Origin of the sequence: Bacillus sp. FJAT-27986 (assembly GCF_001685035.1) — a bacterium.
Taxonomy (GTDB): domain Bacteria; phylum Bacillota; class Bacilli; order Bacillales; family Pradoshiaceae; genus Pradoshia.
In genome coordinates, this window is sequence record NZ_MAYV01000018.1 from 1 (window position 1) to 115,343 (window position 115,343).

Sequence of the window (115,343 nt, forward strand, 5' to 3'; positions counted from 1 at the left end):
AAGTCCCAACCAGCCTCAAACATATTTCTACAAGTAGGGGGTGAACAGTTTAGCGGACGGGATCATTTGTCCCACTGCCCCTTACGTTCTACCCTGGCTACTGATAGATTAAATTCAAATGAAAAAAGTTCAACCAGAAAGTTCTGGCTGAACTATATAATACGAAACTGCCCCTTTACTTCCATAAGAAGTTCAACACAAAAAGGCATTAATCCTTCTTAGAACAATGCCCTTGATAGTTTATGTGCAATGAATATTTTCCTTTTAAAGAGCTATATTTAATATTTCTTCAATCCATTCTTCTTTTTCCTCTATGCCAAGAACAATGCATAAACTTTTATGGACCTTTTTAAACTCTGGGATTATTTTATTTACCACAATCATTATCTCATTTGGATCACGACTACTGTGCCATTGTTCAAGTAGTCCGAGTTGTAAATCAGATAATTCACTTCGGCTACCTTCTAGTTTTGCCCAGTCTCCAAATGCGTTAGGCTGAATACCAGCAGCCATATACCAACCTGTAACCATTGATAGTCTTAAACTATCAAGACAATTCAGAGCATAATAAAGCTCTTTTCTCATAGCTCTTCGATATGCTTCGTGTGCATAAGCAAAGAATTTTGTCCTCCAAATCTCAAACTCCTGGACATTAGGGCTATACGACAAATCCATTGATTTTTCTAATACAGTTCTTAATATTCCATTTGTGTCCCGAACAATTTTAATGTTTTGTAACCATACTGATGGTTGAACGTCCTTAATCCTATAATAAAAGGTGTCTACTTTTATGAACTTATCATAATGAGCAACACTGTGAGTTGCCCAAGGTAAATCCTCAAAAAATAGAACGTTTCCCCAATTTCGGGCTCTTTGCTTTTTGTTTAATCTATATACTTCATATACTTCATCCTTAACAACAATTCTCAGGTCAATATCAGAATATAAATCTGTATTCTGATTACCTATTGAACCTCCATAAAATACGCCCAATATGTTCTCATCTTTTTTCAAATCTTCTTCAATTGCTTTAATGATATTTTGACGATACTTTGGAAGATCTAAATCTCTTTTTTGATATTTAGTATTTAATCCCACACACTTTAAACCAACTCCTTATTTGAATGATGGTGTTAGAAACTTATTCGTTAAAAAGCATATAAATCCTTCTTCTGCTAAACTGCCCCGTTACTTTAATAAGAATTCTTTAATAAAGACTAAGAAAAATAAATAACGAAATAATAATACTTGTGTATCCCCAAAAGTTTTTTCTGTCTTTTTGAAGTTCATCTAATCCCATCACTAAAATCATAAAACCTAAGAATAAAATCGTATAAGAGCTAAAGTCGTAATTTTCAGTTATCAAACTATAAACAGATAAAACAACAACAATTATCGCTAAGGTAATTCTTAAAGTTAGTAGCATATTCTCCTCCCACAATACGTAAATACACTTAAAATCATATCATTTCCACTTTGCTATATATAGGAAATTAGAAAATTCCTTATTCAACTAACCTGCCCCGTTTCTACAATAAGGAATTCAACAAAAAAGAGCATTAATCCTCCTTGGATCAACGCCCCCATTAGCTTAATAAGGATTGGTGTTCCTTTATAAATAAATTATATTCTTCAATAAATTGTTGAGCTTCTTCTAAGAAAGGGTAATGATTACTTTTTTCAAAAATCACTAATTTTGAATTCGGTATTCCTTCCTCCATTTCAATAGAGTATAACACTGGACACTGTACATCATTTCTACCGCAAATTATTAAAGTTGGGGTTGATATAAACTCCAGCTTTTTCGTTACATCATAGACTTGTAATTCTCGGCTGAAAAAATCCATACGAATCGCAGACATTCCTTTACTAATGTTTAGACAAAAAAGCTCGTCATATTTTTCAGGGTCGAATAAAGATAGTTTCGTTCTTTCAATTTTTAGTTCTTTTCTTTTTTCTGATGATATACCTGAACGTTTCAATGTTTCATTAAGTTCTTGCATTCTGGTGAATTGGGAGTGTTTCGGATTATAAATACAATCTTTTGAGAATGTCATATATTCTCTTGCTGCAGCTCCGACAATCACATTAAATGTAAGAGATTTTGAAAAGTATATTCCGTAGATAATGCCTAACATACCCCCAGTTGAGTGCCCAGAAAATCCCCATTTATTAAAACCCAATTCTTCTCGAATAGCTTCTATATCAAATATTGTTTCCAAAAAACTTAGTTGATACGGTTCTTGTGCTTCTCTGAATTACCTGCTTCTCTTAAATTTATCAAAAATACTTTGTTTGTTTTTGTAAAAGTCTCTGCAAAATAATCACCTGTCTGATTAAATTCTGCATAATGATGGGTAACACAAAGTTGTTCGCCTTCACCCTTTACAAATATTTCGAATACACCACGTGATGTTTTAAGTAAATTCCTTTCCCAATTCCCCAATAATATCTTCCTTTCTTATTAAACTTACCTGGTCTACCATAATAAGTTCAACAAGAAAGGTATTAAACCTTCTTCCGCTAAACTGCCCCGTTTCAACAATAAGGATTTCAACAAAAAAGAGCATTAATCCTTCTTGGATCACCGCCCCTGTTTGTTAAATAAGGATAAAGTCTTTGTTGACCTAAATCCACCCCACATTAACCGTATCATCATGAAAGAATTCAATAACATATTTCTGTGTAAGACAATAAATATATAAATCATTTCCTAACCAAACAATATCCTCAATATTACTTAATATTTCTCCAGTCAATTTAGTTTTTACACATGGATAACTATCGTATCCCCAAAAGATATATATAGGAATTGAAGTATCAAATCCTTTAGAAATTAGAAAGGATGGAATGCTCTTAATTTCTTGGTCATTTACTTCAACTCGGTTAACAATAGGATTCTCCCAGTCAATTCTGATCCAAAAAGCAATCAGGGAATTTTCAGAGAAATCTTCTACAATTGAATGACTGTTATTAGAACCTAGAATTTCAAATACTTCCGTATTCACAAACTTGGTTTTTTCATACATGATTTAATATTATTAGTTAACCTTTAATATGTTCCACAATAGCATTAAAATCCTTCTTGTACACGTTGCCCTTCAAAGGATTTAAACCCTCACCAGTAATCTTTACTATTGTTATGTAAATAAAATAAAAAATGGTTTCCTGGTCTGGAATCCATTTTTGTAGTTGACCATATGGTGTTACCAATTCGTTTCTCTCTTTAACGTAAAGAAGATAAACAATTACTATTCACTGTCTCAGATGATATAAAAAATTCTTAAAGATAGAGGTGAGATTGATTGTTTTTTCTTCTAGAAATAATGACTTAAATAATATATTGTATACCTAAAACAATGAAAGCCCTACCTCTCTTTCATCCTTACGGCTCCTTGTCCGTGCCAGTGTGAATCAGGATTGCAAAAATCAAGTGACTATTTTATCGAGTTATTTGATGAAACTTCAAACGTTCGTAAAATAAATTTAAATAATAAAAATGGATTAGATTGTAGAAATTACAAAAGAGGTTAATGCTCTAAAGGTGAGTTGGAGAAGTTGAATGTCTTTGAAAAGATTTATTTTAATAATAAACATATTTCCAAAAAATCAGGAAATTTTTGGGAAAGTAATCAATTTTCTTAAATTAACCTTAACAGAAACTTTTTATTTGATTTTCAGTAATACCTTTAATTAATCCCAGTTCACTAATCAAAAATTCATGTGCGTTATCTAACATTTTTTTTTCGCTTGTATTAAGTGCTTTTTCTTTCTTCATACGCATTAAATCACGTACAACTTCAGTACATTCTTGTATTTTACCCGTTTTTATTTTGTCCGTGTTCACTTTATACCTTTGTTTCCACGGCAGTAATCTATCTGATTCTCCATGATGAAAGATGTTTATGATGTGTTTTAATGCAATTATGTCAGTAACAGGGCGTATACTTGAACTCTTACCCGTAGGAATCATGACTTGCATATTACCGATTAACATTTTTATAACATAATACTGTTGTTTTTCCTCTGAGATTTCCTTTTCTTCTATGGCTTTAATTAAACCTACTCCATGCATTGGATAAACAATGTTATCGCCAATTTGAAACAAATAATCCACCTCCATATATGGTAACCTTCTTAACCTTAACATATATATCATTTTTTAGCAAATATTTAATAATATCATAATTTATTTTCCGTTGTCAACTACTTTTTTCTTAAAGATCAGAAAAAGCACTAACAATAGGAATCGTGTCGGATTACCAATAAAGGGAAGGTTGATTTTCCCACGTATATTCTGAAACCTCTACTAACCTTAATATTATTATTCTTTATAAAACCTTCCTGCGCAAATAACACAAAAAGCGACTGCCTTGTTTTGCAATCGCCCCCGTTAGCTTAATAAAGGTATCCTAATAAATCTAACTTGCCATTTTCCCATTTTATATTACCTACTTCTTTGATCATAAGCTCATTAATCTTTTCATGTCCTATTCCGTAAGTTGATTGATTTTCATCGTCAATTTTTAACCATTTACATTCATTATTTACAGACTTGAATCCTGCGTTTAAGTACAATTTTTTGTTATCTGCAAACAAGAGTAAAAAATCAACTAACTTCCCTTCACAGAAATCATTTATTTCAGAGAGCAGTAATGAACCTATTCCCTGTGAACGCTTGTTTTTTGATACACATAAATCGATGATACCAAGAACTCTTATTGGTTTCCCGTTTAAATTCATTACTCTATAATCCAAGCCCACATGACCGACAAGTTGATTAGTATCATCAATTACAATGAACCTAAAATGAGGTAACTGCTTAAAGTAAATTCTATCTTTTGGATATACATCTGTAAAACATTCTACTAATAACTGCCGTAATTTAGTTTCCAATTGACCATTAATTTCATATTCGTAAATTTTTACAATTTTCAATTCAGTTTCTCCTCATCAGTTTATCATTGGGATTAAAACTTATATTATATTTTTTCTTGAATAAACCTTCCCCTTTTACTTCAATAAGAAATTCAACATAAAAAGAGATTAATCCTTCCTGGATCAACGCCCCCTATAGTTTAAGTGTACTTGTTCACAAGCTTTTTATTATTTCTGGAATGCTGCTCCTTTAGCGGTATAATCCTTATCCTTAATCACAATGAGACATTCGCCAAAACAAACATAATCTTACTTTCTAAATAACTTATTGGTCCCAGATAACAATTACTTAAACAAGAATAGTGTTATTCCTTCTTCAATTAATGCACTCGTTAATTTAATAAGAGATGATTGAAATGTTTAATGATAATAGAGTTATTTAAAAATGAAACTTTCCCGCCTACCATTTATCGTGTACAGTTATAATAAAAAACTACAAGAAATAAGTCGATTGACTACAGTTACAGTTTTAAAATAGAATTATTTACGCTACTGCATTTACCGCGGCAAAATTAAATAAGGATGGTAATGCATATGATTGAAATGAACGATTGGCTTGAGCAATTTAGTCAAAAACTTATTCAACAATTTGGCGAGGAGATTGTCTTTATAGGATTGCAAGGAAGTAGAGCGAGGGAAGAGGCAAAGCTAGACAGTGATATTGATGTAGTGGTCATTTTTAAAGAACTGACGATTGTTCGATTATTATCGTATGAAGTCGTTACCCATACGATGCCAAACCGTCATTTACTTTGTGGTTTTATTTCGGGTGTAGACGAACTCCAAGCTTGGGATAAATCGGATTTATTTACCTTTGTCTATGATACAAAAGCAGTTTACGGTAGCTTGGAATTTTTAAAGAAACATATTCAACCGGAAGATATCAAGCGATTTGTTCGAACAGGTGCAGGAAATAGTTATCATATGACTTTGCACAATTATTTGCACACAAAATCAGTAGAGGCAATTAAAGCTATATTTAAAAATGCACGTTTCGTAATACAAGGAAAGCAATTTTTAAAATCAGAAATATTTCAATCAGATATAGGGGAGCTTATTCTAAATGCAGAAGAGCTTGATCGACAAGTATTAAGCCGTTTTTTAGAGATTCAACAAGGTATGCCTGTTCATTTACAACAAGATACAACGTTAATTTTTCATTGGGCAAAGGAAACGTTACAAGCAATGAAATGATAAAGACAAAATTGTGCGTTTTTGAACAAATTTTAAAAGCCTTATTACATTTTATGTGTAGTAAGGCTTTTATTTTTCTGTATTAAAATTAAACGACTTTATTATCTTTGTACATATAGTTGCTTAATTCATAATAAAGTCGTTTGGTAATGGTAACATTCACTAGTGGTTTTCTCTTATTGAGCTAAACTGCCCCGTTAGTTCAATATGAAACTGTCCCAAATAGCTTCCTCCACTACAAAATATTCTTCGTGGGAGCATACAGCTAATATGCATTTATCATTATGGTAAAACATTAAGTCTTCTGGTAGTTCAGGACTAATCCAATCAAAAAGGGAATGACAACGCTCTTTCAAAAAGTCTCTTGTAGCATTATTCATTTTAAAATAAAAAACGTAGGCTGTATCTTCAGAAAGTCTTGTGGTTTCCCATTCTTTTTGTATTCGTCTTTCGATTAAATGTTCTTCAATATCGATTATTAAATTATCAATAAAGGCAAGACGCTCCTTTTCAAACTCCAATAAACGTCCATCTTCTACAAAAGCAAAGCGATTACAATTCCTTGAGAGTAAGTCTATTAATTGCTTATAACGTTTGCCCTTTATATTTTTATGTACCCATATCATATTAATCTCACCTCAACGCTACAATTTACCGTTTTTTTGGGTTTCTTTAATATAATTCAGTAAAATATTAATAAATTCCTTCTTTCACTAACCTATCCCATTCATTCAAGAAGGTAATCCCCACCCAATTTTACCGCAAATGGATAGCAGTTCCCTTTTTATTCAAAGCAACAATATTTACGAAAAAGCCTTTTATAGAGATTCTCAGCCTATTAACAAAGAATATTTACAATTAATTACATATGAATTATGCTTTATTTACAGAGGAGGTGTTAGAGATTGAGCACAAACACATTTTTCATTCGATTTTCCATCAGCATACTTCTTATTTTCGGAGGAACATTTACAATCCGTTATTTTAGAACAGGTGAGCTTTTAATCGATCAAATAACGGGAATAGCCGCCGGTTTACTTATTTTAATTGCATCCCTCGTATGGAGAATTAAATCCAAGCAATCCACATAATAGATGTTTGACAGATTTACGCATACAATCCATCCTTATGAAGATTCTCGAATTTGATGATTCTACTTCATTTGTTTACTTCAATTCTCATCTTCAGACCACTCATTTCTTTCGCTTTTTATAAATCAATTCTTAGCATATTAATAAAATTACGTTATTTCTCTGACATGTCATAATAATTTGGAAAAATCCTTAGAGGAAACAATGAAGAAAGTAATAAATAAGATTAATCCCAAGATTGAACTAGCCGGAGTGTCATTAATTGAATTAAAGAAAACAGAACGAACACTTGGCGCTACCTTTCCAGAAGAATACAAGGAACTCTTTCTAGAAACAAATGGTGCAACATTCGGAGAATGGACTTTGTACTCGATTCAAGCTAATGAACAATTAGCCTTTGCAATGGATATTGTTAGGCAAAATCAAGAGAACCGGCCTAAAAATATGCCTGATGAATTTATTTGTATTGGTGACCATATCAATGGAAATAAGCTCTGCTATCAAATTCGAAAAAGATTTATGCAAGAGCTGATTTTTCTATAGGATGATAAAAAGGGAAAATGCGAATGTAAGGCTTCAACTTTAAGTGAATTTATTGACTGGTATGTACCGAAAAAGACAAATAAGCCTAAAATTTTAGGCACATTTACAATCGAAAGTGGGAAGTTAATTGTTACGGACCCATGTTACGATAAAGATGAAGAAGACCTGCAAGTCTTACTTCTAAATGTGAAAAATGGAAAGTGGACAGCATATGTTACACACACTGATGAGGAAGCAGTACAAAATTTGTTCGTATATTATGGCGAAAAGAAACCAAGCGGGAGATGGCATGATTGCGCTCAAGCAATAGCGGTTGATTCAGCACAAGCAGGAATCTTTGATTTTGACGTTTTTCAAAAAGATGAAACAATCCCATATGAACTGATAAATACCCATGATATAGAGATAGATGAGGCTAGCTCTAAATACTATGTAGCATGCTGTGATATGACTGATACAGATGAACAAGCCGGAGTGGTTCCTGGAGGTGCGGTTTCTATGTCTGGCTATGGTGATGGAATGTATGAAGTCAAAGTGAAATATAATATTTTCAAACAGGTTGTTGGCGTAATGATTACTTTTGAGGATGAGGAATAATACAAAGGTCAGACCATCTTATACAAGTATAGGGAGATAAAGTGATTACTGATCAAAAAAGAGAAGTCGCCAGGATATGGTTCGATGAATACTTTACGAAAGGTAATCTTGAACTCTTAGATCAGCTTACAGATTCACATTTTATATTCCACTCAAGAAATACAGATAACCCCAAAAATGATATGAGAGAATTTATGAACTAGTATAGGAATGTTTTTCAGGATGATGAATGGATAATAGATGATTTAATAGAACAGGGAGAAAAGCTAGTTGTCCGTTATACCGGCTGGATGACCTATAAAGGTGGTTGGTTTAACATTCCTTCGGATAACCAACGAATCAAAGAAACAGGTATCATGATATTTAAATTTAGGGAAGGAAAAAATAGTGATGCTGCTATCCTTTATGAATTAGGGGCTTTACCAAAAAATACTCATCAGAGCTTCTGATATTAGAATATACATATGAAAAGAGCTGCATAACTAATATGCAGCTCTTTTCACATCAATTTTTATATTCGCGCCTGTATGGCATTCCAGGCCGTATCTTTTCCAAGCCCAGTCTCCGAAGAGAACAAAATCACTTCGTCACTTTCGATAATATTCAGTGTGTCTTTCACGACTTTTAGATGCTTTTGCCATTTACCTTTTGGAATTTTATCCGCTTTGGTTGCAATAATGATACAAGGTATCTCATAATGCTTAAGAAAATCATACATCATTACATCATCCACAGACGGTTTATGGCGCAAATCAATGATTAAGAGCATAGCACGTAAAGGCTCACGTGTCGTAATGTATGTCTCAATCATCTTACCCCATGCTTCACGTTCGGACTTGGATACTTTCGCATATCCATATCCCGGTACATCGACGAAAAATAATTGCTCATTAAGCTTATAAAAGTTCAATGTTTGTGTTTTACCCGGTTTAGATGAAGTACGGGCCAAACCTTTCCGATTGATCATTTTATTAATAAAAGAAGATTTTCCTACATTTGAACGTCCAGCAAGAGCGAACTCCGGAAAACCATCTGTTGGATATTGTTCCGGTTTAACAGCACTCATCACAATCTCTGCTTGAGTAATTTTCAACTTTCTCCACCTACCAATGCATGTTGCAGCACTTCATCAAGTTGTGATACAAATACGAATTCTAATTCTTCACGAACACTTTCAGGAATATCATCAATATCTCTCTCATTATCAATCGGACATATAACTTTCTTTAGTCCTGCACGATGAGCACTCAATGACTTTTCCTTTAATCCCCCAATCGGCAATACACGACCACGCAAAGTTATTTCACCAGTCATCCCTACTTCCTTACGGATCGCTTTACCCGTAAGCGCTGAAATTAAGGCAGTCGCTATAGTAATACCTGCGGAAGGACCATCTTTTGGAACAGCTCCTTCAGGAACATGAATATGAATATCATATTTCTCATAGAAATCCTTGTCAATCCCAAAATCTTCAACCTTGGAACGAACATAGCTGAAAGCAGCCTGCGCAGATTCTTTCATGACATCTCCAAGTTTACCCGTCAACACAAGTTTGCCCTTACCTGGTGATAAAGAAACTTCAATTTGAAGGGTATCACCGCCAAATGTAGTATAAGCAAGTCCAGTTGCTACTCCAACCTGGTCTTCACGCTCTGCTTCGCCATGACGGAAATACGGTTTACCCAAAAATTCAGCCACTACTTTTTCTGTGACAATAACTTTTTTCTTCTCACCTGAAACAATAATCTTGGCTACTTTCCGGCAGATTGCCGCCAATTGCCTTTCCAAAGTACGAACCCCAGCTTCTCTTGTATATTGCCTGATGATTTTGATAATCGCATCATCCTTCATTTGAAGCTGGCTTCTTGTCAATCCGTGAGCTTTGATTTGTTTTAGCATCAGATGATCTTTAGCAATATGGAGCTTTTCAATTTCCGTATAGCCGGAGAGATTAATAATTTCCATCCGATCACGTAGAGGTGCCGGAATCGTTGCTAAATCATTGGCTGTAGCAATAAACATTACATTGGAAAGATCGTAGGTTTCCTCAATATAATGATCGCTGAAAGTATTGTTTTGCTCCGGGTCAAGAACTTCAAGCATAGCTGAAGATGGATCCCCCCGAAAATCGTTGGACATTTTATCAATCTCATCCAATAAGAAAACCGGATTAATGGTTCCTGCTTTTTTCATCCCTTGTATAATACGGCCAGGCATAGCCCCCACATACGTACGGCGATGTCCGCGTATTTCTGATTCATCTCTTACTCCACCAAGAGAAACCCGGACGAAATTACGGTTCAAAGACTTGGCTATGGATTTTGCCAAACTAGTCTTACCTACCCCTGGAGGTCCCGCAAGGCAAAGAATTGGTCCTTTTAAGGAATTCGTAAGCTTCTGAACAGCCAAATATTCAAGCACGCGCTCTTTCACCTTTTCAAGACCATAATGGTCTTTGTTTAAGATGTTCTCAGCTTTTCTAATATTCAGATCATCCTTCGTTGCTTTCGACCAAGGAATTGCAATCAGCCACTCAATATAATTACGAATGACCGCACTCTCTGCAGATGTTGCCGGAATCTTTTCATAGCGGTCCAGCTCCTTAAGTGCAGTTTCCATGACATGAGCCGGCATGCCCGCTTCCTTTATCTTCTCAGCAAATTCAGCAATCTCAGCAGCCTTACCTTCTTTGTCACCGAGCTCTTTTTGGATTGCTTTCATTTGTTCGCGTAGATAATATTCCTTTTGTGTTCGCTCCATTGATTTTTTGACACGCAGACCGATTTTCTTTTCGAGATTCAATACTTCTTTCTCGTTATTGATTAAACTGATTACTTTGTTTAATCTTTCCTTGACATCAATGGTCTCAAGTATTTCCTGCTTGTCCTTCAGCTTAAGCGGCAAATGTGATGTAACAATATCGGCCAGTCTGCCGGGTTCTTCTATATCAACAGTTGAATTATATGTTTCTGTTGTGACCTTTTTTGAGATTTTTATGTACTGTTCAAAGTAATTTAATAAAGTTCTCATCAAAGCTTCTGTTTCAGGATCCTTCTCTACTGGATCTTCAATAATTTCGAGCTTCGCTGTAAGAAAATCACTATCATCCTCATAGGAAACCATTTGTGCTCTCGATAAACCTTCTACCAACACTCGAATTGTCCCATTTGGGAGTTTAAGCATCTGTTTTACTTTAGTGAGTGTACCCATTTCATACAAATCTTCTTCACTGGGCTCATCTGTAGAAGCTTCCTTCTGAGTAGTTAAAAATATCAAATGGTCATCTACCATCGCTTTCTCTAGCGCCTGAACAGATTTTTCCCTTCCAACATCCAGATGGAGAACCATCGTTGGGAAAACAAGCAATCCGCGAAGCGGCAGGAGGGGAACGTTTTTGTCCATAGTGTTTGCCATTTGTTGCACCTCCAAAACATGCTAATATATGTATTATTCATTGGCCTTTTACCAATTTTATCGTATTTACTGGTTTGTGTCTATTTGGGACGATAAACGAAACCATGTTACTTGTTTTCCCTAAATTTAAGTGGATGTAACACCTTTCAATCAATTTTTAAGGTAACAAAATTTCCCACTCTCATTAGACAAAAAAAAGGCTCGCTCTGATGCAAGCCTTTTAATTTTGTTCCCTCAGCCGCTTTCCCGTTCAGAAAGTGGCATATTTTCGATAATAGTATCAATGGCCGCTGTACGATCGAATACTAGTTGAAATACTTCCTTTAAGTTCCTGACAGGTTTAATTTCAATATTTTCGACTTGGTTTAACAGGGCTTGTATATTTTCTTCCGGAATCAGAACTACATCGGCTCCCGCTAACTTAGCTGCTGTCACTTTCGTAAACACACCGCCAACCGGCTTAACCTTCCCGTGAATGCTGATTTCTCCTGTCATTGCAACATTATTTTTTACCGGTATTTGATAGATAGCTGAGTAAATCCCAACGGCCATAGCAATGCCTGCCGAAGGACCATCAATCGGTATACCGCCCGGAAAATTAACATGGATATCAAATTTGTCAGCTGGTACGCCAATCGTTCTCAGGACAGTCACCACATTTTCAATCGATCCCTTAGCCATGCTTTTTCTTCTGATGGATTTTCCAGCACTATTAATACTTTCTTCTTCTACGATTCCAGTTATATTAACTGAACCCTTATCAACCGCATCAATAACCGTCACTTCAATCTCAAGTAACGCCCCTGAGCTTGGTCCGGTTACAGCCAGACCATTTACAACACCAACGGCAGATTCTTTCGCAATAAAGCTTTGATATCTAGGAGACATTTGGCTGGATTGAACAATCCATTCAATATCTTCATCTTTAATATAATCTCTATTTTCTGTAATGGCTAAACCTGCGGCACTCTGAACCATATTTACAGCTTCCCGTCCATTGCTGGCAAAATTACCAATGACATTAAGCGCCTCATCACTAATCTCTAAGGACACCCGTTCAACTGCATTTTTGGCCACTTTTTTCAGTTCCTCCTGATTTAATTCACGAAAAAAAATTTCCATGCATCTGGAACGAATCGCAGGCGGAATTTCAGAAGGTGTTCTCGTTGTAGCCCCAACAAGCCTAAAATCAGCAGGCAATCCATTTTGAAAAATTTCATGTATATGTTTTGGTATATTCGGATTCTCTTCATTATAGTATGCACTTTCAAAATGTACTTTCCGATCTTCCAATACCTTCAATAATTTGTTCATTTGTATATTATGCAATTCTCCAATTTCATCAATAAATAAGACACCGCCATGAGCATTTGAAACTGCCCCCTGTTTTGGCTGTGGAATACCTGCCTGGCCCATTGCTCCGGCGCCCTGATAGATTGGGTCATGAACAGAGCCTATAAGTGGGTCAGCAATTCCTCTCTCATCAAATCTGGCTGTTGTGGCATCCAATTCTACAAATGTTGCGGTTTGCCTGAATGGAGATTTCATATTTGCTTTAGCCTCTTCCAGCACCAGTCGCGCAGCGGCCGTTTTCCCAATTCCAGGCGGACCATAAATTAGTACATGCTGTGGATTTGGCCCACAAAGTGCTGCCTTTAGTGCCTTGATTCCATCCTTCTGACCAATAATATCATCAAACCGTGCTGGTCTTACCTTTTCGGAAAGCGGCTCAGTTAATGAGATAGACTTCATTCGATGAAGCTGATCCATCTCCTTCTTAGCCTCTCGATCAATCGAAACCTTTTGTACCCTTTGACCCTTTAACAAATTTAAAAAATACATGCCAATCACTATTCCAAAGAACAGCTGGATAACAATAACCACACCAGTCCAACTCATATAAGCACCCTCCTGAAATCACATCGTTGAGATACAAGCTAGTATCTCCCTAGAAAGGATGGAATAAACATCAAAAAGCTGAGCCGACTGATCAGCTTCGACAAGCATAAGAGGAGGCGCACAGATGTGTTCTTTCCTCCCGCAGTGGGTGGCTATCCTTATGACTCAAGCTCTATATATCTACACCAAAACCTGCCATCTACTTTAGCGTTTGGCTGGAATTTGAGCTGAATTGGCTGGATTAGTGCTGAATTTGGCTGGATAAAATCTAAAATTGGCTGGATTAATGAAGGAATCAGCTGGATTCCTACTCCAATCGGGTCAATCTCTTATTATTCTTCCTATAAAAGCAATTGTTTTCTTCTAACTCTCCAAACATGTATCCATTTAAGAATAGATAACCTGTAAATTACGTCATTTGCAATACAAAAAAGGCCAATCAAGATTTTGATTGGCCTCTTCTACAACTTATATCTTTATCAAGCAGATGTTTTCTTTTCAACTGTTTCAGTTGTTCCATCAACAAGAATTATTTTTGGAGATTCGCCTTTAGAGATCACTTCAGCTGTAATGATACATTTTTTAATATCATTACGGGAAGGAAGTTCAAACATGACATCCAGCATAATTCCCTCAATAATGGAACGAAGTCCACGTGCACCTGTTTTACGCTCAATTGCTTTTTTCGCAATTTCTAACAACGCTCCGTCCTCAAATTCGAGTTCTACGTCATCAAGTTGAAGCATTTTTTGGAATTGCTTAACAAGCGCATTTTTTGGCTTAGTAAGGATTTGGATTAATGTATCCTCATCTAATTGCTCAAGTGTAGCAATTACCGGCAAACGTCCGATAAATTCTGGAATTAATCCAAAACGAAGCATGTCTTCAGGAAGAACTTTAGTTAACAAGTTTTTATCTTCAACTTCTTCTTTAACTGATCCAAAACCGATAACTTTTTGGCCAAGACGGCGTTTAATAATCGGTTCGATTCCATCAAATGCACCACCGCAAATGAATAGAATATTCGTTGTATCAATTTGGATGAATTCTTGATGAGGATGCTTTCTTCCTCCTTGTGGCGGAACGCTTGCCACTGTGCCTTCAAGAATTTTCAGCAACGCCTGCTGTACACCTTCACCTGAAACATCTCGTGTAATGGATGGGTTTTCAGATTTACGTGCAATTTTATCGATTTCATCAATGTATATAATGCCTTTTTCAGCTTTCTCTACATCGTAATCAGCAGCCTGAATTAGCTTAAGTAAGATATTTTCAACATCTTCACCCACGTAACCAGCTTCAGTTAATGACGTAGCATCTGCAATGGCAAATGGTACATTTAATAATCTGGCTAAAGTTTGAGCAAGAAGTGTTTTCCCGCTTCCAGTAGGCCCGATTAAGCAAATATTGGATTTAGATAATTCTACATCTTCAATTTTGCTATTAGAATTTACACGTTTATAGTGATTATAAACGGCTACTGCCAAGGATTTTTTAGCACCTTTTTGACCAATAACATATTCATCAAGGATTTCTAAGATCTCCATTGGTTTTGGTATATCTTTTAACTCAACTTCTTCTTCAGTACCCAGTTCTTCTTCTACAATTTCAGTGCATAACTCTATGCACTCATCACATATATAAACACCTGGACCCGCTACGAGTTTTCGGACTTGTTCTTGAGTTTTCCCACAGAAAGAACACTTCAATTGCCCTTTCTCATCATTAAATTTAAACATAGTTTCACCCCTTGGTATTATGAACTCTATCATGAAATCTGCAATTCTTTACGATCCAGATTAACTAATGAAGGGTATGTAAGGATTGTAACATACATTGCCCCATATAAGGTAAGAAAAAGGCCGTACTCATTTGCCAAACTAATTGTTCCTTATGTATATGTACATAATATCCATTCTTGACTCCTTTCAATCCTGGAAATCAAAAATGGAAGAGTTTTAAATCCTATTTATTTAGAATTAATCTACACTTAATTCATGAAAAAAGCAATTATGTATGTGTTAAAATATTTCGATTCTAAAAGTCGAATCTTCTCGAAACTTTGGCCCTGCAATTAGTATGTATAGTATGTATAAAACAAGGTACGATAAAATCGCACCTTGTTTTGTTATTTAATATGTGTATTAAGCTTCTACTGTTTTGCTGTTATCAACTAATACGTCGATTGCTTTTCTTACTAATAAGTCACCTTTAACACTTTCAGTTCCGCCAAGCGCTTGGATGATTTGTTCAGCAGTCAAGCCATATTGCTCAGACATTGCTTGTACTTCAGTGTTGATTTCTTCTTCAGTAACTTCAAGGTTCTCTGCTTTAGCGATTGCTTCAAGAGTTAAGTTGATGCGTACACGCTTTTCAGCTTCCTCTTTCATTTGACCTTTAAGAGCATCTTTGTCTTGGCCAGAGAATTGGAAGTACATGTCAAGAGTCATACCTTGAGCTTGAAGACGTTGTTCAAATTCTTGAATCATACGATCTGTTTCAGTGTCGATCATTGCTTCTGGAATATCGATTTCTGCAGTTTCTGCCGCTTTTTCGATAACTGTGTCTTTTACATGGTGCTCTGCTTGATGGTTTTTAGACTCAACTAAACGAGTTTTGATTTTTTCTTTAAGTGCTTCCAATGTTTCTACTTCTTCATCAACATCTTTAGCAAATTCATCATCTAACTCAGGTAATTGTTTTGTTTTGATTTCATGAATTTTCACTTTGAATACAGCTGGTTTTCCTGCTAATTCTGCAGCATGATATTCTTCTGGGAAAGTAACTTCAACATCTTTTTCTCCACCAACTTCAAGACCAACCAATTGCTCTTCAAATCCTGGAATGAAAGAGTTAGAACCAAGTTCTAAGGAGTAATTATCTGCTTGTCCGCCTTCGAATGCTTCGCCATCAACGAATCCTTCAAAGTCTAAAACTACAGTATCACCATTCTCAGCTTGTCCTTCTTCTTTGATTACAAGCTCTGCGTTACGCTCTTGTAAAGTTTTGATTTCTTTTTCGATATCTTCATCAGTTACTTCAGTATCAAGTTGTGTAACTTCAATACCTTTGTATTCGCCAAGTTTAACTTCTGGCTTCACAGTAACAGTTGCTTTGAAAATAAGAGCTTCGCCTTTTTCCATTTTTTCGATATCGATTTCTGGACGATCAACTGGCTCGATTTTAGTTTCTTCAATTGCATTAGCGTATGCTTCTGGAAGAATAAAATCTAATGCGTCTTGGTAAAGAGACTCAACGCCAAATTTCTTTTCAAATAATGCACGAGGCATTTTTCCTTTACGGAATCCTGGCACTTGTACTTGTTTAACCACTTTTTTGAATGCTGAATCTAAGCCTTCGTTTACTTTTTCAACCGGTACTTCAACAGTTAATACACCGCTGTTCCCTTCAAGCTTTTCCCATTTTGCAGACATGGTTTTCCCTCCACTATATATATTTCCTAATAATCGTTTTCTCTTAACACGATATTATGTGCAACTAGATTTATTGATCTTAGGCAGTACAGCCTTACTGTACCAATGCATATTGCAACCACTATATTATAACATAGGTTTCCTACGTTTCAAGACTTGGACCCTCAAATAACAGGGAAAGTCATCCCCTCTAGATTCCTGATTTCCTCTATAATTATATTTATCCTTTCATCAGGCTCCTTCAAATCGATTCCATAGGCTTCCGACACAATTCGATAATAGCCTTCTGCCCATCCTTCGAGATTCGGTATATTCAATGGATAAAGCAGGATATTATGCCTTTTAACCATTTCCATTGCCTGTTCGAACATGATAGGATTATTATTTTCCAACCTGTCACGTAAGGTTTTATGTATGTCAGATAAAAAATGCGTTTCTTCAACAATTGGTAAGTCTACTATATTCACTGTAATAGTTTGACCGAACTTATCCACCTCTACAATCTTATCCACTTCCTGCTCTTTTAATATGGATAAAGTAAAGGTTTTTAAAAAAGGATGTTTTTCTTCTATTAAATATTGGCAAAGCAGCCCTACCCACGGTCTAATATTTTGCCCTGCAAGTGAAGATAGCATAAAAAATTGCTCTTGCATCGTTCCGGTTTCCAAAATAACTTTTATTTCTTCCTCCTGAATTTGAGGTGATTCGACTTTAAATTCAGGAAAATCATCTGAATATTCCTGTTCGCTGCCCTGTTCCACAATTCGTTTACTCATAGCCAATAGATGTTCTAATGATTCAACTCTGCCTTCAGGTACTTGATTTTCTTCCAATAACGCTTCGACTACCGATATAATCTCGCGATGTTCATTTAATTGCAGAAGGATCATTAAATAAATATTGATGACATGAAAATACTCTCCAATTCCATTTCCCATCATCTTATTCACTATAGCTTTTGCATCTTGGTAATTCCCGAGCTCTACAAGTGACAGAGCCAATCCGATATTGATATCTTCATCTTCCGGTTCCAATTCATACGCCTGGCCAAATAATTCACGGGCATTTTTGAATTTTTTCTCCTCCATGGCTTGCATACCTTTTTTGAGGAGCAATTGTGCCAGATTAGGAAAAGGAATTACCTTTTCATCCTTTCGTTCACTTTTTGTGTTCTTCATAACAAACCGCCTTGATTTTTTTGAATTAATTGTCGTTAGTTTAGCATGCCTTTCCATGAAAAACAAAAAATCTTTCTGTTATTCACTCAATAAACAATGAAACGCAAAAAAACATAGACTATATATCTTGTAGTCTATGCCAGTATTCTCTGTTCGTATTGATTGATTTCTTCATTATACTGAAGCGTTAGTTCAATTTCATCCCAACCATTAATCAGCATGTTCTTCCAATATGGATGAATATCAAATCGAGCAAGTACGTTTTCTTGTGCTCTCAATTCTTGATTAGGTAGATCAACCGTTAGATCCAACGGTGTTTTACGTATAAATTCCTTTAGTGAAGCAAGAGTCTCTTTTTCTAAGGTTATCGGCAGTATTCCATTTTGCAAACAGTTTTGATGAAAAATATCTGCAAAGGAGGAAGCTAAAATTACTTTAAACCCATAATCCCCCAGTGCCCATGGGGCATGCTCACGAGAGGATCCACATCCAAAATTTTCACCTGCCAACAAAATGGTCGCACCTTTAGCTTCAGGCTGATTCAGTTCAAAATCGTCTCGCTCGGTTCCATCTGCATGAAAACGCCAGTCAAAAAACACATACCTGCCAAACCCGGTACGCTCAATGCGCTTCAGGAACTGCTTCGGTATAATCTGATCTGTATCGACATGATCGCGTTCAAGAATAACAGGTTTACCTGTATAGACTGTCATTTTTTCCATTTTAGTGACCTCCTTTTCCAGAAATCATAGGATTCACCGCTTCTCTGATATCTACAAACTTTCCGTAAATCGCTGCCGCTGCTGCCATGCGCGGAGATACTAAATGCGTTCTTGCTCCAGTGCCCTGTCTTCCTTCAAAATTACGGTTCGACGTGGAAGCACAATGTTCACCTGCCGGCACCACATCTGGATTCATACTTAAGCACATGCTGCAGCCTGCTTCTCTCCATTCGAATCCAGCTGCTTTGAAAATCGTATCCAGACCTTCTTCCTCTGCCATCTTCTTAACAGCCTGTGAGCCTGGAACGACCATTGCTCTCACTCCTGCAGCAACCCTATTACCATCGATAATTTCAGCCGCTTCCCTTAAATCTTCTATCCTGGAATTTGTGCAGGAACCAATAAATACATGCTGAACCGGTATATCTGTAATTGCCTGACCTTCTTTAAGACCCATGTATTCTAGCGCTCGCTGTAATGTTTTGGCTGCTGCTGGCTTCATTGAATTTGAATGAGGGATATTCCCGGTTACCGGGCTGCACATCCCAGGATTGGTACCCCAACTGACCATAGGAGAAATATCATCTCCATTCATGTAGATTACTTTGTCATAATCTGCATCAGCATCACTGGCCAATTCTGACCACCGCTTACAATATTCCTCGAATTCGTCCGGCACGGGAGCATATTTCCGGCCCTTCATATAAGAAAAAGTAGTTTCATCCGGGCTAACCAGACCGGCACGAGCGCCGCCTTCAATAGACATATTACACATAGTCATGCGCTCTTCCATCGACATATTACGTACTACATCGCCTGCATATTCCAAAATATAGCCGTTACCAAAGTTCGTTCCATTTTGAGTGATGATAAATAAAATGACATCCTTTGCAGTAACCCCATTTTGGAGTGAACCGTTTATTTCAATTTTCATCGTTTTCGGTTTGTTTTGCCAAATGGTTTGCGTCGCTAATACATGCTCCACTTCGCTCGTGCCAATTCCAAAGGCCAATGCACCAAATGCACCATGTGTAGATGTATGACTGTCGCCGCAAACAATGGTTTTTCCCGGCCAGGTTAAGCCTAAATCAGGTCCAATCACATGGACAATTCCCTGGTCTTCACTATCAAGGCCTGCTAAAGGTACTCCAAATTCCTGGCAATTCCGTTCAAGTGCTGTCAATTGCCTTTTCGCCACCTCATCTGTTATTACAAAACGATTAATGGTGGGGACATTATGATCCATTGTTGCAAAGGTCAAATCTGGTCTGCGTACCTTTCTTTTCTTTAGGCGAAGACCCTCAAATGCCTGAGGAGAAGTCACTTCATGAACGAGATGCAGATCGATGTATAATAAATCTGGTTTTCCCGCCTCCTTGTGCACTATATGATTTTCCCAGATTTTATCCACGATCGATTTACCCACATAGATCCCTCCTCATTTTATTGATACCTTTAATTTTTTTTACGCGTACGCTTCCATAATGTGAAAAATAGCGTCCTTCTGCAAAATTTCTTCCTTAATAGCCCTGGCCATTTCCGTAGTTGACAGCACTTTTCCATCTCCTGATATATCTATTGTATGTTTGCCGGAGTCCAGTACATTTTTCACCGCTTGTTCCACTATACTTGCCTCTTCTTCCATTTGGAAGGAATGGCGAAGCATCGATGCAACAGACAGAATCATTGCAATTGGATTAGCTTTATCCTGGCCTGCGATATCCGGGGCAGAGCCGTGAATTGGTTCATATAAATGCAAACCATTTTCAGAAAGACTTGCTGAAGGGAGCATTCCAAGTGAACCAGTTAAGACACTTGCCTCATCGCTCAAAATATCACCAAACATATTTTCAGTCACCAATATGTCAAATTGCCTTGGATTACGGATAAGCTGCATCGCTGCGTTGTCTACGAGCATATGCTCAAGCTTCACTTTTGGATACTCACTGGCTACTTCTTCTGCCACCTCTCTCCACATTCGGCTTGATTCTAATACATTTGCCTTATCAACGGATGTTACCTTTCCTTTTCGTTCCTTTGCCAATTCAAAAGCGAGTGTGATAATCCGCTTTACTTCTTCGCGTTCGTAATACAGAGTATCGACAGCAGATTCCATGCCATCATGATAATTACGCTTACTCGGTTTGCCAAAATATAACCCGCCCGTTAGTTCCCTCACGATTAAAAAATCCGTACCATCAATGATTTCTTTTTTCAAAGGTGATGAATCCTCGATGCTGGCATAATAACTGATTGGACGCATATTTGCGTATAAATTTAACTCTTTGCGGATTTTTAACAGCCCTTGCTCAGGTCGCATCTCCGGGGGATTATGATCCCATTTCGGACCGCCAACTGCTCCAAGTAACACGGCATCATTTCGTTTACAAAGGTCAATCGTTTTTTCAGATAAAGGGGTACCCTCCGTGTCAATCGCTGCCCCGCCAATTTGCCCATATTCAAAGACGAATTCATGCCCGAATCGTTCACCAATAGCATTGAGGATTTCGAGGGCTCCTATCATAATTTCTGGTCCAATTCCGTCACCCGGCAATACAGCAATGTTTTTTTTCATATCGAAGAAATCCCCCTTATTGATTAATTCGTGATCACCATTGATTGGTGCTCTACTGTTAAAATCACTCGGTTAATAGCATTTAAATACGCTTTGGCCGACGCTTCCAACACATCCTGGGCTAATCCCCGTCCGCTTGTTTCCACTCCCTGATAAATAATTCTTACAAACACCTGTGCCAACGCATCTCTGCCGCCGCCAACTGATTGAATACGGTAATCCTGCAGCTTAACTGGTTTCTGGATGCAACGCTCGAGCGTATTGTATAACGCTTCAATACTCCCTGCTCCAGTGGAGGCCTCCTGTATTCTGTCGTTATTTACCCCTGACAATGTAACGGTTGCTGTAGGAATCTGATTGGTTCCGTATTGAACCTGAATGGAAATTAATTCATAATAGTTATCCTCTTTTGTTACTTTCTCTTCCAGTACTAACGCGACAATATCATCATCTGTCATTTCTTTCTTACGATCTGCGAGATCCTTGAATACTTTGAAAAGGTGATTAACTTCTTCATCCGACACAGGGAAGCCTAACTCTTCTAATTTTGTACGGAATGCATGCCGGCCTGAATGCTTACCAAGCACCATGGAGTTAGAACTTAATCCAACTAATTCAGGTTCAATTATCTCGTAGGTTGTTTTCTCTTTAAGCACACCGTCTTGATGAATGCCGGATTCATGTGCAAAGGCATTTTTACCTACTACAGCTTTATTTGGCGGGATTACCATACCTGTCAGTTTACTGACCAATTCACTTGTACGTTTAATTTCACTAAGAACCAAGCCGGTTTCTGCCTGATAAAAATTTTTTCTTGTATATAGGCCAAGCGCTACTTCTTCCAGTGCAGTATTCCCGGCCCGTTCACCAATTCCATTAATGGTACCTTCTATCTGAGTCGCTCCGGCCAGAATCGCTGCCATAGAATTGGCGGTCGCCAATCCTAAATCGTCATGGCAATGGGCAGACAACGTAACCTGATCTATAGATGGAACGTGGCTCATTAGATATCGGAAGACTTCACTGTATTCTTTCGGTGTGATATAACCAACCGTATCCGGGATATTGATGATCTTTGCTCCGGCTTTGATAGCTTCTTCCACAATCCGAGCCAGGAATGGAAGCTCTGTTCGGCAAGCATCTTCAGCTGACCATTGAATAACCGGGAAATACTTCGAAGCATAACGGATCGAAGCCACGGCAGCTTCAACTACCTGATCCTCCGTCATTTTCAGCTTATACTGCCTGTGTATGGGTGATGTAGCAAGAAAGACATGTATCCTCGGGTCGGCCGTTTGCTTTAAAGCTCCCCACACTGCATCAATATCACTTTCCACAGATCTTGCCAGTCCTGTTACCGTTGAATTTTTGACTAAATCAGCAATTTTCTTCACTGATTCGAAATCTCCTGGAGAGGCTGCGGGAAAACCAGCCTCAATGATATCTACACCCATTTTTTCTAATTGTTTGGCTATCTCCAGTTTTTCGGTCAAATTAAGAGTGACTCCGGCAGATTGTTCTCCATCACGTAAGGTCGTGTCAAAAATATTAATTTTTCGCACTGCCGACCACTTCTTTCTGTTTCTTTTTTTGCTGTTGAATAAATGGCATCATTTGACGAAGTTCTCTGCCTACCTGTTCAATTGGATGTGCATTTTCCTGTGCCTGTGTCGCGTTAAATACAGGTCTGTTCACTTGATTTTCAAGCAGCCATCCTTTTGCAAATGTGCCATTCTGAATTTCTTTTAACACTTGCTTCATTTCTTCTTTAACAGCCGGGCCAACTACGCGGGGACCTGAAACAAAATCACCCCATTGAGCGGTATCAGAAATGGAATAGCGCATCCCTTCCATGCCGCCTTCATACATGAGATCAACAATTAATTTCAATTCATGTAAACATTCAAAGTAAGCAAGCTCAGGCTGATAGCCAGCTTCCGTCAGCGTTTCAAAACCTGCCTTTACCAAGGAGGTAAGTCCCCCGCAAAGTACTGCCTGTTCTCCAAATAAATCTGTTTCGGTCTCTTCCTTGAATGTAGTTTCAAGAGCTCCTGCCCTAAGTGCTCCAATCCCTTTTGCGTAAGCCAATGCAACTTCTCTTGCTTCACCTGACACATCCTGATAGATGGCAAATAATGCTGGAACACCTGCCCCTTGTTCAAATGTCCTTCTGACTAAATGGCCCGGTCCTTTTGGCGCCACTAGGGATACATCTACAAATGCCGGAGGAACAATTTGATGATAATGGACATTGAAACCATGAGCGAACATCAGTGTATGACCTTTCCGCAAGACTGGTTCAATCTCTGCTTTATATACTTTTGTTTGATGTTCATCCGGTAAGAGAATCATGATTACATCTGCTTCCTCGCTTGCTTCCCTAACAGATTTAACATCAAATCCATCTTCAACCGCCTGGTTCCAAGATTTACCCTCTCGCAATCCAATAACTACTTCAAATCCGCTTTCCCGTAAGTTCTGTGCATGGGCATGCCCCTGTGATCCATATCCAATAACTGCTACCTTTTTATTTGATAAAGCTGCTTCATTTGCTTCATTTTGATAGTACATTTTTGCCATAATTGTTCTCTCCCTTTTTCATTTTTATTTAGACAATTGAATAATTCTTTGTTCCCTGGTTGCCCATTTGAGTGGAGCGGGCAAAAGCGGTAGTGCCTGTTCTAGCTAATTCCTTAATTCCGTACGGCTTGACTAATTCGATAAAAGCTTCTATTTTATTTGATTCACCGGTTATTTGAATCACAAGACTTTCTTTGCCAATATCAATAACCGAAGCTCTAAAAGGCTCAATGAGTGAGTAAATCTCACTTCTCGATTGGGGAGTGGCTGTTACTTTTACTAACGCAAGCTCCCTGGCTACAACGGATTGATCTGTTATGTCCTGTACCTTTATGACATCAATCTGTTTATTTAATTGTTTGGTAATTTGTTCTGCAATTTGCACGGATTCGACGTTTACAACACAAGTTATTCGCGCTCTCTCCTCCATTTCGGATTGCCCTACCGTAATACTTTCAATGTTATAATTTCGTTTCGTAAATAAATTGGTAATCCGGTTAAGGACACCCGGTCTGTTTAGAACGGTTAAAGTGATGATCCTTTTCAATTTTTCTTCACCCCTACCATTTCATTAATTCCCTTTCCAGGTGCAACCATTGGGTATACATTTTCTTTAGGTTCTACAAAAATATTGATTAGTACTGGACTATCTTTACTAAATTCTTCGTTAAATACCCTTTCAGCTTCTTCCTCCGTCCGGATATCGAATCCCTTTATTCCATAAGCTTCAGCCAGCTTGCTGAAGGAGGGCTGGGAACGAAATACACTTTCTGAGTATCGGGATTCATAAAAGATTTCCTGCCATTGGCGTACCATTCCAAGAGAACCATTATTGATAATGATAATTTTTACTGGCAAGTTCAGTTCTGCGATAACAGCAAGTTCCTGAATGGACATTTGGATACCCCCATCACCATTTACGGAGATAACCAAATCATCTGGTTCAGCAATTTGTGCTCCAATCGCAGCCGGTAATCCAAACCCCATCGTGCCAAGTCCTCCGGAGGTTACCCATGCATTCGGACGCTTAAAAGGATAATACTGGGCAGCCCACATTTGATGCTGACCAACATCGGTTGTCACGATGGCATCCCCATTACTCATTTCATAAATCATTTCCATAATTCTCTGTGGTTTCAGGTGCTGACCGTTCCCCTTGTCATAATAGAATGGTGCATCCTCCAGCCAATTCTGAATTTGCTTCCTCCAGCCCTCGTTATCTGGCTGTTTGCCATTCTGCTTGATTAAATGCTTCAGAGCATGCCTGGCATCTCCTACAACCGGGATAGCCGTCGGAACATTTTTACCGATTTCAGCAGGATCAATGTCTATATGGGCAACCATTGCATGCGGTGCAAATTTTGATAGATTACCTGTTAAACGATCGTCAAACCTGGCACCAATATTGATTAATAGGTCACATTCAGCCAGTGCCATATTGGCTGCGTATATTCCGTGCATCCCTCCCATTCCGATGTAAAGCGGATGACTCGGAGGAAAACTGCCAAGTCCCAATAATGTATTAACGACTGGGATTTGCTGTTGCTCAGCATATTCAAGTAAGTACTTTGAGGCTTTCGCATGAAGGATACCTGCACCAGCCAAGAAAACGGGTTTCTTAGAAGAACTGACTGCTTCTACGAGTCTTCTAATCTGCAAATAATTAGGTTCATACTTTGGCTGATATCCCGGCAAATGGATTGTCTCAGGTTCCTCTTCTATTGCTACGAGCTGAGCCATATCTTTCGGAATATCAATGAGGACTGGCCCTGGCCGTCCTGTTGAAGCAATATGAAAGGCCTCCTTCACGATTCTTGGAATATCTGCCGTATTTCGAATTTGATAATTATGCTTTGTGATCGGTGTTGTAACTCCTAAAATATCTGCCTCCTGAAAAGCATCTGTTCCGATTACTCCTGTACCAACCTGACCGGTAAAAACGACTAAAGGCAAGGAATCCATCATGGCATCAGCAAGACCTGTGACAATATTGGTTGCTCCGGGACCAGAGGTAGCAATTACCACTCCAGGCTTTCCACTTATCCTTGCATATCCTTCAGCCGCATAGATTGCGCCTTGCTCATGTCTTGGCAACACATGCTTCAATCCCGATTTATAAAGTGCATCATAAATGGGTAGAACGGCACCTCCGGGGTATCCAAATAAAACCTCCACTCCTTGCTTTTTCAGGGCATTGACCAACATCTCGGCTCCGCTGATTTTTATTTCAGTTTGTAGGCTTTTCTTCTCAGCAAGAGCTGTTTTCTCCAACATGGAATCTACCTCCTGTTTAGTGATAGGCTTATTTGCCAGGTCTTTTTTAAAAATAAAAAAGCCTTTTCATCACATACGTTTCCCAATTGAAACGCAGGGATGAAAAGGCTTGTTGTCCTTTCCATGGTACCACCCTAATTCATAATTGATTTCATCAATCATGCACTCTTTACTTTTGATAACGGGTTGATCGGTCAAACCCGGTCTGTATTACTGGAGAGTTCATACAGACGCTCAAAGGGGAGTTCATACTTGGAAACAGTACCGATTCTCAGCACCATCGGCTCTCTGTAACTGTTCAGCCCACTTACTACTTATCCTTATCATCGCTTCTACTTATTAAATTCTTGTTATTAGTTCCACTATTATAAATCCAAATAATTACTAATTTGTTATCTCGTTGAAATTTATAATACGACCTTCCAGACACATAGTCAACTGATTTTTCTAAATTATTAGACTATTTAATTAATTCTGAATAATTGTATGCGCTTTCATTGTTTTTGCTAAGCGGTTTTCCTATTTTTAAATTTTTATCATCGCAATATCATTTGTAATTAAAAGAAATAAATGAAATTTCATCTCTATTTTTTACACAAAAAAAGAGCCTATAAGCTCTGGAATTTATTGTGACACTCTGATTCTGGGTATAAATTTCACTAAAATAATAAATACAATAGCTGCTAAAAGTGTATAAGGCAAGTATTTCCCAAACAGGTCGGTAAAACGGAACGGTGCTTCATCAATAAACTCGGCTTTCTTCCATTTTTAGTTACCGATTTCAACAGCAATGGCAGAATCAGAAGATTGATTATTCAATTTATAATACTTAGTGCCTACAGGGTATATGTTAGAGCCATTCCCTTTATATTGTCCGGTATCGTCATCTGCTATTGACTCCACCTTGCCTATGTATTTACCAATTTTCCGAGGATCTATTGCCTCATCTTCCTTCATTTCATATACCTTACCCTCCCAAACAACAAAGTATTTATTCCAACTTAATACTTGGGCCAATGATAGATAGATGAATGAAAGGACAAATAGTATCAGGGTCGTCTTTTTTTCAAAGCAATCGAACTCCTTCTTAAATACTATTTTAATAGTAGCATATAATTTCCATATTATTTACATATAATTCAATAAAAAATCCTGCGGATCAATTACCACAGGATTTCACATTATGAAGTCTGGATATTTTTATACTGGCTTTCATACATTTCACTGTATCGACCTTTATGACGTAATAATTCTTCATGCGTTCCACTCTCTTTGACTTGGCCGTCATCAATGACCATAATCTTATCTGCCTCGCGAATCGTACTGAGCCTGTGTGCAATCACAAAGCTGGTACGTCCTCTCATCACTTTACGCATAGCATTCTGTATGGCAAGCTCTGTTCTCGTATCTACACTGCTCGTTGCCTCATCCAGGATCAGGATGGCTGGATCCTTTAATATTGCCCGGGCAATAGCTAGCAGCTGCTTGTTCCCTTGGCTGAGATTCGAGCCATTTTCTAGAAGCATCGTATCGTAGCCATTTGGAAGTCTTGTAATAAAATAATGAGCATTTGCCGTTCTGGCAGCTTCAATCATTTCTTCATCTGTAGCATCCAACCGGCCATATTTTATATTCTCTTTAATGGTTCCCGTAAACAAATACGTGTCCTGCAGCACAATCCCAAACGTATCTCTTAAGCTCTCTCTTGTATAATCACGAATATCTACCCCATCGATTAAGATGCTCCCTTCAGATACCTCATAAAATCTGGTTAAGAGATTCGTAATGGTTGTCTTCCCTGCACCAGTTGGTCCCACTAGCGCATTGTGGCTGCCCGTTTTTGCTTCAAAACTGATATTTTTTAAGATGGGGTGATTTGCGTCATATCCAAATGAAACATTCTTAAACGTTACATTTCCTTCTGAATGCCGGAGTGGAACCGCATGCTCGCCATCTTTTGTCTCTTCATTCTCATCAATCACCTGGAATACTCGTTCAGCACCTGCAACTGCAGACTGAAATAGATTGAATATATTGGCCAAATCATTTAACGGTCTCGTAAACTGCCTTGAATAGCTGACAAAACTGGCGATCACCCCAATCGTTACAGCTTCATTTACAGCCAAGATACCGCCTACAATTGCAATCGCGGCCAGTCCAAGATTATTAATTGCATTCATTAATGGCATTAAATAACCTGACCAGATTTGTGCCTTCCTTCCTGATTCAAATAATTTACCATTGATTTCTTCAAACGTCTCGACCACTTGATTTTCTCTATTAAAGGCTTTAATAATAAGCGTTCCGGATATCGTTTCTTCTATATGTCCGTTCAATTTGCCTAAATGTTTTTGCTGTTCCCGAAATAAAACCCGTGTCCGTTTAGCAATCATTTTCGTCAGCAAATACATAAATGGTATCGTAATACATGCAGCAACCGTCAAAATGGGGCTCAATATTAGCATCATAATAAATGATCCCGTTATTGTGATGACTCCACCCATCAGCTGCGTAGTCGATTGAGAAATACTACTGCTGACATTATCGATATCATTTGTAACTCTGCTCATCATATCGCCATGGGCATGCGAATCAAAATAACCGATTGGTAATTTAAGCAGCTTATGAAATAGCTTGCTTCTTAAAGATTGAACAACCCGCTGAGAAACTCGGACCATCATCCAGCCCTGGAGCAAACTGGATATTCCATCTGTTACATAGACCACAGCCAAAATTAGAATCATCATATGTAATAAGTTCAGGTCAACTGATTCCTTCGCAATCGTATCGACTGTTCTTCCAATCCAATAGGGAACAAATAAGCTGATAGCTGAACTAATAACAACAAAGCCAAAAATAATCCACAGACTTCTCTTTTCAGACCCAAAAAATCCCCAAATCCGTTTAAGAGTTCCCGTAAAATCCTTAGGTTTTTCTACAGGAGCAAATCGGCCCGCACCATGGCCATGGCCTCTTCCCCCTGGTTTCGGCATTTGCGGCTGTGAGGGCTTGCTTCCATTCTCCGATTTATTTGCCATGGCTAACCATCTCCTCACCTATTTGCGAACGTATAATTTCCTGATAAACCGGATTATGTGTTTTTAACTCTTCATGATTTCCAATACCTACTATTTTCCCATTATCCATAATGATAATTTTGTCGGCATCCATAACAGAGGTTATTCTTTGGGCAATCAAAAAAATCATCGACCCTTTCGTTCTTTCCCCTAATGATTCCTTTAATTGCTTCTCCGTGACCGCATCAAGTGCGCTGGTTGAATCATCAAGAATTAAAACAGATGATTTTTTCAACAGGGCTCTGGCAATCGATAATCTTTGCTTTTGGCCACCGGAAAGATTAATTCCGCCCTGTCCAAGATGAGTATCATACCCATTGGGCAAAGCCTCTATGAATGTATGGGCACAGGCTGCCTTGGCTGCCTGTACCACCTCTTCCATACTGGCATTCCCATTTCCCCAAAGTATATTTTCTTTAATCGTTCCCGTAAATAATATAGATTTCTGAGGCACATATGCCACAGACTCTCTCAATAAAGCTGGGTCCATCATTTGAATGTTTACCCCATTCATATAAATGGCACCTTTAGAAGGTTCATACAATCTAGGAATCAAGTTAACCAGACTGCTCTTTCCTGATCCGGTTGAACCTATTATCCCAACTGTCTCTCCCATATTTACATGAAAGGTAGCATCTTTTACTACAAAGTCCTTCGTTCCAAAGTATGAAAAACCAACTTGATTAAAAAAGATACCTTCTTTATCAATAGCTTTTCCAGATGTATCAAGTGTTGAAGGAGGCTCCTCAGTATTAAATACTTCTCCAATCCTTCCGGCAGATACCCTTGCCCGAACAAAGAAATTAAATATCATTGAAATCATCGATAAAGATACTAAGATTTGAGTCATATAGTTCACATAGGCAACAATTTGTCCAACCTGCATCTGTCCATTATTTATATTCCAACCGCCCACTAAAAGGACGAGCACAATTCCAAAATTCACGGTTAGCATGATTCCAGGACTAAATACAGACATTACTCGCATAGCTTTAATAGAGGTTTCTGCCAAATCATCATTCCGTTCTTCAAAACGCTCCTTCTCAAACTTAGAACGATTGAATGCCCTGATCACCCGTATGCCGGATAAATATTCTCTCATTACCCCGTTCAAGCGATCTGTCACTTTTTGAACGCGGATAAAGAAAGGAAAGCTAAGTTTCAGATTCAGCATAATGATACCCGCTACAATCGGAATAATAATTAATAGAATCCATGATATAGAAGCATTTAAACGGACTGCCATGATAATGCTCCCTATACAAATCAATGGAGCCTTCACCATAATTCTCATCAAGCCGTTCACAAATACTTGCACCTGCGTTACGTCATTTGTAAGCCTTGTAACTAGAGTCGCTGCTTCAAAACGGTTCATTTGCACGAGTTTTAAAGACTGTATCTTTTTATATAAATCAGAGCGAAGTTCGGCTCCCATTTTTTGCGAAATATTACTGGAGATTATATTCCTGCTTATCGCACCCAACGCACCTACTGCCGTAACAACTAACATCACTCCGCCCATTTCCAATACAAAAGAAAGGTCTTTATTTGCTACACCTTTATCAATCATCGTTGCTAATATCGTAGGCAGAAGCAAATCACAAATGGCTTCAACCATTAAAAATAGAATCGCAACCGTAAATAAAACTCCATATTTCTTTATATATTTTCGTAAATACCCCATACCTTCACCTTTTTTCGTTACCGACATATGACTACATCCTTATTTTGCTAAAACCTTTTCAATCATACAAGTAAAAAGCCCAATTTACCTTTCCTTTTAAAAACAGTTTAGGAGCTTTATATATAGATAGATAAAAAAACACACGGAATTTCCTAATCGGAAACCCGTGTGTATTCATATTTACATATTTGATTTTTTCAGATAGAGATATACAGGATAACCCAATGCGGTAATCGCTAATCCAATTAAAGAATATAAGGTATCGGTAAAAACCGTACATACCAATATATATACTCCACCAATGATTCCGACAAGCGGAACAAACGGATAGAAAGGAACTCGATAAGTCGGAACTAAGTCCTTACGCTTTTTACGAAGGATGAAAACCCCGTAAATGGCCATTACAAAGAAAATCCATGTGGCAAATAAGGCCAGAGTAGACAGTGTATTAAATGATCCAGATAAAATATAAATAATCGATAAGACCACTTCAAAAATAAAGACATTAATCGGTGTACTTGTACGGCTTTCAACACGTCCCATAACATGATGGAACGGGAAGATCTTGCTTTGTGCCATCGCAAATGGCACTCGGACACCTGTCATCAAATATCCGTTCAATGTACCAAATATAGAGATTAGAATCCCTATCGAGATAATCGCTGAGCCGCCGCTTCCAAAAAGAATGAGAGCAGCATCCGTTGCTACTTTTTCTGTCGAAACAATCTCCTGAACAGACATAACAGAGAAAAAGGCTACGTTTATTAGGACATAAGCTGCAATAATAATTGTCATTCCAAATAAAATAGAGCGTGGTAAGTCGCGCTGAGGATTTTTCATTTCTCCAGCCATATTTCCAACACTCACCCAGCCTTCATAGGCAAACAAAGTTCCTAGGATTGCAGCACCAAAGCTAGTTAGGGTAAAGCTATGAACAGATTCTCCCGAGAATAGCGATGCTGTTTCTTTCCCCATTCCATGAATAATTCCAAACACGATAATGGCAATAATCGGAATCATTTTAGCTATCGTAGAAATGAACTGAATCCTGCCTCCAAGTTTAGTTGAGATGATATTTAGTGCGGCCACAAATACTAAAATACCAATCGCTAATAATTTTTGCTGGAGGTCTGTCATAGGCATAAAATATGTTGCTTGTGTGGCAAAAACGATGGATAGCGCCGCCAGAATGCCTGGTATATAGATTAACGCTTGTACCCATCCAAATAGGAAAGCAAATTTTTCTCCATAAAGCTCCTTCAAATAAGCGAATACCCCACCTGTCTCCGGTATAGCTGAGCCAATCTCAGCCAACGTCAGAGCAGCTGCAAGAGTAATTAATCCCCCAAGTAACCAAGCTATAATAGCCGCAACTGGAGAACCGGCGCTTTCCAATACTGGAGTAGCTTTAAAAAATATACCTGATCCAATTACAACCCCAACTACAATGGTTAAGGCTTCTTTCAAACCAATCTCTTTCTTTAAAACAGCTCCCGCTGCATAGATGTTCTTCTGTTGATGTTTTGACATGGCTTAATTAATCCTCTCAAAATAAGTTCCTTATTTCACATATTAAAAATGTTATCCGAAAGAGAGAAGTTATTCAAGACAATTATTGATTTATTAATCATATTAGTATAGCGAAAATTGAATTTATTAATTGATACACTCCTAAATTATCCTATTTTATTTAATAATTACTTCACTAATTATTTGCTCACAATATTTTATAGGAGTATGGTGTGTTCTAGTTTCTAATATCTCTTGATGACGAACTAGCTTCCTTTCCAAAACCTAGTCTTGAAACCGTTATTTTTTATGGATATACATAAACATTTGAGTTTTATATTTTAACCTCTTATATAAAAGTTTAGAATTTGTTCTGAATCTTCACATAGTTAAATTTTACCACTAATCAAAAAACATTTATAATTAAAATTGAATCATATAAGGAGGTTGGAACTATGACGAAACAAGTATATGTCATTACAGGCGGATCTGGCGGAATGGGGAAAGCAACTGCTGAATTAGTCGGCAAGAAGGGGACTGTCCTTTTAGCAGACGTTTCGCATGAACGCTTACTTCAAACAAAAGAGGAATTGGCTGGAAAAGGGATTACAGATGTCCACATTCAAGTCGTTGATATTACATCTAAGGAAAACGTTGCAGACCTAGCTGATAAGGCTGCTGAGCTGGGTACATTAAAAGGATTAGTTCATACAGCAGGCCTTTCTCCTACTATGGCGGATTCAAAACGGATTACAGAAGTTAACCTGGTTGGGACAGGCATTATTCTAGAAGCTTTCCTTCCACTTGCTACAGAAGGAACAGCGGTCGTTTGCATCTCTTCCATGAGCGGTTATATGGCTCCCCGTCAAGGCCCTTATATGGAAGTACTAAAACAGCCGTTAGCTGAAAATGCCGTGGAAACAATGGAGCAATTTGCCCAAGGGAATCCTGGGGCTGCCTACAGTTTATCTAAATTAGGCGTACAATTAATTGTTGAGGACCAGGCATGGACATGGGGAGAAAATGGCGCACGTATAAATTCTCTCTCTCCTGGAACAATCAACACACCAATGGGACGTCAGGAAGCCTCAAAGCAAGCAGAAATGAAGAAGATGCTTGAAATTACACCTTTACGTCGTGAAGGGGAATCAAAAGAGATTGCAACAGCTGTAGAATTTTTATTAAGCGATGCGGCTTCTTATATCACAGGTATCGACTTACGTGTAGATGGCGGTACTGTAGCAAATCTAGCAAAACATAAATAATCAATCCTACAGTAATAGTAAATACTCTATTGCACTCTGAACATTAGGTTTCAAGCTTAACTTTCAGGGTGCTTTGTATGAATGCCTTCCACTACGTCTTCTCCATATCGCCGCTCTATTAATCTGACAATTTATCCTTCTTAAACCTATACATCATCCAATATCCAATATCTGCGAAGCCAATTCGTTTATATATAACGCCAGCATTTGGATTATCATAAAACAAGCATATTTCCTTTCCCTCACTAAGAAGCTGCTTGCATAACTTGACCATACATTTCGTAGCATAGCCTTTTTTCTTATAATCTCCTAAAGTAGCGACAGCGACTACCATAGCTGAGCAGGAATTTTCCGCTGTAGTCGAAGCGGATGAAACAACTTTCCCATTATCGGTAATATAAGCACAACGCGAAAAACCATCCTTTAAACTTTTACGTTTTTCTTCTACCGACGTACATGAATTTTTAAATTCCGGGATATTTTGCAGCAATTTAACAATTCGTTCTGCATCATCAGGTGCAGCATACTGTACTTCTGTCGTATCTACATAGCCAGCCTCAGCGTTTAAAACTTGGCATTTCGCATAAAATGTTTGCCTTTTATTTAAAAGTCTCTGCTGTAAATAGGGGTCAATATTCTCAGTGACTTCCTTTAGACCGGACATCATGGAAAATTCAGGATCATTCAGCATAATATCAGCAAATCCTTTTGCATCAAATAGATCATTCTCAGCATATGGGATATAGTTTTCTATGTATTTTAAAAGAACGGCAATCAGATTCCCATTTGTATCAAACTCTCCCCAAACCTTTTGGAAATCTTCCTCATATCCATACGCTTCAATATCCCCAATTAAAAATAAGTTTTCAGAAGGCTTCGTATGAATAAAAGACACACAAACATCATGATCTTTTTCGCTTAAACGCTTAATCATTCTCCCTCACTCCCATACAAAAAAATATTGAATGCTTTAATATACAATTTAGCCCATCCACCGACAAAGAACGCGTAAAACTATGTTTTTGAATATTTTAACATAATTATTCTATGTATATTTACGGTTGCTTAATAAAATCCTTACTGCCACATTTCCTTCTTCATGTTATCACTTTTCAACTGAGCTCGACGGAACAAATAGGATTGCAACGACACAATTCATTAATAAAAAATCGCATCCTCACGGTTAAATATGTACCGTCGGATGCGATGTTTTTTCATTATTGACCTTCAACCACTTCTTTTAGTATTTCGTAGGACCGCTTTTGTTTATCTTGATCATAGATATAGGAAACAGCCATAATTTCATCAGCATTATATTTTTCCTGGAAGCTGATTAGCTGCTCGCGTATGGATTGTTTTGAGCCAAGCAACGTGACACTGGACATGGATTTTGCCATTTGTTTTTCAGGTCCATTCCATAATTCATCCATGTTTTTGATTGGAGGGCTTAACAAATTTTTTGTCCCACGAACAACGTTTAGGAAAAATTGTTGCATGGTTGTAGATTCTATCTCAGCCTCTTCATCACTTTCCGCTGCAATAACATTCAAGCAGACCATCATATAAGGAGCACTTAGATATTCAGACGGCTTGAATTGATTACGGTAAATTGAGATGGCTTCTTCCAAATAAGTTGGAGCAAAATGGGCTGCAAATACATAAGGCAGACCCAATTTAGCAGCAAGAACAGCTGATTCCGTAGAGGATCCCAAAATATAAATTGGTATATTGGTGTCGACACCCGGGTACGACCTTACATAACCCTGATTCTCTTCCGGTCCCAAATAGGTTAACAAGGATTGCACATCTGAAGGAAATGTATAAACGGAATCCTTCTGTGAACGTCTTAATGCACTCGCCGTCATCATATCTGTTCCAGGCGCTCTTCCCAAGCCCAAATTAAGGCGATTTGGATAGATAGTTGCCATCGTTCCAAACTGCTCCGCCACAACTAATGGGGAATGATTAGGCAGCATAATGCCACCGGATCCGACCTCTATTTTATCTGTATGCTCCAAAATATGTTTAATTAAAATAGAAGTGGCTGAGCTAACCATTGTAGGTGTATTGTGATGCTCGGCAACCCAATATCGCTTATATCCCATCTTCTCTGTAGCCTGTGCAAGCTCAACCATTGAATCAATTGCTCCCTTTGCATCTTGGCCTTTGCGAATAGGGGCTAAATTTAGTACAGAAACAGGAACATTTATATTAATACTTTTATTTGTCATATAGTTTGGATCCTTCCATCATAAAGTTTCCATTTAATAGTAACAAGTAAGTGACAATAAACAAACATTCTTGCTTGATCAATCCTTTTTCTAAGCTTCGCACCTGGGTATTAATAGTTGTTTTTCCTATCAATAATGGATATACTAAGCGGACAAGTAAATCGTTAAAGGAGTAATCAAATGGCGAAAATTGAAGTGGGAGAAATCCTTGTATTAGAAGGCGAAAATGGACAGGAAGAAGAAATTGAAGTACTAGGTACATTGGATGTAGACGGAGCAGAATACGCTGTTACCGCACTCGTGGAAGAAATCAAACTCGAAACAGAAGAAGATATGGAAATATTCTTTTTCCGTGTTGACGAAGACGGTGAACTTCACGAAATTGAAAGCGACGAAGAATTCCAAAAGGTCGCAAGTGTACTTGAAGAGAATATGAAACACTCTCATTAATTTACAGGTAATAGGTTGTCCCAAATGCATTAATAGCATAAGGGACAACCTTTTTTGTGAATTCAGTCAAGATCTACTATAGACCTAGGTGTTGACTGTGAATATCCATAAATCCACAGCCATTCAAGGCCCATTCCGTTTTCATCCTTCAATTTCCCACGTACAGAAAATCTCTTAGTTATTTTTTTCTTTAATAACAGTATTTCTCCTCTATACTTGTATGCCACATTTAAATTGTAAAAAAAGTCAAAATGATTGTATAGTTAAATAGATAAAGATTGTATCTACCGCTCTCATTATGACATTTAATAAATGTTTTTATCTAAAGAAACCTACTCTGACTACGTTTTATCAACCAAAGAAAACTCCTCTTCCAGATTCAAAGAATCTTGCACACATAATTATTCCTAATACATTTTGAGCCATTTGCTTCAGAATACGAAACCTCTAATCATCATAAAATTATTTTTGTATTAAAAGACTGATTTGAATGGAGGATCATATGAAGGATACGATGAAGAAACGGATTGGTGTTATTCTATCAGCTGCGCTTCTTTTCTTACCATTCAGCCTGCCTACAAAAACCTCAGCCGGCAAGCTGAAACCACCTGATGAAACCTTTACGCCAGGCCAATGGTTCCTGGGTGAACGGCCGCCGAATTTAAATCCAGCTAAACCTCCGATTGTTTTTGTCCAAGGGAAAAATGGCAGTTCAACCAGTTGGTACGGTGAAACAGAATATCATGGCGTGAATGATATGTATACAAAGGCGTATGAAGCCGGATATCAAACCGCCTTTGTCCAGCTTTATGATGCAGCCGGAAACGGGTCGGAAAATCAGTATACGAACGGAGAATTACTTGCATCGATGCTAGCCGATATCTCCCGACACTTCAATGGCCAGAAAGTCAACATCATCGCTCACAGCAAAGGAGGACCAGATACTCAAGCAGCCCTAGTACACTATGGAGCCCACCCCTATGTCGGCAAGGTTATTACACTAGGTTCACCACATCGTGGTTCAGAGCTGGCAGACCTGGCATATAGCTGGTATGCTGGGTGGCTCGGAGATTTGCTTGGCCAAAACGATGCTGGTACCTATTCTTTGCAGCTTGGGGAAATGGCGAGATTCCGCTCTGTAACGGATGGGCATACGAATAGAAACAAGAATAAGTACTATACCGTGGCAGGAACGGATCATGGACCTGCTTTCTCCGCTCTATCCTTGGGAGGCGCCTATTTATCTTCATACGGGGCTAATGATGGATTGGTCACTGAAACAAGCTCCAAACTATCCTATGGTACACATCTGTTTACAGACAGCTCAATTGACCATGATAATATTCGGATGGGCTCCAAGGTGTTTTCGCGGATTGAGCCTTATATGCGCACTGCCACAGTTACACAAATTAAATCAACAGCCGATCCCGAGCAAAATGAATCGGCCATTCAAAATACATCTTCTCATTATATTCATGGGGATGCCTTAGCCCAAAATCAACTTGTAAAAAAAGAGATCTATATTCCGGAAAAAACCACCGGTACAATCTCGATCTATACGGCCCACTCATCAACAGGTGTCGAATTGATTTCACCAGATGGTACCATCATCCCCGCCTCTAAGCCGACTGTCGATCAGATACTTTTTTCCGGTGCCAGCTTATATACCTTTTATAACAAAGAATTCACTCCTGGTACATGGACGGTACAAATAAAGGCAACGGAAGCTGATGATGCCTATCTATTAGCCTCTACCTTTAACGAAAAGGAAATATATAAACTGGAGATGGCCGGAACAGGCAAAGCAGAGCTGACGGACTTCACCATCCGTGCCCCTAAGCATTCCGGAACAGCTAGCTTCTCAATTAAATTAATCGACAAAGACGGTATCGAATTGACGCAAACCGTCCTCCCTAAGACAACCAACGGAATAGATTTCTCTGCCAAACTGCCAAAAGTGCCGAAGCCAGGTGTCTATAATATGACAGTCGATATCAAGACCAAGCATCCTAACGGAAAAGAGTCTGTTCGCACGTTGGTGAGATCTGTTTATATTGATTAATGTGTATATACACCCCTCTTATGTTTCTATAATAAGAGAGGTGTTTCTTTTTTGCTTATTCAGATTATAAAGTGGTCATATTATATTTTTTAAGCTCTCGCTCCATCCAATAATCTTACACTTTGATACAGGTATACTTTCATTTCAGCAGGGAATTCTATTTCAAATCACTTCTATAAAAGGAGCACGGATTATGAACCTGCAGAGCGGCAAATATTATTGGCAAACAACTTATCCTAATCCTCCTGTATATCCATCGTTGGAGGAAGATATACTTTGTGATGTTCTTATTGTTGGGGGAGGAAGTTCAGGGGCACAGTGCGCATACCTTTTAAGCGACAAAGGACTTAAGGTGGCTGTAGTTGATAAACGAAGGATTGGTACCGGCAGCACAATGACCAACACCGCCCTCCTTCAATATTTAGGAGATAAGATGTTGTTTGAGTTGATCAATTCCTTTGGGGAAGAATCAGCCATTTACCATACAAAATTATGCGAGCAAGCCATTTCTGAAATTGAAGAAACATCGAAAAAACTAAATTTAGATTCCGAGTTTACACGAAGGGATAGCCTCTATTATGCCAGTGATCCCCAAGGAGAGACGAAGTTACAAAGGGAATACGATTATTTGATCAAGCACGACTTCCCTGTCGATCTGCTTAACGAAAGCCAAATTAAAGAGCGTTACCCATTTTCTAAGCAATCAGCCTTGTATATCCATAATGATGGGGAAATCAATCCATTTAAATATAATCATGGCCTGATTCAAGCAGCCCATCAAAAGGGTGTACAAATATTTGAGGATACAAAAATAACCGGTAAAAAATTCAATAAGGAGTATGCTACATTTTTTACAGACCGCAATCATTCCATCACAGCAAGAAAAGTCATCATTGCTGCTGGATATGAAGGGCTCGAATTTAAAAAAGATAAGGATTGTCTTCTGACAAGTTCATATGCTGTTATCATCAAACCGGTTGAAAATCTTCAGCAATCTGAATGGTATAAGCAAACATTAATTTGGGAAACAGCACGCCCATATATCTATATGCGCACAACTGCAGATAATCGGATTATCATTGGAGGACTTGACGAAAACACAATCTATCCTGAGGATCGTGATTCAAAAATTAATCATAAAAAGACGAAGCTTATTGAAGAATTTAATAAGCTCTTTCCCGGTATAAAAGCTGAACCCGAATTTTATCTTGGAGCCTTCTATGGCGGGACACACGATGGACTTCCTCTTATCGGTCAATATGACGAATTTCCACACTGCCATTTTCAATTTGCCTATGGAGATAACGGACTTGTCTATAGCACTGTCTTGTCTAAAATCATCACGGATATCATCACAAAAGGTTCTCATCCAGCCTTTAACTTATATAGTCAGAAACGGAGGGAAAGGTAATCCAAATAGGTTATTTGTATAATTTCAATATTAAATGTAAAAAAAGGCAAAACCAACTTTAAAAGGTTTTGCCTCTTTCTTTAATTAACGGACTTGGAAGAGAATTTGTCTATACCATAGATTTAATCATTCTAGCTTCATACTTATTAGATTTAGAAACAAAAAACCTCTTATGAAAATAAGAGGTTTTTTTTACTAGCGTCCCAGGAGAGATTCGAACTCCCGACCGACGGCTTAGAAGGCCGTTGCTCTATCCAGCTGAGCTACTGGGACATGTTTTTAATTTTTTACGTTGTCCTTAACGACATTTATTATTATATAATCACTTTATTTATAAGTCAATAACTTTTTTGAAAAAGTTTTTTATCTTTTTAAAAGTGAAGGGAAGGGAAGGGAACTCACAAATCCTGATCTGTATATTCCCTTCACTTACTATACAACTTTTTTTTGATTTAGGAAAGTGTTGTTTTCAATTGCCAGCCTGGTAATTTTTCCCCAGACATTGTGTAAAAATCAACGATTGCATTCTGACCTTGTTTTTCGAGAATCACATAGGTTTTATACTGACTTCCTCTCGGTAGACGTATACTGCCGGGATTAATATACAGGCAGTTATCAATTTTTTCTGCACCTGCTATATGAGAGTGGCCAAAACAGATAACATTCGCACCAACCTCTCTCCCTTTCAAGCTAATATTCATCAACGTAGATTTGATATTGTATAAATGCCCATGTGTAACAAGTATTGACCAGTCTTCAAGATGTGCAATTAAATCCTCCGGAAAGTCCTCTCCGAAATCACAATTACCTCGTACAGTTTGATAATACTGAATTACTTGATCATCACGAGATAATTCTGAATCCCCGCAATGTATAAACAGATCGACCTCTTCTTTATGTCTTTCATGCAAAACGTCCAATTCTTCCAGTAAGCCATGGCTATCACTGACAATTAAACATTTCATAGGAATTCCACTACTTTTTCATTTAGTACTTTCTCTAATTCTTTTAAAGCATTCGCTCGATGGCTGATTCTGTTTTTCTCCTCTGCTTCAAGGTTCGCCATCGTTGTTTGTTTTTCCGGCACAAAGAAAATAGGATCATATCCGAAGCCATTTTCGCCATCCGGCGCGTCAGCAATGATTCCCTCACATGTTCCGGAAACTGTAATAGGGTCCATCTTCGGACCGACAAGTGCTATTGCACAATAAAAACGGGCAGTTCGTTTTTCTTTAGGTACACCCTCTAGCTCATTAAGAACCTTTTCATAATTAGCTCTATCATCTTTTCCTGGACCTGCATACCTTGCCGAAAAAATACCCGGACGTCCATCCAATGCATCAATGACCAAGCCAGAATCATCAGACAAAACAGGCATATTCATAAGCTCGGAAATAGTGTTAGCCTTCAAAAGAGCATTTTCTTCAAATGTGCTTCCTGTCTCTTCAACATCAATCGCATTCTCAATATCCAATAGGGTAATAACCTTAATCCCTTTTGGGGAAAATAATGCTTCAAATTCTTTTGCTTTACCTTTATTTTTGGTTGCAATTAAAACGGTATTCATATTCAACTTCTCCTCCCAAGAGAAAAATCGTATAAATTGGTACGCTTTACTGAATTTTAGCTGCTATATCTCCCAATGACTCTTGCTGTACAGTAAATAATTGCTGTAAACCTTCACTTGCAAGGTCAAGTAATTCATTCAATTGATGTCTGGAGAAAGTCGCTTCTTCTCCGGTTCCCTGAAGCTCCACAAATTCCTCTGCGCCTGTCATAATGACATTCATATCCACTAAAGCCTTAGAGTCTTCATGATAATTCAAATCAAGAACCGCTCCAAGCTCCTCAATCATCCCGACTGATGTGGCAGCTAAATAGTTTTTAATCGGATAAGAGCTAATTTTCCCTGCCTCCTGAAGCTTATCGAGCGCAATCGCCATTGCAACGAATGCACCTGTAATCGAAGCTGTTCTTGTTCCTCCATCTGCCTGAATCACATCACAATCAATCCAGATTGTTTTTTCTCCAAGCGCTTCCAAATCGACTACCGCACGTAAAGCGCGCCCAATCAAACGCTGGATCTCCATCGTACGTCCAGTAACTTTCCCTTTAGTTGATTCGCGCATCGTCCTTTGCTCTGTTGCACGAGGCAGCATTGAATACTCTGCCGTAATCCATCCTTTTCCTTCTCCGCGCATAAATGGCGGAACACGGTCATCTACACTGGCTGTACAAATCACCTTTGTATCACCGATACTGATTAACACCGAGCCTTCCGGGTGTTTAATATAATTTGTTTCTATATGTACGGGTCTTAATTCATTCTTCTTTCGACCATCAAATCTCATAGGTACCTCCTAAATGTATACATCATGCTTAGTTTAGCATACCCTAAATCAATAAAAAAGCACCCTGTCCAAACAATATTGCCATTTATGTCCAAATTAAAAACAGGCAAGCTCCTAAACGGAACTTGCCCATCTTTTTCACTATTAGTATTTACCTGTATTGACGGTTTCAGGTCGTGTTACCGGTTCCGATAGCTTCTTGCCATCTTCCTTCAGAAGCTCACCCTCTCCATTTACCTGAATCGCCACTTTCTTTATATCTTTTTGCTCAGTAAGAGAAAGCACCAGTTCATTTAATAAATGGCCGGATACTATTTTCTCCTCCCCATCAAAGCTTGAATAAATAGATTCATTAAAATTAAGTGTAACCACGCCATCCTCTATTTTAGGTTCCTCGACTAATGCAACATCAGGTCTGAACTCCGTAACAAGCGGAGAGGAATAACCCGGACCTTTAATCAGGCTGCTGACTACGGCTTCTACATGATCATTTTCCTGATTACTGATTCTTTTTGTCACTGGTACATAATAATAGTTATCTGTTTCACCGGACATATAATAAACCGTAACAGGACGTGTATTCATAATATCGGTCGTGTCTGTATGATCGTTATTAATTCCCATTAATCTTGATGTTCCGTTTTGTATTGCTGTTTTATTAACGGGCATCTCCTTTAATGCTTGCCCTTCGATTTGCAATTTTACTTTCTCCACTTTATCAAATTGCGTTAAAGTCCAAGTCACTGACTCCAGAATTTTCGTTTCATCCTCTTTTTTATATTCCTTAAACTCTTTAGAAAAATCTACGGTGGCTACTCCATCCTTAATGTCTACACTTTTAACAGCAGTATCTGACGGCAAAACAGCTTTGAATCCATTCGGAAGCATTTGTGATACCGGGCCGTTCGTCACTAAATATTCCACCGCCTGCTTAGCTACACTTTCTGTATTTGGCAATGGAATGGTTTGTGGCACAATATATCCATTTGCATCCATTAAGTATAATTCCGTTTGAACCTTTAATGCCTCTTCATTCTTTCCTGCCTCTTCGTTGGTGTTAACACCCTCCTGATTGACAACTTCTTCTTCACCCTCTGCCTGCTCCTTCAAATAAGTAACATCCTGTGGCGGATCAATTTCTTCTTTTTTTGGTAAATCGAACAAGCCGCAGCCTGACACTAAAACAGATGATATAAGTACCGAAGCAACCAATGTTGATTTCGTTCGTAAAGGCATACACCATTCCTCCTAAGACTGTTTGTACTACATATATACGGGGCTTGGCTCATTTTATACCTTTATAGGCAGAAAAAAATTATGGATTAAAAAAACCCTTGCACAATTTTAGCGAAGTATTTTCATACTTAAAATTGTGCAAGGGTTTTTATAAGTTGCTTTACTAGTCTCCATCTACCAACTGATTAAGCGTAGCATGTTCAACCGTTTCAACTGCTTCACCAAGCCAGGCGTAAGCAATAGATTTAAACATTCTTCTGGAGCCGGTAGTATAGAAATTGTAGGTTGGCTGAGGGGTTTCCTTATTTAGCATGCCAGCATGCTCCAATAGTACACTTGCCTCTCTGGCCGTTTCTTCCCCTGATGATATAACCGTCACATAGGATCCCATATAATTTGATATAGGTTCTGTTAGCAATGGGTAATGTGTACATCCCAAAATCAATGTATCCATGCTCCTATTTTTCAAAGGCTTTAATGTTTCAGCAACAATTTTTTTAGCAATTGCACTGTTCCATTCCCCGCTTTCTACCAGAGGGACAAATTTTGGGCATGCCAAACTTTCAATGTGTACCTTTGGATGAATGCTTAATAACGCCTTATTATATGCTTTACTGCGCACTGTTCCTTCCGTACCAATAATACCGATGTTTCTTGATTTTGATACATCAATCGCTGCCCTAGCTCCCGGCTGAATAACACCCAAAACCGGAATTGGCAGGCTTGCCCTCATTTCCTCAAGTACGGCAGCCGTCGCGGTATTACAAGCTATAATTAACATTTTAATATTCTTCTTCAAAAGGAAATGAGCCATTTCCCATGTAAACTTTCGAACTTCTTCCATTGGTCTGGGCCCATATGGACATCTGGCTGTATCACCAAGATATATTAAATTTTCATTTGGAAGCTGCCTGATAAATTCTTTAAAAACCGTTAATCCGCCAACTCCCGAATCGATAAGTCCTATTGGGTTTTCTCTATCCAAATCAGATCGCCTCTATCTATCTTTTGCTTGCAGCATTTTGCTCTATTATTTAAACCGGACTGTATATCACTTTATCATTAGTTTATTTCTTTTCCAATCCATCACTTGGGCATAAAAATAGAGTAGTGATTCAAACCACATACTTTACATTTTACAATGACGTGTATAGTGATTTGATATTCGCTACTCTTCCTAATTTATGGACTCATAAAGGAATTGTCAAGAACAATGATAAATAGATCAATTGCTAGGCGAGCTTCTAAAAAGATCATTGAATGATCTTATAATTCTAATTCACCCATTCGAAGTAGTTCTACGACCGCTTGGGAACGGCCCTTTACGCCCAATTTTTGCATCGCATTAGATATGTGATTTCTCACAGTTTTCTCACTAATAAAGAGGTCCTTAGCGATATCTTTTGTTGTTTTGTCCTGTACCAATAACTCAAATACTTCTCTTTCTCTTTTTGTGAGTAAAGGTTTATGAGTGAAATCGTTCTCCTTCAACTATTGTAACCCTCCTTGCTACCAGCCATAACCTTAGGATTGGGTATATATTTAGTCACGATAGTGTATGTGACTGCTCTATAAGGAGTGACTATATTTAGATAAGAATGAACGTGTTTTTATGATTGAGGTTGCTTCTTCAATCCGTCATTAAACAATTCCTTCATCTCTTCTGTCCAAGCTACCGGCTTACCGCTTAATCTGGAAATTTGGACAACTGTTCCTCGACCGGTGAAGCAGGGAACCCCATCCTCTCGTAGACCAAGATAATGGATATCAACCGATGAATTGCCTATTTTATTTGCCTTAACTTTAATATTGAGTTTCTCATCGAAAAAAACCTGGTGGAGAAAATCACATTGAAGATCAGCTACTACAGGAATCGTTTCATGTTTGGTATCCACCCAATCCTGCATCATGCCAAGACTTTTAAAATATTCAATCCGTGCCTGTTCAAAATACGTAAAAGGCACTGTATTGTTTAAATGCCCAAACATATCTGTCTCTGAAAATCTAACTTTAATAGAATAAGAAAAAGTAAATTCTTCTTTCCACTCTTCCATGTCTTTAATATATGCAATTTTACCCATTGGGAACACACCTCTCCATAAATATGAATGACTATTCATTCATTATACAGAAAAATCGACGAAATTGTAATTATTTTACTGGTGGATAGCATGTTTTTTGGACCATGTCCTTTGCTTAGATTACAAGTGAATAAAAATAAAACTTTATTGTATGATCACAAATGTAGTACTAACCTATTTATTTATATTTCTACAAACATAACACAATCGCTAAACGGAAAAGGCCGTCTGACTATTACAGACGGCCTTTCTTACTATATTACATTTATTCACATCCATCTAAGACTATCAAAATGAAAAGACTTAGATTTTGTCACTTCCAAAGAAATTTTTGAAAGCCTGGACATTCGTGTCCCGATTTAATGCAGCAATCGAGGTTGTCAAAGGAATACCTTTCGGACAAACTTGAACACAGTTTTGGGAGTTACCACAATCCTGAATTCCTCCGTCACCCATTAACGCATTCAGACGTTCTGCTTTTTGCATTTCACCTGTTGGATGAGCGTTAAATAGACGAACCTGTGACACAGGAGCAGGTCCGATAAAATTGGACTTATCATTTACATTCGGGCAGGCCTCCAGGCAAACACCGCAAGTCATACATTTAGATAATTCATATGCCCACTGGCGTTTTTTCTCAGCCATACGAGGTCCCGGACCTAAATCGTACGTACCATCGATAGGAATCCAGGCTTTAACTTTTTTAAGTGAATCGAACATTCTGCTACGGTCTACCTGAAGGTCACGGATAACCGGGAAAGTACGCATTGGTTCCAGCACGATTGGCTGTTCATATTGATCCACTAATGCCGTACAGGATTGACGTGGCTTTCCATTAATGACCATGGAACAGGCACCGCAAACTTCTTCCAGACAGTTCATATCCCACGTAACCGGGCTTGTTTTCTTGCCTTCCTTTGTAACCGGGTTACGACGTATTTCCATTAGTGCAGAGATGACATTCATATTTGGTCGATAGGACAACTCAAATTCTTCAAAATAAGGCTCAGAGTTCGGGTTATCCTGGCGTTGGATCTTAAACAGTACTTTACTTTCTGTAGCCATAATTAATTTGCCCCCTTGCTCTTAGAGTAGTCACGTTTACGCGGCTTAATAAGTGAGACATCAATCTCTTCATAATAAATATTTGGTGCAGATTTTCCATCAACAAAGTCAGCCATTGTCGTTTTCATGAACTCTTCATCATTTCGTTCTGGGAAATCCGGTTTGTAGTGAGCACCACGGCTTTCGTCACGCTGCAGGGCACCCAATGTGATAACGCGTGCCAGTTGAAGCATATTGTATAGCTGACGTGTGAATGATGCTCCCTGGTTGCTCCATTTTGCCGTATCGTTAATATTAATGTTTTCCCATCTTTCAAGCAGCTCCTGAATCTTTTCATCTGTTTTTTGAAGCTTATCATTATAACGAACTACTGTTACATTATCGGTCATCCATTCACCCAATTCTTTATGGATGGAATAAGCATTTTCTGTTCCATTCATGGACATAATGCGATTCCATTTTTCCATTTCAGCCTTCTCATGCTGTTCGTATAAAGAATCCGGTAGGGAATCAGCGTTTCTAGCAAGTCCATTTACATAGCGTACCGCATTTGGTCCTGCAACACTTCCTCCATAAATGGCGGATAGCAGGGAGTTCGCTCCTAAACGGTTAGCTCCATGCTGTGAAAAATCACATTCACCGGCAGCAAATAATCCAGGTATTTTAGTCATTTGGTCGTTATCAATCCATAGTCCACCCATGGAATAGTGAACAGCCGGGAAGATTTTCATAGGCAATTTGCGCGGATCTTCACCAGTGAATTTTTCATAGATTTCAATAATACCGCCCAATTTAATATCAAGCTCTTTAGGATCTTTATGAGAAAGATCCAAGTAGACCATGTTCTCACCGTTGATTCCCAGCTTTTGATTCACGCACACATCAAAAATTTCACGTGTTGCGATATCACGAGGAACTAGATTTCCATAAGCAGGGTATTTCTCTTCAAGGAAGTACCAAGGCTTTCCATCTTTATAAGTCCAAATACGTCCGCCTTCTCCACGCGCAGACTCACTCATTAATCGAAGTTTATCATCCCCAGGGATTGCCGTTGGATGTATTTGAATAAATTCACCATTTGCATAGGTAGCACCCTGCTGATATACAATCGCAGCTGCTGAACCAGTGTTAATGATGGAATTCGTAGATTTACCAAAAATAATTCCAGGTCCTCCGGTTGCCATAATAACTGCATCCGCACGGAAAGATTTAATTTCCATAGAGGTTAAATTTTGTGCTACAATTCCGCGGCATATCTGTTCATCATCCAGCACCGCTCCAAGGAATTCCCAACCCTCATATTTCTGAACAAGACCCGCCACTTCATAACGACGAACCTGTTCATCCAATGCATAGAGCAATTGCTGGCCAGTAGTTGCGCCTGCAAATGCTGTTCTATGATACTGTGTACCGCCGAAACGTCTGAAGTCGAGCAATCCCTCAGGCGTACGGTTAAACATAACGCCCATACGGTCAAACATATGAATGATCGAAGGAGCCGCATCACACATTGCTTTTACCTGCGGCTGGTTAGCCAGAAAGTCACCGCCATACACGGTATCATCAAAGTGCTCCCAAGGAGAATCACCTTCACCCTTTGTATTTACCGCTCCATTAATTCCCCCTTGGGCGCAAACAGAATGGGATCTTTTAACGGGTACGACTGAAAAAAGTTCTACTTTATGTCCTACTTCAGCGATTTTGATGGTAGCCATTAAACCAGCAAGACCGCCGCCGACTACGATTATATTACCTTTACTCATAAACCGACCCTCTCCTTATTAAACTAGCAGACTCACCTGCTAAGCTATTGCAATTGTTTAAGCCATGTTGATAAACGCCAGCAGCGTGCGAATGGATATAAAAGCTAAAAATACAAAAACTCCAAGAGTTATATATGTAAATATTCTTTGGGATTTTGGTGTTACGATAAGTCCCCATCTTAAAGCAAATGACCATAACCCGTTTGCAAAGTGAAATATTGCTGAAAGTACACCTACCATATAGAAAGCAATCATAAATGGATTAGAAAAAATTTCAACCATCATATCCGCATTTGCTGTATCACCCAATGCGACCTGCACCCTCGTTTGCCATACATGCCAAACGATAAAAACTACAGTCACGATACCTGTGATTCTTTGTAAAGCAAACATCCAGTTACGGAAATAGCTGTAACTTCCCACTGAATATTTCGCCGTAAATGCAATATGAAGACCTAATACAGCATGGAAAAGGATTGGCAAATAGATGACAACAATCTCCATTAAAAGCCTAAAAGGTAAATCATGCATAAATTCAGCTGCTTTGTTGAATGCTTCAGGCCCTCTTGTCGCAAAATAATTGACCATTAAATGCTCAATCAAAAAAAGCCCGATTGGTAATACCCCTAACAACGAATGTAACCTACGTAAATTAAACTCGCGACGACTCTCCATAGTTACCCTCCCTCTGAAAATGAAAAAATAAAAGTATAGCCTTGGATAAGGACTATGCCTTAAATAATTGCAAGCAGGTCTTCAACATAGCTGCAATCATCTAACCCACCACCCATCTAAGATGCCAAAAACATTTTTCTGCAAAATTAATAGATGAATAGTATAAAAACAAAAATAATTCCACATATTCTTACAATTATGTGACGGTTTTATTGTACTCCTTTCAACCAAAATGCGTCAAGAAAACGGATACAGAGATTTCCTATTTCTACCGATAATTTGTAAATAACTGATATTTTTCTATTTCTATATATTACCTGGAAAATACTTAATAGAAAATACAACTTTACCCTTGCATCCACTCCCATATATATAGCTATAATAATGTAAGGAAAGAGGGGAAACTATGACAAAAGAAGATAAGTTAGAGTCAGTAGAAATGGCACCTGTCACTGAAAATGAGCCGTTAATACCTGCATTTGGGTATGAAATAATAAGAGAATTCCTTTTGGAAGATTTATTAGGAAAGGAAGGCCCTCAAATCCTTTATTGGGCTGGAAAGCAACTCGGAAGAAGATTTCCATTATCTAGTACAGAAGAAACCATCACGTTTTTTCATGACGCCGGTTGGGGCGACCTTACGCTGGTAAAGGAAACAAAAGATGAATTAAAGTGGGAGCTTACAGGTGAATTAATTAACCGCAGATTTTCAATCAACGAAAATACCCATTTCCAATTAGAAGCAGGTTTTCTTGCCTACCAAACAGAACATCAGAGAAAAGTAGTTTCTGAAAGCTATGAGGAACAAAAAAAACGGGCAAATAAAGTATACTTCACGGTGAAAACCGACAATAAAGATACCATTTAATGTAAATTGATTAAAAAGGGTAATTCCATATATGAATTGCCCTTTTTCTCTATGATATCTGTTTACCTTCAATAAAAAACCTGCACCATAAAATTAAAGGTGCAGGTTTACTGGTTAGTCATTTTTTTGTTCTTCATTTAGTTTATCCAATAAAGCCTTGGTGCTTGCTTCAGGGATTCCCAATTTTATAAATTCCTCTGATGTGGCTTCTTTCATCTTTTTAATCGAGCCAAAATGCTTAAGCAGTACTTTCTTTCTTTTCTCTCCTATACCAGGAACTCCATCCAGGACAGATTGGAAGCTTGATTTTCCTCTAATTTGTCGATGGAAGGTAATTGCAAATCGGTGAACCTCATCCTGTATACGCTGCAAGAGGTAAAACTCTTGGCTGGTTCTGCCCAATGGAATTATTTCTAAAGGGTTTCCGTATAGCAATACGGAGGTCTTATGTTTATCATCCTTAGCCAATCCCGCTACAGGAATCTCCATTCCGTATTCATCCTCGATTACTTCGCGAACTGCCTCAATATGTCCTTTGCCTCCATCAACTATGATTAAATCCGGCCAAGGGAGATTCTCTCGAAGTACGCGGGCATATCTCCTTCTGACGACTTCTCTCATGGAATCGTAGTCATTCGGGCCGATTACGGTTTTAATTTTATATTTCCGGTATTCCTTCCGTTCAGGTTTCCCATCAATAAATACAACCATAGCAGAGACAGGATCAACACCCTGAATATTCGAGTTATCGAAAGCCTCGATTCGATGCGGTGTATGAATCCCCATGATTTCTCCTAAGTTTTCAATTGCTTTTATCGTCCGTTCTTCGTCTCTTTCGATTAAAGAAAACTTCTCCTGTAAGGCGATTTTTGCATTTTTAACAGCAAGTTTCACCAGGTCTTTCTTTGGTCCACGTTTAGGCTGTGCCACTTTCACGTCAAGAAGTCCTTCAGCCAATTCTATATCTATATCATCAGTGAGGAGTACTTCATGTGGTTTAAAATGATTTGGCTTAGAATAAAATTGCCCCAAGAAGGTCAATAGCTCATCAGCAGGATCATCATATAAAGGGAATAACGAGACATCTCTCTCAATCAGCTTTCCTTGCCGAACAAAAAAGACTTGGACACACATCCAACCTTTATCAACTGCATATCCAAATATATCCCGGTCCGTTAAATCGCTGAATACAATTTTTTGTTTTTCCATTGTTGCTTCAATATGAGCGATTTGGTCCCTTAATTCCTTGGCCCGTTCAAAGTCCAATTCTTCTGATGCTTTATACATGTTATCCTGTAAATCTTTCTTGATATCCTTAAAACCGCCATTTAAAAACTTTGTTATTTCATCTGTAATTTGTTTATATTCATCTTCCCTGACCGTCTTTTCACATGGTGCAAGGCATTGTCCAATATGATAATACAAACATGCTTTAGCCGGTAAGGTTGTGCACTTCCTGAGCGGATACAGCCGGTCTAACAGCTTTTTAGTTTCATTGGCTGCATATACATTGGGATAGGGCCCAAAGTACTTACCTTTATCTTTTTTTACGTTTCTTGTAATGATTAATCGAGGATGCCTTTCCGAAGTGATCTTGATAAACGGAAAGCTTTTATCATCCTTCAGCATGATATTGTATTTTGGATCATATTTTTTTATTAGATTCATTTCTAATATGAGTGCCTCCATATTAGAAGAGGTTACGATATACTCAAAATCCTCAATCTCCGATACAAGGCGCTGGGTTTTCCCATCATGAGAACCAGTAAAATAAGAACGTACCCTATTTTTTAAAACTTTGGCTTTTCCCACATATATAACAACATTTTGTCGGTCCTTCATTAGATAACATCCCGGCTGATCGGGTAACAAGCTAAGCTTATCTTTTATATGTTGATTCAAAAGGGTCCCCCCTCTACTTAAAGTTTAAGTTTCTATATATTATAAACGGATTTTACAATTAAAGGAGGTTTTAATACTTTCCAAAAGAAAAAAGACTCCGGTCGTCCGAAGTCTTTTTTACGTTAAACCTTAAGAATGCTTGGAAATCAAATTAACAAGTGCTTCTTTTGGTTGGAATCCGATCACTTTATCTACTACTTCTCCATCTTTAAAAAGAACAAGTGTAGGAATGCTCATGACACCGAATTTAACAGCTGTTTCTTGATTCTCATCTACATCAAGTTTAACGATTTTAACTTTACCATCTAACTCTGCATCGATTTCTTCCAATACAGGTGCGATCATTTTACAAGGTCCACACCAAGGTGCCCAAAAATCAGCTAAAACCAAGCCTTCGCCTGTTTCAGTTACGAATGTTTGATCCGTTACATTAGAAATTGCCATGAATTTTACCTCCTAAAGCATACATTAAGTAAACTATAAGTGGAGTATACCACTGTTCTATATAGGATGGCTACTGTCCTGCTTAATTATCCTGAATTTCAAAGAAATGGGTTTGTACTAATTTTACCTTTATGTTGAAAAACAGGATGGCTTTTGCCACCCTGTTTACCCAAAATATGAACTTAAGATTTCACAAGAAGATTTTTGAACTCTTCTGTTAATAAAGGAACTACATCAAATAAATCGCCAACAATACCGTAATCAGCTACTTTAAAAATATTAGCCTCTGGGTCTTTGTTGATTGCTACAATTACTTTGGAGTTAGACATACCGGCTAAATGCTGGATTGCTCCGGAAATTCCACAAGCAATATACAGATCCGGTGTCACAACCTTACCTGTTTGGCCAATTTGCAGAGAATAATCACAGTATTCGGCGTCACATGCTCCGCGAGATGCTCCAACAGCACCACCAAGAACATTGGCCAATTCTTTTAGTGGTTCAAAGCCTTCTTCGCTTTTTACTCCCCGTCCACCGGCAACAATTACTTTAGCTTCTGACAGGTCAACTCCCTCAGTTGCTTTACGTAATACTTCCTTAATAACGGTACGTAAATCCTTGATATCTACAGATATAGTTGAAACATCCCCCGTACGGGAAGAATCATGCTCAAGCGGATCAATATTATTTGGTCGAATAGTAGCAAATACTAGTCCATCTGTTACAATTCTCTTTTCAAATGCTTTACCGGAGTAGATTGGACGTGTGAAGACGATATTTCCGCCTGCCTCTTCTACACCAATCGCATCTGAAATTAGTCCGGAACTTAATTTACCAGCAACACGCGGCGCCAGGTCTTTTCCCAATGAAGTATGGCCGAAAATAAGTCCGTCAGGAGATTCTTGATCAATCACAGCTAACAAGGCCTGAGTATAACCGTCTGATGAATACTGTTTTAGCTGTTCATTCTCAACAGCGATAACACGGTCGGCTCCATAATGAATTAATTCCATCCCAATCTCTGTAACAGACTCTCCAAGTATAACGCCTACAACTTCTCCGCCCTCAGCAACTGTCTTAGCTGCAGCGATTGCTTCAAAGGATACATTACGAAGAGAAGACTCTCTTGTTTCACCTAAAACTAAAATCTTTCTAGACATAATTTTACCTCCCGTTATTTTTCCCTTTGTGTTCGTTGCTATCTATCACTATCACCGTTTATTTAAATTAAATTACCTTTGCTTCAGTACGAAGCAGATTAACCAGTTCCTTTACTTGGTCAGGAATTTCCCCTTGTAAAACTTTACCGGCATCTTTCTTAGGAGGCAGATAAATTTCAATACTCTTTGTTTTAGCTTCTACATCATCTTCTTCAAGATCAAGGTCATCCAGTTCCAATTCCTCAAGCGGTTTTTTCTTCGCTTTCATAATCCCTGGTAAGGATGGATAACGCGGCTCGTTCAAACCTTGTTGAGCTGTAATTAATAAAGGCAGAGAAGTTTCAATAATCTCAGAATCCCCTTCAACATCTCTGGTAACGGTTACATTTTCGCCGTTAATTTCAAGTTTAGTAACAGTAGTTACATAAGGGATATCAAGTAAACCGGCTACACGCGGTCCTACCTGACCGGAACCTCCATCAATTGCCACATTCCCTCCAATAATCAAATCAACCTCTTGTTCTTTTAAATACTCAGCTAATATTTTAGAAGTTGTATATTGGTCTCCATCTTCCACATCATCTTCAATATTTATAAGAACTGCCTTATCAGCTCCCATTGCAAGTGCAGTTCTTAGCTCTTTCTCTGCATCTTCTCCGCCGACTGTCACAACAGTCACTTCGCCGCCCTGTGCATCACGCACCTGGATAGCTTCCTCCACTGCATACTCATCGTACGGGTTAATGATAAACTCAGCGCCATCTTCTTGAATACGGCCGTTTGATAATGAAATTTTCTCCTCTGTATCAAATGTCCTTTTTAGCAAAACATAGATATTCATGTATTGCCCTCCTATAGTTCGTATTAATTTTGAAGATTGAGAAAACTAAATATATATAACTCCTACTCTCTGAAGCTCCCACTCAAAGAGAAGAGGTTACTCACAAAATGATTCGCTATTGACCGCCTATTTTCCTTTAAAAATCGGCAAACGTTTTTCTAAAAATGCATGAATCCCCTCTTTAGCATCTTCAGTGACAAAGATTTTGCCAAATTGGATAGCTTCCTCATCTACTCCTTTGTAATATTGTTCATGCTTAGAGTAGTTAATAAGGTGGATGGCTTTCTCTAGTGCAATTGGACTTTTTCCTGCAATTTTACCGGCAATCTCTTTTACGGCATCCATTAACTCTTCATCCTTGAAGGATTTATTTGCAAGTCCTGCTTCAACAGCCTCCAAACCAGAAATAGGTTCAGATGTGAACATCATCTCTGCAGCTTTGGATGCTCCCACAAAACGAGTGAGCCTTTGAGTACCAGCAAAACCGGGAATAAGGCCCAGCTGCAGCTCTGGCAATCCAAGCTTAGCCCTTTCAGTTACGTATCGCAGATGGCAAGACATAGCGAGCTCAAGTCCGCCTCCCAATGCAGCGCCGTGAATGGCCGCTATGACCGGTTTTTTGAACCGTTCAATCCTTTCAAATAAATCCTGTCCTCTTTTAGAAAGAGCAGAAAAATCTCCTTCGGATGTAACTGTCGTGAATTCTTTAATATCTGCACCAGCTGAGAAAAATTTCCCCTCTCCATATAGGACAACAACCCGCACATCCTCGTTTTCTTCAATCGAATCAAACATGGCGGATAAATCTTCAAGAAGATCAGAAGCCAGTGCGTTAGCTGGTGGCCTATTTATAGAGACATAGGCCACCTGATTCTCCTCATATACACGTAATGTCTTCATTTGTATTACCCCTTTTTTGTATCATGGTTATCTCATTCAAGCACCCAATCCTTTGATTATTAAATGGTGAACTGGTTCAGCTTGCTTATTAAGATCATATTTTTGCTCGTTCATCACCCAAGTCGTAACGATTTCATCCAGCGTACCAAATACCATATGACGAGCCAGACGAACATCAAGTTTATCTTGGAATTCCCCTTGTTCAATTCCTGTAACTAAAATGGAATCAACAAGCTTTAAATATCCTTTAAGAACATCATTAATTTTATAACGTATCTCTTTATTGGATTGCCGTAATTCCAACTGTGTAACGATAGCCAAATGCTTATCCTCAGAAAGAATCTCAAAATGCTTGCGCACCAGCACCAGCATTTTTTCAGTTGCACTGGATACCCGTTCCATCTCTTCTTCAATACTGGATATGAAACTTCCCAGTTTATCCTGGAACATGGAAATCAAAATATCTTCTTTATTTTTGAAATACAAGTAAATCGTACCATCCGCTACACCCGCCTGCTTTGCTATCTTGGAGACTTGTGCTTGATGGTAGCCGTTTTCTGCAATAACAATCACGGCTGCATCAATAATCTGTTTGTATTTTGGGCGGTCTTTTTTCATTATCATTCTTCCTCCTCTAAAAATGAATGAATAGTCATTCATAATTTCATATTAGAGGGGAAAAATAATAAAGTCAAGCTAAATCCCTTTTCAATCAAATGGTTTTGCGAAGAGCTTTCTTCAGAATCGATTAAGCCTCTCTTTTATCAATTGTTTGTTGTTTTTGTTTCTCTTCATCAACCAATACACGTCGTAGAATTTTACCAATCGCGGTTTTCGGAAGCTCATCGCGGAATTCATATAGACGAGGTACTTTAAAGGCAGCCAAATGCTTACGGCAAAATTCATTTAATTCCTGCTCGGTCACTTTTGCTTGATCTTTCAATACTACATACGCTTTAACGGTTTCTCCGCGATATGGATCAGGCACACCCGCCACCACGGCTTCCTGAACAGCCTCATGCTCATATAATACCTCTTCAATTTCCCTCGGATAAATATTGAACCCGCCTGCAATAATGATATCTTTTTTACGATCCACGATGTAGAAGTATCCTTCTTCATCCATATAGCCCATATCTCCCGTTAATAACCATTCACCAGAGAAAGCGTTTTCTGTTTCCTCTGGACGATTCCAATATCCCCTCATAACTTGGGGGCCCTTTATTGCCAGTTCACCGACCTCACCTGGAGGTAACGGCTCTAAGGTTTCAGAGGATAGAATTGCTGCTTCCGTACTTGGCCATGGTAAACCAATACTTCCCTTCACACGCTTGTCACTCCATAAAAGATTAGCATGAGTTACGGGTGATGTTTCTGTCAAACCGTAGCCCTCAACCAATTTACCTCCAGTGAGTTTTTCAAATTTCTCCTGAACTTCCACTGGGAGTGCTGCTGAACCACTTATACAGGCATCAATGGATGATAAATCATACTTCGAAATATCCGGATGATTTAATAAGCCAATATACATGGTAGGAGCTCCTGGAAATAGAGTTGGCTTCTGTTTCTGTATAGTCTTCAAGGTCGTAACGGCATCAAACTTTGGCAATATAATCATCTCATGGCCCTTCATGATAGAAAGGATAAGAACGGTAGTCATCCCATAGACATGGAAAAAAGGCAATATTGCGAGGACTTTTTCTTCTGCTTCTTTATATTTATAGAGCCAGGCATCACACATTTTTGTATTGGCTACCAGGTTATTATGTGTCAGCATAACTCCCTTAGGAAAACCAGTTGTTCCACCGGTATATTGCAGTAAGGCAAGATCTTCTTCCGGGTTGCCTTCATACTCGACCTCGGTTTTCGGTGATGTTTTTAGGATTTCAGACATGAGATGATGATTGCCTTTATGCTCAACATTGACGACAATGCCATATTGCTTTTTCTGGATAAATGGATAAATTAAGTTCTTTGGAAAAGGTAAAAAATCTTTGATGGGAGCAACGATGATATGCTGTAAATCTGTTTTTTTCATGACACTCATGACACGGGGGAACAAAATATCTAAAGTCAGGATAACTTTGGCACCTGAATCCTGCATTTGGTATTCGATTTCTCTTTCCATATACAGAGGGTTCGTTTGAACCACTATAGCACCTGCTATCAATGATCCATAATAACCAATGACTCCCTGCGGCGAATTTGGTAGCATGATAGCTACTCGGTCACCTTTTTCAACGCCTAGCTTTTTCAAATAATGGGCAAATTGCAATGCATACTCATACAGTTTCTTGTACGTAATTGATGTTCCCATAAAATGAATGGCGTTTTTAGTTGGGTATTTGTAAGCAGACTGTTTTAAATAATCCTGTATTAAATTATGTCCATACTCGATGCTTTTCGGGATTTCTTCTGGATAATGCTTAAACCATGGTTTTTCTTCTAACAATGTAAAAACCTCCCTTAAAAAGCTATTTCTCCTAGTTAATTATAGTATAATGAATTTTATGTGACAATATTTTACTAATATTCTGTTAACTTTATTTGAATTATCTAGTTCTTAACTCCTAAAGAATGATTTTGGAAGTCCTGAATATCCAATAATCACTTTTTTGCTTTCAATGTGTACTTAACTTGCCGGCAGGATATAAAAAAGAGCCTAAACAGCGGGACCCCCCACCATTTAAACTCTTTCACTCACGCACTCACGCGTAGAAGGCCATATATATGATCCCGACAATGATAAATAAAGCAGATACCACCAACAAAATCTTCCCCAGTGTTTCCATGGTCTCCTCCTGTGTTCTCCCTTATTTCAATTCAACAATCGTCACGCCAATTCCACCTTCAGAAGCTTCCCCAAACCTCATTGATTTGACTGAACGATGATTCTTCAAATACTCTCTGACTCCTTGTCTCAGTGCCCCTGTTCCTTTCCCATGAATGATGGAAACACGCGGATAACCGGCAAGCAAGGCATCATCAATATATTTCTCCACTCTAGACAATGCATTTTCGTAACGCTCACCACGGAGATCAAGCTCTAGATTAACATGAAAATTTTTACCTTTAATCTTGGTGATCGTTTTCGTCTCGACTGGCTTTGGACTTTTCTTAAATTCGAGATCTTTCTCATCCACTTTCATTTTCATGATTCCCATTTGAACATTCCACTCATGATCGGATATCTTTTCTATTAATTGACCAATTTGTCCCCAAGTGAGAACCTTAACTTCATCGCCAGGCTTAAGCGTCCTTTTGGCTGACGATACAGCGGCTTTTCTTATTTTTTTGGATTCCTCAGGTTTTGCTTCATTAAGCCTTCTCTTCGCCTCTATCAATTCATGCTCTTTGACTTCAGCACTCTTTTCGATTCGCATCTGTCTCAGCTCACGGATAATTTCCTCCGCTTCTTTTTGAGCCTTTTCTACGAGTTGCCTTGCTTCCTGCTTGGCTTTTTCGATTAGCGTATCTTTTTTATCCTCGTACTCCATTAATTGTTTTTGTAAATCTTGATGAAGGATTTCAGCATCCCTCAAATATTCTTCCGCTTCCTGCCAGTCTTTTTCAGCTTCCTTTCGTGAAGTTTCCAAAGATGCAATCATGTTTTCAACCTTATTGGAATCGGCTCCAATCATTCCACGAGCGTTGCGAATAATCCGTTCAGTTAAACCCAGCTTCGTAGAGATTTCGAACGCATTACTTCGACCAGGCACACCGATAAGCAGTCGATAGGTTGGACTGAGCGTTTCTACATCAAATTCCACACTTGCATTCATGACGCCTTCTTTATTATATCCATAGGCTTTCAGCTCAGGATAATGGGTTGTAGCAATAACCTTAGCTCCACGTGAATGTGCTTCATCCAGAATTGAAATCGCTAGTGCCGCTCCTTCCTGAGGATCTGTTCCAGCTCCAAGCTCATCAAATAATACGAGTGATTCAAAGTCCAAGGTTTCTAGGATTTCCACTATATTCACCATATGAGATGAAAATGTACTCAAGCTTTGCTCAATCGATTGTTCGTCACCGATATCTGCATATACAGATTTAAAAACTGCTAATTCTGATCCATCCATTGCCGGTACCTGCAAACCTGCCATAGCCATTAATGTACAAAGACCGACCGTTTTTAATGTGACGGTTTTACCGCCTGTATTCGGTCCTGTAATGACCATCGTCCCATAGGTCTCTCCAAGAATGATGTCGTTGGCAACAACCTCTTCTTTTGGAATGAGCGGATGTCTTGCCTTCTTAAGCTTAATGATTCCCTGATTATTCATAATCGGCATGGATGCATGAATAGCTTTTGCATATTTTGCTTTTGCAAAGGCAAAATCGAGCTTAGCCAAAATAGAGACATTCAGTAGAATATCATCTGCATACTCGCCTACAGCATTGGAAAGTGCTGTTAGTATACGTTCTACTTCCCTACTTTCTTTTACGCGAATATCCTGTAATGTATTATTCAATTGAACAATAGACTGCGGCTCAATAAACAAGGTTTGCCCTGATGCAGATTGATCATGGATAATACCGCCATAATGATTTCTATATTCCTGCTTTACAGGTATGACAAAACGATCATTCCGAATCGTCACAATCGTATCTGATAACATTTTGGCGGCATTGCTTGAACGAATCATACTTTCAAGCTTTTCTCTAACTCTTGCTTCATTCGTGCGCAATTGCTGACGCAACGTCCGGAGCGTATCACTGGCAGAGTCCAGAACCTCACCATGGTCCCCAATTGCCATATTGATGTCTTTTTCCAGATCACTCAGATTCACTAATTGGTCTTTATATTCATAGAGAATAGGAAGTTCGATTTCATTTTCCTGCATATTCTCCAAAAATCTGCGTAGAGTCCGTCCTGCTCTCAGTGTACTTGATGTTTCCATCAATTCAACAGGACTGAGAACACCACCAATCCGAGCTCGTTTTATATGGGAGCGAATATCAAATATCCCTCCAAGAGGCACATTGCCCTTTAAGCGATATACGGTTGCAGCCTCGTCTGTTTCATATTGAGTACGTTTAACCTCTTCCAAATCGGTATTGGGCATTAACTGTTCACTTAGGCTTTTTCCCAGACTGGAAGAAGCATGTTTTTGCAATTGTGCAATGATTTTTGTAAACTCGAGTGTTTTTAATACTTTGTCTTGCATGGAGAAAAATCCTCCTTACTTTTTCTGTTAGTCTCTATTGAGGAAAGCCAAAAAATCGTCCTCATTTTGGGCGTTTAATACAGTCTCTTTCTTGATCCAGCCACGCTTGGCGTTTGACACACCTACGTCCATATTCTCCAGCATATCAATGCTGTGAGCATCTGTATTAATAACGATTTTAACTCCTGCATCCTGAGCTTTTTTAACATTTTCCGCTGCTAAATCGAGACGATTTGGATTGGCATTCAACTCTAATACCGTATCAGTTTCTTTTGCAAGCTGAATCAATAAATCCATATCCACTGCGTAACCGTCTCTTCGCCCAATAACCCGCCCAGTTGGATGTGCGATAATATCGACATGTTTATTGGTCAATGCTGTTTTCAAACGCTCCATAATCACTTCCTGCGGTTGTGAGAAAGAGGAGTGAATAGAAGCAATAACAAGATCTAATTGTTCTAGAATTTCATCATCAAAATCAAGTGTACCATCCGGAAGGATGTCCATTTCGATACCGGACAGGATCATGATGTCATCATATTCCTTATTTAACTTCCTGATTTCTTCTTTCTGTTTTAAAACTCTTTCAGGTGTCAGTCCGTTTGCCACTTTTAAATATTGAGAATGATCGGTTATGGCCATATAGCGATACCCCTTGGCACGGCAAGCTTCTACCATCTCTTTTAACGTATGGGAGCCGTCACTCCAGGTTGTATGCATATGAAGATCACCTTTAATATCCTCCAAGGAAATTAAACCGTAATCAGCTTGATATTTATCGATTTCAGTACCATCCTGCCTAATTTCCGGTGGAATATACGGCAGACCAAAATGGCTATATAGGTCTTCTTCGCTCTCAAATGTTTTGACTTCACCAGTTTCTAAATTTTCAACGCCATATTCACTAACCTTTTCACCGCGATCCTTAGCCAATTGGCGTAAACGGACATTATGGTCCTTAGATCCAGTAAAATAGTGTAAAGCCGTTGCAAACTCAGCTGGCTTTACCATCCTGAAATCTACTGCTATTTCATAATCATAGGCTAAAGCAAGAGATACTTTTGTATCACCGGCTGCAACGATATGATCAATATTGGTTAACCCTAAGATTTGTTCTTTGACACTCAAGGGATTGTCAGTAGCTATGATGAAATCAAGGTCTTTTATCGTTTCACGTCCGCGCCTTACACTGCCAGCTCTTGAAAAGCGAATAACATCTTCCATTGCCTGCAGTTTTGCCTCAATGTCTTCCACAATCGGCAGCATAACAGCAAGAGGCAGACGATCCGGTTTTGTTCCCATTGCTTTGATGGCATCAAGTATGTTTTCTTCAGACTTTTTGCCAAAGCCGGCAAGTTTACTGACTTTCCCTTCTTCACACGCTTTCTGCAGCTCTTCCGCATTCGTAATAGCTAACTCTTTATATAGCTTGGCAATCTTTTTCCCACCGAGTCCTTGTAAGCGAAGAAGAGGAATTAACCCCTTCGGCACTTCCTCCTGCAATTCTTTAAGGACCTCTGATGATTCCGTTTCGATATATTCATTTATGACAGCTGCCGTTCCTTTGCCGATCCCGCTCAGCTTGGTGAAATCATCAATCTCCGACAGGCTGCGTTCATCTACTTCAAGTGCCTGTGCAGCTTTGCGAAAGGCAGAAACCTTAAATTGATTTTCTCCCTTTAATTCCATATATATTGCTATTGTTTCCAATAGTTTAATGACATCTTTTTTGTTTACGCTCATTCCGGCCACCTACCCGTCCTATTTCATTTATTAGATACCTTTATCCTTCATTATATACAAGCTCAATCGGATACTAAAAAAGAATGACTTCCCTATTGGAAGAGGAAGTCATGAAAATGGATGGAACCACAAATTTGTCACCCAATCAGATAAAAATGGGGTGTTCATAATGATTGTTTTCGCTAAGGATGAGTTATGTATCATTTCCTGCAGTGACTCAATGGGTAGCATAGCACCAATAAATAGGATAATAAACATACCCAAATACATTTCTACAAATCCTAAAGCCCCGCCAGCCAATTGATTAAACTGCTTCAAAAGGGGCAGCTGAGCAAGAAAGTCCAGCATGGACCCAATAATTTGCAGGACAATTTTTACGCCAACAAAAATAATAAAGAATGCAATTGCATTGTAAAAAGCAGAATCCAAATCTGTAATATTAAACAGCATATTAAGACTTGAGTCAGTATCCGCTGATGACGGAAAAGGAACCCACATTTCAAGCTTAGGACCGAGGTCTTTATAAAATAATTTAGCTACAATCAAGGCAATAATAAAACTTAATAAGTGTACAAGCTGCAAGATTAAGCCTCTTCTTAAACCTATTAAAAATCCTATGAGTAAAGCTACTAATATGAATAGTGTAACCATAATATCCTCATTTCTTCTGTTGATTTATTTCTATTTCCAAGGCTTCTATCTTTTCTAACAATTTATAGTATTCATGCATCGTATTAACTGCAGTTAATACAGCTAATTTAGTCGTATCCAGACTCGGGTTTTTTTGACCAATTTCGCGCATTTTATCATCCACCGAGTGGGCAACTTGTCGTAAATGAGAAGTTGATTCATCGCCTACAATGGTGTATTGTTGTCCATATATCTCAACGTTTATCCTGTTTTTATCAGACAAGGCGGTTGCCTCCAATCATAAAAATCCTGTCTACTATCATAACATGAAAACCAATTTCTTGGTATTCCTAGATAAAAACTACTATCAATCGTAAAATATCATATACACAAATTTCCGTCCTATCAACAAGAGGACGGAAATTTGGCGTAAAGAGGAGTAGAGTAGAAAAATGGCGAATACTGTTATTACAGTAACAAAAGAAACGATTCTTAAAATGAAATCCTATTACTTGAATTCTTTATTGCCTAAAACACCACCCGGAGCTGTTTTCTCAGCGAAAATGAATGGGATGACGATTACGGCCTATAATTCTGGAAAAGTATTGTTCCAGGGAGCCGTCTCAGATGCAGAAGTTCAAAAATGGAGTAGCGGATCAGCCAATGCTGCTGCCCCTCAAAAAAAATCACCAATTAAAAAAAGAAGTGTATCAGACCATATCTACCGTCCTCCTCATACAATCAATGAGTTGAGTATCATTGGTACAGATGAAGCGGGAACGGGCGATTACTTCGGACCCATAACAGTTGCGGCAGCCTATGTCAGCAAGGAACATATTCGGGAACTTGAAAATATGGGCATACGGGACTCTAAAACGATTCGCGATCCGCAAATATTAATTCTTGGCAAAAAGATTACAGCAATGATCCCGTATAGTCTGCTTGTCCTGAAAAACGAAAAATACAATAGTGTTCAGCAAAAAGGAATGAGCCAGGGTAAAATGAAAGCCATGCTGCATGAACAAGCTATTCATCATTTGCTGGCCAAATTGGAAGGAACCAAGCCAGATGGTATTCTCATAGACCAATTTTGTGAACCCGATATTTATTTTCGCCATACCGCCACGAGCGGAAATCGTGAAGTTCCCTTGTATTTCAGCACAAAAGCTGAAAGTATATCCACAGCTGTGGCAGCCGCTTCTGTTATTGCCCGCTACGCTTTCTTAAAACATATGGATCTACTCAGTGAACAGGCAGGGATGACGATTCCTAAAGGCGCCAGTTCAAAAGTGGATGAAGCTGCCGCTGTCTTTATCGCTAACAAAGGAGAAAGTAAATTAAACGCCTTTGCCAAGCTTCACTTCGCCAATACAGAAAAGGCACGCAAGCTCGTAAAACGAATTGGATTATAATCAAGCACTCAGCTTGGGAGCTGATCTGCACCCCAATTGTTAGACACACGGTCTAACAATTGGGGAGATCACATCTGGTCTGAGTGTTTTTATTATGGAGTAAAGTTGTTTTCAACAAGATTCTCCATTTAACAGGGCCTCGTAGGTTGTATTTACGGGAATCAAGCCGACTTTATTCAAAATCCGGCCGAACTTAGAAGGAATTCAGCCAATCTTGGTAATAATCCAGCCGAGTTTGATTGGAATCCAGCCAAACTACCCCTAAATCCAGCCGCTATCCTCAGCCAATTAAAATGATGTTTAAATGCAATGAAAAACTTACCAGTTTACCGCATTTTCTGAGGGGAATAAAATAATCGGAATTTTTTCAAAGAGATGAGGTAAAACGAGAATGGAAAATGTTGTGTTAAGTTTTTTCAAGGTTGAAAGCGAAGCATATCAGGCTTTATCTGAGCTAAAAAGAACTCATACATCCCAGAAAGATTTCGTCCTCTCACAAGTAGTTTTACTAAAAAAAGTTGATGGGGAGATTATCACAAAGGATAGCTTCAACACTGGCAGTCAAACAAGTGATGACACTTTATTAGGCGGACTTATTGGAGGAGCTCTCGGGTTACTTGGCGGTCCGATAGGTATCCTTTTAGGAATGGGGATAGGTGCCGGCTTCGGTTCCTTATTAGATATGAATGATGCCAAGGAAGAGGACGGTATGCTTTATACGGTTTCTACAAGAATGAAAGACGGAGATATAGCCCTTATAGCTGTTATACAAGAAGAAACAGAAACATCCTATAATGAGATCATTAATCAATTTAATACAGTAATCGTTAGATACCGTGCCAGCGTTATTCAGGAAGAACTAGACCATGCGCGTAAGATACAAAAGGAATTAGAACACGAAGCAAAAGCCAGAATGAAAGAACAGCGCTCAAAAGAAAGACGAGAAAAAATCGACGAATATAGTACGAAATTAAGAGAAGAATTCAAACAGATTAAAGAGAAATTATCATAAACCAACACAGTCATCATACATTAACAAGTTAATTCATACATAAAAAAAAGATTGCTTATATTATAGCAATCTTTTTTGCATTAAAATTATACAGATATAATCTTTAATTAAGGGAGATGGCTTCCACCACTCCCTCATTCAATTATAAGTGGCTGCAAAGGCCAACAGGATGTTGGATGAAGACATTGCCACACGATGTGGCGTTCTTAGACTTTGTTCCTTTTTAGTCGTTTCAGCTTTTCACCAGATCTAGCTTCAGGGCCTAGGAGCTCAGGACATAAGCAAAGCCACTACGGGGGAAACCATCCCCTTCGTGCCTTTGTCTTATGCTCCTCGCTCCTGAGCAAGGCCCTTCAGCTTTTCTAGCCTCTCAGCTGTGCCCCAGCTTTTTCTTCTACTGCCATTAGGACTTTGCTGTGGGCTTTTGTTACTTCTTCGTCTGTTAGTGTTTTTTCAGGGTCGAAGTATTTTAGGGAGAATGCTAATGATTTTTTGCCTTCTTCCATTTTTTCTCCTTCGTATAAGTCGAATAAGTGAACTTCTTTTAATAGTTTGCCGCCAGCTTCTTTGATAATCGTGCTGATTTCTCCCGCTACTGCTTCAGAGTCCACAACCAATGCAATATCACGTGTAATAGAAGGGAATCTTGGAATAGCTGTATATTGAATTGGTTCTTGATCTACATGTAAAAGGTCTACTAGAGACAATTCAAATACATAGGTTTCTTTTAAGTCTTCTTTCTTTTCAACTTTCGGATGAACTTGACCTACGAAACCAATTAATTCTCCATCTAAGAACAATTCAGCTGTGCGTCCTGGATGCATTCCTTCAACGATCGCTTGTTTCCACTCCATGCGGTTTTCTAATCCAAGTTTGCGGAATAACCCTTCAAGGATTCCTTTTACAACGAAGAAATCTACTTTCTTCTTCTCTCCCTGCCATAGGTTTGTGTTCCATAGACCCGTTACAGCACCTGCAAGATGCTCTTTTTCTTCTGGAAGCTCTGTATCAGAAGTTTTAAGGAAAATAGCGCCTGTTTCATAAACAGCCATATTTTCATTTTGGCGAGCTACATTATGCTTTAACACATCCAGCAAGCCAGGAATCAGGCTCATACGAAGAGTGCTTCTTTCTTCACTCATCGGCATCGCCAAACGAATGCTTTCACGTTGCTCTAATGTATACATGGTTGCTTTTTCAGCAGATGTTAGAGAATATGTGATGTTTTGCATTAAACCGGCTTCTTCTAGATAACGACGTACAACTCGACGCTTCATTTGGTATGGAGTTAGTACACCTGGCTTAGAAGCACCAACCGGCAATGTTTTTGGAATATTATCGTATCCGTAAAGTCTTGCTACTTCTTCAATAATATCTTCTGGAATGGTAATATCTCCACGGCGTGTCGGTACCGTAATTACAAAGTCTTCTCCATCCACTTTCACTTCAAATTGAAGGCGCGTTAAAATATCCTTCACTTCGTTAACAGATAATGACGTACCCAATACTTTATTGATTTTTCCAAGACCAATACTGATTACGGCTTCTTCAATCTTCATCTCATTAAATTCTGCTTGACCTTCAAGCACTGTACCGCCTGCAAGCTCTGCGATTAATTCTGCTGCACGTTCTCCGGCAGCACGAACGCGGTTTGGATCCACACCTTTTTCAAAGCGTGCGCTTGCTTCTGAACGAAGACCAAAATCTTTGGAAGCTTTGCGAACAGGACCGCCTGCAAAATAGGCTGCTTCCAGTAATACAGTTGTTGTTCCATCAACAACCTCAGAGTTGGCTCCTCCCATAACACCAGCAAGTGCAATAGCTTCTTTGCCATTTGTAATTACCAAATGATCACCGCTAAGCGTACGTTCAGCTTCATCCAATGTAGTCAGTTTTTCACCTTCATGCGCCATACGAACGACAATTTCTTTAGATTGTAAACGATCATAATCGAACGCATGCAATGGCTGACCATATTCAAGCAAAATGAAATTCGTAATATCGACCACATTATTATGCGGGCGGATTCCGCTCTTCATTAATCGGCTTTGCAGCCATAATGGAGATGGACCGACTTTTACATCTTTAATGATTTTCGCGATATAAAGAGGATTTTGCTCAGGTGCGTCCACTTTTACGCTTACATAGTCTTCTGCTTTCTCAGAGCCTGATTTTACAGTTACTTCTGGTACTTTAACTTCTTTACCCAAAATAGCTGCTACTTCATAAGCTACACCAAGCATACTTAGGCAATCAGAACGGTTTGGTGTCAATCCAAGCTCAAGAATATGGTCATCGAGCCCCAGTTGTTCAAGCGCATTTGTGCCAGGAACAACATCTTCAGGGAATACAAAAATACCTGTACTGAACTCTTTTGCCACTACTTTCGCTTCGATTCCCAATTCCTGCAGGGAACAGATCATGCCGTGGGATGCTTCTCCGCGAAGCTTGCTCTTTTTAATTTTGAAATTCCCCGGTAAAACAGCTCCTACTTTTGCGACAGGAACTTTTTGTCCTGCTGCCACATTCGGCGCACCGCACACGATTTGAACCGGTTCTTCTTCACCGATATCCACTTTACAAACACTTAATTTATCAGCATTCGGATGCTGTACTTTTTCAAGTACATGTCCGATTACCACGTTTTGAATCACCTCAGCAGGAGATTCTACACCTTCTACTTCGATTCCGCTTCTTGTAATTTTTTCTGCCAACTCATTAGCATTGATTCCATCTAAATCAACATAATCCTGTAACCATCTATATGATACAAACATCTTATTTCCTCCCTCTAATTCTTACTCGTGACGATGAAACTGGCTTCCGAAACGTACATCATTTGTATAGAAATGACGGATATCGTCAACACCGTATTTCAGCATGGCAATCCTTTCAACACCCATACCAAATGCAAATCCAGTGTACTTCTTGGAATCAAATCCTGCCATTTCAAGTACATTCGGGTGAACCATACCTCCGCCCAGAATTTCGATCCAACCTGTTTGTTTACAAACTGAACAGCCTTTTCCACCGCAAATTTTACAGGAAATATCCATTTCAACTGAAGGCTCTGTGAATGGGAAAAAGCTTGGACGAAGGCGAATTTCACGATCTTCACCAAAGAATTTTTTCGCAAATACTTCAAGAGTTCCATTTAAGTCAGCCATTGTAATGTTCTCATCCACTACAAGACCTTCAATTTGCATAAATTGGTGAGAGTGTGTGGCATCGTCATTATCACGGCGATACACCTTACCAGGACAGATAATTTTAACCGGTCCCTTCCCTTCATGCTTTTCCATTGTACGAGCTTGTACAGGGGATGTATGGGTACGCATTAAGATTTCCTCAGTAATGTAGAAGGAATCCTGCATATCACGGGCAGGATGGCTCTTAGGGAGATTCAATGCTTCGAAATTATAGTAATCCTGTTCCACTTCCGGACCTTCAGCCACTGTGTAGCCCATTCCAAGGAATAGGTCTTCTAATTGTTCCGTAATTTTTGTTAAAGGATGGTGGTTCCCTTTATTAACAGGAGCTCCAGGAAGAGTGACGTCAATTTTTTCCTTTGCCAATTTTTGATTAACAGCTTCTTCCTCTAATGCGTGCTGCTTTTCTTCAATTGCAGATGCAATCGCACCTCTTACTTCATTGGCAAGTGCCCCTACCTTTGGACGTTCTTCTGCTGAAAGACTGCCCATTCCTCTCAATACCTCGGTGATCGGTCCTTTTTTGCCAAGGTACGCAACACGGACATCATTCAAGCCTTTGAGGTCAACAGCAATCTGTACTTTTTCCAAGGCTTCCTGCTGCAATGCTTGTAATTTCTCTTGCATAATTAAATCCTCCTATGTGATTTTTGATGAAAACCAATAAATGAAAACAACAAAAAACCCCGTCCCCAAAAAGGGACGAGGTTATCATCGCGGTACCACCCTTGTTAGCGTCCTATTCATTATAGGCTCGCTCGCTTCATTCAATAACGACATTTCTGCCGGCTAACCTTTACACAAACGTTTTGTCTGTGGTCCCGGTTGCAGCTCCGGGGGTGAATTCACTTGTTTGCCTTTTTCCATAAAAACGCTCTCAGTCTCAGGCGTTTTTTTCCTGTAAGGCGGTCAAACAGCTACTTAGTCCCCATCTATGCTTTTCATCATCCAATTTTATTTACTCATTATAATCTAAATTGCCCCGAGTTTCAAACGTTCATTTCCTCTTTATTTAAGGCCATACATCAAAATGCCGGCAGCTACTGCCACATTTAATGATTCACTTTTTCCGTATATAGGAATATACACATTTTGATCTGTTTGTTCTAGCAGTTCTTTGCTGACGCCGCTGCCTTCATTGCCGACAAGTATAGCGAACCGTTCTGCTTTACTTATCTCCTTATATGGCTTTGCTCCCTGCAAGGCAGTCCCATAAACTTTCATACCTGATTGTTGTAATTTATCCACCCAAGTTTCTAGGCTTCCTTTAAAAGTTGGGATATGAAACAGGCTGCCCTGTGTAGAGCGAACTACCTTTGGACTGTATGCATCTGCGCACCCGTCCCCTAGTATAACGGCATCAAAGCCCGCTGCATCTGCTGTACGTATCATTGTTCCGATATTCCCTGGATCCTGCACACGATCAATTAATAATACAGTTGAAATGTCCGCTCCTAACTCAGGGAAAGTTGGCTTTCTGCAAGCCGCTGCAACTCCCTGTGGTGTGTCAGTATCCGCGATTGCTTTAAAAATGTCTTTATGTACAGTAAACAAATCAATGCCTTCTAGCTCCCACTTTAAAGGTAAATCAGTACCTTCCTTTACAATCAGTTCTTCCACTAATCCATGCATAAGAGCTTCCTCTACTAAATGAAAACCTTCCACTATGAAAAGACCGCTTTTATCCCTGTCCTTCTTTGTCAAAAGTTTCTTCCATTGCTTTACACGTGCATTTTGCATTGATTCAATATATTTCAATATAAGTCACCTTCTTATCAAACGTTCTTTCATTATATCCCAAATTTAATACATAGAAAAAGGAAAGAAAAGCAAAACTAAGTATGAGACCAAAATTGGAGGGAATATCCATGAATTTAAATCTTAGAAATGCCATTATCCATAATGTAACAGGCAATACCCAGGATGAACTTGAAGCCACTATTGTAGATGCCATTCAAAGCGGTGAAGAAAAAATGCTGCCGGGCCTTGGTGTATTATTTGAGCTTATTTGGCAAAAAGCCTCTGAAAGCGAGAAGGACGAGATGCTCCATCTATTAGAAAGTGCACTCAGCAAATAACAAAAGAACGATGACGGAGTTATTCTCCATCATCGTTTTTTCGTATTCAATCAAACGTAATCTTATCCACCGTTTCCCTGTTCAGACGTTTAACCAATTCTACAATAAGGTTAACCGTATTTTCATAATCATCACGATTTAATATCCCCGCATTAGAATGGATATAACGAGTTGGAATCGTAATCGCGATAGAAGGTACACCCGTACCGCTGACATGGAATGATCCAGCATCTGTTCCGCCGCCAGGTATATGATCAAATTGATAAGGTATATTCATTTCTTCTGCCACACCGACAATAAAGTCCCTCAAGCCTTTATGAGTCACCAGGCTTGCGTCATATAACACCAGTCCCGGACCGTCTCCCGCTTTTGTTAAACCGTCTTTTTCAGATAATCCTGGTGTATCGATTGCCACTCCCACATCTACAGCAATCGCAATATCAGGCTGTACATAATTAGCCGCTGTTTTAGCGCCGCGCAGCCCTACCTCTTCCTGAACAGTTCCTACGCCAAATACGGTATTCGGATGGTTTTCATCTTTTAGGCGTTTTAATACCTCTATTGCCACCGCACAACCAATTCGGTTGTCCCATGCTTTAGCCATTAACATTTTTTCGTTTTTAAGTACCGTAAATTCGGAGTACGGCGTTACCATATCTCCTGGACGGATTCCCCATTCAAGTACTTCATCCCGGCTTGTGGCTCCGATATCAATGAACATATTTTTGACATCTGCCGGTTTCTTTCTCGCTTCCGGAGTAAGGATATGAGGCGGTGAAGATCCGATTAAACCCGTAATTTGCTCGCCCCCCGAAGTGGTTACTGTAACACGCTGAGAAAGCATAACCTGTGACCACCAGCCCCCAATCGTTTGAAAAAAGAGGAATCCTTTGTCATCAATCCGGGTAACCATAAAACCTACTTCATCAAGGTGTCCGGCAATCATAATGCGCGGTCCTTTTTCTTCTCCTGTTTTCTCAGCAATCAAACTGCCGATTCCATCAAATGAAAGGCTATCAGCATATGGCTCAATCAGCCTTCTCATAACTTTTCTCGGTTCTCCTTCATTACCTGCAATGCCGTTAACATCTGTTAGCTCCTTCAGCATAGAAAGCGTATCATCTAGATGTTTCATAAAAAAGAGCCTCCTTAACTATGTATATCATTCTTTATAGTATATGTATTATTTCCCTTTACTATCAAATAATCGAAAGACCATTATGAATCAGCCGAAAGACTTCCGTTAATATTCACTTCTAAATATAGCCTGACCATGGAACTGGTTCATTCCATTAAACATGGTCATTCCTCCTGTATCCTAACCAGTCTTCAGTAAACTGAATAGAACTTCATTCTATTAACCATCTAAAAAAGCCTGCAAAACTTATCTATACAAATAAGTTTAACAGACTAATGTTAAGTATGACCAAAAAACTGACTCCACTTAATAATGACCTTCTTTTCTCTAAGGAAAAAGAGCAAGATAATCAGCGCTGAAATGATAATCAGCATCATCGTTGGAGAAAACTTTGCAATCGAATGTCCAAATACCGTATAAAAAAATGCCAAGGGAATATTGGACCAAAAAACGGCTTTTGCGTAATCCGTAAAGGTTTTGCTGTTGCCGATTAAATAAAAATTTAGGAGATGGAAATGTATAAACGGAATAAGCCTTAGGATACTCGCCTGCTTTACATTTATTCTTCCTCCGAACTTCAATGTACGCTCATCCAACTTTTCAAGCTTATGCTGTAATTTCGGCATTTTAATAATCATAAAGTAAAAAATAATCGATGATAGCCAGAGACCTAATAAAGATAATAACGTACCGAATACAGCACCAAACATAATCCCGCCCGCCATACAAACAACAGCTACCGGAATAAAAATATATTGCCTTACTATATGGAAAACTACAAAGACAAGAGGTGACCAAAAACCACCTGCCTCAATAAAAGCGAGCAACATGGTAAAATCATAATCCATACTCACACCCCATTTTGCCTTTCTACGTTGTTAAAACTTGGCTTATTTATTAATATATGTTCTCTTGCTTAATTATGACTGTATGGTTGATAAAAGAATAGCTGCTATGATTACGTCCACGATTGCTAATAATGGAAAGCCTGCCACAAAAGCTTTATGCTTTGTTTTATGCCTGAATAGCTTCATACCTGCTGTCCCGCCAATAGCTCCTCCAGCAAGAGCCAGAATCCACAATGTTTTCTCGCTTATGCGGTATCGATTATGTTGAGCTCTGTTTTTATCCAGTTTCATAACAAGAAGTAAGGTTAAATTGATCAGTATAAAATAACCGATGATAAGCTCTTTCATATTCTCCTCTCCTCCCATAACAAAAGGCGCCCCCAATCACTTGAGAAGCGCCTCTATTATTATTTATTAAGTTCTTTTTTAGCTGTTTCAGCTAATTGAGCAAATGCTGCTGCATCGCTAACTGCAAGTTCAGCAAGCATTTTACGGTTAACTTCAATACCAGCAAGTTTTAAACCGTGCATTAAACGGCTGTAAGAAAGACCGTTGATGCGAGCTGCTGCATTGATACGAGTAATCCATAATTTACGGAAGTCGCGTTTCTTTTGACGACGATCGCGGAATGCATATTGCAAGGATTTCATTACTTGTTGATTAGCAACTTTGTATAATGTATGTTTTGAACCGAAATAACCTTTAGCTAGCTTTAATACTTTTTTACGACGTTTGCGCGTCACTGTACCGCCTTTAACACGTGGCATATCTAATTCCTCCTAAAATTGAGCGTTCTCAATTACTTGATATTGTCTAATAGATGACGAATGCGTTTGAAATCTCCGGAACTAACCATTCCACTTTTACGTAATTTACGTTTTGCTTTAGTGGATTTGTTAGCGAATAAGTGGCTTGTGTAAGCATGGCTGCGCTTAAGCTTACCAGAACCAGTTTTTTTGAATCGCTTTGCAGCGCCTCTGTGAGTTTTCATTTTTGGCATGGGAAATTTCCTCCTCGAAACATTACTTTTCGTTTTTCGGTGCTAAAATCAAGAACATGCTGCGTCCGTCCATTTTTGGCGCTGTTTCCACAGTAGCCACTTCTTTACATTCCTCTGCAAAGCGAACTAACACGCGCTGCCCGATTTCTTTATGGGTAATAGCCCGTCCTTTAAATCGAATACTTGCTTTTACCTTATCTCCTTTTTCAAGGAACTTAATAGCGTTGCGAAGCTTCGTATTAAAGTCATGCTCGTCGATAGTTGGGCTTAAACGAACCTCTTTTAAACTAATTGTTTTTTGGTTTTTTCTAGCTTCTTTTTCCTTCTTCTGTTGCTCGAAACGGAACTTACCATAGTCCATAATACGGGCGACAGGAGGCTTTGCGTTCGGTGCAACCAGCACAAGATCCAAATTCACGCGTGTAGCAATTTCTAATGCCTCATTGCGGGATTTAATTCCAAGCTGCTCACCATTTTGATCAACTAGACGTACTTCTCGGGCACGAATGCCTTCGTTTAAGATTAAGTCTTGTTTGCTAATAATAAGCCACCTCCAAGATTTTCTAGCAAATACTACTTCACATGCTTTTTAAACATATAAAAAAGGCCGGTGCATGCACACCCGCCCATAAAAAGACATACCGTCTGATTATATCAATTGAACCAGTTAACTACTCTCTGAAGAGTGTTATACAGGTGAGAAGCGGGTGCTTCTGCTTTATAATGTGTCGTATTTGATTTGCTCACTAAAAATCATTTTAACATGTTTCGCTGTATAATGTCAATAGAAGCTCATTCGTAATGACAACAAAAGTTATTTTATCAAAAATTGTACCTGGTGGCAAGAGGTTTTTGAAGAAAGATTGGAAAGTTAAAATCCAGATACTATTGATTCTGTATAGATTTCAAAATTGGATACATGTTTGGCCATTCAACAAAACAATTCCAAATCCGGTTGATTTCGCAACAGAATTCAAACCTTAAGTGTGTACATTCATTACGACCACCATATTTCACTTGGTCTTTCGCGAATAAGCACACCATTTAAATTCTTAACCGCTCGAGTAAAACCTTCTTCAATAGACATTAATGGATCTTCATGTTCAATACTGACAGCATAATCATAATTGTAAATACGGAGCGCACTCATCATATCGCTCCATTCTTGAATAGAATGCCCGCATCCAACACTTCTGAATGTCCAGGCTCTAGATTCCACATTACCATAGGGCTGCATATCTGTTAATCCATACATATTTACATTATCCTGATCGATATACGTATCCTTCGCATGGAAATGATGAATAGCACCGGCCTTACCGAGAATCTTAATCGCTGCCACCGGATCAATTCCCTGCCACCACATATGGCTCGGGTCAAAATTAGCTCCGATTGCCGTACAGGTTCTTTCCCTTAGTTTTAATAATGTATAAGGTGTATGAACAAGGAACCCCCCATGTAATTCAATACCTATTTTTACATCATGTTGCTCTGCAAACGTCCCGATCTCTTTCCAATAAGGAATCAACTTATTTTCCCATTGCCATTCTAATAGATCGGCATATTCCGCCGGCCAAGCAACAGTTGGCCAATTTGGATATTTTGCTTCTTCACTGTCTCCCGGTGTACCGGAAAATGTATTTACAACGGGTACTCCCAACAAGGATGCAAGTTGAATTGTCTTACGTAAAATGGAATCTGATTCTTCAGCGAACTTTTTATCCGGTGTTAGTGGATTGCCATGGCAGCTGAACGCACTAATCGATAATCCTCTAGAGTTGACTTCTCCAAGATACGAATTCCTCTTTTGTTCATCCTCAAGCAATTCATCCAACGGACAATGAGCGTTCCCCGGATACCCTCCGGTTCCAATTTCAACAGTGGATAATCCTGCTTCTTTAACATAATCGAGCATATCTACAAATGACATTTTCGAGAACAATACGGTAAAAACTCCCATCTTCATTAAAAACCTTCCCCCTCAGCTAAGGAAACGGTCTTCTTCGTCCGCTCTGATTCAAGAGCACCAAGAATGATACCCAATGATTTTTTCCCTTCTTCTCCCGTAATTAGCGGTTCTTTATCCTCGATAATTGACTGAATGAAATGATTGATCACATGAGATGACGTTTGCCCACCATCTTCATTCGTCTGAATTTTATCCAACTTATGTTTAATGACACGTCCATCAACATACTCTTCAATTAATGAATGCTCTGGATCATCCTCCAATCGCAGAATACCCTTTTCTCCATAAATAACCGTTGAATTATCCCCGCCGCCGGCTACATAAGCCCAGCTCGCCGCTAAAGTGCCAATGATTCCGCTATCCGTGCGCAGCAGGACAACCGCATTGTCATCTACTTCAGTAGAATCCTTTGCATTGGTTTCAACAAAAGCACTTACTGCTGAAAACTCTCCAAATAAATAGCGAAGTAAATCTGACTTATGTACGCCTAAATCACCTAAAGCACCTATAAATGCTTGTTTCTTATTGAAGAACCAGCTTTCCTTGCCATCCACACTCCAGCCTTCTGGTCCGGGATGGCCAAAAGCGGTACGAAAACTATAAATCTTCCCTAATTTACCGCTATCCAAAATTCCCTTGGCAGTCTGATGTGATGCAACAAATCGTTGGTTATGGGCAATCATCAATTTTTTACTGGCCTCACGTGCGGCATGAATCATCTCTTCTGCTTCTTGCTTTGAAGTTGCCATTGGTTTTTCGCATAATACATGTTTACCAGATTTTAATGCAGCAATTGTAACGGGAGCGTGCAAATAATTCGGAAGGCATATACTGACAGCATCAATATCGTTTCTTGCTATAATTTCATCATAATCGGTATACACTTCACTGCCATAAAGCTCAGCCATCTTCTTTGCCCTTTCTTCAACTAGATCGCATACGGCAGTGATTTCTGAAGTCTCATTTGCAGCATACTCAGGTAAGTGGCGGAATTTAGCGATACTTCCACATCCAATAACACCCACTCTTATTTTATTCATCTACGTTCCTCCATTTTAAAATTATTGAACTTAATTAGCGTCTAGTAAAAATGGCTTCTCGCATTTACTTTCCATTACATAATGAGTCCCTAATTCCGAGGACCGATGTATTCCTTCCATAATTTCAAGTACATGCAAGGCCATTTCAGAGCTAGCACGGGGCTGATAGCCGTTCTGAAGAGCCTTTGCCATGTCGGCAAGACCAATCCCGCGCAGATTGTCATATGGATCTCCCATAGTCTTCAATTCAGTCCACTCAATCTCTCCATCTCTTTTTACAAGAACAGGATGATTAAATTGGTTCGGATCAGGCAAGCTAAGTGTTCCTTTTTCCCCATATATCTCAAGAAACGGAGTTCTAGCTCCCACTACATCAAAGCTTGTCGTAATCGTCGTAATCACTCCACTCGCCATTTCCAGTATTCCAGTCACATGTGTCGGCACCTCAACCGGGATAAACTCTCCAAACCGCTTCGGATTTGTGATCAATCGTTCCGTATAGGTTGTTCTAGCTATACCAGTAACTCTGTTCACACTGCCCAGTAAACTGATTAATGCCGTTAAATAATATGGACCCATATCAAACATAGGGCCACCGCCAGCCTTGTAATAAAAGTCGGGGTTTGGATGCCAGGATTCAGGTCCATTGGACATCATATTGCCTGTTGCCCCTACAATTCGCCCAATCAACCCTTCCTCAATCCATTTTCCAGCTAATTGAAGACTGCCACCGAGAAAGGTATCAGGAGCCGACCCTACTATAACTCCCTTTTCACGGGCAGCGTCCAGTATTCTTTTGCCTTCGTTATATGAAATTGAAAGAGGTTTTTCAGTATAAACATGCTTACCGTTATGAATAGCTTTTAGAGATACAGATGAATGAGCATGAGGAACAGTTAAATTTAAAATTAAATCGATATCTGGAGATGTAAATATTTCTTCAAGCTCCAACGGTTTTCCAACATTATACTTTCGAGCCATTTCGATCGCTTTTGTATAATCCAAATCCGCACAGGCTACTACTTGATAGTCTGTAAATCTATTACTATTCTCGATATAGATGCTGCTGATATTTCCGCAGCCGACAATCCCTACCCGTAAAGTCATGAAACCCTATCTCCCTTTATTTGTTGTATAATCAGGCAGGTTGCTTTTTAAATAATTCATACTAATTTCCATACTCCTAAACGGAGTTAATCTCGTAGCATCCTGTTCAACAATCCACCAGGCGACGTTTAACTCCTCGCCCTTTTCTAAAATTTTCTCAATCTCAACCCCACCTGTGCCCAGTTCTGCGAAAAACTGTTCATCATCTAAGGTCATGTCCTTTAAATGGATGAGAGGAGACCGATTCCGGTATTTATCCAACCAGGAAATAGGATCTTCCCCTGCCTTTTTTAGCCAATATACATCAAACTCCGCTTTAACCTTATCTGGATCTGTACCATCAAAAATAACCTCTAGCGCTTTCCGTCCATCAGATAGGGTCTCTAACTCAAAATCATGATTGTGATAGCACAATGTAAGACCGTTCCTCTTACATGTCTCCCCTATTTCATTTAATAGAGAAGGCAAAGCAAGATACTCACTTTCCTGGCGTCGGTCTTCTGCTAAATATGGACATACAATATAGTTTGAACCTAATATAATTTGCTCTTCAATTACTCGTTCAAGCTCACTTTCTAGCTCATCGATTGGGATATGGCTGGCTGCTGCTTTTAAGCCATACTCATCTAAGAGGTTCCTCACTTCCTGGGCAGTAAGATTACCGTGGCCAGCTAACTCAACACCGTCAAAACCAAGCTCAGCTACTTTTTTCAACGTACCTGCAAAATCTTTTTCCGCCTCTTCTCGCAGACTGAACATTTGAACCGCTATAGGAATCTGATTCATATGAATACTCTCCAATCCAGTAAATAATTTATTATTCTTTCATTTATATAGCCTGATAGTTAAAAACACTGTCCTCCTATAAAGATTCAGGAGGACAGTTATGATTTAATATCACTTATTCCATAGCTCAATACGGTCTTTTATTAGTTTGGTATATTCCTTTTCAGCTTGTTCGACATCCGCTTTTTCCAAATCCTTCATAAAGGTATCCCACACTTTATCAAAGTTATCTGGATCTGCCAGAATAGCTTCTGGAATCCGTTTTTTCACGATATCAAGACACTTTTGCATGATAAGCTCCGTATCAGAACCTGAAGGGACCGCCATATTAAAAGCTGCTCCCCATTCTTTTACAGGGAAATCTTCTTTTTGTGGATACAAATCGGCCCACATCTCTACGCCATAATTAGAAAGTACTTCTTTTTCAACATCAGTATAGCCGTCTTTGATTTGCTCTCTACTGGCAATTGAAAAGGTTTGTCCAGTTGAATCTGTTATTCCATCCCCGTAATAAGGAGCAAAGCCTTTTAATGCACCAATACCAGTTTCCTTTACATAATTGGCATTGCTATTACGCTGATCCATTTCTTCTTTCGAGATGACACGTTTACCATCTACAACCTCATAATGCTCCCCTTCAATTCCCCAGTTTTGAAGAATCTGTCCTTCTTCAGAGGCAAGATAATCAATAAATTTAATGGCACGTACAGGATCCTCATTATCTACTGTAATCCCGATGCCCCATCCGCCTAGATAGCCAGTATCCTGGAAATTATGATGTTTGAATTGTTCATTAAGTGTTACAGGATACATTCCATACATACGCTCTGTTTTTCCAGATTCACGCAGCGCACGGTCTGCATCGCCAATCTGCCAATCCGTATCGGTTACGGAAAGAACACGGCCAGAAGAAATCTTAGCTAAATATTGGTCGTATTTTTGTACAAAGCTTTCCTTATCCAATAAATCAATATCATTCATATGGTTTAACCAGCGGAAATATTCTTTTTCTTCAGCCCGGCGATAATGTAATTTTGCTTCATGTGATTTTGGATCGATATAAAATTCTCCATCATCAGGTGCACCTGTTGCATAAAATGCAGGATTTGTGGTAGATATCTGGATGCGCCAGTCATCAGCCAGTAGGGATAAACCTATCGTTGGCTTTCCATCAATCGTTGGATATTTAGCCTTATATTCCTTAATAGCCTTCTCTACATCCTCCACTGTGCGGATTTCAGGATAACCTAATTTTTGAACAACATCATGCTGGAGCATAAACCCAGTGCCTGGCTCGAAATACGTCTGATCAACAGCTGCAGTTGGAAGGATATAAATCCCTTCATCTTCATTACTCCATTTCAATCGATTTAAATAATCACCATAAATTTTCTTTAAATTAGGTGCATGTTCTTCAATTAAATCTGTCAGGTCTATAAAAGCTCCTGCATCAACCAAATTACCAGCATTCCCTTTTGGTAAAATTAAATCCGGATACTCCCCGCTTGCAATCATAAGCGAGATTTTCTGATCTCCGCCATTTACATCAAATTCAGGATCAATTGTCACATCTGTTTTATCCTTGATTGCTTTGCTCACCGGACTTTCCATTTTATCCCATTGAGAATGCGGATCAGCGCTAAATAAAGAAAAAGTAACAGGCCCAGTTGTCTCTTCCTTCGGACTCGAAGCACTATCATCCTTACAACCAGTTATCACCAACATAACGGCCATCAAAAGAATTAGTACTGATTTCGTTTTTGTTTTCATTCTCTTTTCTCCTTATCATTTATTGTCAAACAGATCATGATCTGTTTTAACTTAAATCAGCTTTTTACGGCACCTAATGTCATACCCTGTACAAAAAAGCGTTGTAGGAACGGGTATACTAGCAGAATAGGAACAATAGTGACAACTGAAATCGCCATTTTGATGGATTCCGGTGATACAGATGAAGCAGCTGCTTCACCGCTCGAAGTCCGATAAGCATTAGGATCACTGGCACTAACAGTCGTATTTTGTAAGATTTTCATTAATTCATATTGCAAGGTTGTTAAACTCTCATTTGAACTATTATATAAATACGTATCAAACCAGGAATTCCATTGACCAACTGCTACAAATAAAGCAATTGTCGCTAAAACGGGCGTACACAGCGGCAATACAATTCTCCAAAAAATAGTAAAATCATTAGCGCCATCAATTTTTGCTGATTCCTGTAAGGCATATGGCAATCCATCCATAAAGGACCGAACAATGATGATATTGAAGGCATTAACCATACCAGGCAATACATACACCCAGAATGTATCGATTAAGCCTAAATCTCTCATAAGCATATATCCAGGAATTAATCCCCCAGAGAAATACAAGGTTAAAACCAAGATCGTTGAAACAAATTTACGTCCACTAAAATCAGCACGACTTAAAGTAAAAGCCACCATTGCTGATGATAATACTCCAAGTACAGTTCCGATTATGGTACGAAGTGTTGAATTAACAAATCCTGTTACCAAATTATCGTACTGAAAAATAGTTTTATAGTTTTCCAGCGTAAACTCTCTTGGGAATATCGTAATTCCCCCTCGAATCGTGTCATTCGACTCATTAAAGGATATAGCCAATACATTCAAAAATGGATATAGGGTAACGACGAATACAAGTGTTAGAAAGATATAATTACAAATATCGAATATTCGGTCGTCCCGGCTGGGTCTCACGTTAACTCCTTTGCTACTCACTATCTCACCCCATTACATTACACTTTGGTTTGTAAATCTCTTGAAAATGCCATTTGCTAAGAATAATAAAATGATGCTGACTAAAGAATTGAATATCCCAATTGCCGTACCATACGAGAATCTTCCAAGACCAATACCGTAGTTTAAGGCATATAAATCTAAAACCTCTGCATAATCAACAACAGTAGCATTACCCAGCAAGAATTGTTTTTCGAAGCCAATGGAAATCAAATGACCAATCGATAAAATCAAAACAACCAAGATGGTCGGCCGAATACCCGGTAAGGTAATATGCCATATTTGCCTCAAACGGCTTGCTCCATCCACCTTTGCTGCTTCATATAATTGAGTGTCAATTCCAGCCATGGCCGCTAAAAAGATGATTGAGTTCCAGCCCATCTCTTTCCAAAGGTCGGATAATGTAACAATGATCCAGAATAAATTTCCCTGTGTCATAAATTGATAGGGTTCATCCAAAATACCTGTTGTAGTCAACAACTGATTGATGGCTCCCCCATCGACCGAAAGCATTTTTGTTACAATCCCTGCTACTACAACCCAAGAAACAAAGTGAGGAAGGTATGATACAGTTTGGATCGTTTGTTTAAATGCCTTCTTACGTATTTCATTAATACAAATGGCAAATATAATAGGGATAACAAATCCAAGTATCAGACCCATTAAGCTCATTGCAAGCGTATTACGTAAAGCAAGAAAAAACCTCTCGTCCTGAAAGAGTGCAATAAAGTGGTCAAATCCCACCCATTCCTGTTCCATAAATGATCTGGCTGGCTTGAAATTTTGAAAAGCCATTGTCCAACCCCATAAAGGGATATAGTTAAAAACAAACACCCACGCAACAAATGGCAATGACATAAGGTACAAATACTTTTGATTTTTTATTGACGTCCACATTCTTTGCGTTCTTGTAGGAGCTGCCTTCATAATTGTATGCGCTTTCTTTTCTGCCGTCTGCATTGATACCTCCCCCTTTTCTTACATTAATGATAACCGAATCAAAAAGGTGGTAATACCATACAGATTTAGGAGAAAATCAGGTGAAAATTTTAGATATGCAGTTCATATATATGCAAGGTAAAATAAAAAAGCCAAAGCATTCATCAACATAGCTTTGGCAAGGTACTATTACCCAGTATGATTTCGGTAGGCAGAAGGTGAGATCCCTTCATATTTTTTGAACTTTCTATGAAAATAATCAACATCGGCATACCCAATTTTTTCGGCAACCTCATAAACCTTTAAACCTTTTTGTAATAATATTTTTCCATTTTCAATACGGACCTTATCTAAATACGTATTAAAATATTCACCGGTATAATTTTTAAATAATTTTCCAAGATAGGCACTATTATAATTGAATACCCCAGCAAGACTTTCCAACCGGAGATTTTGATTATAATTCTTATGAATTAAATCAATCATTTTCTTCATTTGTGTACCGGTCAACCCATTATCAATTCTTTTTATAATAGACTCAAACTGTTGAAAAATATATTCGATTAAGTCAGACATAGTTTCGATTTTATAAATATCAGTGGCACAATCATTAACCTTCATTGAATCTAAACCAATGGAAGAATTTAATTGCAACAGCTTATTCATTGTATGGGTATAGATGTAAATAAACTGTTTCTTTATTTGCTGTTCCGAAAAATCTCGATGCATCATTTCTCTTCCAAGTTCATCTATAACAGTTCTGCAAGTATCAATATTAACAACATCTATCGCATAATAAAGGCGGTTTAAATATTCATCTAGCAGTAGTTCTTCTTTTAAAATCCCATGGGCGCTATCCAACTCTTTTCTATGGCTCTTTGTTAATATTTGTCCTTTTTCAAAATAAAATTGATGTTTAATCAAGGTAAGTGCTGTTTGATAGGATGCCTGTATACCGTATACACTCGGCATAAATTCTCCCAATGCAATACTTTTACAAAACGGATGAATCTGTTTCATTAATTTTTGCTTGATCATGTCAGTCCGAGAAATAAATGAATAATCTGATCTCAAATAAACAGCTGCATACCCATTTATCGTAAAAACAACGCCCTTTTTACAATCCTCGAAGAAGGATACTAACTCTGATTTTATTTTTTTCTGCCCATTCTCATAGCACTGAATTAATAAAATTTGACATCCGCTATCCTCCAATTCAAACTTATGAAGATTTTCTTGAACATTAGCCATTTCTTTAAAATCATTCAGACATAAGGAAGCGAGAAATTCATCCCTTTCGTGACAGTACTCAGCCTGAATCAAACTGGACCATTGTTTCCTTTCCTCAATATTTTGACGCAAGTCAATCAGGTACTGAATCAACTCCTCCTCGTCAATTGGCTTAAGCAAATAACCCGCTGTTTTTGCTTTGATTGCCCTTTTGGCATAAGCAAAATCTGAATAGCCACTCAGAACAATAAAAGAAATATCATTATCCTCTGCACGTATTAACTCAATAAGGGAAATACCATCCATCTCTGGCATACGAATATCTACAATCATTAAATCGGGTTTACACCGGCAGTATTCCTCATAGCCTTCCTTTCCATTTCTAGCCAATGCAATGATTCGAAAACCGTATTCCTCCCAATTGATCAGAGTTTTTAAGCCTTCACGAATCATAGGTTCATCGTCAACAATCAATACATTAAACATGGCTATCTCTCCCTATTGGAATTCTAAATTGTATAACGGTTCCTTTATTAAGCTCACTTTGAATAGAAAGACCATATTCTTCTCCATAAATGAGCACCATCCTTTGATGGACATTCCTCAGCCCTATATGTTTCCCCTCTTCTTGATGGTTAATGGATTGAAGAATATCCATTAACCTCTGTTCCGAAATACCAATCCCATTATCAGAAACGATGATTTCTAAATCACACTCTTTTTTCTCGATTGTCACCCACACTTTTCCACCGTTATCTAATAAATCGAATCCATGAATAACAGCATTTTCAACCAAGGGCTGAATGATTAATGGCTGAATCAGCACGGTCAAAGCTTCTTCTTCTATATCCAGCTCATATTCCAACCTGTCCTGATAGCGGAATTTCTGTATTTGCAAATAGAGATTCACCATTTCCAATTCTTTTGACAGAGGAATTTTTTGACCCTGAATCTCCAAGCTGTGGCGCATCATTCTGCCAAGCATTTTTACAACATTCGCCACATCCTTCGCTCCCTCCATATGGGCTTTCATCCGAATAGACTCTAATGTGTTAAATAAAAAATGCGGGTTTATCTGGCTGGCCATCATTTTAATTTTGATTTCATTTTGCCTAATTTCCAACAGACTTTTCTGCCTATTCGTTTCCTCCACCTTGGCAATGAGCTCTCGCAGATTTGCCACCATTCGATTAAATTGCTTGGATAATGTACCAATTTCATCTTCCCCATCCACTTCAATCATGCTTGATAAATCACCGGCTGAAACCAAATCTATTTGCTTGCTCAATTTAGAAACCCGCTTAGAATAAAGGATTGATACAATGGAAATTAATACGCCAGCTAATGTAAATCCAAGCAGGGTAACAAAAAAACCCATCATACTGATGTTATTGGCATCTTTCATCATTTGGTCTTCTGTCATAACTGATATAATCCGTAAATGATCTTGACTTTGTTCCAGTAAGGAATCCTCCATAACCACAGATTTTTTGCCATTTAATTTACCTTCATAAACTTTGAATCCATCCTCTTCACTTACCTTTTCTAATGAAGGGATGACACTGGAAAGCTTTTGTCCCATATGCTTTTTCTGATTGGAGGCTACAATATTATTCTCCTCATCAACAATCATTGCCCTCAGGGTCTCCTGATTCAATATCCATTCCAACTCTGAAGTATTCACTGTTATAACAAGCGCCCCGTATGTATTAGTCTTAAGAAAATTAATACGTCTCACAAGTGATAAATAGGGCCCATTATCCTTAGTTGAATCATTGACGTAATACCATCTCATTAAATCAGGATTTTTCGTTGTTTCCTGATACCATTCTTCTTTTTTTACCTCTTCATCAATAGGTATAAATTCCCAATTATTTAACATCGTTGGATTATCCATGAAAAATCGAATTGTCGAGATTTCATTATAGTATTCAAGGTAATATGTAAATAGCTTATAATTTTCATAGGCTTCTACAACCTGATAACGCGAATCATAAGAGGTATTTGCGACCGTATCCAGCTGCTGATCAAACTGAAGGTTGTCAGATATATAGATTGGTACTTTTAAAACCTCAGCCGTTCTCTTTTTCATTCGTTCCATATTCATTTTCGATTCACTGATGGCGTCTTCAATAGCCCCATTTCGCAATTGCTGAGTTAAATATAGACCAACTATACTAATCGGAATCGCTACCAGAATAACCAGGGATATAATCAACTTATCTCTTAATTTCATATTATTTAATTTGCGAGTAATATACGCTATCATCAACGAACCTCCAACAAATAGTAAGCGCTTACATATATAAATATATTATACATGAGATTTTTTAAAGAATTTTCCAAATAAAGTGGTATATTTTTTATGATTTTTCATGTCATAATTAGTGATTATGCAAAACCTAATGGTAATAACTCCTATTTATTTTATATTTATCCATATGCTCACTCTATACCAATTATCGATAAACGTAAAAAAACACTATATTTGACTATAGTGTTTTTTTCTCCTATTACTCTATTGTTAACCAATGAATAGCCACTTCATCTTTAAATAAGAGATAGATATCTTCTACCTTGTCCTCTTCGATGTCCATGAATGATTTTTCCACTGTAGTCCAAGCTTGATACCCACCTGTACTTGGAGCCTGAAGGGTACATAAAAGCTTTCCATTCGGCTTACATGTCCTCACTTCAATATCGGTTTGCTTTCCGCCATTGGCCAACCGTATTTTCATCATTCTGTTATTTGCTTTTATTTTAACGTCTTTATACATAATCCAACCACTAAAGCCAATACTTTGAATTGCATGCCGTCCTTCTAAGCACTCAACCATTTTGACTGAGTAATAATCATCATAATGAACAGAGTTTACTTTGCCCTTCAATGTTCTTTCTGTACGGGTTTCTCCTGTTATTTCAACTGTTTTTTCCAACTGAATAGCTTTGGATGAACTGCCCAGCATGACTGTATATGTTCCATCCTCCAATAGAAAACGTTCTTCTGCCACATCCCAGTATGCCAGATCCTTTACCTCTATTGATAAGATTATTTTTTTAGTCTCTCCGCCTTTAATATGCACCCGTTCAAAGTCCCTTAACGTTTTAATAGGCCGAATTACTTTAGACTGATTACATCGCACATACAACTGGACCACTTCATCACCATCCAGATCACTTCTATTGCTGATCTCTGCCGTCACATGTAAAACTTCTTCTTTCGTTACACTTTCTTTCGATAGTTCCAAATTTTTATATTCGAACTGTGAATAAGATAATCCATGTCCAAAAGGGTACAATACTTCCCCATCAAAATACTGATAGGTACGCTTTCCTTTTATAATGTCATAATCCATAATTTCAGGCAGCTGGTTGACAGATTGATACCATGTCATTGGTAAACGTCCCGCTGGATTGTAATCCCCAAACAACACATCAGCTATTGCGCGGCCTAGTTCCGGTCCTGCATGAGATGTATATATAATGGCAGGTACATGTTCATTAACCCAGTTAACAGCATAAGGATAGCTTCCAACAATAACAACGACGGTATTTGAATTAACCTTAAGTACTTCTTGGATGAGCCTTTCCTGAGCAGGCGGCAATGTCAAATCCGGACGATCAATGCATTCCTTTCCATTTATAAAAGGATTATTACCAGCAAAAATGATAGCTGTATCTGCTTTGCTTGTCTCTTCCACAGCTTTTTGGATACCATCCTCGGTTATGTTATAGGAGAACAATGCGGCAGGCATACCTTCGGCCTGAATAATGGATCCATCATCAGACAATTGGATAGGCTGGTTATCCCAGGAAAGAATCTCCATGCTTTCTTCCTTTTGAGAAAAAGTAAATACTTCTTTTACAAACCACCCTTTTGCTTCATCAGCGGTAGCCTTTAAATGAAGATCGTCATCTACGGTAATGAATTTGCCATTTTTCTCAGAGCGAAGCGTCTCACTCCCCCATCCCCAGTCCGTATGAATCAATACATCTCCTTCATTCTCACTTGCAAGCAAGAAGCCGGTATCAGGGTTAACCCCTATCGATTTTCCGCTTTCCGTAATACTGAGCCTTATGCGATTGCTTCCATCAGCGTAGGGAATTGTTTCACCGATTTTTCCCTTGATACCTTCAAGCGGTGTGATTGAATAAGGTGGTGTACCGCTGTACCAATCGGTTAACACTTCATCTGCCAAAGGACCGATTACGGCAACCTTTTTATTTTTCAATGGAAGGATTCCATTATTTTTAAGCAATACAATAGATTCCCGGGCAGCCTTCAAAGATAGCTCATAATGCTCCTTACTGGCTAATTTTTCTGCAGAAACATATGAATAAGGATTCTCCCCATCAGAATCAAACTCACCAAGACGAAATCTCACCCTAAAGGTGTTGCAAAGAGCCTTATCCAAATCTTCTTCCAATAGATATTCCTGTTCCAAAGCATCACGGATGGCTCGTACCGTTATGTCCTTATCATCTGTGATATTGTCAATTCCATTTTTAATGGAGTATGCAACCGCCTTTGAATAGGATTCAACATAGTGATGCTCATTAACTGAACCAAGTACATCTCCAGCATCACTTACAACAAAGCCATCCATTCCCCATTCCTTTTTTATAATCTCGTTAACATCAGGATTCATATTACATAAAGTTCCATTAACAGCATTATAGGCAGTCATGATCGATTGTGCTTTTCCTTCTTTAATTTGCCTTTCAAAAGCTTTCAGATAATATTCATTTAAATTACGGGGATCGAGACTGACTGAGCACTCTCCACGGTTAACCTCGTTATTATTTCCCAGAAAATGCTTTAATGTAGCGGCTGTCTTCAAATAAAATGGATGTTCCCCCTGCATACCCTTGATTAATTCTGTTGTCAGTTTACCAGTTAAGCAAGGATCTTCCCCATAGGCCTCTTCGGTTCTACCCCATCTTGGATCCCTTTCCATATCAACCGTTGGAGACCAAATTGTTAATCCATTATGTTCTGGATCCTTTTGATAAAAAATTCTCGCCTCATCTCCAATGACAGAGCCAATTTCCTTCATTAGATTTACATTCCATGTACAGGCCAAGCCGATATTTTGCGGGAACACGGTAGCTTCCCCCAGCCAAGCAATACCATGAGCTCCTTCTGTTCCATGCTTATATTTTTTTATTCCCAATCTCGGAACAGCATCTTGGTACTGACACATTTGATTAATTTTTTCTTCCAATGTCAGCTGAGACACCAGATCTTTCACCCTGTCCTCTAGTAAAGCTTTTATATTCTGAAAGAGATATGTATATTCCGTCTTCATCTTCAACTCCAACTCCCATCAACAGATTCTTTTTCTTATCAAAAACAAATAATCGATTAAAAGCCCAGCCTTTATTTAGGTTGTTTTTTCTTCTATTGTGTCTAAGCCACTATCTCTAGTTTGATTTTGATAGTGTATGGTTTTCTCAATAATCCGATAGAAAAAGCTAAAGGATAAAAACGCCAATATCGTTCCGGTAAAGAATGGCCATAAAAACGTAAAACCAATGCTAATATAAATTAATATCGCAGTGACCATGACTACCCCAAGGGTTGAAATCGGTCGTCCAACGGACATGATGAAAGAATTTTTGATAGATTGTAAGAGCCGATCGTGAATATGAACGGTATAGCAGCAAAAATATAAAGTCCATGTTAGGAGAATCATCGTAAAAAAAGCATAGAGAACAAGAAATATAACGGACTGTTGACTGACAAAACTAATATAATTCATAATCCAGCCAGCCCACATAAGGGTAAACACGATTCCCCCTATGAAACTCCTGAAATAGTTTTCCTTATAATAACGAAGAAAGGAAGTGGCAATCGGAATATCGCTTTCTCCCATCACCCATTTCCGTACAACTCCAAACAAAGCGACAGTGGAAGGGAAAGAGAAAATTGGCACTAACCCCATGATTAAAAGAAGAATATACGTGATATTTAAATATTCAGCATTCAATAAGCTTAAACAAAAATATAAAACAGGAAGATTTAAGAAAATCCATATGATATTTGACCAAGCCAGTCTGACAACCCATAAGCATACTCGATATGTCCCACCCAAAACTCCTGAATTCATTACCCGTCCCTCCTTATTCCTTTTGTTTAAATGTAAGTGTAGTATTTTCTCCTGCTTTTAAATTTATTTTCCATGTATCTCTTTGATTATTGTTTAAAAACCAATTTCCTTTTTCTTCTTCAATTGAAAGAGAGATTTCCTGATTTATATCTGAAAGTAAGGTACAGGAAAGAATTCCTTCTTCTAAATCCCACTCCATAGTCGATATCTTCATTCGTTTACGACATAAAATGCCCTCGACTGCTCCCTTTGTTAAGTTCTTAGGGATAGCTGGCAGCAATTCAAGTTTCCCAGGCAATGAAAAAACCAGGAGATTTACCAGAAGCTCAGGAATACATCCATTTGCATCAACATTAAACACATTAAAATGGTCATAATGAGCTGTCATTAAACTAGGATAGATAGCTCCGCCAGCTGCCATCATCCGGATAATATCAATCACAACATCTCCCATTCCTAATCTGGCAGCCGATAATCCTGCATGCATACGGCCATGAGACGAGGTATCGGTGTCAGGGTTATATAGCCAATGTTCCATTTTTAGCTCCAATGCCCGTTTGGATGCCTCCCAAAGTTCAGGAGTCTCGGTATCGGAAAATTCATAGCTTTGAAAAAGCGGATATAGGTGAGAAAAATGCCGATGGTTATAGTTATCATCATGATTCCATACAGCCCACTCCTTCAATGCCCCATCCTCATTAATCAGGTACGGCGGCATTTTTTCTATCATTTGCTGCCAATGCGGTATAGATTCTTGATAAATTCCAAGCTCCCTGCAAGCCTCGATTGTATGATTTAAAACCTCTTTCGCTACGGCAATATCCTGAGTACTATTAAACGCGATTCCATTTTCAGCGGAATAAGAGGGATTAAAGACATATATTCCTTCTTCCTCATATAAAAAATCCTCATAAAAGGCTATGATTTCTAACATAAACGGTAATGCATGTTCTCGTAGGAACTGCTGATTTCCAGTATACAAATAATAGTCATACAGCCAATGAGCAAGCCATCCTCCCCCGCACGTCCAAAAAGCGCCAAAAAACGTATCGCATTCTCGATCTCCCCAGGAAGATTCTCCCCAGTGCAAATGCCTTCCATGGCTTGAAGCCCGAACACCTGAGAGAATGCCTCTACATCCAAAGAGCATCCTGGCATTATAACGAAAATCTTCCATATAAGAATCGAGCAGGGCTGTATATGGGTGAATGCCTTCAAGCATATTACAGCTAAAAACAGAAGCCATGGCCAATTGCAAATTAGTATCTAACGTATAATCAGATGACCAGGAAGGCTCCCATGTTCCCGTCCATATCCCCTGAAGATTTGGCGGACGTACACCGGCACTGCAGATAAACATATATCTTCCTGCATCAAATAATCTCTCTAATAATGCCGGTGGTACACTGGAAGTTTCCTTAACATCCGCCAGTAGTTGATCGGTACTCCAGCCTCTTTTTTCTCCGCCATTTAAATTTAAGGAGACACGGTTAAAGACTTCTGAGTGTTTTACTTGATGGGAATCGAATAATGCTTCATATGTATCGGAAAAACCGGAAAATAAGGACGATACTTCTCTCACCATATCTTCATTGTGTTCGGCGAATGGAATAATTTTCATTAATATCAGTAACTTACTGGCATTCCTTGCTTCAATTGAAGTAGGCGTGCACTGTATCGTTCCATCACAATTTTTTATGTGCACAAAGGTATAGTATCCGCCTTTTCCATGTACGTAATCATGAGTTCCAACTAACACGTCATTAGGGAGGCATTCATATCTAGACTTTATTAAAGGATGATTGTTTTCATCTATGGTTAAACAAGTTAACGGCAGATGTTCATCCATTTTAATACTTAATGCTATAAGCTGATCGGTTCTTGAGGAAAAAAGGCGGCGCTGAAACCTATTTCCATCATTCTCCCATGAAGAACCAATCTCTCCCTTTTCAAAATCTGTATAACGGCAGTATTCACGCAATCCTTCCGTTTGGCTTTGTTCAATATTTAGAAAGAATCCAGGATGGAATGGGTCTGTGTCCACGATTGTATGTCCCAGTTCTTCCCCTTTTTCAATAAAGAATTGATGGGATGCTCTATAACCATCACTCTTGCTGATTCTTCTCACATCTTCTAAATAAAAGGACATATCTGGCATGGTCTGTGGCGAGCCGGTTGGAAGAAATAATTCCGCATGGTTCACAATAATCGTTTCCTTGTGTGGCTGCCCAAAATGTATGGCTCCTAGCTCTCCATTTCCACATACATTCGCAAATTCCCACTTATCAGCAGGCTTATCGCTATATGTCCAATGCCTCCTGAAGCCTCTCAATGGTTCACTTCCCACTTTCCTTCACCCCATTCTTACTAAGAAGAGGACAGCTTCCTGTCCTCTCTCCATTAAATCTTAGATAAAATAACAACATCTCTGCCTGAGATTGCTATTGAACCGGAGTATTCCCGTTGATGAATCAAATCAAAATAGGAGTCATCCACCTGAATCATTTCCTCATTTTCATTATGGTTCAATATAAAAATGATCTCTTCACCATTCTTTTCGCGTTTTGATACTTCAACTCCTTTTGGAGCAGTAAGCACCGGCTTCACATTTCGCTCTCTACATACATTTGCCAGGAAATCACGAAGAAACTCAGGATCCACACTGGATGCAATATAGTAGGCATACCCATTACCATATTGATTCCGAGTAACTGCTGGCATTCCTTTATAAAAATCTTCACCATAGAAAGCTAATGCCTCAGCCCCTTCAAGGTGGAGAAGATCACAAAGCAATGAACATGAATAGGATGGCTGGTATATATCTTTTTGAGAGGAAGCCATTAAAATATGATTCGTTTTTCCAGGCGGCAAAGCATCAATTTCTTCCACCCAAATCCCAAGTAAATGACGCAAATGGCCTGGATATCCTCCTCCTATGACTAAATCATGTTCATCGACTATGCCGCTGAAAAAAGTAGTGATAAAGGAACCCCCATTTTCAGTAAACGCTTCCGCCTTCTCTTTAAAACCAGCCTTGGTCATATAGAGAACGGGCGCAATGACAACCTCATACGAGTTAAAATCATCATTCTCAGCTATGATATCAACCTGAATATTTTGCTCAAATAACGCATGATAAAATTTCCATACCTCTTGTTCATAATTCAAATCTCTGCTTGGACCACTTGAAAGTTCCACGGCCCACCAGTTATCCCAGTCAAAAACAATCGCGACTTTCGCTTTCACTCTTGAATCGATAATTGTATCCCCAAGTGCAGTCAATTCTTTCCCCAGCTCAGCGCACTCTTTAAATACACGTGTATGTTCGTGTCCGGCATGATCAATTACGGCTCCATGGAATTTTTCACAGGCGCCAATAGAGCGACGAATTTGGAAAAACATCACACTATCTGCTCCATGAGCGACAGCCTGAAGACTTTGCAGGCGCATGACACCAGGCCGCTTTAGCGCATTATATGGCTGCCAATTTGTTACACTCGGTGTTTGTTCCATTAACATGAACGGTTCTCCTTGCTTCAACCCTCGCATTAAATCATTCCGCATTGCTTCCTTACTTACCGGAGATCCTACCTCAGGATAATTATCCCACGAGATAATATCCATATAGTTCGCCCACTTTTGATAATCTAACGGCTTGTATGTTCCCATTAAATTAGTGGTTACCTTTATATCAGGAGTGTATTTTTTGATAATGTCATATTCCAATTTATAGCATTCCAGCATACTATCAGAGTTAAAACGGCGATAATCGAGTGAAATCCCCTGAAAGGCTGTGTAATCTGAGTTTCCTAAATGCTCACTTAAATTATTTGGCAGGACAATTTCATCCCAGTCATAGAATGTATGTCCCCAAAATCGTGTATTCCAGACCCGATTTAATTCATTCAACGTGTTATATTTTCTTCTCAGCCAAACTCGAAATGCCTTTTCACAGTTTTCACAATAACAATCCCCTCCATATTCATTAGAGACATGCCATAGTGTGAGAGCAGGATGGTTTTGATAACGCTTAGCAATTTCCTCTACTAGTCTTGCTGAAAAGTGGCGGTAGGAAGAACTGTTCGGACAAGAATTATGGCGTAATCCAAATTTTCGTTTTCTGCCATCAAAATCCACACGTAACAAATCATTATACTTCCTGGCCATCCAAGCTGGATGAACAGCCGTACTTGTTGCTAAACATGCATAAATCTTATTTTCTGCCAACAAATCCATCACTCTATCAAGCAATGAGAAATCGTATTCATCCTCTTTAGGCTGCAGCATAGCCCAGGCAAATACATTAATTGTCATGATGTCTATATCTGCGAGTCTTGTAATCCGCATATCCTCCTGCCAAATCTCTTCAGGCCATTGTTCAGGATTATAATCTCCGCCATAAACAATTTTTTTAATTTGTTGGTGAATCATAGTTCAATCACTACCCTATTTTCATTTGGATGGATACATACACCCTGTTCTGTTTCTATACTTTCCCCGCCCTTAACAGCTAAGACGCTTTTTCTATTTCGAATGACGAGTGAATATGGTTTGGAAACTCTCTCCCCTTCTACGATTAACGTATTACCTGAGCGGGAAATCGTAATCCTGCACACATTCTCACCATTTTGGTTATAGATATGTGAGTTTACGGTTTTACCTTCTTCCAGTTCAAATAAATGAAAAGTTACTTCCTCTGCATAATCATAAACTGCTGTAGAATCAACAGAGCCTACCGCAATAAGAGAGTTTGGTTTTGCCATTAATGGTAATGTCATATACCCATGTTCCTCCGCCTGCCATGTTCCTCCGTCGACGACCTCATTTGTCAGGAAGTTTGTCCATTTACCCTTTGGCAAATAGTATGTTACTTTTCCATCTTCATTAAAGATTGGAGCAACTAATAGAGAATCTCCTAACATATATTGGCGATCTAAATAATGGCACGATTCATCCTCCATATATTCAAGGATCATAGGCCTCATCATAGGAACACCGGTTTCCGCTGACTCACGTGCCATTCTGTATAAATAAGGCATTAATGAATTTTTTAATTTTGTAAAAGTTCGTGTGACATCCACCGCTTCTTCATCATAGATCCAAGGAACCTTATATTCAGTATTACCATGATAACGGCTGTGAGAGGATAACAAGCCAAATTGAGTCCAACGCTTATACAAATCAGGTGTAGCTCCATGTTCAAAGCCCGCAATATCATGGCTCCAGTAACTAAATCCTGATAAGCCGAAAGACAAGCCCCCTCGTAATGATTCTGCCATTGATGGATAAGTGGACCAGCAATCTCCGCCCCAATGGACAGGGAATTTCTGGCTTCCAACAGAAGCTGATCGGGCAAAGACAGCTGCTTCTCCCTTTCCAAGCTTTCTTTCTAATAACTCATAGACGATTTTGTTATATAAATACGTATAGTAATTATGCATTTTCTGCGGGTCAGAACCATCATGATAGACAACATCCGTAGGAATCCGCTCACCGAAATCTGTTTTAAAGCTATCTACCCCCATATCAATTAAAGCTTCAAGCTTTTCCTCAAACCATTTGCATGCTTCAGGATTGGTGAAATCTACAACCGCCAACCCCGGCTGCCACTTATCCCATTGCCAAACATGTCCATCCTTACGCTTAATGAAATAACCATTTTCCAGTCCCTCTTTAAATAATGGAGATTTCTGTCCGATATATGGATTAATCCACAAACAGATTTTTAACCCTTTATCCTTCAGCCTTTTCAACATGCTTTCCGGTTCAGGAAAAACGCGCTTATCCCACTCAAAATTACACCATTCAAATTCCTTCATCCAAAAGCAATCAAAATGAAAAACATCCAATGGAATATCTCTTTCCAGCATTCCATCGATAAAATGATTTACAGTCTCTTCGTCATAATCTGTTGTAAATGACGTACTTAACCATAGACCAAATGTCCATGCCGGTGGTAGGCTTGGCTTCCCTGTTAAAGTTGTATACTTTTCTAGTACATCCTTCATTGTCGATCCATTTATAATAAAATACTCCAGGCTTTCACCTGGTACACTAAATTGTGCTTTAGAGACTTTTTCTGATCCAATCTCAAATGATACTTTCTCTGGATGGTTCACAAAAACTCCATAGCCTTTATTACTTAGATAAAGCGGTATATTTTTATAAGCTTGTTCACTGCTTGTACCGCCATCTTCATTCCATATATCAACCGTTTGTCCATTTTTCACAAACGGTGTAAACCTTTCTCCTAATCCATAGATTAATTCCCCAACATCTAATGTTAATTGTTCTCGCATATAGGGCTCTTTTTTATCAGTCAAAATATAGCTCATCCCCATACTTTGACTGGATACAATTCGTTCATCCCCAGAAAAGAAATCAATATTCCAATCCCCTTTTTTTCTAATAGAAGCCCGCAGATTTCCGCTCTGATACGATATCTCTTCATCCGCTTCCTCTATATAAACGTCTGGATTCTGTTTTGCCAGTTCAAATTCCGGCCCTCTCATCGGTGCTCCAATATGATGAAGCAGTTTGACAGAAATAACATCCTCAAGAGGTGAAGATAACTCAATGGTCATTAACCCTCCGTCCAATGTTTTTCCTCTATGTAGAATTTTTGTAAACGGAGCAAAAATCGATAGTTTATTATCATCCTTTTCCACATCGTAGACTTCCATTGGATAATGAAGCTGATAGCCTTCCTTATCCAGCCAATTCCCATTGCTAAATTTCATATATAATCACCCTTTTCAAAAATTGAGTTGCAGCATACCTCTTTAAAAAAGTAGATCAAAAAATCGAATTTGAGTAATCTGATTAGAATGAGCCAATTGCATTTACCTGTTACTAAATTATTAGAACTTTCATCTGTCGAACAAAATTAATGCGCTTACATTTTTTTATATCAACTAGCTCTCTTCCATTTTACAGAGGGAAATCAGGAGTGAACACCCTGTGAATTAAAGAAAAAATCAGGACAAAATTAGATAGAATGGCGAAAAGTGCCTAGAGGCTGAGTTTGCAGTAATCTTATTATTATTAGATAGTTGTTCATCATGGGGATAAGGATAATGGGGAAAACCAGCTTTTAACCCTCTTTCAAGTTTGAAGGTAAATCATGAAGTTACCTTGAAATTTAAGTATAAAAAAGAAGAGCATAGGCGCTCTTCTTTATAGCAAATTATAATATAATCCACCACAAAAGCTGGATTCTTAATAAAAAGGGCCTATCCAAATTCGGATAGGCCCCTTATCATCTAGAGTTTTATTTCAATTCACCTTTAATCAAAGTCAAGAACTCATCAAATGGCATAGTCTCTGATTTCTGTTCTCCATACTTACGAACGTTAACATTACCATTTTCTTGTTCCTGGTCTCCCACCACAAGCATGTAAGGGATTTTTAGCATTTGAGCTTCACGAATCTTATAGCCCATTTTTTCATCGCGTAGGTCTACTTCTACACGTAAACCTGCACGTTGAAGGCTCGCTTCAATTTCTTTTGCATAATCAAGATGAACATCCGGAGATACTGGAATTACCTGAACCTGAACTGGTGCTAACCAAGTAGGGAAAGCTCCTTTGTATTCCTCAATTAAGAACGCAACGAAACGTTCCATAGTTGAAACAACCCCACGGTGAATAACAACTGGGCGATGCTGTTTGCCGTCTTCTCCAACATACGTAAGGTCAAAACGTTCAGGCAGCAAGAAGTCAAGCTGTACTGTGGAAAGAGTCTCATCTTTTCCAAGCGCTGTTTTAACTTGAACATCCAATTTAGGTCCGTAGAAAGCGGCTTCGCCTTCTGCTTCGAAATAGTCAAGACCCATCTCATCCATTGCTTCTTTCAGCATGGATTGAGCTCTTTCCCACATTGCATCATCATCAAAGTATTTTTCTTTATCCGCCGGATCACGGTAAGAAAGACGGAAGGAATAGTTCTCCATGCCGAAGTCTTTATACACTTCCAGAATCAAAGTAACAACACGTTTGAATTCATCTTTTATTTGGTCAGGACGTACAAATACGTGAGCATCATTTAATGTCATTCCACGTACCCGTTGCAGGCCTGCCAATGCACCGGACATTTCATATCTATGCATCATACCCAATTCAGCAATCCGAATTGGAAGCTCACGATAGCTGTGAATATCGTTTTTATAAATCATCATGTGATGCGGGCAGTTCATTGGACGAAGAACCAGCTGTTCATTATCCATATCCATTACTGGGAACATATTTTCCTGATAGTGATCCCAGTGGCCGGAAGTTTTATAGAGGTCAACACTTCCCATGATTGGTGTATACACATGGTCATAGCCAAGCTTTTGTTCCTTATCCACAATATAGCGTTCAATGACGCGGCGAATCGTTGCACCTTTTGGAAGCCATAACGGAAGGCCTTGTCCAATTAATTGAGAGTTCATGAATAAATCAAGCTCTTTCCCAATTTTACGGTGATCACGTTCTTTCGCTTCTTCTAACAGACGTAAATGCTCGTCCAAATCTTCTTTCTTGAAGAATGCAGTTCCATACACACGTTGAAGCATTTTATTATCGCTGTCTCCACGCCAGTAGGCCCCCGCAATATTCAATAGCTTAAATTCTTTAATTTTGCCAGTTGAAGGTACATGAACACCTCGGCAAAGGTCAAAAAATTCACCTTGTTCATAAATCGTTACAGTTTCCTCTTCAGGAATCGCATCAATCAATTCCAGCTTATACTCATCGCCAATTTCTTCAAATAGACGCTTCGCTTCAGCACGGCTGACTTCTTTACGGACAATATCAATATTCGCATTAATGATTTTCTTCATTTCTTTTTCGATTAAAGGAAGGTCTTCCGGTGTAATGGATTTCTCTAAATCCATATCATAATAGAAGCCGCCTTCAATTACTGGGCCTACACCGAATTTAACATCTTTATAAATACGTTTAACTGCCTGTGCTAATAAATGCGCTGTACTGTGGCGCAATACCTCCAGGGCTTCCGGTTGATCCGGAGTCACAATCTCTACTGACGCATCCTCTGTAATTGGTCGGCGCAAATCATATAATGCTCCGTTTACCTTTCCTGCAATTGCTTTTTTCTTTAATCCAGAACTAATGGAAGAAGCAATTTGCTCAGTTGTAATTCCAGATTCAAATTCCTTTACCGCGCCATCTGGAAATGTAATTTTGATCATTTCAGCCATGTGAGCCACTCCTTTTTCTACATAATAAAAAGCCCGTCCCTGATAAATTAAGGGACGAGCTATTGTATACTAAACAAACCCGCGGTTCCACCCAAATTCCGGTGCTGATGGTTCAGCTTTTCCGGCACTTGTATCTTTTAACGGAGTTCCCGTCAGCCAATAATCACCCAAATATGTTTTCCTGGCTGAAGTTCAAAGGCGGTAAGCATTTCAAGTCTATGAGGAAGCTTGCAGCCACTGGCTTCCCTCTCTGTTCACAGCTTTTTAAAACACTCATGTCCTTATCGTAACCTATCGATTATAAACTTGTATGTAGGTTATTATAAAAGCTTATGAGGACAAAAGCAAGTCACTTTCTATTCTTTTATCATTATGAACGCTCTTCTACCTTTTTAACCTGTTCATGGAAGTAACTGATTCGGAATAAAAGGATTCTTTCCTCGAAAATTTTCCTCAATGTAGTGATTACACGATTATCTTCATCATCCGCATAAATATGAATTCGTTTCGGTGCTAAGGAAACCAGCGGTGCAATGGTGTTTGAATCAATAAACATAGGATTCTCAGCCATCAATTTACGGTCAATCACTTTAAGAATATCTTGTTTAGAAATTGGCTCAAAATATCGATTATAAAATTGAAATTCTTCATGATAAACTAAATGAATTTCATCAATCTGTGGATTCCGCTCCTCTATCAATCGTCTTAGCACAGAGATAAATTCCTGATAATCCTGCTCAAGCTTATACTCATCAATCGCAAATCCAACTAATGTAACAAGCGATTCATGGATATCCCTTAAACGGAAATTCCATAAGGATCGAAACGAAAAATCAATTCTTTGTTTAACTACTTCCTGCAGGAGATACTTGACTTGTTTTTTTAATTGTTCTGAAAGGTGATGGCTACCGCAGTAGGCAGCTTCACCATCCCACATGAGCAATGCGATTTCTGCAATCTGGCTAATTTCATCTTCATCCTCATATAAAAAGCGTTCCCGAATCACATCCCGAATTTTGCATTCCAGATGATAGGTAGAGAAAAATGTATATAAAGCATCAATGAGTGCGTGACAAAAAATTTCCTCCTGATCCGGGTCCCAAAGAAAGGAGACAGACTTTTGGCCATCCTTATGAACAGAATGAATTGCCTGTCGGATAAAAAAATCGCTGTTCTTAAATCGAACATGCCAATTAGCCTGTTCTTCCTGTGAATCAAAATACATCGTAAGCAACCCTATCCCTCCAGACTATCGGAACTCCTAGTTTTATGTATATGGGACATGGCAACCCTTTAGAATGGATGGATAAAATTAGATGTAAAATAAAAGCATCATGGCAGACTGTACAGAGCCGCTGTACTATTGCCTACATATCATATGAATTCCAGTCAATTTATTTCATGCCAGGTCTGTTAGCTTATTAAGGAATAGTAATATCTAAAAAGAGACAGCCCCTTTTTTGCGAGCTGCCTCTTTGCCAAACCTTTTATTCTCTTTAATCTCTGCGATTTTTTCCGTCCATTTCAATTGGCTCCGTTAAATTACGGACTCTCTCCATGATCCTTTTACCTTTAACCAGTTCTTCATCTCCACGCTGAGAATACGTGAAATGGTGTTCCAATTGTTTCATGTTAAAATTGGAGGTAAAAAAGGTTGGAAGATTTTCATGCATTCGATATTGAAGGATCGGTCCCAGTACATCATCACGCGACCAGGCACTCATCGTTTCTGCTCCAATATCATCAATCATCAAAATAGGAACTTCCTTTAAGGCATCCACCTTTTGGTTATAGGAATTTTCCGCGAAGGACCCTTTTAATTCTCTTAAATATTCAGGCCAGTACACAATATGTGATGAAACGCCCTCTTCAGACAGTGCATTTGCAATCGCACCAAGCAAATAGGTTTTACCTACCCCAAATTCACCGTATAAATAGAGCCCTTTATGACCAGCACCATTTATATATGAGTCAACAAAATTCTTTGCCTTTTCGACTGCCTCCACACGTGCTTCGGTCGTATACTCATCCCAAATCAAATTAGAAAAAGAAGCCTCCACAATTTCTTTTGGTACATGGCTGGCACGGATCAGCTTACGTAATCGATTCTTCTCTTCCTGCCTGCGTTTTTTATGACAGGGTTCATACCGAACATCAATCCGTTTCCCCTGAATAAACAGGTGCGGATGATGACCCTGAAGAAGATTTTTACATTCAGATAAAGAAGGACATTCGTCACATGTCTTCGTTTGAGTGGAGAACTCGTAGAGCTTATTCATGCTTTTTTCAATCATGTCGCTTGTCAGCTGACTGCTATGTTCATTTATAAATAAACGGACATCAGGATCTTTTAAAACAATATTTCTCATTTCATCCAATCTTTGTTGAAAGTTCTCACGCTTCCCGAGCTGATTCAGTGCATCCTGTATATTTTTCATTCTTATACACCTCCTGTTTATTTAGAATTTTCATTTTGCAATTTTTCCTTGAGCTTTCTTACCCGCTCAGCAATTTCAGTGGATTGGGCAACTGGCTCTTTCTTCTTTGTTTCATCCAGCCAATCAGGAACGATTTCCTTCCTCGCATTACCCGATGTACGGCGTGTTGATTTATTTGTTTTCGTCTTTTTCTCATTAGCCCAGGTTTGGTATTTCTTATGCTCACTCAAAGCCATCTCATAGGCTTCACGTACGGTGGTGATATTTTTCCTCGCCCAGTGCGAAGCAATTGTCTCCACATAGTTTGATTGCAATTTCATATCTGATTTTAACATGACATAGTGCAGAAGGACATTAACGACTCCAGGAGGAAGTTTTTGATTGACCATGACCTTTTCTACAAGTGCCAAATCATTGTCGGAAGGCATTGCTCCTTGCGAAAGGCTGACTAAAAACTCCAATGGAGAGGTTGTTTCAAAGGTATACAGCAAATGCTCCTCGGGTGTTTTAGGTTCTATGATCGTACGTTCATACTCAGGCTGTTTCTGTTCAATCAGTGTCGGCATTTCTTCACCATGATTGATGTGGAAAAACTCTCTGGCACATTTTCTGAGTTCGTCTATATCAATTTCATTATGTTGATTTTGACAGCGTAAAATCAACTTGCTCATATCCATTACATTAATTTTATATAAATACGACAGCATCGCGATGGATTCCATCACATTTGGAGTAAACGCTTTTCTCGATATAAAGCTATTTTTAGCCGTCGCAAATAATAACTCGAAATCAAATTGCTCCATTAAATTATGGCTATATCCCTGTGGGTCCTTTGAGAAGAATTGCATGTTTTGATCAGTTTCCGAGCTGATGATTTCTTTTGGATTGCGAAATTCAGATGCAAACACTTCATTGAACGATTGTGTTATTTCCTCATAATCATCCGGTATACGTTTATCCGCAAACATCGTGAGCAGCCGTTCGTAATGTCTCTCTTCTAGTTTTTGCTTCAGATAAATAGGCAGCAAATCATCATGGAAAAATTTATCCGGACTTAAAGGACAAAGAATCTCATAAATAAAAACATTACCTTCCGGAGTTGCTTTTTTATATGTTTTTAATAACCCGATTCCTTCAAGCCTTTTTCGGTATTGAAATATCTCATCCAAAGGTAAACCAAGTACATCCATTAACCAACGATGTGTCGTTTGTCTGGAATACATGTTACCTGTATTGACTTCGTTTAATAAGGTCATATACAAAGAAACAGCCAATCCTCCTACAAGTGGCTGATATAAATATTGAATCGATTTATGGTCCATTTCTGATAGCTTTTCTTTATATAGTACAACATATCTGTCTTTAGGATTTACAAACTTCCATGAAAATTGCATTGTCTACAAACCTTTCGTACTTCGGGTTTTTATAGTTGAAAAAAGAGCTAAAGAAACTGTCTTCAGCTCTACTTAATCCTCTTTTTTCATTAATTCTTTCAATTCGTCAATAAAGACATTTATATCCTTAAATTGACGATACACAGAAGCGAAACGGACATAGGCCACTTCATCCAACTCAGCCAGCCTATCCATAACCATTTCACCTATTAAATCACTTTTTATTTCAGAAAATCCTTGATTTCTTATTTCTTTTTCAACATCAGTTGCAATCTCTTCCAGTTCTTTAAGAGCAACATGACGCTTTTCACAAGCTCGGATTAAACCTCTTAGGATTTTTTCTCTGCTATATTCTTCCCGTGCGCCATCTTTTTTTACCACAATTAGCGGAATTTCTTCTACCTTTTCAAATGTAGTAAAACGATAACTACAGGATTCGCATTCTCTTCTTCTACGTATTGAACGTCCTTCATCCGCAGGGCGGGAATCCAGCACTCTTGTCCCATTATGTTGGCACGTTGGACATATCATAGATTAGCACCGTCCTTTTCTATAGTTCTATCTTATTAAAACAAATCGAATAGGACAAGTCTGTTTGCATAAAATGCTATTTTTTATCTATGATACGGCCAATACTATCGGAGAAAAGTAAATAATGGGCAAGTAAAGACGTTTGCCACAAAAAAAAGAGATGCATATGTACTGCACCCCTAAAAGTTAGAGTTTGAATCTAGCTTTTTTGAGTCAACACAAAAGGACATCTCTTAAATATTTTTTATTTATAATGCTTTAGCAAGAACATGGCTGACAGCAACAGGACCCATGCCTCGCGGGATTTCAATGTGTTCCCTAACCTGAGCGTTTAAGGCTTCAGCTATAAAATCAGCAGCCACATTAGGATCTAAGTCACCGCATGTATATACATCAATACTCGCATAACCATGTTCCGGAAAACTATGAATGGTTAAATGTGATTCAGATATAATGACTACTCCGCTTACTCCCTGTGGCGCAAACTTATGGAAGGCTACTTCTCTAACTTCAGCTCCAGATCGTAAAGCAGCGTCCACGAATATTTGTTCAATCTGATTAACATCGTTCAATTTAGATAAATCACAGCCCCATAATTCAGAAATGACATGACGACCTATTGTATGCATGTTCAATTCCCCCTTTAGCATTTAAACGAATTATAATTATCTTCGTTTCTGGCCTTTACTACCACGGGGGAAAGTTAGTCCTGAGAGGTCCTAACCCTTTAAGTAGTACTGCCAGGATGATGAAGTTTACGACATTTAGTATATATGGTTTATATTTCAAAAGCAATCATACAATTCAATATTAGTTAATAATTACCACTAAATGTACATTAATTGTTTTTCTTAGTTTATTCTAGAATATGAATCAAAGAACGGCCTGAACCGCCTTTTTTTTCAGAAAGACAGCCAGACCGTAATAGATATTGTTTATTATTATTAACTTACTTTCACCTTATCCTCCTGAAGAAGGCGTGCCACATGGTTTACTAATTCTACCACTCTGCATGAGTATCCCCACTCATTGTCATACCAGGCAAGCACTTTCACTTTATTTGCACCAATCACCATTGTTGAGAGTGCATCTACAATAGCCGAATGTGGATTCGTATTAAAATCAATCGAAACAAGCGGCTCTGTGCTGTATTGGATAATACCGGCCAATGATCCTTCAGCTGCTGTTTTAAACGCTTGATTGATTTCATTAACAGTAACTTCTCTTTTTAAATCTACTACCAAATCAACTAAAGAGACGTTTGGAGTTGGTACTCTCAACGCAATACCATGGAGTTTTCCTTTTAAATGAGGAAGCACCAGTGAGAGTGCTTTGGCTGCTCCAGTTGTGGTAGGTATGATACTTTGTGCACAGGCACGAGCTCTGCGTAAATCTTTGTGCGGGTTATCGATATTATTTTGATCATTTGTATATGCATGAACGGTTGTCATAAGACCATTGTCAATTCCAAATTGTTCATCGAGTACTTTTACAACAGGAGCGAGACAGTTAGTTGTGCAGGATGCATTAGAAATAACAAGGTGTTTATTGATATCCAATGTATCCTCGTTAACACCCATTACAATCGTGACGTCCTCATTCTTCCCGGGAGCTGTTAAAACGACTCGTTTTGCACCGGCATTTAAATGAAGAGCTGCTTGATCACGATGATTAAATTTCCCAGTTGCTTCGATTACGATATCAATCCCAAGATTTTTCCAAGGCAGGAATTCAGGATTGCGATTATTTAGCAAAAGAACTTTTTTACCATTTATCAATAAATGATCATCCATAGCATGTACATCACCATTAAATGGACCATGATTCGTATCATATTTAATTAAATGTGCTAATGTTTCAGGCGGATAGCTAGCATTAATGGCTACGATTTCAAGATGCTCATCCAATATTGCTTTTCGGAAAACCATTCTGCCAATTCGGCCAAACCCATTGATAGCAACTCTTGCACTCATTTAACTTCCTCCTATATATAAGTTATACTTATTATAAAAATGATGTAATTAGTATAACACATTTAATAAAATGCTGCATGGTTTAAATACCCAAATTATCCAAATTAAATGGTACTTTATACAAAAAAAGACTATCCCAGGGTCGTTATCCCTCAGATAGCCTTTCTATTGGTTATACATTCAATTGTTTAATTAGATCAATGAGTTGCTCTTCCGTCTCAAAAAATTCTCCGTTATTGTCAACAATATAATCGGCCAATTTTTTCTTATCATCAATTGGCATTTGTGCTCGTATTCTCGCAAGTGCTTCTTCCTCAGTAAAATGATCCCGCGCCATTAATCTCTTTAACTGGACCTCGGGCTTTACATACACAAGAATAATACCCTCTACCATATGCGTCAAATTACTTTCAAACAATAGGGGAATGTCCATGAAAACGAGTTCTTTCCCCTGGTGTAACGCTTTCTCCGTTTCTTCCATCATCCATTTCCTGACTGCCGGATGAACAATTCCATTTAACATTTGCCGTTTTTCAGAGTTTGAAAATACGATGGAACCTAATTTTTTTCGGTCTAATGTCCCATCAGGTAAACAAATATCCTGACCAAATACATTTTTAATTTCCTCTAATGCTGGCATACCAGGCTCGACGACTTTTCTAGCTGCGATATCTGCATCAATAACAGGGTAACCCTTGGAAATGAGCCATTTGCTGACGCTGCTCTTTCCACTGGCAATCCCTCCTGTAACTCCGAATATTTTCCCCATAGCATTCCATTCCCTATTAAATTATTTTGGTTAACCCAAGAAAAATAAGTACTAAACCCGGAATAAATGAAAAGACCTTTGCCATAATGGAATCCTGCAGATATTTTCCCGCTTTTATACCCACAGTCATTAATAAAGCACTCATACCAAAACAGAGAGTCACCTGAATAAACAGGGGATAATGAAGTATACCAGCACCTATTCCAGCTCCAAATCCATCTAATGATAAGGCTAATCCTAGAAAGAAAGCCTCTAATCCAGTAATGGTCCCGGAACGGTCAAAGTCTGCACTTAATGGCTTTTTAAGTATATGAATAACCAGCCCAATAGACTTTATTTCTAATTGGAATAAGGTTCTTTCATCCACATAGGGACAATTATCTTCATTTCGCTTGAAGTAACTTGAAAGTGTCCAAATTCCAAGCACCAGCAAGATAAATCCTCCTAGCTTACCGGTCCAGGAATGTGCCATCAAATGCTCGCTTAACGATCCCATTAACATACCGAATGCTAGGCTTAATGCAGAGCAACCGGCAATGATGATGATGGAGCGAATCGGTATACTTACTTTTCGCATTCCATAGGTTATTCCCACACCGCAACTATCCAGACTCACTGCCAATGCCAATAATACTATTGATGCTATGTGCTCCATTTCATAGGGACTCCTTTCCATAATCAATACCCTACTATATGAAAGGAGCCCATCTTATGTTCATATTCAGTTAGGCTAATGGCTGACATTCAGGACAGTAGATGGTCCCTCTGCCTCCAACAATAATTCTTTCCATGTTTGTTCCGCAAATTTTACAAGGCTGTCCTTTTCTCGAATATGCAAACAGCTCGAGCTGAAACATGCCGATTTGGCCCTGTGAATTCACATAGGATCGTACTGTACTTCCACCTTTTTCAATGGCGGTAGCAAGAGTTTCCTTAATGGATGTATATAGTTTTTCTATTTCCTCTTTTGTCAATGTGGATGCCGGCCGTTCAGGATGGATACCGGAATGGAACAATGCTTCATCCACATAGATATTACCAAGACCTGCAACTACTCTTTGATCCAATAATACCGTTTTTATAAAACGATTTGTCTTACTGAGTGCTGTGCTTAAGTAATCTGGTGTAAATTCATCTGAAAAAGGCTCAGGTCCTACTTTTGAAAGTGGCAATACTTCCAATTCTGTCCCCTTTGTATGCAGATGCATCGTGCCAAACTTACGGACATCTCTGTATCTCAATTCCGTTTGATCCGTAAATTTGAATATAACATGCGTATGCTTATCTGCCGGTTCCGTTTCATCATAAAGACCGTATTTCCCTTCCATCCGTAAATGGGAAACAAGACTGTAATCATCTAAATGGAAAATCAGGAATTTACCTCGCCTCCCAATCTCATGAATGGTTTGCCCTTTTAAAAGCATACGAAACAGTTCAGCATCATCCGGCTCTTTTATAATTTTTGCCCAGCGTATATCCACATCATCAATTGTTTTTCCAAGTACCAAAACTTCGAGGGTCCTTCTGATTGTTTCGACCTCAGGTAATTCAGGCATACCTTTTCACCCCTTTTATTCCTATTTAGCATCATACCAGGTGTTGCCAAAAGAATAGTCCACTTTTAATGGAACCGCTAATTCAATTGCATTTTCCATTTCTTCCGGAACAATTTTCTTTAATATATCCAACTCTTCAGGTGGCGCCTCAAAAATCAATTCATCGTGCACCTGAAGCAGCATTCTAGTCTGTAAATTTTCTTTCTTTAATCTGGCATTCATTCGAATCATCGCCAATTTGATAATATCTGCAGCACTGCCCTGAATTGGTGTATTCATAGCTGTTCTTTCTGCAAAACCACGAACATTGAAGTTCCGATTATTAATTTCAGGTATATATCTTCGGCGCTGCAATAAAGTACTTACATATCCATTTTCCTTCGCCTCTTCTACAATATCCTTCATGTATTGCTGAACACCAGGGAAGCTCTCTAAATAGCGATCAATAAAGATTCCAGCTTCTTTTCTGGTAATTCCAAGACTTTGCGATAGTCCATAATCACTGATACCATACACAATTCCAAAGTTCACCGCTTTAGCCTGTCTTCTCATATTTGATGTCACCTGATCAGCATCCACATGAAATACATCCATAGCCGTTCTTGTGTGGATGTCCATATCTGAGTTAAAGGCATCTATCAGGTTTTCATCTCCCGCTATATGGGCCAGAACACGCAGTTCAATTTGAGAATAATCAGCCGCAAAAATGACCCAGCCTTCTTCAGATGGAACGAAAGCCTGTCTGATTTTTTTGCCTTCTTCAAGTCTGATCGGAATATTTTGCAGGTTAGGGTCTGTTGAACTAAGTCGTCCAGTTTGAGTTAATGCCTGATTGAACCTCGTATGAACCTTCTGATCATCATGTATAACTTTTAAAAGTCCCTCAATATAGGTTGATTGCAATTTCCCCAGCTGTCTATAATGAAGAATTTCCCGGACAATACTATGCTTGCTCTCTAATTTTTCAAGTATATCTGCTGATGTGGAATAGCCTGTCTTCGTCTTTTTAATAATAGGTAAATTTAATTTTTCAAACAGGATAACTCCAAGCTGCTTCGGTGAATTAATATTAAAGGATTCACCGGCCATTTCATAAATTTTAGCTTCGATGTCCTTTAATCTGCCTGCAAGTTCAGCTCCCATTTCTTTCAAACGGTTCTCATCGACCTTCACACCCGTAATTTCCATTTCAGCCAGGATAAGAGCAAGCGGCAGTTCTAGATCCTGCAGCAATCCTATTTGATTGAATTCCTCCAGCTGTCTTTCCAGGCTTTCCTTAATCAGTGTTAACGATAAAGCTTTCCGGGCAATATGCTCACCCAATTCAGCAACCGGCGGAATTGAACGTTTCGCTCCTTTTCCATAAAAACTCTCATCTGTTTGAATATGTCCGGCATTATGTTTTTTAGCAAGATCCGCCATATCAACATCCGGTTCAGCTGGATTTAAAACATAGGATGCCAGATAAACATCAAATTCAATTCCTTTTAAAGCAATCCCATCATGGCTTAATGCCACAATACTTTGTTTGGCATCATACACTGTTTTTTTATATTCAGGATTCTCTGCCCACTCTTTGAAAAGAGGGGATCCTGCAGCCTTGTCCTTATCGATAAAGAATGTTCCATTTTCATTTGAAATAGCTATGCCAATTACTTTTGCAGTATGATAATTCGAATCAAGCAGTTCTAGATAGAGTGAGGACTCTGCTGTCAGCATATCTTCCGTCACTTCTTCCACTGCCTTATAGTCAATCTCTTCAAGGACGGCCATCTCTTCTTTTGCAGCTGGTTCCATTTTTTCAATTAAGGTTGCAAATCCAAGCTCCCTATAGATAGACAGCAGCTTTTCCTGGTCTGCACCCGCATAATCAATTGATTCAAGCTCTACCTCAATTGGAGCATTTGTTTCAATTGTTGCCAACTGCTTACTTAAAATAGCTTGGTCCTTGAATTCTTCCACTTTTTCTTTTAGTTTTTTTCCGCTGATTTCATCAGGGGAAGCCACTACCTTCTCAACTGTTCCAAATTGATTCAACAATTTTAAGGCAGTTTTCTCACCTACACCCGGGATTCCAGGAATATTATCTGAAGCATCCCCCATTAATCCTTTTAAATCAATTATTTGATTCGGCGTTAAGTTATACTTTTCACGAATATGCTCCGGTGTATAATCCTCCATATCCGTAATCCCTTTACGGGTAATACGTACAGTCGTTTTATCCGTAGCAAGCTGGGTTAAATCTTTATCGCCGGAGATAATTTGTACTTCATAATCCCCTTTTTCAGCTTCAAGAGCAAGTGTTCCGATAATATCGTCGGCTTCATAATTCGTTAACTCATAGCGAGAGATTCCGTATGCATCCAGTAATTCTCGAATAAAAGGAAATTGCTCTGATAATTCAGGTGGCGTCTTTTGACGTCCGCCTTTGTATTCTTTATATGTACTGTGTCTGAACGTTGTTTTCCCGGCATCAAAAGCAACTAATATATGAGTAGGATTTTCCTCTGAAATGATTTTGTTGAGCATCATCGCAAAACCATAGATGGCATTTGTGTGTACACCCTTCTCGTTATTCAGTAATGGCAATGCAAAAAACGCCCGATAGGCAATGCTGTTTCCATCGATTAAAATCAATTTTTTCTTCATGGTTACCTCCAGTATCCATATATATATTTTCATTAACATATAGCATAATTTAAATACGGCCACCGAATCATTCATCATAACAGGTGTGCCTTATAAATGCTTTTATCAGGATTTGAGACATTTTACTGATTCAGGCCTGATAAAAACCGTCACTTCACTTATCCACTCTATTTTATCATGACTAGAGTTTGAAAGAAAAATGACGGTTCAGTTCTATTTATTCAATTACACCGGTTTGGATTTGTCATAGGACTCTTTTAAGCTGGAAGTCATCAGGCCTATGTATGCTTGGCCTGGTATTTAGGAAGTATGATTGTAAAAGTGGTTCCTACATTCTTTTGGCTTTCTACCGTTATTTCTCCCTCATGTGCCTCCATAATATGCTTAGCTATTGCAAGTCCCAATCCCGTTCCTCCTGATTCCCGGCTACGGTCTTTATCCACTCGATAAAATCTTTCAAATATACGAGGAAACTCCTTTTCCTCTATGCCAATTCCGGTATCCTCGATAGCAATATAAATTTTATCAGATTCTTCTTTTGCAGTTATTTGTACTTTCCCATATGACGGGGTATAGGAAATCGCGTTACTAACAAGATTAAGGCATACTTGTTTAAGCCTGAATGTATCTGCTTCACACATAATAGGCTTTTTAAAATCCTGGATCTCGAACTGAATATGTTTCTTCGATGCTTTTTTCTCAAGCATGGCATACGTATCGGATAAAACAGGAACAATATCAATTTCCTGTATATCGAGCCGGAAGCCTTGTTGCTCCACTTTTGAAAGCTCCAGTAATTCCTTTATTAAAGCCTGCAGCCTGTCGCTTTCCTTTAAAATAATAGATAAGAAGTGCTCTAATGCCTGCGGATCATGCATGGCTCCATCAAGGAGCGTTTCCGAAAATCCCTTAATAGATGTAACCGGTGTATTCAGTTCATGAGACACATTGGCAACAAATTGTTTCCTTACTGACTCTAATTTCTTTAGCTCAGTGATATCATGGAAAACAAGTAGAATACCCTTCCATTCTCCCTTAGGTCCCATAATTGGTGCACCGTATACCTCAAAATTCTTCCGCTCAATTCCAATCGTCAATACGATTTGTTTCTTTAATTTTTGTTCAGCCATAAAGATTTCTTCAATAATCGCATTAATTTCTTCATGTTTGATCACTTTATAATAGAGTTCAGATAAATATTCTTCTTCCTCTACCTTGAAAAGATCAATATAGGCATGGTTAATCATACTGATAAACCCTTTATCATCGATTAATAACAGGGCGCTACCCATATTTTCAATCAGTGTACTCAATCTGTCTTTTTGGATTTCATGAGCAATTTTCATTTCCTGCAAATTTCGGGCAACAGTATTAATAGAATGATTAAGAATTCCATTTTCATTATTTCTACCGACATAAGAACGGGCCCGATAGTTACCTCTCGTTAATTCCAGAGCAGCTTTTGTAGCACTTTCTATAGGAATCGCAAACTTCTTGATTAACTGAAATACAAACAGGACGATCATCACACAGGCGAATCCCAAACAGCCCAAGAGTATAAACCATACTTTTGTATATAGAGAGGAATCTTCATTTGAAACCAATATGAAATGGCCTGTTTCCCCAGTATCCAACGAATAATCGTCCATATAGTAATAGGATGGCCCTGTTCTGATATCGGATTTCTTTCCTATTTGCTTGTCCGTTCTTATATCTCCCATATATTCTGTAAGGGATGCTGAATCATCCCAGTTTTTCCAGCCCGAAGGCTTGTCTGTTTTATACAGGATACGCCCTTCCTTATTCATGATTAGAAAGGATGAGCGCAAATGATTGTTCAACTTATTAGACTTCATCTCTAAATCATTGCCGTTATCAGCATCACCCAGGTATAGAGTTACCAATTGCCCTTCTTCCTTAAGGTGATTCATTACAGACTTATCATAATAATAAAGAAGTAATTTCCCAATTAACAAACCAAAGCATAGAAGTATAATAATAGTGATGGCTGCTATCTCTGCAGTTATTTTAAGCTTGAACTTTTTCATTGCCTTGGTTCCTCAAGTTTATATCCCAACCCGCGTACGGTTTTAATATAATCAGGCTTTTTCGTATCTTGTTCAATTTTTTCACGCAAGTGACTAATATGGACATCGACAATTCGAGTATCTCCGGCAAAATCATAGTTCCATATCACATTAAGGAGCTGATCTCTTGTCAGAACTCTGGATTTATTCCTCGCAAGATACTCTAACAGCTCAAATTCCTTCGGAGTTAGCTCAAGTAACTCCTCTCTCATATATGCTTCATATCTGTCCGGATATATTTGTAACTCTCCAATTCTCAAATTGCTTGTTTCTTGTTTTTCTAAAGAAGTATCCTGCCCGGAATTTCCCATCCCAGCTCTCCTAAGGAGAGCCTTCACTCTGGCCACAACTTCTCTCGGGCTAAATGGCTTTGTCATATAATCATCTGCTCCCAATTCTAGCCCAAGCACTTTATCAAATTCCTCATCCTTTGCTGTTAACATAAGAATTGGAGTCATAATTTTATTTTGTCTCAAGATTTTACATACCTCAATGCCATCCAGTTTAGGCAGCATCAAATCTAGAATAATGATATCTGGTGACTCAGCTATAGCCATTCTTTTACCTGTCTCACCATCCATTGCTTTAATAACCTGATAGCCGGCTTGTTCCAGATTATAGGTTAGTAAGGTAATAATTGATTGTTCGTCTTCCACTACAAGGACTTTTTTACTCATTGGCCCCTCCTGCTATTTTTTCACTATACTAACCATTATATATGAACATACGCTTTTGGGTAGTCTAGGATACGTCACTAACCGATTGCATTATTTGGGATACCCCCATATAGTCTCTCCTGGAAAATGCAAAAAAAAATCGGAAAGTAATACTCTCCGATTTATATAATAAGACTATTAAGCAAGTACAGACATAACGTTTCGAACTGCTTCAGCAGATTGATCCAATGCTGCTTTTTCTTCATCAAGTAATTCAAGCTCAATTACTTTCTCTATGCCATTTGCCCCCAAAATAGTTGGAACACCTAAGTATATTCCGCTATATCCATATTCACCTTCCAAATAGGCTATTGCAGGAATCACTCTCCGCTGATCCTTTAATACAGCTTCTGCCATTTCTACAAGTGAAGCAGCAGGGGCATAATATGCACTTCCATTACCAAGAAGACTAACAATTTCTCCGCCGCCTTTTCTCGTCCGTTCGACTATTTGCTCTAGACGTTCCTTTGGCAGAAGAGCTTCTAAAGGAATGCCGCCAGCATATGAATATCGAACAAGTGGTACCATATCATCGCCGTGTCCACCCAACACAAAACCTGTTATATCCTTAACTGACAAATTTAATTCCTGAGCGATAAATGTACGGAATCTAGCCGTATCCAATACACCCGATTGACCGATCACACGATTTTTGGGGAATCCGGTTTCCTTAAATACCGTATAGGTCATTGCATCAACTGGATTAGTAAGAACAATAATATAACTGTCAGGAGAATATTTTACAATCTCTTTAGCTACTGAGCGCATAATGTTTTGGTTCGTTTGAACTAGATCATCCCGGCTCATCCCTGGCTTACGCGCAATTCCTGCAGTAATAATAACCAGATCAGAATCCTTTGTATCCTCGTAATTTGATGTTCCAGTAATGGATGCATCAAATCCCATTACAGGGCCTGCTTCTGCCATATCTAAAGCTTTGCCCTTTGTGGGATTTTCCAATTGCGGAATATCAACCAACACTACATCCCCAAGTTCTTTTTGAGCTAAAAGAAACGCGGTCGTTGCTCCTGTAAAACCACTGCCAATGACAGATATTTTTTTTCGGTTAAATACCATTCGAATTTACCCCCAGTTTTTAAAAGGGGTAACCTTTTTCGAGATTACCCCTTTCGTGAATTATTAATCCATATTTTTTATGAGCTCATCAGCAAATTCAGAACATTTCACTTCACTCGCTCCATCCATTAAACGGGCGAAGTCATATGTAACCACTTTTGTTTCTATCGTTTTTTCCATTGATTGTGTAATCAAATTAGCAGCTTCAGTCCAGCCCAGATGCTCAAGCATCAATACACCTGATAGGATTACTGATGAAGGATTCACCTTATCAAGACCAGCATATTTAGGTGCTGTTCCGTGTGTTGCTTCAAAAATTGCATGGCCTGTAACATAGTTGATATTGGCACCAGGCGCAATACCTATTCCACCAACCTGTGCTGCAAGAGCGTCAGAGATATAATCTCCATTTAGATTCATGGTTGCAACTACATCAAATTCTCTTGGTCTTGTTAAGATTTGCTGCAGGAAGATATCTGCAATGGAATCTTTAACAATAATTTTACCAGCTGCCTCTGCATCTGCCTGTGCTTTGTTTGCAGCCTCTGTACCTTCTGCTTCTTTAATGCGGTCATACTGTGCCCAAGTGAATACTTGATCACCGAATTCTTCTTCAGCAACTTCATAACCCCAGTTTTTGAAGGCTCCCTCTGTAAACTTCATGATATTTCCTTTATGAACAAGCGTGAGGGATTTACGTCCTTCTTTAATTATATAATTAAGTGCAGCTCTGACAAGACGTTTTGTGCCTTCTTCAGAAATCGGCTTGATTCCAAGTCCGGAAGTCTCAGGGAAACGGATTTTGGAAACACCCATTTCTTCACGCAGGAAGGTTAATAATTTTTTAACGTCATCAGATCCTTTTGCATATTCAATTCCTGCATAAATGTCTTCTGTATTTTCACGGAAGATAACCATATCCGTGTCCTGTGGTCTTTTAACCGGTGATGGAACTCCATTAAAATAACGAACCGGGCGCAAGCAAGTATATAAATCAAGTTCTTGGCGCAAAGCTACATTTAAAGAACGAATACCTCCGCCAACCGGTGTTGTAAGCGGTCCTTTAATCGCGATTAAATATTCTTTAATAACGTCAAGCGTTTCTTTAGGAAGCCATTCTCCTGTTTGATTAAATGCTTTCTCACCAGCAAGTACTTCTTTCCAAACTATTTCTTTTTCCCCATTGTATGCTTTGTTTACTGCCGCTTCCAACACTCTTGATGCAGCTGCCCAAATATCAGGACCTGTTCCATCCCCTTCAATAAATGGTATAATCGCCTGGTTTGGCACTTGCAGTACTCCATCGACAACTGTGATTTTTTCTCCCATACTCATTCAAATCCCCTCCAACATCAATAT

At 38.7% G+C, this 115,343-nt stretch carries 96 protein-coding genes, 1 tRNA gene, 1 pseudogene and 2 other annotated features; of the genes and pseudogenes, 12 read left to right on the top strand and 86 right to left on the bottom strand.

Annotation, left to right across the window (positions count from 1 at the left end; all coding sequences use genetic code 11):
• Nucleotides 1-264 precede the first annotated feature (264 nt).
• The 6 genes and pseudogenes from A8L44_RS15820 to A8L44_RS15845 all read right to left on the bottom strand — a co-directional run bounded on the left by A8L44_RS15820 (nt 265) and on the right by A8L44_RS15845 (nt 4,938).
• The gene (locus A8L44_RS15820; protein ID WP_066108613.1) at nt 265-1,098 is read right to left on the bottom strand and encodes an aminoglycoside 6-adenylyltransferase; all 834 of its coding nucleotides are present in this window, start codon (nt 1,096-1,098) and stop codon (nt 265-267) included.
• A 109-nt stretch (nt 1,099-1,207) separates the two neighbouring features.
• Nucleotides 1,208-1,426 (bottom strand): DUF3953 domain-containing protein, encoded by a 219-nt coding sequence (locus tag A8L44_RS15825; protein ID WP_066108616.1) that lies wholly within the window; start codon nt 1,424-1,426, stop codon nt 1,208-1,210.
• A gap of 160 nt (nt 1,427-1,586) precedes the next feature.
• Nucleotides 1,587-2,446: pseudogene (locus tag A8L44_RS15830) on the bottom strand (alpha/beta fold hydrolase).
• 181 nt (nt 2,447-2,627) lie between these two features.
• Complete coding sequence (locus tag A8L44_RS15835) at nt 2,628-3,029, bottom strand: CDI toxin immunity protein (protein WP_066108619.1); 402 nt, start codon at nt 3,027-3,029, stop codon at nt 2,628-2,630.
• A 623-nt stretch (nt 3,030-3,652) separates the two neighbouring features.
• Nucleotides 3,653-4,108 carry a CarD family transcriptional regulator gene (locus tag A8L44_RS15840; protein WP_175354316.1) on the bottom strand — a complete coding sequence of 152 codons (456 nt, stop codon included), beginning with the start codon at nt 4,106-4,108 and terminating at the stop codon, nt 3,653-3,655.
• 290 nt (nt 4,109-4,398) lie between these two features.
• The gene (locus tag A8L44_RS15845; protein WP_066108626.1) at nt 4,399-4,938 is read right to left on the bottom strand and encodes a GNAT family N-acetyltransferase; all 540 of its coding nucleotides are present in this window, start codon (nt 4,936-4,938) and stop codon (nt 4,399-4,401) included.
• 534 nt (nt 4,939-5,472) lie between these two features.
• Between A8L44_RS15845 and A8L44_RS15850 the strand changes: the two genes are divergently transcribed.
• A complete protein-coding gene (locus A8L44_RS15850; protein ID WP_066108629.1) occupies nt 5,473-6,132 on the top strand; it encodes a nucleotidyltransferase domain-containing protein in 660 nt (219 codons plus the stop codon).
• A 197-nt stretch (nt 6,133-6,329) separates the two neighbouring features.
• Here A8L44_RS15850 and A8L44_RS15855 read toward each other — a convergent pair whose 3' ends face one another.
• Nucleotides 6,330-6,758, bottom strand: a complete 429-nt coding sequence (locus tag A8L44_RS15855; protein WP_225983614.1) for a stage III sporulation protein AH — start codon at nt 6,756-6,758, stop codon at nt 6,330-6,332.
• Between the two features lie 279 nt (nt 6,759-7,037).
• Between A8L44_RS15855 and A8L44_RS15860 the strand changes: the two genes are divergently transcribed.
• The 3 genes from A8L44_RS15860 (at nt 7,038) to A8L44_RS19275 (ending at nt 8,363) form a co-directional block, all read left to right on the top strand.
• Nucleotides 7,038-7,223 carry a hypothetical protein gene (locus A8L44_RS15860; RefSeq protein ID WP_066108632.1) on the top strand — a complete coding sequence of 62 codons (186 nt, stop codon included), beginning with the start codon at nt 7,038-7,040 and terminating at the stop codon, nt 7,221-7,223.
• A 204-nt stretch (nt 7,224-7,427) separates the two neighbouring features.
• Nucleotides 7,428-7,766, top strand: a complete 339-nt coding sequence (locus A8L44_RS19270) for an SMI1/KNR4 family protein (RefSeq protein ID WP_066108636.1) — start codon at nt 7,428-7,430, stop codon at nt 7,764-7,766.
• Between the two features lie 246 nt (nt 7,767-8,012).
• Nucleotides 8,013-8,363, top strand: a complete 351-nt coding sequence (locus tag A8L44_RS19275; protein WP_368072450.1) for a hypothetical protein — start codon at nt 8,013-8,015, stop codon at nt 8,361-8,363.
• A gap of 511 nt (nt 8,364-8,874) precedes the next feature.
• Here A8L44_RS19275 and yihA read toward each other — a convergent pair.
• The 17 genes from yihA to A8L44_RS15955 form a co-directional block, all read right to left on the bottom strand.
• The gene (yihA, locus tag A8L44_RS15875) at nt 8,875-9,456 is read right to left on the bottom strand and encodes a ribosome biogenesis GTP-binding protein YihA/YsxC (RefSeq protein ID WP_066108642.1); all 582 of its coding nucleotides are present in this window, start codon (nt 9,454-9,456) and stop codon (nt 8,875-8,877) included.
• On the bottom strand, nt 9,453-11,777 hold the full coding sequence (gene lon / locus A8L44_RS15880; RefSeq protein ID WP_066108645.1) for an endopeptidase La: 2,325 nt from the start codon (nt 11,775-11,777) through the stop codon (nt 9,453-9,455). The genes yihA and lon overlap by 4 nt, the downstream gene beginning before the upstream one ends.
• 234 nt (nt 11,778-12,011) lie before the next feature.
• Nucleotides 12,012-13,676 carry an ATP-dependent protease LonB gene (lonB, locus tag A8L44_RS15885; protein WP_066108648.1) on the bottom strand — a complete coding sequence of 555 codons (1,665 nt, stop codon included), beginning with the start codon at nt 13,674-13,676 and terminating at the stop codon, nt 12,012-12,014.
• A 479-nt stretch (nt 13,677-14,155) separates the two neighbouring features.
• Complete coding sequence (gene clpX, locus A8L44_RS15890) at nt 14,156-15,415, bottom strand: ATP-dependent protease ATP-binding subunit ClpX (protein ID WP_066108651.1); 1,260 nt, start codon at nt 15,413-15,415, stop codon at nt 14,156-14,158.
• 405 nt (nt 15,416-15,820) lie between these two features.
• The gene (gene tig, locus A8L44_RS15895) at nt 15,821-17,110 is read right to left on the bottom strand and encodes a trigger factor (protein ID WP_066108652.1); all 1,290 of its coding nucleotides are present in this window, start codon (nt 17,108-17,110) and stop codon (nt 15,821-15,823) included.
• Between the two features lie 164 nt (nt 17,111-17,274).
• The gene (locus tag A8L44_RS15900) at nt 17,275-18,288 is read right to left on the bottom strand and encodes a tetratricopeptide repeat protein (protein WP_066108655.1); all 1,014 of its coding nucleotides are present in this window, start codon (nt 18,286-18,288) and stop codon (nt 17,275-17,277) included.
• A gap of 134 nt (nt 18,289-18,422) precedes the next feature.
• The gene (gene leuD / locus A8L44_RS15905; RefSeq protein ID WP_066108658.1) at nt 18,423-19,010 is read right to left on the bottom strand and encodes a 3-isopropylmalate dehydratase small subunit; all 588 of its coding nucleotides are present in this window, start codon (nt 19,008-19,010) and stop codon (nt 18,423-18,425) included.
• Nucleotide 19,011: 1 nt separating this feature from the next.
• Nucleotides 19,012-20,436, bottom strand: coding sequence for a 3-isopropylmalate dehydratase large subunit (gene leuC, locus A8L44_RS15910; protein ID WP_066108660.1), 1,425 nt, complete (start codon nt 20,434-20,436; stop codon nt 19,012-19,014).
• 39 nt (nt 20,437-20,475) lie between these two features.
• Nucleotides 20,476-21,585, bottom strand: coding sequence for a 3-isopropylmalate dehydrogenase (leuB, locus tag A8L44_RS15915; RefSeq protein WP_066108663.1), 1,110 nt, complete (start codon nt 21,583-21,585; stop codon nt 20,476-20,478).
• Nucleotides 21,586-21,608: 23 nt separating this feature from the next.
• Complete coding sequence (locus A8L44_RS15920; RefSeq protein ID WP_066108665.1) at nt 21,609-23,147, bottom strand: 2-isopropylmalate synthase; 1,539 nt, start codon at nt 23,145-23,147, stop codon at nt 21,609-21,611.
• Nucleotides 23,134-24,165, bottom strand: coding sequence for a ketol-acid reductoisomerase (gene ilvC / locus A8L44_RS15925; RefSeq protein ID WP_066108666.1), 1,032 nt, complete (start codon nt 24,163-24,165; stop codon nt 23,134-23,136). Before ilvC ends, A8L44_RS15920 begins: the two co-directional genes overlap by 14 nt.
• 28 nt (nt 24,166-24,193) lie before the next feature.
• Nucleotides 24,194-24,712, bottom strand: a complete 519-nt coding sequence (ilvN, locus tag A8L44_RS15930) for an acetolactate synthase small subunit (protein ID WP_066108669.1) — start codon at nt 24,710-24,712, stop codon at nt 24,194-24,196.
• Nucleotides 24,709-26,439: an acetolactate synthase large subunit gene (gene ilvB, locus A8L44_RS15935; RefSeq protein WP_066108674.1), complete on the bottom strand. Its 1,731-nt coding sequence runs from the start codon at nt 26,437-26,439 to the stop codon at nt 24,709-24,711. The genes ilvN and ilvB overlap by 4 nt, the downstream gene beginning before the upstream one ends.
• A 92-nt stretch (nt 26,440-26,531) precedes the next feature.
• Nucleotides 26,532-26,775, bottom strand: a binding site (T-box leader).
• Nucleotides 26,776-27,207: 432 nt separating this feature from the next.
• Nucleotides 27,208-27,396: a hypothetical protein gene (locus tag A8L44_RS15940; protein WP_066108679.1), complete on the bottom strand. Its 189-nt coding sequence runs from the start codon at nt 27,394-27,396 to the stop codon at nt 27,208-27,210.
• Between the two features lie 224 nt (nt 27,397-27,620).
• A complete protein-coding gene (locus tag A8L44_RS15945) occupies nt 27,621-29,477 on the bottom strand; it encodes an ABC transporter ATP-binding protein (protein WP_066108683.1) in 1,857 nt (618 codons plus the stop codon).
• Nucleotides 29,467-31,200, bottom strand: a complete 1,734-nt coding sequence (locus tag A8L44_RS15950; RefSeq protein ID WP_066109241.1) for an ABC transporter ATP-binding protein — start codon at nt 31,198-31,200, stop codon at nt 29,467-29,469. The genes A8L44_RS15945 and A8L44_RS15950 overlap by 11 nt, the downstream gene beginning before the upstream one ends.
• 180 nt (nt 31,201-31,380) lie before the next feature.
• Nucleotides 31,381-32,730 (bottom strand): APC family permease, encoded by a 1,350-nt coding sequence (locus A8L44_RS15955; protein ID WP_066108685.1) that lies wholly within the window; start codon nt 32,728-32,730, stop codon nt 31,381-31,383.
• A 434-nt stretch (nt 32,731-33,164) separates the two neighbouring features.
• Between A8L44_RS15955 and A8L44_RS15960 the strand changes: the two genes are divergently transcribed.
• Complete coding sequence (locus A8L44_RS15960) at nt 33,165-33,974, top strand: SDR family oxidoreductase (protein ID WP_066108688.1); 810 nt, start codon at nt 33,165-33,167, stop codon at nt 33,972-33,974.
• Nucleotides 33,975-34,092: 118 nt separating this feature from the next.
• On the opposite strand, the gene A8L44_RS15965 is transcribed toward A8L44_RS15960, so the two are convergent.
• Together A8L44_RS15965 and A8L44_RS15970 are read right to left on the bottom strand one after the other, a co-directional pair.
• Nucleotides 34,093-34,908, bottom strand: coding sequence for a GNAT family N-acetyltransferase (locus tag A8L44_RS15965; RefSeq protein ID WP_066108689.1), 816 nt, complete (start codon nt 34,906-34,908; stop codon nt 34,093-34,095).
• 283 nt (nt 34,909-35,191) lie between these two features.
• On the bottom strand, nt 35,192-36,205 hold the full coding sequence (locus tag A8L44_RS15970; RefSeq protein ID WP_066108694.1) for an LLM class flavin-dependent oxidoreductase: 1,014 nt from the start codon (nt 36,203-36,205) through the stop codon (nt 35,192-35,194).
• Between the two features lie 180 nt (nt 36,206-36,385).
• On the opposite strand from A8L44_RS15970, the gene A8L44_RS15975 reads away from it, so the two are divergent.
• The 3 genes from A8L44_RS15975 (at nt 36,386) to A8L44_RS15985 (ending at nt 40,128) form a co-directional block, all read left to right on the top strand.
• A complete protein-coding gene (locus A8L44_RS15975) occupies nt 36,386-36,655 on the top strand; it encodes a DUF1292 domain-containing protein (RefSeq protein ID WP_066108697.1) in 270 nt (89 codons plus the stop codon).
• A 502-nt stretch (nt 36,656-37,157) separates the two neighbouring features.
• The gene (locus A8L44_RS15980; protein ID WP_225983617.1) at nt 37,158-38,717 is read left to right on the top strand and encodes an esterase/lipase family protein; all 1,560 of its coding nucleotides are present in this window, start codon (nt 37,158-37,160) and stop codon (nt 38,715-38,717) included.
• A gap of 193 nt (nt 38,718-38,910) precedes the next feature.
• Complete coding sequence (locus A8L44_RS15985) at nt 38,911-40,128, top strand: NAD(P)/FAD-dependent oxidoreductase (RefSeq protein ID WP_066108701.1); 1,218 nt, start codon at nt 38,911-38,913, stop codon at nt 40,126-40,128.
• A 199-nt stretch (nt 40,129-40,327) separates the two neighbouring features.
• Here A8L44_RS15985 and A8L44_RS15990 read toward each other — a convergent pair.
• The 11 genes from A8L44_RS15990 to A8L44_RS16040 all read right to left on the bottom strand — a co-directional run bounded on the left by A8L44_RS15990 (nt 40,328) and on the right by A8L44_RS16040 (nt 49,299).
• A tRNA-Arg gene (locus A8L44_RS15990) sits at nt 40,328-40,401 on the bottom strand.
• A gap of 179 nt (nt 40,402-40,580) precedes the next feature.
• Nucleotides 40,581-41,093: a metallophosphoesterase family protein gene (locus tag A8L44_RS15995; RefSeq protein WP_066108704.1), complete on the bottom strand. Its 513-nt coding sequence runs from the start codon at nt 41,091-41,093 to the stop codon at nt 40,581-40,583.
• On the bottom strand, nt 41,090-41,695 hold the full coding sequence (locus A8L44_RS16000; protein WP_066108707.1) for an XTP/dITP diphosphatase: 606 nt from the start codon (nt 41,693-41,695) through the stop codon (nt 41,090-41,092). Before A8L44_RS16000 ends, A8L44_RS15995 begins: the two co-directional genes overlap by 4 nt.
• Nucleotides 41,696-41,741: 46 nt before the next feature.
• On the bottom strand, nt 41,742-42,479 hold the full coding sequence (gene rph, locus A8L44_RS16005) for a ribonuclease PH (protein ID WP_066108710.1): 738 nt from the start codon (nt 42,477-42,479) through the stop codon (nt 41,742-41,744).
• Nucleotides 42,480-42,623: 144 nt separating this feature from the next.
• The gene (locus tag A8L44_RS16010) at nt 42,624-43,715 is read right to left on the bottom strand and encodes a GerMN domain-containing protein (RefSeq protein WP_066108713.1); all 1,092 of its coding nucleotides are present in this window, start codon (nt 43,713-43,715) and stop codon (nt 42,624-42,626) included.
• A 163-nt stretch (nt 43,716-43,878) separates the two neighbouring features.
• Nucleotides 43,879-44,700 carry a glutamate racemase gene (gene racE / locus A8L44_RS16015; RefSeq protein ID WP_066108716.1) on the bottom strand — a complete coding sequence of 274 codons (822 nt, stop codon included), beginning with the start codon at nt 44,698-44,700 and terminating at the stop codon, nt 43,879-43,881.
• A gap of 281 nt (nt 44,701-44,981) precedes the next feature.
• A complete protein-coding gene (locus A8L44_RS16020) occupies nt 44,982-45,206 on the bottom strand; it encodes a helix-turn-helix domain-containing protein (RefSeq protein WP_066108719.1) in 225 nt (74 codons plus the stop codon).
• A 119-nt stretch (nt 45,207-45,325) separates the two neighbouring features.
• Nucleotides 45,326-45,796: an acyl-CoA thioesterase gene (locus A8L44_RS16025; protein WP_066108722.1), complete on the bottom strand. Its 471-nt coding sequence runs from the start codon at nt 45,794-45,796 to the stop codon at nt 45,326-45,328.
• 303 nt (nt 45,797-46,099) lie between these two features.
• Entirely contained in the window at nt 46,100-46,861 is a 762-nt protein-coding gene (gene sdhB, locus A8L44_RS16030) for a succinate dehydrogenase iron-sulfur subunit (protein WP_066108725.1), read from the bottom strand.
• A gap of 2 nt (nt 46,862-46,863) precedes the next feature.
• On the bottom strand, nt 46,864-48,624 hold the full coding sequence (sdhA, locus tag A8L44_RS16035) for a succinate dehydrogenase flavoprotein subunit (protein ID WP_066108728.1): 1,761 nt from the start codon (nt 48,622-48,624) through the stop codon (nt 46,864-46,866).
• Between the two features lie 57 nt (nt 48,625-48,681).
• Complete coding sequence (locus A8L44_RS16040) at nt 48,682-49,299, bottom strand: succinate dehydrogenase cytochrome b558 subunit (RefSeq protein ID WP_066108731.1); 618 nt, start codon at nt 49,297-49,299, stop codon at nt 48,682-48,684.
• A 406-nt stretch (nt 49,300-49,705) separates the two neighbouring features.
• On the opposite strand from A8L44_RS16040, the gene A8L44_RS16045 reads away from it, so the two are divergent.
• A complete protein-coding gene (locus A8L44_RS16045; RefSeq protein ID WP_066108735.1) occupies nt 49,706-50,167 on the top strand; it encodes a YslB family protein in 462 nt (153 codons plus the stop codon).
• A 114-nt stretch (nt 50,168-50,281) separates the two neighbouring features.
• Here the strand turns inward: A8L44_RS16045 and uvrC are convergent, their stop codons facing one another.
• From uvrC to zapA, 11 genes are all read right to left on the bottom strand, one after another.
• Nucleotides 50,282-52,069 carry an excinuclease ABC subunit UvrC gene (gene uvrC, locus A8L44_RS16050; protein ID WP_066108740.1) on the bottom strand — a complete coding sequence of 596 codons (1,788 nt, stop codon included), beginning with the start codon at nt 52,067-52,069 and terminating at the stop codon, nt 50,282-50,284.
• 129 nt (nt 52,070-52,198) lie between these two features.
• The gene (gene trxA, locus A8L44_RS16055) at nt 52,199-52,513 is read right to left on the bottom strand and encodes a thioredoxin (protein WP_066108745.1); all 315 of its coding nucleotides are present in this window, start codon (nt 52,511-52,513) and stop codon (nt 52,199-52,201) included.
• Between the two features lie 182 nt (nt 52,514-52,695).
• Nucleotides 52,696-53,673, bottom strand: a complete 978-nt coding sequence (locus A8L44_RS16060) for an electron transfer flavoprotein subunit alpha/FixB family protein (protein WP_066108748.1) — start codon at nt 53,671-53,673, stop codon at nt 52,696-52,698.
• Between the two features lie 67 nt (nt 53,674-53,740).
• Entirely contained in the window at nt 53,741-54,514 is a 774-nt protein-coding gene (locus A8L44_RS16065; protein WP_066108751.1) for an electron transfer flavoprotein subunit beta/FixA family protein, read from the bottom strand.
• A 126-nt stretch (nt 54,515-54,640) separates the two neighbouring features.
• Complete coding sequence (locus A8L44_RS16070; protein ID WP_066108757.1) at nt 54,641-55,414, bottom strand: enoyl-CoA hydratase; 774 nt, start codon at nt 55,412-55,414, stop codon at nt 54,641-54,643.
• 36 nt (nt 55,415-55,450) lie between these two features.
• Nucleotides 55,451-56,032 (bottom strand): TetR/AcrR family transcriptional regulator, encoded by a 582-nt coding sequence (locus A8L44_RS16075; RefSeq protein WP_066108759.1) that lies wholly within the window; start codon nt 56,030-56,032, stop codon nt 55,451-55,453.
• Between the two features lie 130 nt (nt 56,033-56,162).
• Complete coding sequence (locus tag A8L44_RS16080; protein ID WP_066108762.1) at nt 56,163-57,866, bottom strand: long-chain-fatty-acid--CoA ligase; 1,704 nt, start codon at nt 57,864-57,866, stop codon at nt 56,163-56,165.
• 361 nt (nt 57,867-58,227) lie between these two features.
• Entirely contained in the window at nt 58,228-60,585 is a 2,358-nt protein-coding gene (locus A8L44_RS16085) for an endonuclease MutS2 (protein ID WP_066108767.1), read from the bottom strand.
• Nucleotides 60,586-60,612: 27 nt separating this feature from the next.
• Complete coding sequence (gene polX, locus A8L44_RS16090) at nt 60,613-62,328, bottom strand: DNA polymerase/3'-5' exonuclease PolX (RefSeq protein ID WP_066108769.1); 1,716 nt, start codon at nt 62,326-62,328, stop codon at nt 60,613-60,615.
• Nucleotides 62,329-62,436: 108 nt separating this feature from the next.
• Complete coding sequence (locus tag A8L44_RS16095; RefSeq protein ID WP_066108772.1) at nt 62,437-62,979, bottom strand: CvpA family protein; 543 nt, start codon at nt 62,977-62,979, stop codon at nt 62,437-62,439.
• 7 nt (nt 62,980-62,986) lie between these two features.
• Complete coding sequence (gene zapA, locus A8L44_RS16100; RefSeq protein WP_373925507.1) at nt 62,987-63,256, bottom strand: cell division protein ZapA; 270 nt, start codon at nt 63,254-63,256, stop codon at nt 62,987-62,989.
• A 154-nt stretch (nt 63,257-63,410) separates the two neighbouring features.
• Here zapA and rnhC point away from each other — a divergent pair, with 154 nt between their 5' ends.
• Both rnhC and A8L44_RS16110 read left to right on the top strand, forming a co-directional pair.
• Nucleotides 63,411-64,370 carry a ribonuclease HIII gene (gene rnhC, locus A8L44_RS16105; protein WP_066108774.1) on the top strand — a complete coding sequence of 320 codons (960 nt, stop codon included), beginning with the start codon at nt 63,411-63,413 and terminating at the stop codon, nt 64,368-64,370.
• Nucleotides 64,371-64,761: 391 nt separating this feature from the next.
• Nucleotides 64,762-65,382 (top strand): DUF1269 domain-containing protein, encoded by a 621-nt coding sequence (locus A8L44_RS16110; RefSeq protein ID WP_066108777.1) that lies wholly within the window; start codon nt 64,762-64,764, stop codon nt 65,380-65,382.
• Between the two features lie 362 nt (nt 65,383-65,744).
• On the opposite strand, the gene pheT is transcribed toward A8L44_RS16110, so the two are convergent.
• From pheT to A8L44_RS16125, 3 genes are all read right to left on the bottom strand, one after another.
• Nucleotides 65,745-68,159 (bottom strand): phenylalanine--tRNA ligase subunit beta, encoded by a 2,415-nt coding sequence (gene pheT / locus A8L44_RS16115; RefSeq protein WP_066108783.1) that lies wholly within the window; start codon nt 68,157-68,159, stop codon nt 65,745-65,747.
• Nucleotides 68,160-68,180: 21 nt separating this feature from the next.
• Complete coding sequence (pheS, locus tag A8L44_RS16120) at nt 68,181-69,218, bottom strand: phenylalanine--tRNA ligase subunit alpha (protein WP_066108785.1); 1,038 nt, start codon at nt 69,216-69,218, stop codon at nt 68,181-68,183.
• Nucleotides 69,219-69,599: 381 nt separating this feature from the next.
• On the bottom strand, nt 69,600-70,331 hold the full coding sequence (locus A8L44_RS16125; protein ID WP_175354319.1) for a TrmH family RNA methyltransferase: 732 nt from the start codon (nt 70,329-70,331) through the stop codon (nt 69,600-69,602).
• Nucleotides 70,332-70,459: 128 nt separating this feature from the next.
• Between A8L44_RS16125 and sspI the strand changes: the two genes are divergently transcribed.
• Nucleotides 70,460-70,669 carry a small acid-soluble spore protein SspI gene (sspI, locus tag A8L44_RS16130; RefSeq protein WP_066108794.1) on the top strand — a complete coding sequence of 70 codons (210 nt, stop codon included), beginning with the start codon at nt 70,460-70,462 and terminating at the stop codon, nt 70,667-70,669.
• A 46-nt stretch (nt 70,670-70,715) separates the two neighbouring features.
• On the opposite strand, the gene A8L44_RS16135 is transcribed toward sspI, so the two are convergent.
• The 35 genes from A8L44_RS16135 to icd form a co-directional block, all read right to left on the bottom strand.
• A complete protein-coding gene (locus A8L44_RS16135; protein ID WP_066108797.1) occupies nt 70,716-71,804 on the bottom strand; it encodes a M42 family metallopeptidase in 1,089 nt (362 codons plus the stop codon).
• A gap of 281 nt (nt 71,805-72,085) precedes the next feature.
• Entirely contained in the window at nt 72,086-72,655 is a 570-nt protein-coding gene (locus A8L44_RS16140) for a VTT domain-containing protein (protein WP_066108799.1), read from the bottom strand.
• Between the two features lie 72 nt (nt 72,656-72,727).
• Nucleotides 72,728-73,003, bottom strand: a complete 276-nt coding sequence (locus A8L44_RS16145; RefSeq protein ID WP_066109248.1) for a DUF1294 domain-containing protein — start codon at nt 73,001-73,003, stop codon at nt 72,728-72,730.
• Between the two features lie 59 nt (nt 73,004-73,062).
• Nucleotides 73,063-73,422 (bottom strand): 50S ribosomal protein L20, encoded by a 360-nt coding sequence (gene rplT / locus A8L44_RS16150; protein ID WP_066108802.1) that lies wholly within the window; start codon nt 73,420-73,422, stop codon nt 73,063-73,065.
• 32 nt (nt 73,423-73,454) lie between these two features.
• Nucleotides 73,455-73,655, bottom strand: coding sequence for a 50S ribosomal protein L35 (rpmI, locus tag A8L44_RS16155; RefSeq protein WP_049669916.1), 201 nt, complete (start codon nt 73,653-73,655; stop codon nt 73,455-73,457).
• A 22-nt stretch (nt 73,656-73,677) separates the two neighbouring features.
• A complete protein-coding gene (gene infC / locus A8L44_RS16160; protein WP_077248178.1) occupies nt 73,678-74,199 on the bottom strand; it encodes a translation initiation factor IF-3 in 522 nt (173 codons plus the stop codon).
• Nucleotides 74,200-74,247: 48 nt separating this feature from the next.
• Nucleotides 74,248-74,380 (bottom strand) — a sequence feature (ribosomal protein L20 leader region).
• Nucleotides 74,381-74,652: 272 nt separating this feature from the next.
• A complete protein-coding gene (locus A8L44_RS16170) occupies nt 74,653-75,621 on the bottom strand; it encodes a sugar phosphate isomerase/epimerase family protein (protein ID WP_066108818.1) in 969 nt (322 codons plus the stop codon).
• Nucleotides 75,621-76,664 (bottom strand): Gfo/Idh/MocA family protein, encoded by a 1,044-nt coding sequence (locus A8L44_RS16175; protein WP_066108822.1) that lies wholly within the window; start codon nt 76,662-76,664, stop codon nt 75,621-75,623. The genes A8L44_RS16170 and A8L44_RS16175 overlap by 1 nt, the downstream gene beginning before the upstream one ends.
• A 30-nt stretch (nt 76,665-76,694) precedes the next feature.
• Nucleotides 76,695-77,771 carry a Gfo/Idh/MocA family protein gene (locus tag A8L44_RS16180; RefSeq protein WP_066108824.1) on the bottom strand — a complete coding sequence of 359 codons (1,077 nt, stop codon included), beginning with the start codon at nt 77,769-77,771 and terminating at the stop codon, nt 76,695-76,697.
• A gap of 6 nt (nt 77,772-77,777) precedes the next feature.
• Nucleotides 77,778-78,557 (bottom strand): sugar phosphate isomerase/epimerase family protein, encoded by a 780-nt coding sequence (locus A8L44_RS16185; protein ID WP_066108826.1) that lies wholly within the window; start codon nt 78,555-78,557, stop codon nt 77,778-77,780.
• 111 nt (nt 78,558-78,668) lie between these two features.
• Nucleotides 78,669-80,327 carry an ABC transporter substrate-binding protein gene (locus A8L44_RS16190; RefSeq protein WP_066108831.1) on the bottom strand — a complete coding sequence of 553 codons (1,659 nt, stop codon included), beginning with the start codon at nt 80,325-80,327 and terminating at the stop codon, nt 78,669-78,671.
• 56 nt (nt 80,328-80,383) lie between these two features.
• Nucleotides 80,384-81,298, bottom strand: coding sequence for a carbohydrate ABC transporter permease (locus tag A8L44_RS16195; protein WP_066108832.1), 915 nt, complete (start codon nt 81,296-81,298; stop codon nt 80,384-80,386).
• Between the two features lie 12 nt (nt 81,299-81,310).
• Complete coding sequence (locus tag A8L44_RS16200; protein ID WP_225983735.1) at nt 81,311-82,243, bottom strand: ABC transporter permease; 933 nt, start codon at nt 82,241-82,243, stop codon at nt 81,311-81,313.
• Between the two features lie 201 nt (nt 82,244-82,444).
• The gene (locus A8L44_RS16205) at nt 82,445-83,971 is read right to left on the bottom strand and encodes a response regulator transcription factor (protein WP_066108837.1); all 1,527 of its coding nucleotides are present in this window, start codon (nt 83,969-83,971) and stop codon (nt 82,445-82,447) included.
• The gene (locus tag A8L44_RS16210) at nt 83,964-85,754 is read right to left on the bottom strand and encodes a sensor histidine kinase (RefSeq protein ID WP_066108840.1); all 1,791 of its coding nucleotides are present in this window, start codon (nt 85,752-85,754) and stop codon (nt 83,964-83,966) included. Before A8L44_RS16210 ends, A8L44_RS16205 begins: the two co-directional genes overlap by 8 nt.
• A 244-nt stretch (nt 85,755-85,998) precedes the next feature.
• The gene (locus A8L44_RS16215) at nt 85,999-88,794 is read right to left on the bottom strand and encodes a glycoside hydrolase family 3 C-terminal domain-containing protein (protein ID WP_066108843.1); all 2,796 of its coding nucleotides are present in this window, start codon (nt 88,792-88,794) and stop codon (nt 85,999-86,001) included.
• A 75-nt stretch (nt 88,795-88,869) separates the two neighbouring features.
• Nucleotides 88,870-89,595 carry a YesL family protein gene (locus tag A8L44_RS16220; RefSeq protein WP_066108846.1) on the bottom strand — a complete coding sequence of 242 codons (726 nt, stop codon included), beginning with the start codon at nt 89,593-89,595 and terminating at the stop codon, nt 88,870-88,872.
• A 13-nt stretch (nt 89,596-89,608) separates the two neighbouring features.
• The gene (locus A8L44_RS16225) at nt 89,609-91,942 is read right to left on the bottom strand and encodes a glycosyl hydrolase family 95 catalytic domain-containing protein (protein WP_077248179.1); all 2,334 of its coding nucleotides are present in this window, start codon (nt 91,940-91,942) and stop codon (nt 89,609-89,611) included.
• 53 nt (nt 91,943-91,995) lie between these two features.
• Nucleotides 91,996-94,026, bottom strand: coding sequence for a beta-galactosidase (locus tag A8L44_RS16230; protein ID WP_066108847.1), 2,031 nt, complete (start codon nt 94,024-94,026; stop codon nt 91,996-91,998).
• A complete protein-coding gene (yicI, locus tag A8L44_RS16235) occupies nt 94,023-96,335 on the bottom strand; it encodes an alpha-xylosidase (protein WP_066108851.1) in 2,313 nt (770 codons plus the stop codon). Before yicI ends, A8L44_RS16230 begins: the two co-directional genes overlap by 4 nt.
• Before the next feature lie 530 nt (nt 96,336-96,865).
• Nucleotides 96,866-98,794: a threonine--tRNA ligase gene (gene thrS, locus A8L44_RS16240; RefSeq protein WP_066108853.1), complete on the bottom strand. Its 1,929-nt coding sequence runs from the start codon at nt 98,792-98,794 to the stop codon at nt 96,866-96,868.
• Nucleotides 98,795-99,164: 370 nt separating this feature from the next.
• On the bottom strand, nt 99,165-100,019 hold the full coding sequence (locus tag A8L44_RS16245; protein WP_254654738.1) for a putative sporulation protein YtxC: 855 nt from the start codon (nt 100,017-100,019) through the stop codon (nt 99,165-99,167).
• Between the two features lie 271 nt (nt 100,020-100,290).
• Complete coding sequence (gene dnaI, locus A8L44_RS16250; RefSeq protein WP_066108861.1) at nt 100,291-101,232, bottom strand: primosomal protein DnaI; 942 nt, start codon at nt 101,230-101,232, stop codon at nt 100,291-100,293.
• 17 nt (nt 101,233-101,249) lie between these two features.
• Nucleotides 101,250-102,626 (bottom strand): replication initiation and membrane attachment family protein, encoded by a 1,377-nt coding sequence (locus A8L44_RS16255; protein ID WP_066108866.1) that lies wholly within the window; start codon nt 102,624-102,626, stop codon nt 101,250-101,252.
• Between the two features lie 72 nt (nt 102,627-102,698).
• The gene (gene nrdR, locus A8L44_RS16260; protein WP_066108869.1) at nt 102,699-103,157 is read right to left on the bottom strand and encodes a transcriptional regulator NrdR; all 459 of its coding nucleotides are present in this window, start codon (nt 103,155-103,157) and stop codon (nt 102,699-102,701) included.
• Between the two features lie 248 nt (nt 103,158-103,405).
• On the bottom strand, nt 103,406-103,786 hold the full coding sequence (speD, locus tag A8L44_RS16265) for an adenosylmethionine decarboxylase (protein ID WP_066108871.1): 381 nt from the start codon (nt 103,784-103,786) through the stop codon (nt 103,406-103,408).
• Between the two features lie 315 nt (nt 103,787-104,101).
• On the bottom strand, nt 104,102-105,130 hold the full coding sequence (locus tag A8L44_RS16270) for a glyceraldehyde-3-phosphate dehydrogenase (protein WP_066108875.1): 1,029 nt from the start codon (nt 105,128-105,130) through the stop codon (nt 104,102-104,104).
• A gap of 172 nt (nt 105,131-105,302) precedes the next feature.
• A complete protein-coding gene (gene coaE / locus A8L44_RS16275; protein ID WP_066108877.1) occupies nt 105,303-105,899 on the bottom strand; it encodes a dephospho-CoA kinase in 597 nt (198 codons plus the stop codon).
• Nucleotides 105,900-105,915: 16 nt separating this feature from the next.
• Nucleotides 105,916-106,554 (bottom strand): sporulation membrane protein YtaF, encoded by a 639-nt coding sequence (ytaF, locus tag A8L44_RS16280; protein WP_066108879.1) that lies wholly within the window; start codon nt 106,552-106,554, stop codon nt 105,916-105,918.
• A gap of 70 nt (nt 106,555-106,624) precedes the next feature.
• Nucleotides 106,625-107,455 (bottom strand): DNA-formamidopyrimidine glycosylase, encoded by an 831-nt coding sequence (gene mutM / locus A8L44_RS16285; protein WP_066108883.1) that lies wholly within the window; start codon nt 107,453-107,455, stop codon nt 106,625-106,627.
• Nucleotides 107,456-107,476: 21 nt separating this feature from the next.
• Complete coding sequence (gene polA / locus A8L44_RS16290) at nt 107,477-110,104, bottom strand: DNA polymerase I (RefSeq protein ID WP_066108886.1); 2,628 nt, start codon at nt 110,102-110,104, stop codon at nt 107,477-107,479.
• A 278-nt stretch (nt 110,105-110,382) separates the two neighbouring features.
• Nucleotides 110,383-112,152: a two-component system histidine kinase PnpS gene (gene pnpS, locus A8L44_RS16295; protein ID WP_066108890.1), complete on the bottom strand. Its 1,770-nt coding sequence runs from the start codon at nt 112,150-112,152 to the stop codon at nt 110,383-110,385.
• Complete coding sequence (locus A8L44_RS16300; protein ID WP_066108894.1) at nt 112,149-112,868, bottom strand: response regulator transcription factor; 720 nt, start codon at nt 112,866-112,868, stop codon at nt 112,149-112,151. The genes pnpS and A8L44_RS16300 overlap by 4 nt, the downstream gene beginning before the upstream one ends.
• A gap of 177 nt (nt 112,869-113,045) precedes the next feature.
• Nucleotides 113,046-113,984: a malate dehydrogenase gene (gene mdh / locus A8L44_RS16305; protein ID WP_066108897.1), complete on the bottom strand. Its 939-nt coding sequence runs from the start codon at nt 113,982-113,984 to the stop codon at nt 113,046-113,048.
• Nucleotides 113,985-114,047: 63 nt separating this feature from the next.
• Nucleotides 114,048-115,319: an NADP-dependent isocitrate dehydrogenase gene (gene icd / locus A8L44_RS16310; protein WP_066108900.1), complete on the bottom strand. Its 1,272-nt coding sequence runs from the start codon at nt 115,317-115,319 to the stop codon at nt 114,048-114,050.
• Between the last annotated feature and the right edge of the window lie 24 nt (nt 115,320-115,343).

Excerpts from the sequence above, each read along its gene's own strand:
- lon (WP_066108645.1), bottom strand. The coding sequence starts at position 11,777 with ATGGCAAACACTATGGACAAAAACGTTCCCCTCCTGCCGCTTCGCGGA.
- A8L44_RS16110 (WP_066108777.1), top strand. The coding sequence starts at position 64,762 with ATGGAAAATGTTGTGTTAAGTTTTTTCAAGGTTGAAAGCGAAGCATAT.
- thrS (WP_066108853.1), bottom strand. The coding sequence starts at position 98,794 with ATGGCTGAAATGATCAAAATTACATTTCCAGATGGCGCGGTAAAGGAA.
- rph (WP_066108710.1), bottom strand. The coding sequence starts at position 42,479 with ATGAGATTTGATGGTCGAAAGAAGAATGAATTAAGACCCGTACATATA.
- lonB (WP_066108648.1), bottom strand. The coding sequence starts at position 13,676 with ATGAGTTGGACTGGTGTGGTTATTGTTATCCAGCTGTTCTTTGGAATA.
- sdhB (WP_066108725.1), bottom strand. The coding sequence starts at position 46,861 with ATGGCTACAGAAAGTAAAGTACTGTTTAAGATCCAACGCCAGGATAAC.
- A8L44_RS16060 (WP_066108748.1), bottom strand. The coding sequence starts at position 53,673 with ATGTCTAGAAAGATTTTAGTTTTAGGTGAAACAAGAGAGTCTTCTCTT.
- A8L44_RS16230 (WP_066108847.1), bottom strand. The coding sequence starts at position 94,026 with ATGATTCACCAACAAATTAAAAAAATTGTTTATGGCGGAGATTATAAT.
- polX (WP_066108769.1), bottom strand. The coding sequence starts at position 62,328 with ATGAGCGTAAACAAAAAAGATGTCATTAAACTATTGGAAACAATAGCA.
- A8L44_RS16270 (WP_066108875.1), bottom strand. The coding sequence starts at position 105,130 with ATGAGTGCAAGAGTTGCTATCAATGGGTTTGGCCGAATTGGCAGAATG.
- trxA (WP_066108745.1), bottom strand. The coding sequence starts at position 52,513 with ATGGCAATTTCTAATGTAACGGATCAAACATTCGTAACTGAAACAGGC.
- A8L44_RS15975 (WP_066108697.1), top strand. The coding sequence starts at position 36,386 with ATGGCGAAAATTGAAGTGGGAGAAATCCTTGTATTAGAAGGCGAAAAT.
- A8L44_RS16190 (WP_066108831.1), bottom strand. The coding sequence starts at position 80,327 with ATGAAAACAAAAACGAAATCAGTACTAATTCTTTTGATGGCCGTTATG.
- A8L44_RS16185 (WP_066108826.1), bottom strand. The coding sequence starts at position 78,557 with ATGAATCAGATTCCTATAGCGGTTCAAATGTTCAGTCTGCGAGAAGAG.
- A8L44_RS15850 (WP_066108629.1), top strand. The coding sequence starts at position 5,473 with ATGATTGAAATGAACGATTGGCTTGAGCAATTTAGTCAAAAACTTATT.
- leuB (WP_066108663.1), bottom strand. The coding sequence starts at position 21,585 with ATGAAAAAAAACATTGCTGTATTGCCGGGTGACGGAATTGGACCAGAA.
- A8L44_RS16245 (WP_254654738.1), bottom strand. The coding sequence starts at position 100,019 with ATGTATTTTGATTCACAGGAAGAACAGGCTAATTGGCATGTTCGATTT.
- ytaF (WP_066108879.1), bottom strand. The coding sequence starts at position 106,554 with ATGGAGCACATAGCATCAATAGTATTATTGGCATTGGCAGTGAGTCTG.
- A8L44_RS15955 (WP_066108685.1), bottom strand. The coding sequence starts at position 32,730 with ATGTCAAAACATCAACAGAAGAACATCTATGCAGCGGGAGCTGTTTTA.
- A8L44_RS19270 (WP_066108636.1), top strand. The coding sequence starts at position 7,428 with ATGAAGAAAGTAATAAATAAGATTAATCCCAAGATTGAACTAGCCGGA.
- A8L44_RS16175 (WP_066108822.1), bottom strand. The coding sequence starts at position 76,664 with ATGAATAAAATAAGAGTGGGTGTTATTGGATGTGGAAGTATCGCTAAA.
- A8L44_RS15965 (WP_066108689.1), bottom strand. The coding sequence starts at position 34,908 with ATGATTAAGCGTTTAAGCGAAAAAGATCATGATGTTTGTGTGTCTTTT.
- A8L44_RS16170 (WP_066108818.1), bottom strand. The coding sequence starts at position 75,621 with ATGAAGATGGGAGTTTTTACCGTATTGTTCTCGAAAATGTCATTTGTA.
- rpmI (WP_049669916.1), bottom strand. The coding sequence starts at position 73,655 with ATGCCAAAAATGAAAACTCACAGAGGCGCTGCAAAGCGATTCAAAAAA.
- speD (WP_066108871.1), bottom strand. The coding sequence starts at position 103,786 with ATGCATACAATAGGTCGTCATGTCATTTCTGAATTATGGGGCTGTGAT.
- pheT (WP_066108783.1), bottom strand. The coding sequence starts at position 68,159 with ATGTTTGTATCATATAGATGGTTACAGGATTATGTTGATTTAGATGGA.
- sspI (WP_066108794.1), top strand. The coding sequence starts at position 70,460 with ATGAATTTAAATCTTAGAAATGCCATTATCCATAATGTAACAGGCAAT.
- nrdR (WP_066108869.1), bottom strand. The coding sequence starts at position 103,157 with ATGATATGTCCAACGTGCCAACATAATGGGACAAGAGTGCTGGATTCC.
- A8L44_RS16070 (WP_066108757.1), bottom strand. The coding sequence starts at position 55,414 with ATGAAGACATTACGTGTATATGAGGAGAATCAGGTGGCCTATGTCTCT.
- A8L44_RS15960 (WP_066108688.1), top strand. The coding sequence starts at position 33,165 with ATGACGAAACAAGTATATGTCATTACAGGCGGATCTGGCGGAATGGGG.
- pheS (WP_066108785.1), bottom strand. The coding sequence starts at position 69,218 with ATGCAAGAGAAATTACAAGCATTGCAGCAGGAAGCCTTGGAAAAAGTA.
- A8L44_RS15985 (WP_066108701.1), top strand. The coding sequence starts at position 38,911 with ATGAACCTGCAGAGCGGCAAATATTATTGGCAAACAACTTATCCTAAT.
- clpX (WP_066108651.1), bottom strand. The coding sequence starts at position 15,415 with ATGTTTAAATTTAATGATGAGAAAGGGCAATTGAAGTGTTCTTTCTGT.
- A8L44_RS16135 (WP_066108797.1), bottom strand. The coding sequence starts at position 71,804 with ATGAAACATCTAGATGATACGCTTTCTATGCTGAAGGAGCTAACAGAT.
- rplT (WP_066108802.1), bottom strand. The coding sequence starts at position 73,422 with ATGCCACGTGTTAAAGGCGGTACAGTGACGCGCAAACGTCGTAAAAAA.
- A8L44_RS16220 (WP_066108846.1), bottom strand. The coding sequence starts at position 89,595 with ATGAATTCAGGAGTTTTGGGTGGGACATATCGAGTATGCTTATGGGTT.
- A8L44_RS16205 (WP_066108837.1), bottom strand. The coding sequence starts at position 83,971 with ATGTTTAATGTATTGATTGTTGACGATGAACCTATGATTCGTGAAGGC.
- A8L44_RS16125 (WP_175354319.1), bottom strand. The coding sequence starts at position 70,331 with ATGCAAAATGCACGTGTAAAGCAATGGAAGAAACTTTTGACAAAGAAG.
- pnpS (WP_066108890.1), bottom strand. The coding sequence starts at position 112,152 with ATGAAAAAGTTCAAGCTTAAAATAACTGCAGAGATAGCAGCCATCACT.
- A8L44_RS16075 (WP_066108759.1), bottom strand. The coding sequence starts at position 56,032 with ATGAAAAAAGACCGCCCAAAATACAAACAGATTATTGATGCAGCCGTG.
- A8L44_RS16255 (WP_066108866.1), bottom strand. The coding sequence starts at position 102,626 with ATGCAATTTTCATGGAAGTTTGTAAATCCTAAAGACAGATATGTTGTA.
- ilvC (WP_066108666.1), bottom strand. The coding sequence starts at position 24,165 with ATGGCAAAAATGTACTATCAAAATGAAGCAAATGAAGCAGCTTTATCA.
- ilvB (WP_066108674.1), bottom strand. The coding sequence starts at position 26,439 with ATGTTGGAGAAAACAGCTCTTGCTGAGAAGAAAAGCCTACAAACTGAA.
- coaE (WP_066108877.1), bottom strand. The coding sequence starts at position 105,899 with ATGGGGAAAATATTCGGAGTTACAGGAGGGATTGCCAGTGGAAAGAGC.
- rnhC (WP_066108774.1), top strand. The coding sequence starts at position 63,411 with ATGGCGAATACTGTTATTACAGTAACAAAAGAAACGATTCTTAAAATG.
- A8L44_RS16065 (WP_066108751.1), bottom strand. The coding sequence starts at position 54,514 with ATGAATATCTATGTTTTGCTAAAAAGGACATTTGATACAGAGGAGAAA.
- A8L44_RS16200 (WP_225983735.1), bottom strand. The coding sequence starts at position 82,243 with ATGAAGGCAGCTCCTACAAGAACGCAAAGAATGTGGACGTCAATAAAA.
- A8L44_RS15855 (WP_225983614.1), bottom strand. The coding sequence starts at position 6,758 with ATGATATGGGTACATAAAAATATAAAGGGCAAACGTTATAAGCAATTA.
- A8L44_RS15945 (WP_066108683.1), bottom strand. The coding sequence starts at position 29,477 with ATGGCAAATAAATCGGAGAATGGAAGCAAGCCCTCACAGCCGCAAATG.
- A8L44_RS16025 (WP_066108722.1), bottom strand. The coding sequence starts at position 45,796 with ATGGGTAAAATTGCATATATTAAAGACATGGAAGAGTGGAAAGAAGAA.
- A8L44_RS16040 (WP_066108731.1), bottom strand. The coding sequence starts at position 49,299 with ATGGAGAGTCGTCGCGAGTTTAATTTACGTAGGTTACATTCGTTGTTA.
- polA (WP_066108886.1), bottom strand. The coding sequence starts at position 110,104 with ATGAAGAAAAAATTGATTTTAATCGATGGAAACAGCATTGCCTATCGG.
- A8L44_RS16000 (WP_066108707.1), bottom strand. The coding sequence starts at position 41,695 with ATGAATACCGTTTTAATTGCAACCAAAAATAAAGGTAAAGCAAAAGAA.
- A8L44_RS16140 (WP_066108799.1), bottom strand. The coding sequence starts at position 72,655 with ATGGATTATGATTTTACCATGTTGCTCGCTTTTATTGAGGCAGGTGGT.
- A8L44_RS15950 (WP_066109241.1), bottom strand. The coding sequence starts at position 31,200 with ATGGGGTATTTACGAAAATATATAAAGAAATATGGAGTTTTATTTACG.
- icd (WP_066108900.1), bottom strand. The coding sequence starts at position 115,319 with ATGAGTATGGGAGAAAAAATCACAGTTGTCGATGGAGTACTGCAAGTG.
- A8L44_RS16210 (WP_066108840.1), bottom strand. The coding sequence starts at position 85,754 with ATGATAGCGTATATTACTCGCAAATTAAATAATATGAAATTAAGAGAT.
- yicI (WP_066108851.1), bottom strand. The coding sequence starts at position 96,335 with ATGAAATTTAGCAATGGGAATTGGCTGGATAAGGAAGGCTATCAGCTT.
- A8L44_RS16145 (WP_066109248.1), bottom strand. The coding sequence starts at position 73,003 with ATGAAAGAGCTTATCATCGGTTATTTTATACTGATCAATTTAACCTTA.
- A8L44_RS16045 (WP_066108735.1), top strand. The coding sequence starts at position 49,706 with ATGACAAAAGAAGATAAGTTAGAGTCAGTAGAAATGGCACCTGTCACT.
- A8L44_RS15995 (WP_066108704.1), bottom strand. The coding sequence starts at position 41,093 with ATGAAATGTTTAATTGTCAGTGATAGCCATGGCTTACTGGAAGAATTG.
- A8L44_RS16215 (WP_066108843.1), bottom strand. The coding sequence starts at position 88,794 with ATGAAGACGGAATATACATATCTCTTTCAGAATATAAAAGCTTTACTA.
- tig (WP_066108652.1), bottom strand. The coding sequence starts at position 17,110 with ATGTCTGCAAAATGGGAAAAGCTTGAAGGGAACAGCGGTGTATTAACT.
- leuD (WP_066108658.1), bottom strand. The coding sequence starts at position 19,010 with ATGGAAAAAATGACAGTCTATACAGGTAAACCTGTTATTCTTGAACGC.
- A8L44_RS15825 (WP_066108616.1), bottom strand. The coding sequence starts at position 1,426 with ATGCTACTAACTTTAAGAATTACCTTAGCGATAATTGTTGTTGTTTTA.
- A8L44_RS15980 (WP_225983617.1), top strand. The coding sequence starts at position 37,158 with ATGAAGGATACGATGAAGAAACGGATTGGTGTTATTCTATCAGCTGCG.
- A8L44_RS16010 (WP_066108713.1), bottom strand. The coding sequence starts at position 43,715 with ATGCCTTTACGAACGAAATCAACATTGGTTGCTTCGGTACTTATATCA.
- A8L44_RS16300 (WP_066108894.1), bottom strand. The coding sequence starts at position 112,868 with ATGAGTAAAAAAGTCCTTGTAGTGGAAGACGAACAATCAATTATTACC.
- A8L44_RS16095 (WP_066108772.1), bottom strand. The coding sequence starts at position 62,979 with ATGGTTACACTATTCATATTAGTAGCTTTACTCATAGGATTTTTAATA.
- A8L44_RS16180 (WP_066108824.1), bottom strand. The coding sequence starts at position 77,771 with ATGACTTTACGGGTAGGGATTGTCGGCTGCGGAAATATCAGCAGCATC.
- sdhA (WP_066108728.1), bottom strand. The coding sequence starts at position 48,624 with ATGAGTAAAGGTAATATAATCGTAGTCGGCGGCGGTCTTGCTGGTTTA.
- A8L44_RS15940 (WP_066108679.1), bottom strand. The coding sequence starts at position 27,396 with ATGAAGGAAGATGAGGCAATAGATCCTCGGAAAATTGGTAAATACATA.
- A8L44_RS15900 (WP_066108655.1), bottom strand. The coding sequence starts at position 18,288 with ATGAAGAACACAAAAAGTGAACGAAAGGATGAAAAGGTAATTCCTTTT.
- mdh (WP_066108897.1), bottom strand. The coding sequence starts at position 113,984 with ATGGTATTTAACCGAAAAAAAATATCTGTCATTGGCAGTGGTTTTACA.
- dnaI (WP_066108861.1), bottom strand. The coding sequence starts at position 101,232 with ATGAAAAATATACAGGATGCACTGAATCAGCTCGGGAAGCGTGAGAAC.
- A8L44_RS15970 (WP_066108694.1), bottom strand. The coding sequence starts at position 36,205 with ATGACAAATAAAAGTATTAATATAAATGTTCCTGTTTCTGTACTAAAT.
- A8L44_RS16085 (WP_066108767.1), bottom strand. The coding sequence starts at position 60,585 with ATGCAAGACAAAGTATTAAAAACACTCGAGTTTACAAAAATCATTGCA.
- mutM (WP_066108883.1), bottom strand. The coding sequence starts at position 107,455 with ATGCCTGAATTACCTGAGGTCGAAACAATCAGAAGGACCCTCGAAGTT.
- A8L44_RS15835 (WP_066108619.1), bottom strand. The coding sequence starts at position 3,029 with ATGTATGAAAAAACCAAGTTTGTGAATACGGAAGTATTTGAAATTCTA.